Annotated in this window: 95 protein-coding genes and 1 pseudogene; 53 read left to right on the forward strand and 43 right to left on the reverse strand. The window is 58.8% G+C overall.

Translation table 11 applies throughout. The features are described 5' to 3' along the window. Positions 1-84: 84 nt before the first annotated feature. From EIC84_RS03940 to EIC84_RS03960, 5 genes are all read right to left on the reverse strand, one after another. Positions 85-780: a glutaredoxin domain-containing protein gene (locus EIC84_RS03940; protein ID WP_050788985.1), complete on the reverse strand. Its 696-nt coding sequence runs from the start codon at positions 778-780 to the stop codon at positions 85-87. 217 nt (positions 781-997) lie between these two features. Continuing rightward, the gene (locus EIC84_RS03945) at positions 998-3,049 is read right to left on the reverse strand and encodes a M3 family metallopeptidase (RefSeq protein WP_004340835.1); all 2,052 of its coding nucleotides are present in this window, start codon (positions 3,047-3,049) and stop codon (positions 998-1,000) included. Between the two features lie 199 nt (positions 3,050-3,248). Further along, entirely contained in the window at positions 3,249-4,103 is an 855-nt protein-coding gene (gene folD / locus EIC84_RS03950; RefSeq protein ID WP_004340837.1) for a bifunctional methylenetetrahydrofolate dehydrogenase/methenyltetrahydrofolate cyclohydrolase FolD, read from the reverse strand. Between the two features lie 148 nt (positions 4,104-4,251). Next, the gene (locus EIC84_RS03955) at positions 4,252-4,905 is read right to left on the reverse strand and encodes a response regulator transcription factor (protein WP_003055354.1); all 654 of its coding nucleotides are present in this window, start codon (positions 4,903-4,905) and stop codon (positions 4,252-4,254) included. Continuing rightward, positions 4,902-7,469, reverse strand: a complete 2,568-nt coding sequence (locus EIC84_RS03960) for a PAS domain-containing sensor histidine kinase (RefSeq protein ID WP_004340840.1) — start codon at positions 7,467-7,469, stop codon at positions 4,902-4,904. The genes EIC84_RS03955 and EIC84_RS03960 overlap by 4 nt, the downstream gene beginning before the upstream one ends. A 310-nt stretch (positions 7,470-7,779) precedes the next feature. Here EIC84_RS03960 and aceE point away from each other — a divergent pair, with 310 nt between their 5' ends. From aceE to EIC84_RS04000, 8 genes are all read left to right on the forward strand, one after another. Further along, positions 7,780-10,494 carry a pyruvate dehydrogenase (acetyl-transferring), homodimeric type gene (gene aceE / locus EIC84_RS03965; RefSeq protein ID WP_004340841.1) on the forward strand — a complete coding sequence of 905 codons (2,715 nt, stop codon included), beginning with the start codon at positions 7,780-7,782 and terminating at the stop codon, positions 10,492-10,494. 18 nt (positions 10,495-10,512) lie between these two features. After that, a complete protein-coding gene (gene aceF / locus EIC84_RS03970) occupies positions 10,513-12,204 on the forward strand; it encodes a dihydrolipoyllysine-residue acetyltransferase (protein WP_004340842.1) in 1,692 nt (563 codons plus the stop codon). Positions 12,205-12,319: 115 nt separating this feature from the next. After that, complete coding sequence (locus tag EIC84_RS03975; RefSeq protein ID WP_004340844.1) at positions 12,320-13,195, forward strand: hypothetical protein; 876 nt, start codon at positions 12,320-12,322, stop codon at positions 13,193-13,195. Positions 13,196-13,287: 92 nt separating this feature from the next. Further along, positions 13,288-15,114, forward strand: coding sequence for a dihydrolipoyl dehydrogenase (gene lpdA / locus EIC84_RS03980; RefSeq protein WP_004340845.1), 1,827 nt, complete (start codon positions 13,288-13,290; stop codon positions 15,112-15,114). A 164-nt stretch (positions 15,115-15,278) separates the two neighbouring features. Next, on the forward strand, positions 15,279-15,431 hold the full coding sequence (locus EIC84_RS03985) for a hypothetical protein (RefSeq protein WP_004340848.1): 153 nt from the start codon (positions 15,279-15,281) through the stop codon (positions 15,429-15,431). 177 nt (positions 15,432-15,608) lie between these two features. Beyond that, complete coding sequence (locus EIC84_RS03990; protein ID WP_004340850.1) at positions 15,609-15,869, forward strand: helix-turn-helix transcriptional regulator; 261 nt, start codon at positions 15,609-15,611, stop codon at positions 15,867-15,869. After that, positions 15,859-17,169: a type II toxin-antitoxin system HipA family toxin gene (locus EIC84_RS03995; protein ID WP_004340853.1), complete on the forward strand. Its 1,311-nt coding sequence runs from the start codon at positions 15,859-15,861 to the stop codon at positions 17,167-17,169. Before EIC84_RS03990 ends, EIC84_RS03995 begins: the two co-directional genes overlap by 11 nt. 235 nt (positions 17,170-17,404) lie before the next feature. Further along, positions 17,405-17,881: a GFA family protein gene (locus EIC84_RS04000; protein ID WP_080554188.1), complete on the forward strand. Its 477-nt coding sequence runs from the start codon at positions 17,405-17,407 to the stop codon at positions 17,879-17,881. A 132-nt stretch (positions 17,882-18,013) separates the two neighbouring features. Here the strand turns inward: EIC84_RS04000 and EIC84_RS04005 are convergent, their stop codons facing one another. The 5 genes from EIC84_RS04005 to EIC84_RS04025 all read right to left on the reverse strand — a co-directional run bounded on the left by EIC84_RS04005 (position 18,014) and on the right by EIC84_RS04025 (position 24,667). Further along, on the reverse strand, positions 18,014-19,384 hold the full coding sequence (locus tag EIC84_RS04005) for an MFS transporter (protein ID WP_004340857.1): 1,371 nt from the start codon (positions 19,382-19,384) through the stop codon (positions 18,014-18,016). 853 nt (positions 19,385-20,237) lie between these two features. Continuing rightward, positions 20,238-20,594: a zinc ribbon domain-containing protein YjdM gene (locus EIC84_RS04010; protein WP_034362530.1), complete on the reverse strand. Its 357-nt coding sequence runs from the start codon at positions 20,592-20,594 to the stop codon at positions 20,238-20,240. A 130-nt stretch (positions 20,595-20,724) separates the two neighbouring features. After that, entirely contained in the window at positions 20,725-22,584 is a 1,860-nt protein-coding gene (locus tag EIC84_RS04015; RefSeq protein ID WP_004340863.1) for a hypothetical protein, read from the reverse strand. Next, the gene (locus EIC84_RS04020; RefSeq protein ID WP_004340865.1) at positions 22,581-23,648 is read right to left on the reverse strand and encodes an AAA family ATPase; all 1,068 of its coding nucleotides are present in this window, start codon (positions 23,646-23,648) and stop codon (positions 22,581-22,583) included. The genes EIC84_RS04015 and EIC84_RS04020 overlap by 4 nt, the downstream gene beginning before the upstream one ends. 80 nt (positions 23,649-23,728) lie before the next feature. Further along, complete coding sequence (locus EIC84_RS04025) at positions 23,729-24,667, reverse strand: LysR family transcriptional regulator (RefSeq protein ID WP_004340866.1); 939 nt, start codon at positions 24,665-24,667, stop codon at positions 23,729-23,731. A gap of 177 nt (positions 24,668-24,844) precedes the next feature. Between EIC84_RS04025 and EIC84_RS04030 the strand changes: the two genes are divergently transcribed. From EIC84_RS04030 to EIC84_RS04050, 5 genes are all read left to right on the forward strand, one after another. Then, on the forward strand, positions 24,845-26,188 hold the full coding sequence (locus EIC84_RS04030; RefSeq protein WP_004340870.1) for a DUF3100 domain-containing protein: 1,344 nt from the start codon (positions 24,845-24,847) through the stop codon (positions 26,186-26,188). Between the two features lie 15 nt (positions 26,189-26,203). Next, complete coding sequence (locus tag EIC84_RS04035) at positions 26,204-27,379, forward strand: M20 aminoacylase family protein (protein WP_004340872.1); 1,176 nt, start codon at positions 26,204-26,206, stop codon at positions 27,377-27,379. Between the two features lie 400 nt (positions 27,380-27,779). Further along, complete coding sequence (locus EIC84_RS04040; protein WP_004340874.1) at positions 27,780-29,063, forward strand: cation:proton antiporter; 1,284 nt, start codon at positions 27,780-27,782, stop codon at positions 29,061-29,063. Then, positions 29,053-30,207 carry a YbdK family carboxylate-amine ligase gene (locus EIC84_RS04045; protein WP_004340876.1) on the forward strand — a complete coding sequence of 385 codons (1,155 nt, stop codon included), beginning with the start codon at positions 29,053-29,055 and terminating at the stop codon, positions 30,205-30,207. The genes EIC84_RS04040 and EIC84_RS04045 overlap by 11 nt, the downstream gene beginning before the upstream one ends. A 172-nt stretch (positions 30,208-30,379) precedes the next feature. Then, a complete protein-coding gene (locus EIC84_RS04050) occupies positions 30,380-31,609 on the forward strand; it encodes a GGDEF domain-containing protein (protein WP_034362582.1) in 1,230 nt (409 codons plus the stop codon). Between the two features lie 6 nt (positions 31,610-31,615). On the opposite strand, the gene EIC84_RS04055 is transcribed toward EIC84_RS04050, so the two are convergent. The 3 genes from EIC84_RS04055 to EIC84_RS04065 all read right to left on the reverse strand — a co-directional run bounded on the left by EIC84_RS04055 (position 31,616) and on the right by EIC84_RS04065 (position 33,684). After that, positions 31,616-31,930, reverse strand: a complete 315-nt coding sequence (locus tag EIC84_RS04055; protein ID WP_004340880.1) for a DUF2322 family protein — start codon at positions 31,928-31,930, stop codon at positions 31,616-31,618. 61 nt (positions 31,931-31,991) lie between these two features. Beyond that, complete coding sequence (locus EIC84_RS04060) at positions 31,992-32,744, reverse strand: hypothetical protein (RefSeq protein WP_004340882.1); 753 nt, start codon at positions 32,742-32,744, stop codon at positions 31,992-31,994. A gap of 88 nt (positions 32,745-32,832) precedes the next feature. Next, positions 32,833-33,684, reverse strand: a complete 852-nt coding sequence (locus EIC84_RS04065; RefSeq protein WP_004340885.1) for a DUF2167 domain-containing protein — start codon at positions 33,682-33,684, stop codon at positions 32,833-32,835. Between the two features lie 200 nt (positions 33,685-33,884). On the opposite strand from EIC84_RS04065, the gene EIC84_RS04070 reads away from it, so the two are divergent. Then, positions 33,885-34,739, forward strand: a complete 855-nt coding sequence (locus EIC84_RS04070) for an aldo/keto reductase (RefSeq protein WP_004340887.1) — start codon at positions 33,885-33,887, stop codon at positions 34,737-34,739. A gap of 33 nt (positions 34,740-34,772) precedes the next feature. Here EIC84_RS04070 and EIC84_RS04075 read toward each other — a convergent pair whose 3' ends face one another. After that, a complete protein-coding gene (locus tag EIC84_RS04075; protein WP_004340889.1) occupies positions 34,773-35,480 on the reverse strand; it encodes a hypothetical protein in 708 nt (235 codons plus the stop codon). Between the two features lie 177 nt (positions 35,481-35,657). Between EIC84_RS04075 and EIC84_RS04080 the strand changes: the two genes are divergently transcribed. Together EIC84_RS04080 and EIC84_RS04085 are read left to right on the forward strand one after the other, a co-directional pair. After that, entirely contained in the window at positions 35,658-36,878 is a 1,221-nt protein-coding gene (locus tag EIC84_RS04080; protein ID WP_034362585.1) for a CynX/NimT family MFS transporter, read from the forward strand. A 166-nt stretch (positions 36,879-37,044) separates the two neighbouring features. Continuing rightward, entirely contained in the window at positions 37,045-38,799 is a 1,755-nt protein-coding gene (locus tag EIC84_RS04085; RefSeq protein ID WP_004340892.1) for an amidohydrolase, read from the forward strand. 48 nt (positions 38,800-38,847) lie between these two features. Here the strand turns inward: EIC84_RS04085 and EIC84_RS04090 are convergent, their stop codons facing one another. The 6 genes from EIC84_RS04090 to EIC84_RS04115 form a co-directional block, all read right to left on the reverse strand. Then, entirely contained in the window at positions 38,848-39,918 is a 1,071-nt protein-coding gene (locus tag EIC84_RS04090; protein WP_004340894.1) for an aromatic acid exporter family protein, read from the reverse strand. A 115-nt stretch (positions 39,919-40,033) separates the two neighbouring features. Further along, positions 40,034-41,446, reverse strand: a complete 1,413-nt coding sequence (locus tag EIC84_RS04095) for an APC family permease (protein ID WP_004340895.1) — start codon at positions 41,444-41,446, stop codon at positions 40,034-40,036. A gap of 289 nt (positions 41,447-41,735) precedes the next feature. After that, a complete protein-coding gene (locus tag EIC84_RS04100; protein WP_004340897.1) occupies positions 41,736-42,224 on the reverse strand; it encodes an EVE domain-containing protein in 489 nt (162 codons plus the stop codon). 30 nt (positions 42,225-42,254) lie between these two features. After that, entirely contained in the window at positions 42,255-42,860 is a 606-nt protein-coding gene (locus EIC84_RS04105) for a hypothetical protein (RefSeq protein WP_034362540.1), read from the reverse strand. A 66-nt stretch (positions 42,861-42,926) separates the two neighbouring features. Beyond that, positions 42,927-43,178: a GlsB/YeaQ/YmgE family stress response membrane protein gene (locus EIC84_RS04110; protein WP_003079200.1), complete on the reverse strand. Its 252-nt coding sequence runs from the start codon at positions 43,176-43,178 to the stop codon at positions 42,927-42,929. A gap of 197 nt (positions 43,179-43,375) precedes the next feature. Beyond that, positions 43,376-44,002 (reverse strand): C40 family peptidase, encoded by a 627-nt coding sequence (locus tag EIC84_RS04115; RefSeq protein ID WP_034362542.1) that lies wholly within the window; start codon positions 44,000-44,002, stop codon positions 43,376-43,378. 374 nt (positions 44,003-44,376) lie between these two features. On the opposite strand from EIC84_RS04115, the gene EIC84_RS04120 reads away from it, so the two are divergent. The 4 genes from EIC84_RS04120 (at position 44,377) to EIC84_RS04135 (ending at position 50,191) form a co-directional block, all read left to right on the forward strand. Further along, positions 44,377-44,979, forward strand: a complete 603-nt coding sequence (locus EIC84_RS04120; protein WP_004340903.1) for an isochorismatase family protein — start codon at positions 44,377-44,379, stop codon at positions 44,977-44,979. Between the two features lie 363 nt (positions 44,980-45,342). After that, positions 45,343-47,235, forward strand: a complete 1,893-nt coding sequence (locus EIC84_RS04125; protein ID WP_004340905.1) for a propionate--CoA ligase — start codon at positions 45,343-45,345, stop codon at positions 47,233-47,235. A gap of 244 nt (positions 47,236-47,479) precedes the next feature. Beyond that, on the forward strand, positions 47,480-48,868 hold the full coding sequence (locus EIC84_RS04130; protein ID WP_004340907.1) for a phosphomannomutase/phosphoglucomutase: 1,389 nt from the start codon (positions 47,480-47,482) through the stop codon (positions 48,866-48,868). Between the two features lie 18 nt (positions 48,869-48,886). After that, positions 48,887-50,191: a 3-deoxy-D-manno-octulosonic acid transferase gene (locus tag EIC84_RS04135; RefSeq protein ID WP_004340909.1), complete on the forward strand. Its 1,305-nt coding sequence runs from the start codon at positions 48,887-48,889 to the stop codon at positions 50,189-50,191. An 80-nt stretch (positions 50,192-50,271) separates the two neighbouring features. On the opposite strand, the gene EIC84_RS04140 is transcribed toward EIC84_RS04135, so the two are convergent. The 5 genes from EIC84_RS04140 to EIC84_RS04160 form a co-directional block, all read right to left on the reverse strand. Next, entirely contained in the window at positions 50,272-51,738 is a 1,467-nt protein-coding gene (locus EIC84_RS04140) for a TolC family outer membrane protein (RefSeq protein ID WP_004340912.1), read from the reverse strand. Between the two features lie 82 nt (positions 51,739-51,820). Then, positions 51,821-52,168, reverse strand: coding sequence for a rhodanese-like domain-containing protein (locus tag EIC84_RS04145; RefSeq protein ID WP_003079187.1), 348 nt, complete (start codon positions 52,166-52,168; stop codon positions 51,821-51,823). Positions 52,169-52,285: 117 nt separating this feature from the next. Continuing rightward, positions 52,286-52,996 carry a protein-L-isoaspartate O-methyltransferase gene (locus EIC84_RS04150; protein WP_004340917.1) on the reverse strand — a complete coding sequence of 237 codons (711 nt, stop codon included), beginning with the start codon at positions 52,994-52,996 and terminating at the stop codon, positions 52,286-52,288. A 22-nt stretch (positions 52,997-53,018) separates the two neighbouring features. Continuing rightward, positions 53,019-56,273: an efflux RND transporter permease subunit gene (locus EIC84_RS04155; RefSeq protein WP_004340919.1), complete on the reverse strand. Its 3,255-nt coding sequence runs from the start codon at positions 56,271-56,273 to the stop codon at positions 53,019-53,021. Next, on the reverse strand, positions 56,274-57,524 hold the full coding sequence (locus tag EIC84_RS04160; protein WP_004340922.1) for an efflux RND transporter periplasmic adaptor subunit: 1,251 nt from the start codon (positions 57,522-57,524) through the stop codon (positions 56,274-56,276). 1,184 nt (positions 57,525-58,708) lie between these two features. Here EIC84_RS04160 and EIC84_RS04165 point away from each other — a divergent pair. Next, positions 58,709-59,272, forward strand: coding sequence for a hypothetical protein (locus EIC84_RS04165; protein WP_131361352.1), 564 nt, complete (start codon positions 58,709-58,711; stop codon positions 59,270-59,272). A gap of 900 nt (positions 59,273-60,172) precedes the next feature. Here the strand turns inward: EIC84_RS04165 and EIC84_RS04170 are convergent. Then, complete coding sequence (locus EIC84_RS04170; RefSeq protein WP_004340926.1) at positions 60,173-61,528, reverse strand: site-specific integrase; 1,356 nt, start codon at positions 61,526-61,528, stop codon at positions 60,173-60,175. Positions 61,529-61,644: 116 nt separating this feature from the next. Between EIC84_RS04170 and msrA the strand changes: the two genes are divergently transcribed. From msrA to EIC84_RS04185, 3 genes are all read left to right on the forward strand, one after another. Continuing rightward, on the forward strand, positions 61,645-62,211 hold the full coding sequence (msrA, locus tag EIC84_RS04175; RefSeq protein ID WP_004340927.1) for a peptide-methionine (S)-S-oxide reductase MsrA: 567 nt from the start codon (positions 61,645-61,647) through the stop codon (positions 62,209-62,211). 180 nt (positions 62,212-62,391) lie between these two features. Next, positions 62,392-62,817, forward strand: coding sequence for a hypothetical protein (locus EIC84_RS04180; protein ID WP_004340928.1), 426 nt, complete (start codon positions 62,392-62,394; stop codon positions 62,815-62,817). Between the two features lie 159 nt (positions 62,818-62,976). Then, positions 62,977-65,112 carry a TonB-dependent receptor domain-containing protein gene (locus EIC84_RS04185; RefSeq protein ID WP_134737299.1) on the forward strand — a complete coding sequence of 712 codons (2,136 nt, stop codon included), beginning with the start codon at positions 62,977-62,979 and terminating at the stop codon, positions 65,110-65,112. A 56-nt stretch (positions 65,113-65,168) separates the two neighbouring features. Here the strand turns inward: EIC84_RS04185 and EIC84_RS04190 are convergent, their stop codons facing one another. Both EIC84_RS04190 and pdxH read right to left on the reverse strand, forming a co-directional pair. Continuing rightward, a complete protein-coding gene (locus EIC84_RS04190) occupies positions 65,169-66,248 on the reverse strand; it encodes a site-specific integrase (RefSeq protein WP_003070823.1) in 1,080 nt (359 codons plus the stop codon). Positions 66,249-66,391: 143 nt separating this feature from the next. Then, positions 66,392-67,039 carry a pyridoxamine 5'-phosphate oxidase gene (gene pdxH, locus EIC84_RS04195; protein WP_003070825.1) on the reverse strand — a complete coding sequence of 216 codons (648 nt, stop codon included), beginning with the start codon at positions 67,037-67,039 and terminating at the stop codon, positions 66,392-66,394. Positions 67,040-67,073: 34 nt separating this feature from the next. Here pdxH and EIC84_RS04200 point away from each other — a divergent pair, with 34 nt between their 5' ends. Continuing rightward, a complete protein-coding gene (locus EIC84_RS04200) occupies positions 67,074-67,706 on the forward strand; it encodes an NTP transferase domain-containing protein (RefSeq protein WP_050789021.1) in 633 nt (210 codons plus the stop codon). 142 nt (positions 67,707-67,848) lie between these two features. Here EIC84_RS04200 and EIC84_RS04205 read toward each other — a convergent pair whose 3' ends face one another. Then, the gene (locus tag EIC84_RS04205; RefSeq protein WP_003070831.1) at positions 67,849-68,460 is read right to left on the reverse strand and encodes a superoxide dismutase family protein; all 612 of its coding nucleotides are present in this window, start codon (positions 68,458-68,460) and stop codon (positions 67,849-67,851) included. 102 nt (positions 68,461-68,562) lie between these two features. Then, on the reverse strand, positions 68,563-69,192 hold the full coding sequence (locus EIC84_RS04210) for a gamma-glutamylcyclotransferase (protein ID WP_003070833.1): 630 nt from the start codon (positions 69,190-69,192) through the stop codon (positions 68,563-68,565). A gap of 301 nt (positions 69,193-69,493) precedes the next feature. Between EIC84_RS04210 and EIC84_RS04215 the strand changes: the two genes are divergently transcribed. Further along, the gene (locus EIC84_RS04215) at positions 69,494-70,018 is read left to right on the forward strand and encodes an OmpA family protein (RefSeq protein ID WP_003070835.1); all 525 of its coding nucleotides are present in this window, start codon (positions 69,494-69,496) and stop codon (positions 70,016-70,018) included. A 78-nt stretch (positions 70,019-70,096) separates the two neighbouring features. Here EIC84_RS04215 and EIC84_RS04220 read toward each other — a convergent pair whose 3' ends face one another. The 3 genes from EIC84_RS04220 to EIC84_RS04230 form a co-directional block, all read right to left on the reverse strand. Then, positions 70,097-70,624, reverse strand: coding sequence for a nuclear transport factor 2 family protein (locus tag EIC84_RS04220; protein WP_003070837.1), 528 nt, complete (start codon positions 70,622-70,624; stop codon positions 70,097-70,099). Between the two features lie 145 nt (positions 70,625-70,769). Beyond that, positions 70,770-71,186 (reverse strand): lactoylglutathione lyase, encoded by a 417-nt coding sequence (gene gloA, locus EIC84_RS04225; protein WP_003070839.1) that lies wholly within the window; start codon positions 71,184-71,186, stop codon positions 70,770-70,772. 505 nt (positions 71,187-71,691) lie between these two features. Beyond that, positions 71,692-72,783, reverse strand: coding sequence for a fimbrial protein (locus EIC84_RS04230; RefSeq protein WP_134737300.1), 1,092 nt, complete (start codon positions 72,781-72,783; stop codon positions 71,692-71,694). A gap of 336 nt (positions 72,784-73,119) precedes the next feature. On the opposite strand from EIC84_RS04230, the gene EIC84_RS04240 reads away from it, so the two are divergent. Next, positions 73,120-74,175 (forward strand): GNAT family N-acetyltransferase, encoded by a 1,056-nt coding sequence (locus EIC84_RS04240; RefSeq protein ID WP_237704407.1) that lies wholly within the window; start codon positions 73,120-73,122, stop codon positions 74,173-74,175. A gap of 974 nt (positions 74,176-75,149) precedes the next feature. Here the strand turns inward: EIC84_RS04240 and EIC84_RS04245 are convergent. The 4 genes from EIC84_RS04245 to EIC84_RS04260 form a co-directional block, all read right to left on the reverse strand. Continuing rightward, on the reverse strand, positions 75,150-75,527 hold the full coding sequence (locus EIC84_RS04245; protein ID WP_003062554.1) for a hypothetical protein: 378 nt from the start codon (positions 75,525-75,527) through the stop codon (positions 75,150-75,152). A gap of 290 nt (positions 75,528-75,817) precedes the next feature. Continuing rightward, the gene (locus EIC84_RS04250) at positions 75,818-76,897 is read right to left on the reverse strand and encodes a hypothetical protein (RefSeq protein ID WP_003062552.1); all 1,080 of its coding nucleotides are present in this window, start codon (positions 76,895-76,897) and stop codon (positions 75,818-75,820) included. Between the two features lies 1 nt (position 76,898). Continuing rightward, positions 76,899-79,595 (reverse strand): MobH family relaxase, encoded by a 2,697-nt coding sequence (mobH, locus tag EIC84_RS04255; protein ID WP_003062550.1) that lies wholly within the window; start codon positions 79,593-79,595, stop codon positions 76,899-76,901. Continuing rightward, positions 79,592-80,140, reverse strand: a complete 549-nt coding sequence (locus EIC84_RS04260) for a hypothetical protein (protein ID WP_003062548.1) — start codon at positions 80,138-80,140, stop codon at positions 79,592-79,594. Before EIC84_RS04260 ends, mobH begins: the two co-directional genes overlap by 4 nt. A gap of 689 nt (positions 80,141-80,829) precedes the next feature. On the opposite strand from EIC84_RS04260, the gene EIC84_RS26280 reads away from it, so the two are divergent. From EIC84_RS26280 to EIC84_RS04370, 22 genes are all read left to right on the forward strand, one after another. Continuing rightward, positions 80,830-81,441, forward strand: coding sequence for an HNH endonuclease (locus EIC84_RS26280; RefSeq protein WP_224651141.1), 612 nt, complete (start codon positions 80,830-80,832; stop codon positions 81,439-81,441). A 209-nt stretch (positions 81,442-81,650) separates the two neighbouring features. Beyond that, positions 81,651-84,647: a TrlF family AAA-like ATPase gene (locus tag EIC84_RS04270; RefSeq protein WP_003062544.1), complete on the forward strand. Its 2,997-nt coding sequence runs from the start codon at positions 81,651-81,653 to the stop codon at positions 84,645-84,647. A 556-nt stretch (positions 84,648-85,203) separates the two neighbouring features. Beyond that, positions 85,204-85,707 (forward strand): hypothetical protein, encoded by a 504-nt coding sequence (locus EIC84_RS04275; protein WP_003062543.1) that lies wholly within the window; start codon positions 85,204-85,206, stop codon positions 85,705-85,707. A gap of 2 nt (positions 85,708-85,709) precedes the next feature. Beyond that, positions 85,710-87,074, forward strand: a complete 1,365-nt coding sequence (locus tag EIC84_RS04280; protein WP_224651044.1) for a hypothetical protein — start codon at positions 85,710-85,712, stop codon at positions 87,072-87,074. 3 nt (positions 87,075-87,077) lie between these two features. Then, the gene (locus tag EIC84_RS04285) at positions 87,078-87,608 is read left to right on the forward strand and encodes a hypothetical protein (RefSeq protein WP_003062539.1); all 531 of its coding nucleotides are present in this window, start codon (positions 87,078-87,080) and stop codon (positions 87,606-87,608) included. 1 nt (position 87,609) lies between these two features. After that, positions 87,610-88,149 (forward strand): PFL_4695 family integrating conjugative element protein, encoded by a 540-nt coding sequence (locus tag EIC84_RS04290; RefSeq protein WP_003062537.1) that lies wholly within the window; start codon positions 87,610-87,612, stop codon positions 88,147-88,149. A gap of 178 nt (positions 88,150-88,327) precedes the next feature. Next, complete coding sequence (gene traD, locus EIC84_RS04295; RefSeq protein ID WP_003062535.1) at positions 88,328-90,559, forward strand: type IV conjugative transfer system coupling protein TraD; 2,232 nt, start codon at positions 88,328-88,330, stop codon at positions 90,557-90,559. Further along, positions 90,556-91,332: a TIGR03747 family integrating conjugative element membrane protein gene (locus EIC84_RS04300; RefSeq protein ID WP_050788928.1), complete on the forward strand. Its 777-nt coding sequence runs from the start codon at positions 90,556-90,558 to the stop codon at positions 91,330-91,332. Before traD ends, EIC84_RS04300 begins: the two co-directional genes overlap by 4 nt. Positions 91,333-91,355: 23 nt before the next feature. Continuing rightward, complete coding sequence (locus tag EIC84_RS04305; protein ID WP_003055199.1) at positions 91,356-91,670, forward strand: RAQPRD family integrative conjugative element protein; 315 nt, start codon at positions 91,356-91,358, stop codon at positions 91,668-91,670. Positions 91,671-91,688: 18 nt separating this feature from the next. Next, positions 91,689-91,931, forward strand: a complete 243-nt coding sequence (locus tag EIC84_RS04310) for a DUF3262 family protein (protein ID WP_003062529.1) — start codon at positions 91,689-91,691, stop codon at positions 91,929-91,931. 26 nt (positions 91,932-91,957) lie between these two features. After that, entirely contained in the window at positions 91,958-92,341 is a 384-nt protein-coding gene (locus EIC84_RS04315) for a DUF2976 domain-containing protein (protein WP_003055198.1), read from the forward strand. A gap of 1 nt (position 92,342) precedes the next feature. Beyond that, complete coding sequence (locus EIC84_RS04320) at positions 92,343-92,771, forward strand: TIGR03750 family conjugal transfer protein (RefSeq protein WP_003055197.1); 429 nt, start codon at positions 92,343-92,345, stop codon at positions 92,769-92,771. Further along, positions 92,771-93,511 carry a PFL_4703 family integrating conjugative element protein gene (locus tag EIC84_RS04325; RefSeq protein WP_003055196.1) on the forward strand — a complete coding sequence of 247 codons (741 nt, stop codon included), beginning with the start codon at positions 92,771-92,773 and terminating at the stop codon, positions 93,509-93,511. The genes EIC84_RS04320 and EIC84_RS04325 overlap by 1 nt, the downstream gene beginning before the upstream one ends. A gap of 5 nt (positions 93,512-93,516) precedes the next feature. Further along, positions 93,517-94,605: a TIGR03749 family integrating conjugative element protein gene (locus EIC84_RS04330; protein ID WP_003062523.1), complete on the forward strand. Its 1,089-nt coding sequence runs from the start codon at positions 93,517-93,519 to the stop codon at positions 94,603-94,605. A 7-nt stretch (positions 94,606-94,612) separates the two neighbouring features. After that, positions 94,613-96,031 carry a TIGR03752 family integrating conjugative element protein gene (locus EIC84_RS04335; protein ID WP_003055194.1) on the forward strand — a complete coding sequence of 473 codons (1,419 nt, stop codon included), beginning with the start codon at positions 94,613-94,615 and terminating at the stop codon, positions 96,029-96,031. Then, positions 96,018-96,503: a TIGR03751 family conjugal transfer lipoprotein gene (locus EIC84_RS04340; protein ID WP_003055191.1), complete on the forward strand. Its 486-nt coding sequence runs from the start codon at positions 96,018-96,020 to the stop codon at positions 96,501-96,503. Before EIC84_RS04335 ends, EIC84_RS04340 begins: the two co-directional genes overlap by 14 nt. Continuing rightward, on the forward strand, positions 96,500-99,349 hold the full coding sequence (locus tag EIC84_RS04345; protein ID WP_003055189.1) for a conjugative transfer ATPase: 2,850 nt from the start codon (positions 96,500-96,502) through the stop codon (positions 99,347-99,349). Before EIC84_RS04340 ends, EIC84_RS04345 begins: the two co-directional genes overlap by 4 nt. Continuing rightward, a complete protein-coding gene (locus EIC84_RS04350; protein ID WP_003055187.1) occupies positions 99,346-99,792 on the forward strand; it encodes a TIGR03757 family integrating conjugative element protein in 447 nt (148 codons plus the stop codon). The genes EIC84_RS04345 and EIC84_RS04350 overlap by 4 nt, the downstream gene beginning before the upstream one ends. Before the next feature lie 62 nt (positions 99,793-99,854). Continuing rightward, positions 99,855-101,084, forward strand: coding sequence for a TraU family protein (locus EIC84_RS04355; protein WP_003062520.1), 1,230 nt, complete (start codon positions 99,855-99,857; stop codon positions 101,082-101,084). Positions 101,085-101,104: 20 nt separating this feature from the next. Beyond that, positions 101,105-102,487 carry an integrating conjugative element protein gene (locus EIC84_RS04360; RefSeq protein ID WP_003055183.1) on the forward strand — a complete coding sequence of 461 codons (1,383 nt, stop codon included), beginning with the start codon at positions 101,105-101,107 and terminating at the stop codon, positions 102,485-102,487. Further along, entirely contained in the window at positions 102,484-102,897 is a 414-nt protein-coding gene (locus tag EIC84_RS04365) for a hypothetical protein (protein WP_003055181.1), read from the forward strand. The genes EIC84_RS04360 and EIC84_RS04365 overlap by 4 nt, the downstream gene beginning before the upstream one ends. 5 nt (positions 102,898-102,902) lie before the next feature. Continuing rightward, on the forward strand, positions 102,903-104,519 hold the full coding sequence (locus EIC84_RS04370; protein WP_003055179.1) for a conjugal transfer protein TraG N-terminal domain-containing protein: 1,617 nt from the start codon (positions 102,903-102,905) through the stop codon (positions 104,517-104,519). A gap of 7 nt (positions 104,520-104,526) precedes the next feature. On the opposite strand, the gene EIC84_RS04375 is transcribed toward EIC84_RS04370, so the two are convergent. Both EIC84_RS04375 and cadR read right to left on the reverse strand, forming a co-directional pair. Next, the gene (locus EIC84_RS04375) at positions 104,527-104,796 is read right to left on the reverse strand and encodes a hypothetical protein (RefSeq protein ID WP_224648078.1); all 270 of its coding nucleotides are present in this window, start codon (positions 104,794-104,796) and stop codon (positions 104,527-104,529) included. A 253-nt stretch (positions 104,797-105,049) separates the two neighbouring features. Continuing rightward, a complete protein-coding gene (gene cadR / locus EIC84_RS04380) occupies positions 105,050-105,469 on the reverse strand; it encodes a Cd(II)/Pb(II)-responsive transcriptional regulator (RefSeq protein ID WP_003079129.1) in 420 nt (139 codons plus the stop codon). A gap of 186 nt (positions 105,470-105,655) precedes the next feature. Between cadR and EIC84_RS04385 the strand changes: the two genes are divergently transcribed. The 4 genes from EIC84_RS04385 (at position 105,656) to EIC84_RS04400 (ending at position 112,150) form a co-directional block, all read left to right on the forward strand. Beyond that, positions 105,656-108,583 (forward strand): heavy metal translocating P-type ATPase, encoded by a 2,928-nt coding sequence (locus tag EIC84_RS04385; protein WP_003062514.1) that lies wholly within the window; start codon positions 105,656-105,658, stop codon positions 108,581-108,583. Further along, positions 108,573-109,079, forward strand: coding sequence for a signal peptidase II (gene lspA / locus EIC84_RS04390; protein WP_003062512.1), 507 nt, complete (start codon positions 108,573-108,575; stop codon positions 109,077-109,079). Before EIC84_RS04385 ends, lspA begins: the two co-directional genes overlap by 11 nt. A gap of 87 nt (positions 109,080-109,166) precedes the next feature. After that, positions 109,167-109,970, forward strand: a complete 804-nt coding sequence (locus EIC84_RS04395) for an undecaprenyl-diphosphate phosphatase (RefSeq protein WP_003055168.1) — start codon at positions 109,167-109,169, stop codon at positions 109,968-109,970. A 230-nt stretch (positions 109,971-110,200) separates the two neighbouring features. Continuing rightward, positions 110,201-112,150, forward strand: a complete 1,950-nt coding sequence (locus EIC84_RS04400; protein ID WP_003062510.1) for a cytochrome c/FTR1 family iron permease — start codon at positions 110,201-110,203, stop codon at positions 112,148-112,150. Positions 112,151-112,499: 349 nt separating this feature from the next. On the opposite strand, the gene EIC84_RS26285 is transcribed toward EIC84_RS04400, so the two are convergent. From EIC84_RS26285 to EIC84_RS04415, 4 genes and pseudogenes are all read right to left on the reverse strand, one after another. Next, positions 112,500-112,565, reverse strand: coding sequence for a hypothetical protein (locus tag EIC84_RS26285; RefSeq protein ID WP_224651146.1), 66 nt, complete (start codon positions 112,563-112,565; stop codon positions 112,500-112,502). A gap of 32 nt (positions 112,566-112,597) precedes the next feature. Then, positions 112,598-112,891: pseudogene (locus EIC84_RS26290) on the reverse strand (IS3 family transposase); the annotation flags it as partial. Between the two features lie 142 nt (positions 112,892-113,033). After that, on the reverse strand, positions 113,034-114,617 hold the full coding sequence (locus EIC84_RS04410; RefSeq protein WP_232096770.1) for a phosphoethanolamine transferase: 1,584 nt from the start codon (positions 114,615-114,617) through the stop codon (positions 113,034-113,036). A gap of 251 nt (positions 114,618-114,868) precedes the next feature. Continuing rightward, the gene (locus EIC84_RS04415) at positions 114,869-115,216 is read right to left on the reverse strand and encodes a DUF4148 domain-containing protein (RefSeq protein ID WP_003079124.1); all 348 of its coding nucleotides are present in this window, start codon (positions 115,214-115,216) and stop codon (positions 114,869-114,871) included. Positions 115,217-115,343 lie beyond the last annotated feature (127 nt).

The raw sequence follows: 115,343 nt of genomic DNA on the forward strand, positions 1-115,343 counted from the left end.
AGGTGGCTTTTTTTGTGAAATTGATAGCTGCTAACGCCTTATGGATAAGCGTTAGAGGCTGATTTTATTGAAAGTTTCTGCCTCCTAGAAGCGCAGGCCTGCTGGGTTTTCGGGCGTGGGCGCGCCAGGGGGCGGGGCTGCTGGCGCCGTGATGCGTGCAGGACGCTCGGCGGGCTTGGCTGCTTCGGCAGCGGCTGCTGCCGGCGCGGTCAGGGGCTTGGCAGCGGGAGCTTTGTAGCTCTTCGGCAACTGGGGCTGCTTGGGGTAGCCGGCCGCGCTCAGGTACTGGTCCCAGCTGTCGGCGCCAAAACCCTTGAGGTGCTGGTTGCCGATGGTGGCAAAGGGCAGGCTGTCCTGCCCGCTGAGCTTTCTGAGCGCTGCCACGTCGCTGCTGGTGTCTATGCTGCGTTCGTTGAATGGGATGCCGCGGTTTTGTAGATGAGATCGGGCCTCGTCGCAGGGCTCGCAGTCCTTGCCCGTATAGATCGTGACGGGATAGCGGTTGGCAGTCTGGCGCAAGTCGTAAGGCAGTTGCGCGTTGGCCGAAGACGCCGGGCCATCGGTGTTGCTCACGGCGTCGGCACTGGGCTTGGCGTTGGGGCCGATGGCCCGGTCGGAATAGGTGACCCGCCCGTCAGGGCCCACGCTGCGGTAGAGATTCTGAGCCAGGCTGACTCCGCTCGCCAATGCGGCAAAGGCGGCTACAAGCATTGTCAGCAGCAGGGCGTTGCCGGAGGTCGGCTTCTCGGCCGAAGGCCGGGCAATGAAAGATCGTGACATCTCAATCTTGGTCAATGAAGTGGTTTGAGGGTGCAAGCGCCAATGGGCAGAGCATAGCTTGCATGTAGGACTGTCTGCTCCCATGCTCAGGCTTGTCTTGATCTGACCTCGTTGCGTGAGTCAGCTTGCGTCAGTCTTGGGTCTCTCTTATCGGGGCAATGGCAGGCATGAAAAAGCGCCCGGGCAGGGCGCTTTTGGGCAGGTGGCAGCAGAAGGCTCAGGCGGCCTGGCTCATGCCTTGGTGGCGAAGCAGGGCGTCAATCTGCGGCTCGCGGCCACGGAAGGCCTTGAAGGACTCCATGGCAGGGCGGCTGCCGCCGGCTTCCAGAATCGACTCGCGGTACTTGCGGCCGGTCTCGGGGTTGGGCGAGCCATCGGCCAACATGGTTTCTTCAAAAGCCGCATAAGCGTCCGCGCTCAGCACCTCGGCCCATTTGTAGCTGTAGTAACCGGCGGCATAACCACCAGCAAAGATATGGCTGAAAGTGTGTGCCATGCGGTTGTAGGCTGGCGATTGCAGCACGGACACCTCGGCGCGCACCTGGTTCAGCAGCGCCATGAAGTCGTCTGCCGGGTTGTGCTCGGTGTGCAGGAGCATGTCGAACAGCGCGAACTCGATCTGGCGCAGGGTCTGCATGCCGGACTGGAAGTTCTTGGCCGCAATCATCTTGTCGTACAGCGCGCGGGGCAAGGCCTCGCCCGTGTCCACATGGGCAGTCATGTGCTTGAGCACATCCCACTCCCAGCAGAAATTTTCCATGAACTGGCTGGGCAGCTCGACTGCATCCCATTCCACGCCGGCAATACCCGAGACATCGCGTTCGTTGACCTGCGTGAGCATGTGGTGCAAACCGTGGCCGGTTTCGTGGAACAGGGTGATCACGTCATCGTGCGTGAGCAGCGCGGGTTTGCCGTCCACGCCGGATGCGAAATTGCAGACCAGATGGGCCACGGGCGTTTGCAGCTGATGGGTGTCGGGGCGCAGCCAACGCGTGCGCACATCGTCCATCCAGGCGCCGCCGCGCTTGCCCTTGCGCGCCTGCGGGTCCAGGTAGAACTGGCCGACCAACTGTGGGCCTTGTGCGCTGGAGCGCTCGATGCGGTAGAACTCCACGCAGGGGTTCCAGACCGGGGCTTCATCGCGGCGGATGGAGACTTCGAACAGGGTCTCGACAATCTTGAACAGGCCGGCCAGCACCTTGGGGGCTGGAAAGTATTGCTTGAGTTCCTGCTCGCTGAAGGAATAGCGGGCCTCCTTGAGCTTTTCGCCGATGAAGGCCCAGTCCCAGGGCTTGGGGTCGGCAATGGCGAGATCGGTCTGGGCAAAGGCGCGCAGATCGGCCACGTCCTTTTCGGCATAGGGGCGGGCACGTTGCGCCAGATCGCGCAGAAAGTCTATGACCTGCTGGGGCGAATCGGCCATCTTGGGCACGATCGAGACTTCGCCGAAATTGCTGTAGCCCAGCAACTGGGACTCTTCCAGACGCAGGGCGAGAATTTCCTTCATCACGGCGGTGTTGTCAAAGCGCTTGCCGTCGCCCTCGGCCTGGTCGGAGGCCCGGGTCACATAAGCCTGATAGATCTTTTCGCGCAGTGCGCTGCTCTTGGCAAACTGCATCACCGGCAGATAGCTGGGCATCTTAAGCGTCAGCTTGTAGCCTTCCTTGCCATCGGCTTCGGCGCCGGCCTTGGCCGCAGCGATCACATCGGCCGGAACGCCGTCCAGCTCGTCAATCCTGGCGTAGTAGGCAAAGGCATCGGTGGCGTCCAGCGCGTTCTCGCTGAATTTCTGGGCCAGCTCGGCCGAGCGGGCCTGAATCTGCGCAAAGCGTTCCTTGGCAGCGCCCTGCAGTTCGGCGCCCGAGAGCACAAAGCCGCGCATGGCATGGTCCCAGGCGGCGCGCTGCTCCTTGTTGAGGCTGGCCGGGTCAATGGCCTTGTACTTGGCGTACAGGCGTTCATCGGCGCCCAGATTGGTCCAGAACTCGGTGACCTTGGGCAGGGCTTCGTTATAGGCCGCGCGCAACTCCGGGGTGTCGGCAACGCTGTTGAGGTGATTGATGGCCGACCAGGCAGTGCCCAGCTTTTCAGTCGCCACGTCCAGCACGGCAGAGATGGCCTCCCACTGTGCGGGGAAGTCCGGTGCAACCACGGTCTCCAGCGCCTCGCTGGCACGGGCCAGCAAAGTGTCGATGGCGGGTGCCACATCCGCAGGCTGAATGCGGTCAAACAAGGGCAGGGAGGAGGATTCGAGAAGTGGATTGCTCATGCTGTATTAAGTGCCGGCAAGGTCGGGAAAATCAAGCGCTCTCAGGGTATTTATTGCTATCGCCTTCATAGCGTCAGCCTGTGGTCAGAAGCGTGCTCGCGCCAGGACTGCGTGCAAGCGCCACCGCGCAGCAAAGCTGTCGCCCCCCTCGGGCGATCAGAGCCAGAGAGGGAGAAGCCGCGGGGCGGCTCGGAGGGCGTCAGCCTGCGGCGCGCTCTGCCGATTCCATGGTGTTGACCAGCAGCATGGTAATCGTCATGGGGCCGACACCACCGGGCACAGGGGTGATGTAGCCGGCAACTTCCTTGACACCGTTGAAGTCCACATCGCCGCAGAGCTTGCCTTCGGCGTTGCGGTTCATGCCCACGTCGATGACCACGGCACCGGGCTTGACCATGTCGGCGGTCAGCACGTCCACCTTGCCCACGGCCGCGACGATGATGTCGGCCTGGCGAGTCATGGCAGCCAGATCGGCGGTGCCGCTATGGGCGACGGTGACCGTTGCGTTGGCGGCCAGCAGCATCATGGCCATGGGCTTGCCCACGATGTTGGAGCGGCCGATGACTACGGCGTGCTTGCCGCGCAGATCCTTCATGCCGATGGATTCCAGCATCTTCATGCAGCCATAGGGCGTGCAGGCCTTGAAGCCGACTTCGCCGACCATCAGTGCGCCGGCGCTGGCCACGTGGAAGCCATCCACATCCTTGGCGGGGGAGATGGTTTCGATGACCTTGTGGTCGTCGATGTGCTTGGGCAGGGGCAACTGCACCAGAATGCCGTGAATGCTGGGGTCGTTGTTCAGCGCTTCGACACGTGCCAGCAGTTCGGCTTCGGTCATGGAGGCATCGTACTTTTCCAGCACCGAGTGGAAGCCCACGTCTTCGCAGGCCTTGACCTTGTTGCGCACATAGACCTGGGAAGCCTGGTTGTCGCCCACCAGAACTACGGCCAGACCGGGCGTGATGCCCTTGGCCTTGAGTGCTGCCGCGCGTGTGGCGACTTCCTTGCGCAGTTGTTCGGAGAGGGCTTTGCCGTCGATGAGTTGGGCTGTCATTGCTGGAGTACCAATAAAAAATGCTGCTAGCCCTTGAAGTACAAGCACTAGCAGCTATCAGAATAGGAGTTGGCTAAAGCGCGAGGCCTGGCCAGTGCTCCCTGGATTATCTCGCGATTGGAATGGCTTCCAATTTCGCGGGGAGCACTTAATTGACGGCTGCCGCCGCTTTGGCCGCAGCGCTGGTCTGGCCCTGGCCCAGTGCGATCTTGAGCAGATCGGCCACAGTGTTGGCGTTGAGCTTTTCCATGATGTTGGCGCGGTGGGCTTCCACGGTCTTGATGGAGATGCCCAGATCGTCGGCGATCTGCTTGTTCAGGCGGCCGGCGACGATGCGCTCGAGCACCTGGGCTTCGCGGCCCGTGAGCTTGGCCAGCAGCGCATCGCGGCTGGCGGCCTGCTGGTGGCCGGTAAAGGCTTCGCGGGCGTGATCCAGCATGCGCTCGACCAGACCCAGCAGTTCTTCTTCGTTGAAAGGCTTCTGGATGAAGTCCAGCGCGCCTTTCTTCATGGTGTTCACGGCCATGGGCACATCGCCGTGGCCGGTGATGAAGACGATGGGCAGAGGAGACTTGCGCTCGATCAGTCGGTCCTGCAGTTCCAGGCCGGTCATGCCGCCCATGCGGATGTCGACGATCAGGCAGGCCACTTCGCGTGGGTCGTAGCGCGACAAAAAGGTCTCGGCGGAGTCAAAGCAACGCACGCGGTAGTCCTTGCCTTCCAGCAGCCATTGCAGCGAATCACGGACTGCTTCGTCGTCGTCAACTACGTAAACAGTGCCTTTTTTGGGAATCAAACTCATGCAATCGTCCTCTTTATGGGTTCGCTTGTCGTGGTGAGTGTTGTCGTCTCCACACCCGTTGCCAACGGTAGCCAGAATGAGAACCGGCAACCAGTGACTTCGCTTCCATTGTAGAGGTTCTCGGCATGCATTCGACCCTGATGTGATTCGACAATCGAGCGGCAAAGGTTCAGGCCTATGCCCATGCCTTCGCTCTTGGTGGAGAAGAAGGCTTCGAACAAGTGTTCCAACACTTCCGGCGGCAGGCCCTTGCCCGTGTCTTCCACGGTGAACTCCACACCAGGCAGGCTTTCAAAGACCTGAGGGCGCACGCGCAGTTCAACATTGCGTTGGCCCAGCGGGCGGTCGGACATATCAATGGACTCAGCACTGTTTTTCATCAAATTGATGAGAACCTGCTCGATGAGGATGGCATCGGCCATTACTGGCGGCATGCGTTCGGCAATATGCGAGGTCAGCTGCACATTGCGGCGGCGCAACTCGATACCGGCCAGCTCCAGCGCCTCGTTCACCATCTCGCCTACCTGGGCCAGCATGCGATTGGGCTCGCTCTTTTTCACGAAGGAGCGGATGCGCTGAATGATCTGCCCGGCACGCTGCGCCTGATGTGCCGTCTTTTCCAGTGCGAACTTCATCTGTTCGGGTGTAAGCGTGCCGTTTTCCAGGCGCGTCAGCATGCCGGAGCTGTAATTGCTGATGGCGGTCAGGGGCTGGTTGAGCTCGTGCGCCACGCTGGATGCCATCTCTCCCATGGTGATGAGGCGGCTGGCGGTCTGGGCCTTTTCAGCCTGGGCCGCAGCCTGTTCCTCGGCCAGGCGGCGCTGGGTGATGTCGGTGGCAATCACCATCTGGGCCAGGCGGCCGTCCACCCAACTTAGATAGCGCGAGCGGACTTCCAGCCATTTGCCCAGGCTGGGCACGAAGATCTCGGCGTTCTCGCTGCGTGCGGCAGTCAGCGTGTCCGTGGGCAAGCCCATGAGGCCGTCTTCGTTCTCGGCTTCGGGCTGGTGGCGAACCGGCAGCTTGCCAGCCTGGGCGACCAGTTGCAGATGTCCTTCGGTGTGCGAGCCAAACCACTGGCGGTACAGCTTGTTGGCAAACAGCAGTTCGGCACTTCCAAGAGGGGCCACGGAAACAGAGGCATCCAGCGCCTCCAGCACAATGGTGAAGCGCTCGTATGAGGCAGACAGCTGTTCGCGAATCCGGTTGGGCTCGGTAATGTCCGTCATGGACGACATCCACCCCGTATGCTGGCCGTGGGCATCAATCAGCGGCGATACATACAGGCGCGCGTCGAACAGGCTGCCGTTCTTGCGCTTCACACGTACCTGAAAGCCGCCAACGATGGTCTTGCCCGACAGCTCTTCGCGCAGCTGTGAATGCAGATTGTCGTAGTCGTTATCGGGCCAGTAGGAATAAGGTGGAACCTGGCCGACCAGATCCTTCTCGCTCCAGCCTGTCATCTGGCAGAAGGCTGCGTTCACATAGGTGATGCGGCCGTGCAGATCCAGTGCTCGCATGCCCGTCAGCACGGAATTTTCCATGGCACGGCGGAAGTTGGTCTCGGCCACCAGGGCCTCCTGGGCACGCTGACGGCGGCGTGTGTGGCGCCAGGTGGCCAGCAGCAGCCAGGCCGTCATGGCCGACAAGGTGCCCACCAGCCAGAACAGGCCGCTACCGACTACGCCCAGCGAAGTCTGGTAGGCCTGGGCGCGCATCATCAGCGCCGTGCCCACCGGGGAGACGGGCACTTCGTATTCATTCGCAATGGCACGCCAGTGCAGCAGCTCGGTAGGCGTCTTGCGCGGTGCCAGAGGAGTGCCGGCCAGCACATGGTTGTCGGCATCGCGCATGGTGATGGCGTAACGGGCCATCACTTCCGTGGGCGTGCCATAGCGCAGAAGACTGTCCACCGAAAACTCGGCCAGCAGCTCGCCCTGGTAGCGGCTGTTGGCGCTGATTGGCACATGCAGTTGCAGCAGTGGCGGCAACTCATTGGGCTGGGCTGTTTCCTGCACATAGATGGGCTGCAGCATCTCGCGGGCCTGCTCATAGGCTTGCAGGGTCTCGCCCTGATGCAGGCTTTCTCCCACGGCGCGCAGCTGATCCGTGGCCACAGTCGGAGCTGACTGGCTGTACACAACCTGACGCTTGTCATTGATCCAGGTAATCGATTGCAGCTCGGGGTATTGGCTGATCAACGCTTCGGTGCGGCCGTCGAAGTCGGCTTTGCGCATCTCGCGGTTGCCGATGTCACGAGCCATGCGCATCAGTTGCTCCTGGCGCTCCAGCAGACGCAGGCGCACGCGTTGTTGGGCGTATTCCACGTCGCGGCGCAGTGCCTCCTGCTCGCGATCCACTTCTTCCGTGCGCAAATACCAGAACGACGCAATGATTGCAGCCATGAACATCAGCACCGACGCCAGCGGCGCGAGCGCGGCATAGCGATCCTGCCGGGTCGGCGACAGGCTGCGCCACCAGCTACGCCACCAGCGCACAGGGGATGCAACGGATTGCGCGCTTTTTGCGTCCTCTTTTTCTCGTTCGTGATTGCTTGTTTGCATGCCTCCAGTGTAGGGGAGAGACCTAGTGGAATCTGCGACTATTTCTGTCGCGTAAAAGACAATCTATGGAGGCTTCACTGTATGTGCATTTGCAGCATTTTTTTATATAGTGAAATCACAAAGCACAATTTGAAATTTAAAAAAAATGTGCGAAACTCGCCAGCGATCGACACAGTGAATCGGTTTAATCCGGGGAGCACCCGAAGGTGCTGTGCCACGCGTTATGCGGTGTGGCGCTTGCCGCACCCGTGTGATGCCGCACTCACTGCTTCGTGATAAAGCTACCCCCCTCTCGAAGGAGACACTCACAATGACAGCTCAGACTGATCCCAAAGGCGCTGGCTTTCCTGCCGGCCTGGACCAACAAGAATCGCGCGAGTGGATGGATGCCCTCTCTGCGGTGATCGACCGCGAAGGTGCGGACTATGCTCACAAGCTGATCGAGGATCTGCTTGAACACGCTCGCCAGAACAGCGTGGACATGCCTTTCTCGGCCAATACCGGCTACGTGAACACCATCGAAGTCGACCAGGAAGAAAAGTGCCCCGGCAACCTCGAGATCGAAGGTCGTCTGCGTGCCTACATGCGCTGGAACGCCATGGCCATGGTGGTCAAGGCCAACCGCATTCACCCCCCTGAAGGCGGTGATCTGGGCGGCCACATCGGCTCCTTCGCTTCGCTGGCCAATATGTTTGCGGCCGGCTTCAACCATTTCTGGCACGCCGAGAACGAAAACCACGGCGGCGACTGCCTGTACATCCAGGGTCACGTTTCGCCCGGCATCTATGCCCGCGCCTACCTGGAAGGCCGTATCTCCGAAGAGCAACTGCTGAACTTCCGCCAGGAAGTGGACGGCAAGGGTCTGTCGAGCTACCCCCACCCCAAGCTGATGCCCGACTTCTGGCAGTTCCCCACGGTGTCCATGGGCCTGGGCCCGCTGATGGCCATCTACCAGGCGCGTTTCCTGAAGTATCTGCACGCACGCGGCATTGCCAACACCGAAAACCGCAAGGTCTGGGTGTTCTGCGGCGACGGTGAAATGGACGAGGTGGAATCCCTGGGCGCCATCGGTCTGGCATCGCGCGAGAACCTGGATAACCTGGTTTTCGTGATCAACTGCAATCTGCAGCGCCTGGACGGTCCCGTGCGCGGCAACGGCAAGATCATCCAGGAGCTGGAAGGCGAATTCCGCGGTGCCGGCTGGAACGTGATCAAGCTGCTTTGGGGCAAGGGCTGGGACGAGCTGCTGGCCAAGGACAAGGACGGCGTGCTCAAGAAGATCATGATGGAGTGCAACGACGGCGACTATCAGGCTTTCAAGGCCAACGACGGTGCCTACGTTCGCCAGCATTTCTTCGGCCGCGATCCTCGCGCCCTGAAGATGGTCGAGCACATGTCCGACGACGAGATCTGGAACCTGCGCCGCGGCGGCCACGATTCGCAGAAGGTCTACGCAGCGTTTGCCGCTGCCAACGGCCACAAGGGTCAGCCCACGGTGCTGCTGGTCAAGACCGTCAAGGGCTTCGGCATGGGCAAGGTCGGTGAAGGCAAGAACAACGTTCACCAGACCAAGAAGCTGAGCGACGAGGACATCAAGGCCTTCCGCGACCGCTTCAACATTCCGATCCCCGACAGCCAGATCGCGGACATTCCCTTCTACAAGCCGGCCGACGATACGCCGGAAATGAAGTATCTGCACGAGCGCCGCAAGGCCCTGGGCGGCTACCTGCCACACCGTCGCCAGCAAGCTGACGAGCAGTTCACCGCTCCTGCGCTGGACACCTTCAAGGCCATCCTGGAGCCCACACCCGAAGGCCGTGAAATCTCCACGACCCAGGCTTATGTGCGTTTCCTGACGCAGCTGCTGCGCGACAAGAACATCGGCCCCCGCGTGGTGCCCATCCTGGTGGACGAAGCCCGTACCTTCGGTATGGAAGGCCTGTTCCGTCAGGTCGGCATCTACAACCCCCACGGTCAGCAATACACCCCGGTCGACAAGGACCAGGTGATGTACTACCGCGAGGACAAGGCCGGCCAGATCCTGCAGGAAGGCATCAACGAAGCCGGCGGCATGTCCAGCTGGATTGCTGCAGCCACCAGCTACAGCCATAGCAACCGGGTCATGATCCCGTTCTATGTGTACTACTCGATGTTCGGCTTCCAGCGCATCGGCGACCTGGCCTGGGCGGCTGGCGACCTGCAAGCGCGTGGCTTCCTGCTGGGCGGCACCTCGGGCCGTACCACGCTGAACGGCGAAGGCCTGCAGCACGAAGACGGTCATAGCCACATCCTGGCCAACACCATCCCCAACTGCGTGACTTACGACCCCACCTTCGCTCACGAAGTGGCCGTGATCATGCAAGATGGTCTGCGTCGCATGGTGCAGAACCAGGAAAACATCTTCTACTACATCACGCTGCTGAACGAAAACTACCCCATGCCTGGCCTGGAAGCCGGCACGGAAGAGCAGATCCTCAAGGGCATGTACATGGTCAAGCCTGGCCAGAAGGTGCCAGAGAGCGGCCTGCGCGTTCAACTGCTGGGCTCCGGCACCATCCTGCGCGAGTCCTTCTTCGCCCAGGAACTGCTGGAAAAGGACTGGGGCATTGCCGCCGATGTCTGGAGCTGCCCGTCGTTCAATGAACTGACCCGCGAAGGTCAGGAAGTGGACCGCTTCAACATGCTGCACCCCATGGAAGCCGCCAAGGTTCCGTTCGTGTCGCAGCAGCTGGCTGCCCACCCCGGCCCCGTGATCGCTTCGACCGATTACATGAAGGCCTACGCCGAGCAGATCCGTCCCTACATGCCCAAGGGCCGTACCTATAAGGTGCTGGGTACCGACGGTTTCGGTCGTTCGGACTTCCGTGCCAAGCTGCGCGAGCACTTCGAAGTCAACCGTCACTACATCGTGGTGGCTGCACTGCGCGGTCTGGCCGATGAAGGCAAGATCAACGCCACGACCGTGGCCGAAGCGATCAAGAAGTACGGCATAAACGTCGACAAGATCAACCCGCTGCACGCCTAAGAAGGGGAGACAGATAACATGGCATTGACAGAAATCAAGGTCCCCGATATTGGCGACTTCTCCGAAGTCGGCGTGATCGAAGTGCTGGTCAAGGTGGGTGACACCATCAAGGTCGAGCAATCCCTGATTACCGTGGAGTCCGACAAGGCTTCCATGGAAATCCCCTCCAGCCAGGCTGGCGTGGTCAAGGAAATCAAGGTTGCCCTGGGCGACAAGGTCAAGGAAGGCTCCGTGGTCGTGATGCTGGAGACTGCCGATGCAGCTCCCGCACCTGCCGCCGCAGCGCCTGTCCCTGTTGCAGCACCCGTGGCCGCAGCTCCTGCCCCCGTGGCTGCAGCCCCTGTGGCCGCCGCTCCTGCAGCATCCTCCACCGTGGACCTGAAGATCCCCGATATCGGCGACTTCAAGGACGTGGCCGTGATCGAGATGCTGGTCAAGGTGGGTGACACCGTGACCGCCGAGCAATCGCTGTTTACCGTGGAGTCCGACAAGGCCTCGATGGAAATCCCTTCGCCCTCGGCCGGCACCATCACGGCGCTGACCATCAAGCTGGGTGACACCGTCAACGTGGGCGACGTCGTCGGCCAGATGACAGTGCAGGGCGCAGCTGCTGCCCCCGTGCAGGCCGCCGCTCCCGTGGCGGCACCGGTTGCCGCTCCTGTGGCTGCAGCACCTGCACCCGTGGTTGCAGCCCCTGTGGCCGCCACTCCTGCTGCCGCACCTGTGGCAGCGCCTGCAGCCCACAACCCCACCGTGGCGCCTTCGGGTCAACTGCCCCATGCCTCGCCTTCGGTGCGCAAGTTCGCTCGCGAACTGGGCGTGCCTCTGGCAGAAGTCAAGGGCTCGGGCAACAAGGGCCGCATCACGGCGGAAGACATCCAGTCCTTCACCAAGTCGGTGATGGCCGGCGCCGTGCAGACCCTGGCTCAGCAGGCCGTGGCTCCCAAGTCTTCCGGCGGCAACGTCGGCGGTCTGGAAGTGCTGGCCTGGCCCAAGGTCGACTTCGCCAAGTTCGGCTCTGTCGAGCGCAAGGAGCTGTCGCGCATCAAGAAGATCTCGGGCGCCAACCTGCATCGCAACTGGGTGGTCATCCCCCACGTCACCAACAATGACGAGGCTGACATCACCGAGCTGGAAGCCTTCCGTGTGCAGACCAATGCCGAAAGCGCCAAGGCCAAGAGCGACGTCAAGGTGACGATGCTGGCTTTCGTGATCAAGGCCGTGGTGGCTGCGCTCAAGAAGTTCCCCGAGTTCAACGCCTCTCTGGACGGCGACACTCTGGTCTACAAGCAGTACTTCAACATCGGTTTTGCCGCTGACACGCCGAACGGCCTGGTCGTTCCCGTGCTCAAGGATGCCGACAAGAAGGGCATTCTGCAGATCAGCCAGGAAATGGGCGAGCTGGCCAAGAAGGCCCGCGACGGCAAGCTGGGCGCTGCGGACATGCAAGGCGGCTGCTTCTCGATCTCGTCTCTGGGCGGCATCGGCGGCACCAACTTCACGCCCATCATCAATGCGCCTGAAGTCGCCATCCTGGGTCTGTCCAAGGGCGCCATGAAGCCCGTGTGGGACGGCAAGCAGTTCGTGCCTCGTCTGATGCTGCCTCTGTCGCTGTCGTACGACCACCGCGTCATCGACGGTGCAGCCGCTGCACGCTTCAACGCCTACCTGGGCGCTGTGCTGGCCGACTACCGCCGCATCCTGCTCTAAGCAGCTGACGGGCAGGCTGATTTTTAGCGAAATCGGCCTGTAGCGCTTATCTGAACTGCGCAAGTAGCTATCTTTTTAGATGCCTTGCGCTTCACCTTGCCAGCCCATGAGTGAGATGAAGAACCTGAGACAGCATCCCATCGAGCATCTGCGTGGCGTCATTCCCGGTATCCGGCCTTTTCCGGGTGCGGCTGACGTCTTCGCCGAGCCGGTCGAGAAGTACGCGCGGCATTTTCTGCCGCTGGTCACCATCGATCTGGCCTTGCTCGACGATGCCTGGAGCGGGCCGATTCATCTCGTCGCCCCTTGCGAGCCCTACGAAGGGCAAGTCGGGGAGTGGGGGGGCGAGGAGTTTGGCAACGCGCTGCTCAAGCCTGACTGGCTGGCTTTCAAACTCGACGAACAAGGCAAGTACGTGCTGCTGGGCGACTGGCGCTACTTTATGCTGGAGCAGGATCGGGCCGACTGGGCGGAAAAATCGCTCGACTGGCGCGAGGTGCGCAGCCAGCATCGTGAACTGGTCAAACTTGGGGTTGTACCGCCGTTTGAACTGCACCATGAGGCCAAGTACTCATGGCGCGATGTGATGGAGCTGCATTACGCAACCCAGCACGCGGCCTATGAGCAGGCCAGGCGGGACTTTCTGGCCCATGGCTGGAATGCCGCCAAGCCCTGGAATGACGCTGCTGAAGTTGCCAAGCTGCCTTTGTATGAGCCAGGTACGGATTGTTATGACTCCACTTCAGGGCGCTATCTGCTCGGCGTGCTGGGCGGGCCTGCGTGGGGTGGTAACTGGAGCAATCTGACCAACCCGCTGCTCAGCGGCATTGGTACGGATGACGGTATTCACCCCATTCACCCGGAAACGGGCGCTGCGTTCGAGTTCATCACCAGCACCTATGCCAACGAGTTCACGGGGCATGACTGCGAAATCCTGCTGTTCTACGAGCCCCAAAGCCGTACCGTGCTGCAGACCTTTGATTGGAGCTAAGGCGTCACCGTCCGGCTTCAAACCGAGAAAAATCGTTTTTGCTGCCTGATCCTTCAGGCGGCGCAGAGACAAAAACCAAGATAGGAGCGCATATGAGCCTCATCGATATCAAGGTACCCAATATCGGCGACTTCGCCGAAGTGGGCGTGATCGAACTGCTGGTCAACGCCGGCGACACCGTGTCCGTGGACCAGTCCCTCATCACCGTGGAGAGCGACAAGGCCTCCATGGAAATTCCTAGCAGCCACGCTGGCGTTGTGAAGGAAATCAAGGTCAAGGTCGGTGACAAGGTTGCCGAAGGCTCCGTCGTGCTGTCGCTGGAAGTGGCAGCCGGTGCTGCCGCACCGGCACAAGCCGCAGCGCCTGCGCCCGCCGCAGCCGCTCCCGCCCCCGTGGCTGCCGCTCCCGCTCCCGTGGCCAGCAACTTTGCCGGCACCGTGGACATGGACTGCGACGTGGTCGTTCTGGGCGGTGGCCCTGGCGGTTACTCCGCAGCCTTCCGCGCAGCCGACCTGGGCCTGAAGGTCGTGCTGGTCGAGCGCTACGCCACCCTGGGCGGTGTCTGCCTGAACGTGGGTTGCATCCCCTCCAAGGCACTGCTGCACGTGGCAGCCGTGATGGACGAAGTCAAGCACCTGGAAGTGGCCGGCGTGAAGTTCGCGGCTCCCGAAGTCAACATCGACCAGCTGCGCGGCCACAAGGAAAAGGTCATCGGCAAGCTGACCGGTGGCTTGGGCCAGATGGCCAAGATGCGCAAGGTCACCGTCGTGCGCGGCTACGGCAACTTCGTGTCTGCCAACCACATCGAAGTCGAAGAAACCACCGGTTCCGGCCAGGAAAAGACCGGCAGCAAGAAGATCGTTCAATTCAAGAACGCCATCATCGCTGCAGGCTCGCAAGCCGTGCACCTGCCTTTCATGCCCAAGGACCCCCGCGTGGTCGATTCCACCGGTGCCCTGGACCTGAAGGAAGTGCCCAAGCGCATGCTGATTCTGGGCGGCGGCATCATCGGCCTGGAAATGGGCACCGTTTACAGCACACTGGGCGCACGCCTGGACGTGGTGGAGATGATGGACGGCCTGATGCAAGGCGCTGACCGCGATCTGGTCAAGGTCTGGCAAAAGATGAACGCACCACGTTTCGACAACATCATGGTCAACACCAAGACCGTCGGTGCCGAAGCCACGCCAGAAGGCATCAAGGTCACGTTCGCTCCTGCCAAGGACGGCGTCACCGTGCCCGAACCCCAGACCTACGACCTGGTTCTGCAAGCCGTGGGCCGCACGCCCAACGGCAAGAAGATCAGTGCCGACAGGGCTGGCGTGGCCGTGACCGACCGCGGCTTCATCGACGTCGACATCCAGATGCGCACCAACGTGCCCAACATCTTCGCGATTGGCGACATCGTGGGCCAGCCCATGCTGGCGCACAAGGCCGTGCACGAAGCGCATGTGGCTGCCGAAGTCATCGCCGGTGAACTGCAAGGCAACAAGGAGCTGGCTTCTGCTGCCTTCAACGCCCGCGTGATTCCTTCGGTGGCTTACACCGACCCCGAAGTGGCATGGGTCGGTCTGACCGAAGACCAGGCCAAGGCACAAGGCATCAAGGTCAAGAAGGGTCTGTTCCCTTGGGCTGCCTCGGGCCGCGCCATCGCCAACGGCCGCGACGAAGGCTTCACCAAGCTGCTGTTTGACGATTCCCCCGAAGCTCACGGCCACGGCCGTATCCTGGGCGGCGGCATGGTCGGCACGCATGCCGGCGACATGATCGGTGAAATCGCCCTGGCCATCGAAATGGGCGCCGACACCGTGGACATCGGCAAGACCATCCATCCCCACCCAACCCTTGGCGAGTCCATCGGCATGGCGGCGGAAGTGGCGCACGGTTCCTGCACGGATGTGCCACCCACACGTAAGTGAGTGTTTCACTTGCTTAAAACAAAGGCAGCCTTCGGGCTGCCTTTTTTATATTTCATAGCTGCTTGTGCTTGCTGCATAAGCGCTTGAGACCGACTGATTCTCAGTTTTCTATCTGTGATCGTGCTGCTTTGAGTGCTTGAGTAAATGTGGTTTGCATTGAAGGCATGAGCCCATTTGACTTTGCCGAGGTCGCGGTGAGCGAGGAGGGCTTGCACCCCAGCAACCATAAGCTGGGCGCTGCTGCCGGCAAGCCCGTGGCGGCGGGTTGGGGGCCTTATGAAGCCAACGCGAAGGCCGAAGCACAGCTTAAAGACTAGTTTTGATAGCTGCCAATGCATGATGCATAAGCGCTGGAGCCTGTTTTATCTTGAATTTTTGGCGTTGGTGCTTGAGCTTGTCTGCCAATGAGTTTCCCGATCAGGAAATATCGATTCCTTTTCTGCGTGCGCTGCTTCATAATTTCCCGAACGGGAATTTTCAGGCTAGGCCACCTTATGTCCACCATCCACACCACCGACCAACTGGGTGCGGCCTTGCGCACCGCACGCAAACAATTGGGACTGACCCAGCCGCGGCTTGCCTTGGCTGCAGGTGTGGGCACGCGATTTATTGTGGATCTAGAGGCTGGCAAGCCCACGGTACGGCTGGAGCATGTGCTGCGCGTGATCGATGCGCTGGGCGGGGAGTTGCAGTTGGGCGGCTTGCCGGATACGGATTCTGAGGGCGTAGCGGAGGGCGCAGACCATGACGTCTAAATCCACGCATGAACTCGAAGTCTGGCTGTTTGATGGGCGCGTCGGCAGTCTGTCGCTGGTGCATGGGCGGCTGAGCTTTGCCTATGCGACCGACTGGTTGGCGCTGCCGCAGGCCACGGCTTTATCGCAGTCGCTGCCGCTGCAGGCTAAACCTTTTGACGATCATCAGACCCGGCCGTTCTTCGCCGGTCTGCTGCCCGAGGGGCAGATGCGGCGCCTGATTGCCCAGCAGTTTCAGGTGTCGGGCCAAAACGACTTTGCGCTGCTGGACCATATTGGCGGCGAATGCGCGGGGGGCGTGACCTTTCTGGAGCCGGGGCAGGCCTTGCCGCAGACTAACGGGGCTGGGGCGACCGGGGCACCGGGTGATGTGGATTGGCTCAGCGATCAAAAGCTGCTCGCCTTGCTGGACGAGCTGCCGCGTCGCCCCATGCTGGCGGGAGATGACGGGCTGCGGCTATCGCTGGCCGGGGCGCAGGACAAGCTGCCCGTGGTGGTGGACGAGAGCGGTTCAGGAGCAGTGCGTATCGGTCTGCCCCGCAATGGCGCGCCCAGCTCGCATATCTTGAAGCCCGCCATCCATGCGGTGGAGGACAGCGTGGCCAATGAAGGCTTTTGCATGCTGCTGGCCCAGGTCATGGGGCTGCGGCCTGCCAATGCCCGAATCCGGAGCGTGCTGGGCCGCTCGTTTTTGCTGGTGAAGCGCTATGACCGGGAGCTGAATGCTCAAGATCAGCACCAGCCGCAGTTGCAACGTCTGCATCAGGAAGACTTTTGCCAGGCGCTGGGCGTGGTGCCCGAGCTGAAGTACCAGAACGAGGGCGGGCCAGGCCTGGCGCAATGCTTTGCCCTGCTGCGCAGCGTGACCCGTCCCAGCGCGCCTCAGGTGCTGCGGCTGCTGGATGGGGTGATCTTCAATGCCTTGATTGGCAACCATGACGCCCATGGCAAGAATTTCTCGCTGCTTTATGGAGGAAGGGCGCCTGTGCTGGCACCGTTCTACGACCTGCTGGCTACAGCGATTTACCCCCAGCTGACGCCCAAGATGGCAATGAAGATTGGCAGCAAATACAAGTTCAGCGAGCTGGAGGCCAGGCACTGGGAGCAGTTTGCGGAAGAAGCAGGCCTTGCCAAGGCGGCGACGCGCAAGCGCTTGCAACAGCTAGCTAACGAGCTACCCGCCGCCGCCCGCAAGCTGCAGGCCGCGCCACCGCATGGATTTGCGGGCAATGCCGTGGTGAAGCAGATCGTGCAGCTGATAGAGCAGCGCTGCACCTTGACGCTGAGGCGCTTGGCCTGAGCACACGAGTGATTTCACACCTAGATCGGAGCGCAGCGATGCCAGTTAAATTTCCCGTACGGGAAATATGATTTCAAATCAGTTGCGGCAAGTTAAAAATTTCCTTATCGGGAAATTTTGAAGCTTCATGGCTTATTGCGCTTGTTGCATGAGCGCTTGGGCTTGATTTGACCGATATTGGATGCCGTTGATTCAGCGCCAGCCATATAAGAACCGTATTGATGGAGACAAACCCATGCTTAGCCCCAACCGCGATTTTTCCCGACCGCTCCAAGCTGCCTGCCACTGCGGCGCAGTGCGCTTTACCGTTCTGTTAAGCGATGGCCTGAACACCGCGCGGCGCTGCAATTGCTCGTTTTGCCGCATGCGCGGGGCCGTGGCGGTGTCGGCTGATTTGAGCGGAATCGAGGTGCTGCAGGGACAGGATGCGCTGACGCTCTACCAGTTCAACACCGGGCAGGCCAAGCATTTCTTTTGCAAGCATTGCGGCATTTATACCTTCCATCAGCGACGCTCGTCGCCGCATCAGTACGGTGTGAATGTGGCTTGCATAGCGGGCATGAGCCCGTTTGACTTTGCCGAAGTGGTGGTGAGCGAGGGGCGCTCGCACCCCAGCGACCGCCGCGCAGGCGCTGCTGCGGGCAAGTCTGTGGCGGCAGGCTGGCTGAGTTACAAGGCGAATCCCTTGGCCGAAGCGCAGCTTGAGGAATGATTTTGATAGCTGCTAACGCTTTACAGGTAAGTCTTAGCTGTCATTTTTAATGAATTTTCTGCGTTCGGCATCGAATCAGCCAGCCAGATAGATCCAGGTCGGGCGCTGCTTGGCAAGCGCGGCGGGCATGGCTTAGCTGCGCCTGGTCCTGGAGTCGCGCACTGTCACCATCAGCACCAGTGCCGAGAGGATCAGCATGACCAGCACAAGATAGATGCTGTAGTGCCGGTTGCCTGTGTGCTGGGTCAGCAGGCCGGCCAGCGTGGGGCTGGCGGCCGAGCCCAGATTGCCCAGGCTGCTGATGAGCGCTATGCCGCCGGCGGCCACGGCCGGTGACAGATAGTCGCTGACCAGGGCAAAGAACAGCGGGGGCAGGGCCGCAAGTCCGATCAGCGTGAAGGCCAGGGCAATCAGCGAGCCCTCAAGATGGCCGTGCATCTGCAGGGTGACGATCAGGCCGGCAATGGCCATACCGGTGGCGATGAACAAATGCCAGCGGCGGTCGCGGAACCGGTCGGAGCTGGCACCGAAGGCAATCATGCCGAAGAAGCCTGCGACAAAGGGAATGGCCGAGTAGATGCCGACATGCAGCACGTCCTGCACCCCCAGGCCCTGAATCACGGTCGGCATCCAGAAGACAAACAGATAGGTGGCACCGTGCATCATGAAATACACGAGTGACAGGGCATAGACCTTGGGGTCGCGCAGCAACTGGCCCAGAGAGGCGCTGCTGTGGGCCGCCTTGTGCCCGTGGCCGCCATGATGAGCAACTTGGCCGCCGTCGTTGGCGATGTTGTGTTGCAGGCGCGCTTTTTCGGCGTCTGTCAGCCAGCCGGCGTCGCTCGGCTTGTCCTGGAGATAGAAGTAGAGGACCAGACCCAGAATGCAGGCGGGAGGGCCCTGGATGAGAAACAGCCACTGCCAGCCATGCAGACCGTCGATGCCATCCATATATTTGAGAATGGCGCCGCACAAGGGGCCGGCCGCAATCGCCATGGCCATGACGGCTGAGAGAAAGATGGAGATCACGCGGCCACGGCGTGCCGAGGGGTACCAGTAGGTGAAGTAGAGAATGACACCGGGAAAGAAGCCGGCTTCGAAGGCGCCCAGCAGAAAGCGCGCCACATAGAACTGCATGGGAGTGGAGACCCAGGCCATGGCGGTGGCGATGACGCCCCAGACCAGCATGATGCGCATCAGCGTCTTGCGCGTGCCAATCTTCTCCAGCAGCAGATTGCTGGGCACTTCAAACAAAAAGTAGCCTATGAAGAACAGGCCTGCGCCAAAGCCGTAGGCGGCGTCGCCGAAATCCAGCGTCTGCTTCATCTGGATCTGGGCGTAGCCGATGTTGATGCGGTCCAGGTAGGCGACCATGTAGCAGATCAGCAGCAGGGGCAGCAGCCGCCAACTGACCTTGGCATACAGCGCGTTGTCTGCATCGATGTCGTGGCTGGTGTCCTGCCTGGGCGTTGCGCCCGAAATGGTCGTCGCGCTTGGGGTCATGCTTGTCTCTTGGAAGTTGGTATGGGGCGCTGGGTGGTTCCTCGCGGCACGTCTTGCTGCATCACGATGTAGACGCTGCAAGCCGCTGTGCTAGGGCTATGCCGGGCTTTTGTTGTTGTCTTGAATACAGGGGGAACTGCGCAGAGGCCCACAGCATCAAGCCGTGGGGCACAGGCTGCCAAGTCTTGCTGCCAGGACCTCACGAGGTCACGGCGGAGACTGTGGTTGTGACCAGTGATTGGATTGCTTGCCTTCGAGTTCCCGGTTCATTTCCTGCTATTGCCCTTCATGGCCTGGACCTGGCTGCGCACAGGTATGCATCAGCCTGTCTTGACCTCTGCGGGGGCAGAAATCAAGGTGTTCGAGGGGGCAATGTAGGGCTGGTGCCCTGAATGGACTTAACGCATGCCGCAATTCAGTTGCCAGATCATGACATCCGAGGGTAAGCCTTAGGGTCGGCCTTGCTGCGGCAAGGCAGCGGGAGATGCTGCGGTTTTACGTGGCGATGGCGTGCGCCATCGAGAGCCATGCTGCGCCTGAACTCGCACTCGCACTAGCACTAGCACTAGCACTAGCACTAGCACTAGCACTAGCACTAGCACTAGCACTAGCACTAGCACTAGCACTAGCACTAGCACTAGCACGGGGGGCAGGCAGCCGTTTCATCTGCGGATAGCTGATGTGGCCGAGTATGTATTTTGATAACGGCCAGCGCGGAAAGGAGCCAGTTGGGCTTCTATTTGCACAAGCGGGTTGCCAGAGCTTTTGAGCCGTCACATTGTGCCAGCGGATACGCCCGGCATGGCTCCGGGCGTTGGGTGGATCGCTGGGTTCAGCGATGGGGAGTGTTGCCTCAGGCCTTTTTCAGAAACTCGGATTTGAGAATGAATGGACCCTGATCCGTCTTGCAGTCCACGTCATGGTCGCCGTTGTCATAGACCAGGCGAATGCCTTTGATCTTGGTGCCTTTTTTGATGACGGTAGAGGAACCTTTAACCTTCAGGTCCTTGACCAGCAGCACGCTGTCACCGTCGGCCAGCGGCGTGCCGTTGGCGTCCTTGATGATGCGGGGGCCGTTGTCTTCATCGGCAATGGCTTCTGCATGGGCCGACCATTCATAGGCGCAGTCGGGGCAGATCAGCAGATCGCCATCGGGGTAGGTGTTGTTCAGGCCGCATTGGGGGCAAGAGGGCAATGTCGTCGTGCTCAAGGATTGGCTTTCTTTCAAAATAGCAAGCACCAAGCCTAGCCGCAAAGCAGTAGTGGGTCGCCCAGGTGCGGATTGAGAGGCCTTTGCACGCCGATATGGACGGCATGCGCTGCATGAGCCTGGCTGGATTTCAGCCCATCACAAAGATGGGGGCCGTTGTACGAAACGGCAGCCTGCGGCCTGGCGGCAGCAGATAGGCATGCTCGTGCGGCACGCGCAGCGGGTCGCATTCGCCGTCGGTGATGATGAGGATGGGCCCATCCTTTGGAAAGTCATCGGTCTGTAGCAGCAGATCCACACCCGGCTGTAGTACGGTGCCTCCCCGGCCCTTGAGGGCGATGCGCTGGGCAATGTCGGCGGCCGGCAGATATCCCAGGTCATAGGCTGCGGCGTCGCAGCAGATCAGGCGCACTGCGGGCACGTCCTTGGCCTCGGCATAGCTGGCGATGGCGCCCAGTGCCTTGGCCAGCACATGGCGCTCCATGGAGCCCGAGGTGTCCAGCACCACGCCAAAGGTGCGGTCTTCCAGCCAGCGGCTGTCGGCTTGAATGCGTGGCCTGGGAATATCGGGCGTGGCGCTCTGGCGGCGGCTGATGCGGGCATAGCTGCGCCGCGTCTCTATGGGCGGAAAGTGATGGTCGAACCAGCGCGCCAGATTGACCTGCCAGTCAATCGGCGGCTGCAGCAGAGCACGGATTTCCTCGATCAGTCCTGCGGGCAGCAGGCCGCGTGCGCTTTGCTCGTGGCGCAGCAGGCCTTTGCCTAGCTGGGTGCGGCAAAACTCGTCGATATCGGTAAAGTCGCCCGCGCCGCGCTGGTCGCCCACATTGCGCTCCAGCATATCGCCCCGGCCACCGGCCAGGGTGCGCAGCTTGCGCATGCGGCGCAGATCGCTCGCGATGCGGTCATAGACCTCCTCGGCGCCGAGACCGCGCAGCTCCGGGTCGTAGAGCAGACCGATACCCGGCGGTTGACCCACATCCATCTGAATCAGCCAGTCGTTGATGACAAAGTCGCAGGCCACGTTCCAGAGAAACGGCTCGCGCCCGCGCCGTCGCGGCAGATGGCGCAGGGCGACGTGCAGGACTTCGTGGGCGATGACGAAACGCAGCTCCAGCTCGGACAGGTGCGGGCCGGGGTTGATGTAGATGGTGTGCAGCACTTCGTCGACTGCGGCGACGGCAATGTCCTCGCGCTCGCAGATGCTGGCGTCCTCGATGATGTCAAACGCCGCGACCATGCTGCCCAGCAGCGGAAAGCTGTCCATGAACCAGTGTCGCGCGCGGTCCAGCGCGCTGCTGGCAGGCAGACTCTGGCCAAACTCGCGGCGCACGCCTGCCGCCATTTCCACGGACTGGGTGACGGAGCGAGCCAGGCCGGCGGCAAACATTTCGGGCCAGTTGCCGTACCTGCGCCAGTACGGCTGAGGCTTGCTGGTGGATGAGGCCGGCTCAGGCCATTGCTCTGGCAAGGCCAGGCTGGGGTGAGCGCCGCCCTGGCCGGGACCGGCAAGACTCAGCGCCTGCGCCCAGGCGGGTATGCCTTGTTCGCAGAACTGGACGTACCACTGAGCCTCGTCGCGTTGGGGCAGACCGTCGGGCAGTTCCATGCCTTCGGGCGGACGGCCGAGCTTGATGGTCTGGATGAAGCGGGCCGTGACCACGTCGCAGGCCGCGCTCCATTGCGCCCAGTGGCTGCGGTCGCGCTGAAACAGCTCCAGCGCGTAGCTGAGCGTGGCACGGCCCAGGCAATACGCCCATTCCTCGGGACTGGCCATGCGCTTGGGGTGGATGTCGATCTGGCCGGTAAAGCGCTGGTGGTTGAGGCTGGTCTGCGCCCAGCCATGGGCCGGACACTGGGAATGGGCGCTGCGCACAAAGCCCAGGCTGCGGCTGAGTTCGCTAAAGATGGGGTGTGCCTGCAGCATGGCCAGGCCTTGTGTATAGGCCTGGGTGGCTGGCGTTTCGCGCGTTGGGGGCTTGGCCATCATGCTCTGGCTGCTTCGCGCGCTTCCACCAGGCGTGGCAGGTCGCGCACGATTTCCACCATATACCAGGCGGGCAGGGTCTGGCCGTCGCTTTCGGCGGTGACGATCTGGGCCATTTCCAGGCTGATCTGGGCCAGCTCTTTGAGCATGGCCTTGGAGCGGTGCACGGTTTGCTGCAGCTCGCCGCCGCTTTGCTGCTTGTCGGCGGGCAGGATCTTGAGCAGGCGCGCACGGAAGGCCTGAGCCAGGAAATACAGCACATCCCTGTCCTGTGGCGCATGGGGCCAGTTGGCGTCGCCCTTGAAGATGGCATCCAGACGATGACGGTCGTCGGCCAGCTTGTAGAAGGCCTTGAACTGCGCCGCATGCTGGGGCGTGAGGCAGCCGCTGCTCAGGGCTTCCAGCGTCTGTAGGTTCAGCGCATCGCCGTAGGAGAGCAAGGCGTCGCTGAGCATATGCCAGGAGCGCGGCGTGGAAAACGCCTCCTCATGCTTGGGCGGCTGGCTCCACAGATGGTCGGGACGTTGGGCCAGGTATTCGAGCACCAGAGTATGCAACTGGGCCTGCTGCGCCCATTGCAGCCACTCGCTGGCACTGACCTTGAGCTGCACGTGAATCATGCGGTTGATCAGCGCCGAGGACATGGTGCGCACAATCGCGGAATCCTGGGCGCGGTTGCCAGCCGCAATCACGATGGAGCCCTCGGGCATCAGGTACTCGCCCACGCGGCGCTCCAGAATCAGGCTGTAGAAGGCTTTTTGCACATCCTGGCTGCAGGCGTTGAGTTCGTCCAGGAACAGGCAATAAGGCTGCTCGCGCGCAATCATGGCGGGCGGGCAGAAGCGGGTCACGCCGTCAATGATCTGTGGCACGCCCAGCAAGTCCTCGGGTGCGAGCTGGCTGCCCAGCAGGGACACGCAATCAATCCCCACGCTTTGCGCAAAGTTCTGTACCAGTGCCGATTTGCCTATGCCTGGCGGCCCCCAGATGAACACGGGGCGTACGGTGGCGACGTTGAGAAGGAATTCGCTCAGTTGCGAGGGGGTGAGAGCCAGACTGGTTTGCATGCTGCGTGCAGTCTAAGGCAAGTGCAGCAGCGTCCTCAGCATGCTCAGGCGGCCTGACCTGGAGTCTTGCGGGTCGCCGCTCATGGTTCCTGGAACGCCTGCATGCCCTGCATGCAATACAGCAGAAAGCGATTGGCAGCAGGGGACAGATGGCGGCCGGTGCGAGTGATGAGCTGCATCTCCGCATCCTGAAATGCAGGGTTGTGAATGGGAATGGCGCGCAGGCGCCCGCTTGCCAGCTCGGCCGTGACGGAGCAGGGCGGCAGCAGGGTCACGCCCTGGCCGCTGGTGACAAAGGCCAGCAGCACGCTGATGAGATTGCTGGTCAGCGCGGGGCTGAGGTGGATCTTGTCCTTGTGTTCGGCATATTCCACGAGCTGGCGAATGCCATACACACCTTGAAGCATGGCAATAGGCCATTGGCTGAGCTCCTGCAGCGAGGTTTGCTCAGCGCTGGCCAGCGGGTGCTGTGCATGCACGATGGCATGCATGGGCTGGCGTGCCGCACCGCGCGCGGTGATATGGCTGTCGGCGGGTGGGTAGTAGACCAGGCCGATCTCGGCAGCATCCTCGCGAATGCGGCGCATGATCTCGGTCGTGCCGTAGATTTCCAGCGAGATGCTGACGCCCGGATATTGCTGGCGAAAATTGCGAATGGGTCCGTCGATCAGCTCCTGCGCAAAGCCCTCGCCACTGACCACACTGACACTGCCACTGTGCAGGCCACGCAGCGCATCGACCTTGGCCAGCATGTCGTGGCGGTGGGCCGTGTGTTCGCGGTGATAGTCCAGCAGCAACTGGCCGGCCTCGGTGGGCACCACGCCGCTGCGATGGCGCTCCAGCAGGGTCAGGCCCAGTTCCTCTTCGAGCAGGCTGATCTGGCGGCTGACGGCCGAAGGCACGATGCCAAGTTTTTCGGCTGCGGCACGAACGGAGCCGCAGTAGACGGCTTCAAACAGATAGCGGGCACGGGAGTCTTGAAAGGCGGGCATGCGGCGATTGTCGTCGCCAAATTGCATCTGTATTCATACGTATGTTCACTTTTTTAGAACAGAAAAAGAATGCGTATGCAATAAATGCATTGTTATATTCAGCGCCCGCATGGGTGAGCGCCAGCTTGGGCTGGCCGTGCCCATTTTCAGGGTTCAAAGCTATTTCAGCGCGTCGGCAGCGGCCGTCGTGCGCAAGGAAAGTTGATGCGTACAGAGGTGCAGCCGGCCAAGGCCGCGTTGAATGTGGGCAGCGTGGTGCAGGTATTTGCGCTGGCGCTGGTGATCGCGGCGTTGTCCGAGTGGCTGGGGCCGCTGCCCATTGCGCTGGGCGTGGGCAAGGTGGTGCTGCTGCCCATGATCTGGGCGCTGCTCATCGGCCTGGTGCTGGGTCTGCTGCGCAAGCGCATGCCCGGCCCGCTGCAACTGAGCCTGTACAGTCAGAATCTGGCCGCCGCCGTGCTGTCCTGCGCGCTGTTCCTGTTCATTGCCAAGCTCGGTCTGCTGGTCGGTGGTTCGCTGCCCAAGCTGGCGGAAGTCGGCTGGGGACTGGTGTTGCAGGAGTTGGGCAATCTGGTCGGTTGCGTGGCCCTGGGCATGCCCGTGGCGCTGCTGCTGGGGATCAAGCGCGAAGCGATTGGCGCGACGTTCTCCATTGGCCGTGAACCGGGCCTGGCCATCATCGGCGAGCGTTTCGGCATGGATTCGCCCGAAGGCCGCGGCGTGCTGGCCGAGTACATCACAGGCACTCTGATCGGCGCCATCTTCATCTCGCTGCTGGCCGGCTTTGTCTCCAGCCTCAATATCTTCCATCCGCTGGCCCTGGGCATGGGCGCCGGCGTCGGCTCGGGCAGCATGACGGCCGCCGCCGTGGGCGCGATCGCCGCCCAGCATCCCGAGATGAGCGACCAGATTGCCACCTTTGCCGCTGCCGCCAACCTGATTGCGACGACGGTGGGCACTTATCTGACGCTGTTCATCTCGCTGCCGCTGGCCTTGCGTGCCTATCAATGGCTGGAGCCGATTCTGGGCCGCAAGCGCAAGCAGGCCGTTGTGGAGCAGGCCGTAGACCTGTCTGCCGCCAAAGATGAAGAACAGGCGCAGGTTCCGGCGCTGGGTCTGGGCATGCGCTTCGCTTCCTGGGTTCTGGTCGGCGCCATGGTGCTGATCGGCAACCGCATCGGCCATGGCGTGCCGGTGATGGATGCGCTGCCCGGCGTGCTGCTCATCATTGCTGCAGTGTTTGTCGGTGATCTGATCTATGTCGGCACGCGCCGCATGCTGCCTGCCGTGTGCTGGATCTCGTTCATCGCCATGGCCATGACATTCCCGCTCACGCCTTATGCCGCCGAAGTGGCTGCGCTCACCGGCAAGGTCAACTTCCTGGCCATGATCACGCCCATGCTGACGTTCGCGGGCCTGTCGCTGGCCAAGGACATCCCGGCCTTCCGCCGCCTGGGCTGGCGCATCGTCGTGGTTTCGCTGCTGGCCAATGCCGGTGTGTTCCTGGCTGCGACCCTGATCGCCCAGACCTTTGTCCATACGCTGTAAAGCCGGAACACGACCATGATGAACACCATCAAATGGCCCGGCCAGCAGGAACTTCAAGCCTGGCGCCATGACTTTCACCGTCATCCCGAAACCGCGTTTCAGGAGCACCGCACCAGCGCACGCGTGGCCGAACTGCTGAAGAGCTTCGGTCTGGAAGTGCACACCGGCCTGGCCGGTACGGGTGTGATTGCCGTGCTCAAGGGCAATATGGGCGCAGGCCCATCCATTGGCCTGCGCGCCGATATGGACGCGTTGAATGTGACGGAGCTCAACCAGTGCGAGCATGCGTCCACGCACGCCGGCCGTATGCATGCCTGCGGCCATGACGGCCATACCAGCATGTTGCTGGGGGCGGCCCAGGCTCTGGCCTCGGCGCCCGATTTTGCGGGGACCGTGCATTTCATCTTCCAGCCCGCCGAGGAAAACGAAGGTGGCGCGCGAGCCATGATCGAAGCCGGCTTGTTCAAGCGCTTCCCCATGGACGCGGTCTACAGCATGCATAACTGGCCGGGCCTGCCTGTGGGAACGGCAGCGGTGCATTCCACGGCCGTGATGGCGGCCTTCGACATCTTTGACCTGACGCTGACCGGCAAGGGTTGCCATGCCGCCATGCCCCATCTGGGCAAGGACGCACTGCTGGCTGCCTGTCAGCTGGTGACTCATCTTCCCGCGCTGATTGCGCGCGAGCAGGAGGTTCACAAGCCGGCCGTGTTGAGCGTGACCAGCTTCAACGCCGGCGATACCTATAACGTGATGCCCGAAGTCATCAAGCTGCGTGGCACCGTGCGCTGCTTTGACATGCCTCAGCGTGCGCGCATCGAACAGCGTTTTCGCGATGCGATTGCCGCGACCTGCGCGCTGCACGACCTGGAGGCCCATCTCGACTACCGCGTCAGCTACCCCGCAACCATCAACAACCCCCAGCATGCCGAAGTCTGCGCCGAGGTGCTGACCAGCGTGCTGGGCGAGGGCAAGGTGCGCCGCGATATGGTGCCCAGCATGGCCTCGGAAGACTTTGCCTTCATGGCGCAGGAATGCCCGGGCGTCTATATCTGGCTGGGCAATGGCGAGGACAGTGCCTCGCTGCACAATCCCAAGTACGACTTCAATGACGCCAATCTGCCGCTGGGCATGCGTTACTGGGTGGCGCTGGTGGGTGCGCTGCTGAAGGACGGCAAGCTGCCAGCCTGACAGCGCAGTTTTGCCATACATGCCTACGCCGGGTCAACGCAGAGTTGAGCCCGGCGTTTTTCATGATCCGCTGGTTTGCAAAACTGCACCATGCAATGCATTCGGTCACAGAAATGTCGGAAGGCTGACACCCTGTAACGCCATTGGATGCAGGAGCTCTATGATGTTTGTAGCGCTCCGAGATAGTTTCTGTCGTTATCTCAACAGGAGTTGGGGCGTGCGTGGCGGCCGCCTTGATCCTGTGGGTGAAGAGTTGGTTGCGCAATAGCAGGTGTTGCATTCCGGCGCATGGCCGGGATTTCACGCGGCGCTGACCGCATCTCTTTCGCAACGCTGCCTGCACCAACCCTGGTGACGCGACTTGTTGCATTGTCCGGGTCTTGATACAGGAGGGCGCTATATGCCGTTCGGCAATCTGGAGGCGGGCATCTGGCCTGCCGGCTTTCCACCGCTGCTGAGCTGGTGCGTGCTGGTTTCGGCCGCCGCCTTGCTTGGTCATCTGGTTCATCGCTTTACCGGCTATCCACGCATGCTGGGCTACACCATGGTCGGCCTGGTGGCCGGCTGGGTGGGGTTTGGTGACCTGCCCTGGCCTTTGCAGGGCAGTTCGGCGCTGCTGCTGGAGCTGGCCGTGGGCGCGAGCCTGTTGCTGGCTGCATCCCAAGTTTCCCTTCCCTGGCTGCTGCGTCAGCCCTGGCTGCTGCTGCAAAGCCTGGGCGAGTCGTTGTTGACTCTGGTGGTGGTGACCGCCGCCTTGCTGGCGCTCGGCTGGGGCTGGGCCGTGGCGCTGGCCGTCGGCGTGATATCCATGGCGGCATCGCCGGCCGTGCTGCTGCGCATTGCCGATGATTTGCGTGCCAGCGGTGCAGTGACGGATCGCAGTCTGCTGCTGGCAACCATCAGTACCTTGCTGGCGCTGCTGGGGGCGCTGGTGCTGACGGTAGTATTTGTTCCTGCCGCCGCTGCGGCGGGCGGCGGCCTGCAGTTCTCGGCTGCGGGACTGGGGCGTTTGCTGCTCAGCCTGCTGCTGACCCTGTTCTGGGCCTTGCTGGTCACGGCCGCTTTTTGGCCGGTGTTGCGTTGGCAGTCATCGCGCAGCGACAGCACGGCCTTTTATCTGCTCGCGGCAATGACTGCGGTCTGTCTGCTGGCAGAGCAATGGGGTGGTTCGGCCGCGCTGGGCTTTATGGTTGCGGGGCTGATGCTGCGCAATCTCAGTCCCATGCCATTGATCTGGCCCCAGGCCTTTCAGGCGGCCAATGCCATGCTCAATCTGCTGATGTTTGTACTGGTTGCCAGTATGGCAGCCCAGGTCGGCATGTCGTTCGCTCTTGTTTCGGTAGTGGCTAGCGCCGTACTGGCAAGGGCAGTCGGCAAATTTTCTGCAGTTTTGCTATTGGGGCACGGCACGGCCATAGGCTGGCGCAGACAGTGGCCCGTGGCCTGCGGACAGTTTGCGCTCTCGGGGGTGGCCCTGCTTATGGTCTCTGCTCTGGTGTCGCAGTGGACTGCTTTCAATGCCAGCGTGGCCCAGCAGCTCGCGGCCATTGCCTTGCCCATGATTGCCTTGTGTGAAGTACTGGGTGTGCTGCTGGCTGCCACGGCGCTGTGGCGCAGCGGCGATGCCCATCGCGGCGTGGGCCGCGCAGCCTTGCAAAGAGGGGAGAGGCGTCATGACGCATGAAGTCGAACACATTCAAACGGCAGCGGCCGATGGTCTGGGTGAATTCGCGCCATCTCAGGCGTTGACGCTGGGCGTGGAGCTGGAGCTGCAGCTGCTCAACACCCATCACTACGATATGACGCCTTATGCGCCCGATATGCTGGCTCTGCTCAAGAACGCCAAGGTTCCGGGCTCTATCGTTCCCGAGGTGACGGCCAGCATGATCGAAATCTCGACTGGCATTTGTAGCGATGCACAGGACGCGTATGAGCAGTTGGCGGTCACACGCGATGCCCTGGTCAAGGCGGCTGACCGGCTCAATATCGCGCTGGCCGGCGGCGGTACGCACCCGTTTCAGCAATGGCACCAGCAGCGCATCTACGACAAGCCGCGCTTCAAGGAGCTGACGGCGCTGTACGGCTATCTGACCAAGCAGTTCACCATCTTTGGCCAGCATGTGCATGTGGGCTGTCCCAGTGCCGATGATGCGCTGATGATGTTGCACCGGCTCTCGCGCTATATCCCGCATTTCATTGCGCTGTCCGCATCCAGTCCCTTTGTGCAGGGGCAGGACACGGCGTTTGACTCCGCGCGCCTGAACTCGGTGTTCGCATTTCCGCTCTCGGGGCGTGCACCATTTGCCTTGCACTGGGAAGACTTCGAGCGCTATTTTGTCAAGATGGCTGCCACGGGCGTAATTCACAGCATGAAGGACTTTTACTGGGACATCCGTCCCAAGCCCGAGTTCGGCACTGTGGAAGTTCGTGTCTTCGATACGCCGCTGTCCATCCATCGCGCGGCGCAACTGGCGGCCTATGTTCAGGCGCTGGGCGCCTGGTTCCTCAGTGAGCAGCCCTTCGAACCCAGCGAAGACGACTATCTGGTCTATACCTATAACCGTTTCCAGGCCTGCCGCTTTGGTCTGGACGGCACCTATGTGGACCCAGCCACCAGCGAGCAACTGCCGCTGCGCGAGCATATCGAGCAGACGCTGGGGCGTATCACCGGCCATGCGCCGGCATCCGGCAAGAGCGCTTTGCAGGAGCTGGCCCAGGTGCTGCAGGGCGGCAACGATGCGAGCTGGCTGCGCGAAAGCTATGCCCGGGTGCAGCAGTTGCCGGAGGTGGTGCGCCAGGCGTCGCTCAGATTCGCTGGCAGGCCCTGACCGGCGTTGACATTATCGGCTCGGCGCAAGGCATTAGAGTTGCCAACACTTAAGAGTGGGGAGAAAGGCTTGAGTAAAGCCTGGACCAGACCTGCTTTGTTGATCCGCAGGTCCGGCTGTTCTCATTGCCTGGACCAGGCGGCGCCTAGCTTTATTGGATATGAGCGATTTCATGGTTGCGACCGTCATCCTTGGCATGCTCTGCGTGCATCTGTTGTGTTTTTGCGTTCTGTTCATGCTGATCAGTCGCAGGCTGCCCGGCAGAAAAATGGGCATGGAGGTCTTTGCGCTGGGCAATCTGCTGCTTGGTTGTGCCTATATATTGCAGTTGTTGGGCGGCAAGCCTGGCTGGAGTGTGATGAGCCTCGTCAATCACACGCTGACGCTTTGCGCGCCGGTAGCGTATGTGCTGGGTGCGATGCGGTTTTTCAATCGGCCGACGCCGGTATGGCGTCCGCTGCTGATTTTGGCACTGGCCTACAGCGCGGCTCAGGTGCTGGTGCAGTCTACGCTTGGTCTGGAGGCGCGTCAGGCCATGTTGGCTGCGGCATGCACTTTGCTGTTTCTCTGCATGACGATCACTTTGCTTTGGGGAACGCGCAGCTTTGCCAGGAATATGGCCGTGGAGATGGTGGTGTTTGCCATCCTGATCGCGGGCATATGTGGTCTCAATGCCATGAAGCTCATGCTGATCCTGAAGGGTGGGCTGCAGGCTTTGGACATGAACAGCCGTTTCCAGATGGTGTTCTATATCTATATGTCTTTCCTCGGTACGGTGATTCCGCCAGGCGCTGTCTGGCTGGCGTTGCGCCGTCTCACCGACGAACTCGGCAGCATGGCAGCGCAGGATCCGCTGACCAAGTTGCTCAATCGTCGTGGTTTGCTAGATGGGCTGGAGGCGCATTTCGCAGCCAGGAAAGCCGCTCCGGTCCACCTCTTGATCGTGGACATTGACCATTTCAAGCGCATCAACGACAACTATGGGCACCAGTTTGGCGACAACATGCTGTGTCGCGTGGCAGAAGCGATTCAGCAAAGCACGCGCAGGAGTGATCTTAAATGTCGTCTGGGCGGCGAGGAGTTTCTGGTTCTTTGCCCTGGCCTGAAGGGGGATGAAGTTCTGCAACTGGCCGAAAGAATACGTGCGGCGATTGCGGAAATCGCGATACCTGGCATCAGCCTGCACGGCTCTGTCACTTGCACGGCGACGATTGGTGTTTCCAATCCGTTCATCACTTCTCAGGCATTTGACATCACGCTGCAGCAGGCCGATGCAGCTCTTTATCGAGGCAAGAGCGCCGGGCGCAACCGCGTTCAGCGTGCGGACCCCGAATACCTTCTGCCTCAGGCGCTAGAAAGCAAGGCAAGAAGGTCAAGCCTTTCTAACCGGGAAAGGGCCTGAAGACGCTCAGGCTGCAATCACCGTTACGGCATAACCCTTGCCGCTTGCAATCACCTCCAGCAGTCGATCGATATTGGGGTGAGCGCCGGGGCGTGCCTTGGCGTCTTCGGTGTGCTCTGCAAACAGCTGCAGACCCTCTTCGGCGGCGGCGACATTGATGCTGCCATGTTTTGCGTAGAGGGCGTTGTAGACCGTGACAGAGCCGGCCTTGCCAGGCGCATTCGGAATGCTTGCGGCAAGCTTGCCGTCGGAGTCGATCAGCTGTAGCTCGGCGACATGGGCGATGGAGGGAAGTTGCTTGAGGTTGTCGGCAAAGGCCATGGTGTGCTCGCGATGGTCGCTGTGATGGAAGCCGCTATTGTGAGGCAGTCTGATGGTGTGTTCAGCTGCGGGCGCTGTTTTGCTCCAGCACCCGCAGCGCCTGCTGCATCTGCGCAAGCGTTGGCGCATACTCGGGCAGCTCGGCAATTTCATCCATTTCGCGCTGCATCAGCTGCTGAGCCTCTGCTGCAAGGTCCTGCCACTGTGCGGCGCTCATGAGGGCCTGCGCCGTCTGCAGCAAATCGGCTTCAGTCTCGTAGGACAGCGAAAGCTTGCGCACCACATTGAGGGCAAATGGCGGGCACAGCAAAATCTGAAACGCCGTGGAGCGCGCGAAGGCCCGATTGCTGTGGCCCTGCTTGCCGTGGCGCAGGGCCAGCCAGCTCAGGCAGGCCGTGCTCAGATAGATCAGCGCGAGTGCGATCAGCTGCAGCAGCTCGGAATGCAGCACCAGCAAGGCAGCGGGGAGACAGAGAAACAGCAGCGCAGCCAGCAGATACAGCGGCAGCGCAAACGCTTTGAAACTGCGGGCATGTGCCTCCACTGCCTTTGAAAATACCGCCTCACCGGGCAGATGAATCCGCGTGGTGCTCCAGCGCTGCCGGTAGACGGGCTGGTGTAGTGCAAGAACAGGCAGCCATAGCAGGCGATTCTGACGCAGCTCGAAGCCCCGGCTGGCCAGCTGTGCCCGCCATCCCGAGCGTAGCGGGCGCAGCAAACCCTCTTCTGGCTTGAGCAGCAAGGCCGCGTCATAAAGATAGAACAGGACAATGGCCAGAACTACCTGCAGCTGCGTGGAGATCGTGAAGTACAAGACGGCTTTCGAGACAAGACAAACCCCGCGATCTTAGCGATGCGCGGGGCGGGGTTACAGGGGTTGAAGCCGCGACCGACCGACTGTCTTATTCTGCGGCTTTCTTGCGGCCAAACAATTTGCCTATGCCTGCGAACAGCGCGACCGCTGCGGCTGCAATGATCTTCCAGCCTGCTGCCAGAAAGCCTGCAATCGCACCCCAAAGGCCTTTCTTTGTGGCCACTGCGGCAGCTCCGCCGAGCACCAGTGCACCCAGGCCGATGGCGGCGACCTTGTCACCGTTCTTGAACTCGGCATAGGTCTGGCCACTGTTGTAGTCGAAGCCGGCGAGTACTTTCTTGAATTCATCGGTGTTCTGGGCCAGTGTGGCGGTGTCGGAGACCAGGGTGGCAGTCATCACGCCGCTGCGGCCCAGAATGCGCGAGGTGTAGTTGACATTCTTCTCGCCCGACTCGCCGCGCAGACGCAGACCCCATTCCAGTCGCTTGGTGGCTGTGTCGTAATGTGGGGGAACTTGCCAGCCATCGGTGTACAGCGCTTCAAGACCCAGCTTCTTGCGCTGTTCGTTGCCGGCCTTGTCACCTGACTGCATGGATTTGAGCAAGTCGTCGGCATCGATTTTTTCGTCGTCCTTCACGTAGCCAGTGTCGTCATACGAAAACACGGCAAACCAGTCCAGCGATTTGGGGGCTATCAGAAAGTGATCGCTGCTGGGTGGGTTGCCAAATGCCTGCAACAGCTTGGATGTGTCGGCCTCGCCGAGAAAGGCATAGCCCGATGGAATCTTGACGCTGGCCTTGTCAGCGATTTCTCCCTTGCCGCTTTCCTGCCAGCGCAGGGCCTTGATTTCAGGCGGCAACTCCTGAGTGGCTTCGGTCTTGGCCCAGACGCCCAGAGAAAGTGACAGGCCGAGAACGGCGGCCGCGATGGACTTGAACATTCAATGAACTCCCGTGTTATGAATTTATTGAGGATTGCTATTGGTAATAGCGAACTTGATTTCACATTCGCATTCGAATCATCAGTCGTTGATTCGCACGCGAAGCATAACGCGGCTCAAACTGAGCTGACAAAATTAGCAGGATTGATGGAATAAAGCGTCAGTAATATCGGACAAAAAGCATGTTTTAAAGATTTTTCATGGGGATTGATCATATGCACAGTGCCATATCATTCTTGCAGGGACATGCCAATCTGGGCATGGGCAGCTGGCACCTTGGCCAGGGGCGGCGTAGCCGGGACGAGGAGAAAGCGGCCTTGCTCACCGGATTGCAACTCGGCCTGAGCGTGATCGACACCGCCGAGATGTATGGCGACGGTCTTTCCGAAGAACTGATTGGCGATGTGCTGCGTGACTGGCCGCCAAGTCGGCCCCGGCCTTTTCTGGTCAGCAAGGTGCTACCCATGCATGCCAGCCGCAAGGGAGTGATGCGTGCGTTCGAGGCCAGCGCCCATAAGCTGGGAGTGGGCTGTATCGACCTCTATTTACTCCACTGGCGCGGAAATACGCCGCTGGCCGAGACGGTAGCCGCGTTTGAGGACCTTAAGACGCAGGGCAAGATTCGCCATTGGGGCGTTTCCAATTTCGACATCGACGATATGCAGGAGCTGTGGCAAGTTCCCGGCGGACGCAACTGCGTGGTCAATCAGGTGCTCTACAACGTTTTCAGCCGCGGCATCGAATATGACTTGCTGCCCTGGTGTCAGAAGAACGGCGTGACCGTGATGGCTTATTGCCCGCTAGGACATGGAGAGCTGATTGAGCACAGCCTGCTGGCTGAAATAGGTGATCGTCATGGTGTCGGTGCCAGTGTGGTGGCTCTGGCCTGGGCTCTGCGCAGCGGCAAAGTGCTGGCGATTCCCGAGAGCGGCTCCGAAGACCATGTCCGAGACAACGCCCGTGCACTGCAGCTCAAGCTCGGCCCGGAGGAGCTGGCACTGATCGATGCTGCCTCGCCTCCACCGCGCTTCAAGCAGCCGCTGGACATTCTCTGAGCAAGAAGGGCCTGAGGCTTGGGCGGGGCGGTGTCATGAGCGACGGTCCGTGAGATCCTCGCTGCCCGTACCAGCACTCAGACCTGAGCCCAGTCCGGCGCCCAGTCCCAGGCCTCCCGCTCCCATGCTTGCACCCTGAGCGCCTGCGCCACTGCGACCGCCCGAACCCTGAGCTTCACCGGCCTTGCGATTCCCTCCGGCGCCCCCGGTACTCGGCCTTGCCGGGCCCTGGGACGGTATCTGGAGATGCGAGGGAATGGGTTCAAGATCCAGGGCGTCGCGGATAAAGCCGCGCAGCGAGGTGACCAGCGCGGCGGTCTCGATAGGTCGACCGGCCACCATATCCTGGGCGGCCCGGGCGGCCAGTTCCACCTGCTCCTCGGTACCCAGCAGGATGATGTCGGACAGAGCGGCTTCCACGGCATCCCGGATACGACGCCGGCGCTCGTTCAGGCTAGCTCCGGCTGGCGGTTGCGGCGGCGTCTCATCGTTTTGCCTGAGCTCGCGCAGATGCAGAGGGCTCACGCTCAGCGTGCCGGTAAACGAGCTACCCAGCGTTTTGTAGGCGGCGATCAAGGTCTTGAGTCGTTCGTTGATCTGCCGGTTCTCACGCTCGCGTCGTTTTTGCACGGTCTGCATGAACAACAGGCGAATGCCCATCATCAGGCAGGTCACCAGCAACAGGCCCAGCACGGTGGAGAGCAAGGAGGTCCAGGAGCTGAAATCAAGCGAAGAGAGCATGGAGTTCTTTCAAACGGAGTCGTCGGCCATGAAAGCGAGTTTGCACAATTTTTACGCGATCAGGGCGAGAGTGGCATGCTCCGACAGCGCTTGCAGCAAAGCTTGTCAATCAGTCTCGCGTTTTGCCATATGCTAGATAGTTGACATATCACCTAGCTGAGAAAAAGAGACAACGTGGTGGAGCCTGTGACTAACCGGGGTCTGAACCCCTCATGGATCATCGTCGCAGCGGGCGTCAGTGCCTCGCTGCATGTGGGCAAGCTGCCGCCCGCCGTGCCCCTGCTGCAGCAGCAACTGGGCGTGTCCCTGGTGCAGGCCGGATTTCTGCTCTCCACCGTTCAGGTGGCGGGCATGGTGCTGGGCCTGGTGGTGGGCCTGGGCGCCGACAAATGGGGTCTGCGTCGCAGCTTGCTGATGGGGCTGTTGTTGATGGCGCTGTCCAGCATGGTGGGTGCTGCGGCCACGGACTTCACCTGGCTGCTGGCGCTGCGTGCTTTGGAAGGTCTGGGCTTTTTGCTGGTTGCCATGCCTGCTCCAGGGCTGATTCGTCGCAGCGTCAAGCCGTCAGAACTGGGGGCGCGCATGGGCTGGTGGGGCTCTTATATGCCCATTGGCAGTGCCATGGGCTTGCTGCTTGGGCCCTGGGTGCTGCAGGCGACCAGTTGGCAGACCTGGTGGCTTGCACTGGGCTGTACCTCCGCCTTGGCGGCCTATGCCGTCTGGCGCATGGTGCCTGCGGATGCTGCTGCAACTGCAGCCGTCGCAGCCACTGCCGATGAGGGATGGCGTCCGCGTCTGGCGCTCACATTGCGCAGCCCCGGCCCCTGGCTGGTGTCACTGGGCTTTATGGTGTATTCGGGTCAGTGGATGGGCATTGTCGGCTTTCTGCCCACGCTTTATTCGGAAGCAGGACTCAGTGCCAAGCTGGCCGGCCTGCTGACGGCCGTGGTCGCCGCCAGCAATATGCTGGGCAATGTGGCTGCAGGCAGGTTGTTGCATCGCGGCTGGAGTCCTGCGCGCTGCCTGCAGACCGGCTATGTGCTGATGGGGCTGACGGCGCTGCTGGCCTATGTGCAGATCGGGGGCGAGCCGCTGGCTCCTCTGTGGCTGCGCTTTGTGGCCGTGGCACTGTTCTCGGCGACGGGCGGCCTGATACCAGCGACCTTGTTCACAACGGCCATGCATCTGGCGCCCAGCCAGGCCACGGTGTCAACCACCGTGGGTTTCATGCAGCAATGGTCTTGCGTGGGGCAGTTCGCAGGTCCGCCGCTGGTGGCGGCCGTGGCCATGCAGATGGGCGGCTGGCAGTTCACCTGGTTGGTGACGGGCAGCATGTGCGTGCTGGGCTGGTTGCTGGCGCTGGGAGTGGGGCGTTGCTGGAGCCGCCTCAGGGCCTGAGACCAGCGAATGATGCTCTGTATTTATGAGCTTTCAGTTCTTGTCGGATAGGTGCGGTAGCCCGATTTGATGCATTGTTTTGAGTTGGCACACAGGACTCAATTGCCAGCTCAAGCATGATTCGAGTCTGAACTGCGGTTACGCTGCAGTCTTGTGGAGGTTCATGATGCAAAAGCGCCAGTTTCTCGCCACCGCAGCTTCGCTGACGGCATTGTCCTCAACGCCCTGGCTCGCGGGCTGTGCCTCGCGTCGTACCAAGACGGCGGTCAAGCCTGCCGAGCTGATCTATTACGGCGGCCCGATTCTCACCATGAATGACGCACGGCCTCAGGTGGAGGCCGTGGCCGTTGGCGCCGGGATGATTACTGCCATTGGCTCGGCTCAGGAGCTGGAGGCCTTGCGCGGTGCTGCCACGCGCATGGTGGACTTGCAGGGGCGCACGCTTATTCCGGGCTTTGTGGACCCGCACAGCCATATCGGCGGCGTCGGCCTGCAGGCCATTTCCGCCAATCTGCTGCCTCCGCCCGACGGCGGCAATGCCTCTATCGCCGACTTGCAGCAGACGCTGCGCGAGTACATCCAGACCTCGCCCGAGGTCAAACAACTGGGCATCGTGCTCGGTTTTGGCTATGACGATTCCCAGCTCCAGGAGCGGCGTCATCCCACACGCGACGACCTCGATGCCGTCTCCCGTGATCTGCCGATTGCCGTGATTCACCAGTCCGGGCACTTCGGTGCACTCAATTCCGCGGCCCTGGCCCGTGCCGGCATCGGTCCTGGCACTCCCAATCCAGAGGGCGGCGTGATCCGCCGCCGTGCCGGCAGCCCGGTGCCCAACGGGGTGCTGGAGGAGAACGCCTTCTTCCACAGCCTGGGCAGGATCATGCCCAAGCTCACGCTGGAGCAATCCATGGACTGGCTGGAAAAAGCCCAGCAGCTCTATCTGGAGTTCGGCTATACCACGGTGCAGGACGGTCGCTCCGATGCAGGAGCCATTGCCTCGGCCATGGCGGCTGCCGAGTCGCGTCGGCTGGTCATCGATGTGGTGTCCTATCCCGACATACTGCAACTGGGCGACGGCGCGCTGGCCAACAAGCTCAAGTTCAGCCGCAGCTATACCAATCGCTTCCGCATTGGCGGTGTCAAGCTCACGCTCGATGGCTCGCCCCAGGGCAAGACCGCCTGGCTGACCGAGCCCTATCTAGTGCCGCCCGATGGCCAGCAGCCCGGCTATCGTGGCTACGGGGTGCTCAGCGATGTCAGGGCCAATGAGCAGGTGGCCAAGGCCATCCACAACGGCTGGCAGATTCTGGTGCATGGCAACGGTGATGCGGCGATCGATCAGTTCATCGCAGCCGTACGCGCCAGCGGTCCCGTGGAGCAGGCGCGTGCCTTACGCCCGGTGCTGATCCACGGACAGACGCTGCGGCGCGACCAGGTGAGCCAGCTCAAGGAGCTGGGCATTTTCCCGTCGCTGTTTCCCATGCATACCTTTTACTGGGGCGATTGGCACCATGACTCGGTGCTGGGCGATCCGCGTGCGCAGAACATCTCGCCAACGGGCTGGGTGCTGGCCGAGGGCATGGTGTTCACCTCTCACCATGATGCGCCTGTGGCCCTGCCGTCGTCGATGCGTGTGCTCGATGCCACGGTGAATCGCACCACGCGCTCGGGTCGTGTGCTGGGGCCCGAGCATCGCGTCTCGCCCTGGGTGGCGCTCAAGGCGCAGACCATCTGGTCGGCCTACCAGCATTTCGAGGAAGACCGAAAGGGCTCCATCGAGGTCGGCAAGCTGGCCGATCTGGTCGTGCTTTCGGGCAACCCGCTGACCGTGGAGCCTCATCAGCTTGCCAGTCTCCAGGTGCTGGAGACCATCAAGGAAGGGCGCACGGTTTACAAGCGCGATGGGGCAAACTTCTGATTTGAGAGCCGCTCGCAATTGATAGGTATGCGTTTGGGTGAATGTCTTTCACGCATCGCGCGAGCCGATAAGGGCACGCAACGCACGCTCCAGTTGCCGGGCGTTCTCATGCACCAGCAGCCATTCGGGCTGCAGTACTTCCGTTGGTGCAGGTGATGCAGGGCTGCTATCCATGGTCGCCAGTGGATCATCGGCTCTGAGTGCGACCACGGTTGGCTGGTTGGCCAGATCCAGACAGGCATGCGTCAGCCAGCGGCAGTAGTCCGCTATTGCCGCTGGCGGTGGCATCCCGGTGTGGGCGGTGGCACGATTCAGACTTTCGGCCAGCAGCAGAGCCGTGGCATAGACGCGCACGGCATGGCGGTCATAGCGGCGGGTGACAAAAGCCAGTCGCTCTGCATTGAGTCGTCCGCGCAGGGACCAGCGGCGCGAGGAATGGGCCTGGCCTACGGCGGCGCGCAGGGCGGCCAGCGATTCATGGGCCAGTGATAGCTGGCCAAGAGCGGTTTCGGCTGCATCGGCTTTTTGCTGCTGGCAGGCCTTGAGAATCAGGTCCAGACCGTTGGCAAGCTGCTTGAGAAAGATCGAGGCGGCCCGGCCCATATCCTTGATGGGATTGGAGGTCAGCAACACCTGGCTGAAGATAAGCCCGACCGCCGCACCGACCGTGACGTCCAGCAGACGGGCTCCACCCGCCATGCTGGGGCCGAGCACCAGCACCAGAATCACCGAGACCCCGGCTTGAATCGGCACCACGGGCGCGGGGCCGATGATGGCGCCGAGCAGGATGGAGAGAAATGCGCCCAGACTCATGCGCAGCAACAGATGCTGCTCTGGCAACTGCCACAGCAGATCGCCGATCACGATGCCCAGTGTGCAGCCGATGAGCAGACTGCGCGCCTGTTTCAGATGGCTGGGCAGTCCAGGGGCGAGGCAGATTACGGCGGTGACCACGGCGAAGGCGGGCTTGGGGTGGCCCCAAAGCTGCTGGGCGATGACCCAGGCCAGCATGCTGGCCAGTGCGGCGGCAATCGCATCACGCAGGGCCAGCCTGGCCCGCGATGGAAAAGTGGTCTTGGCACGGCGCCAGGCCAGCATGAACGGGGTGCTCCAGCGCAATCTCAAACTCCTTGGTGTGGCGGTCGATCAGACTCTGATCCAGGGATGTTAGAGGGCGCCATGAGATTGCCCTGTGGGAAATACGCCACGCCACCCGAAAATGCAGTCCAGCGGATCAGTCTGCCGAGTCGTCGTACTGGGGCGGGGTCCTGCGAAAGCCACTGGTGATGATGGCCAGATAGGCAAGCCCGATGCAGCCCCAGATGAGGCCCGAGCTCAGCGAGCTGGGCTCCACTTCCAGCCACATGGCGCCTACGCTGATGAAGCCCAGCACCGGGGTGACAAGATAGCGCAGCAGGTCGCCCGGTCTGTGCCAGCGGCCCTGGCGCCACATATATTCGGCCAGCACCGACAGATTGACAAAACTGAAAGCCGTCAGCGCGCCGAAGCTGATCAGGGCGACCACATATTCCAGGCTCAGAAAGCCAGCGGTCAGCGCCACTGCGCCCACCAGCACAATGTTGTAGGAAGGCGTGAAGGACTTGGGGCTGATGTGGCCGAAGAAGCGCTGGTGGATCACACCATCGCGGCCCATGACATACATCAGTCGCGATACACCAGCGTGAGCCGCGATGCCCGAGGCCATGACGGTGACGATGGCAAAGGACAGCACCACTGACTTGAACAGCGCGCCGCCCACCAGATAGAGGATCTCGGGCTGGGTTTCGTCCACGGCCTCGAAGTACTGACCGGGGTCGCCCGGGAAATAGAGCTGCAGAAAATACGTGGCCACGATGAAGATCAGGCCGGAAATAAGCGCCGTCAGAAAAATGGCCTTGGGCAGGGTGTTTCGGGTGTCGTGAGTTTCTTCGGCCAGTGAGCTCAGCGAGTCGAACCCCGTGAACGAAAAGCAAAGAACGGTGGCTCCCGTAATCAGCGCACCGATCTCGGCCTGGGCGCTCCACAAGGGCGACAGTGTCCACAGGCCCAAGCCGCCATGCTCGGCAATCGCACCCAGGGCATTGCGGCCCGCATGCAGATCGCGCCAGACCATGCAGGTGAAGACGGCGATGACGAGCAACTGGAAGAAGACGATCAAGCCATTGAAATGGGCGACGAAGCGGATGCCGCGCAGGTTCACGCAAACCATCAGCGCGGTCAGGCCGACGATCCAGACCCAGTGGTTGACCTCGGGGAACATGGATGTCAGATAGATCCTGGCCAGCAGGATATTGACCATGGGCGAGAGCAGATAGTCCAGCAACGAGGACCAGCCCACCATGAAGCCCACATTGGGGTGAATGGCCTTTTGCGCATAGGTATAGGCCGAGCCCGAGGAGGGGTAGCGGCGGATCATGTGGCCGTAACTCAGCGAGGTCAGCAGCACGGCCAGCAAGGCAACAAAGTAGGAGGTGGGCACATGCTGCAGCGAATCGCGCGAGACCATGCCGAAAGTGTCCAGCAATGTCATCGGCTGGATATAGGCCAGGCCGATGATGACCACATGCCATAGCAGCAGAGTCTTTTGCAGGCCGGCAGAAGCAGGGGGCGAGGCAGCCTGGGCTGGGTGATCGGTCAGTGCAGTCATCTTCTACAAGAACAAGAGAGCCGACGCAAAACTTGCACCGGCCTGCTCGTGGCAATGCACCGCAGAGATGAGTCCCAGCTTGGTTGCCACTGTGTTATCAATGGTTTGGGCACACCCCGAAGCAGGGCGCCGTTCTTGGGTTCCGCTGAACCTCGGGTCGGGCAACAGCGAAAAGCCGGCATTATCGGCTTTTGTTACTGCCGAGGTTGCTTATGATGAAAATCGCATTAAGTTCAAGGCGGTATCGGCACAGCTTGCTATGACTAGAAGAGCATACACATGCTCAGCCTCAACTCCCTTGCAGTAGAGACTGAATGCATTGCCATTCGGCTTCGGTCACTGGGGTAATGGAGAGACGATTGCCTTTTTGCAGCACGCGCATCTGCGCCAGTTGAGGTTGCTCGCGTAGCTCTGGCATCAGCAGGGGGCGGATCTTTTTCAAGGCCTGCACATCCAGCATAAGCCAGCGCGGTTTGTCGTTCTGGGACTTGGGGTCGTAATAGGGGTCCGCAGGGTCGAACTGGGAAGGGTCCACGCGCAGATTGCCGGCAATGCGGGCAATGCCGTAAATCCCAGGTTCGGCGCAACTGGAATGCCAGTACAGCACGCCGTCACCCGCCTGCATGTCGTCACGCATGAAATTGCGTGCCTGGTAATTGCGCACGCCATTCCAGGCAATGGTCTGCTCGGGGGACGCCAGAGCATGGTCGATGGAGTACTCGTCGGGCTCGTTCTTCATGAGCCAGTAACGATGGGCTTGGAGGCTGCTGTCGTTCATAGGTGCATTGTCGGCGAGGAGGTTGCTGTCTCAGTCATCACGATCTCGCTGCCAGGGACCGCGATCCTGCTGCCAATTGCGCACCAGATCGCTATTGCGTTGCAGCAGATTTCGGGTGTCCAGCCAGCGGCCAGGAATGTCCAGCTCGGCTTCTTCCACCACCCGCATACAGTCCTGAATATGGCGCTCGCCCAGATAGCGCAGAGTCGCGTAGCCTATGGATGCAGCTGCGAGCTGGCCCAGTAGCGGCACATATCTGGCGGCCTGCTTGGTGCTCATGCGCAAACCCATGGCTTTGCCGAGGCGCAGCACCATGTCGCGGGTGATGAACTTGCCGATCAGCACGGAGCCAACCATGGCGATGGCTTTCTGGACTTGCTCGCGCTTTCCTGGCGTGAGTTGGTCGAGTTGCTCTGGCGTCAATCCGAACTCCTGGTTGATGCGTGGATAGAGCTGTGCGAGCAGGGCTGCATCTGCAGCCCAGTCCAGACCGGGTATGGGAATGGCACTGGCGGCAGCGCTGACGAGTGCCCGTCTTCTCAGTAGTTTGCGGGCCCTTTCAGCGGCTTGGGCAATGTCTTTGCGCTCCGCTCTGGTCGCACTAAGGTTTCTGAAGCTCGGGTCTTTTTTCCACATATTCGATAAGGAGATGACGGAAATAGAAAAAGGGGCTTGTCGGCCCCTTTTGGTCGGAATTCAGATTCAGTTGGCCTTACCGCGCACCATGCCATAAATAAACAAAAGAATCACGGCCCCAATGACCGATGCGATCCAGCCTGCGGTTTGCCCGGGCTGGTACCAGCCCATGGCCGAGCCCAGATAGGTTGCTACAAACGAGCCGACGATACCGAGAAGAATCGTCATGATCCAGCCCATGCTGTCATTGCCGGGCTTGATGGCCCGCGCAATCAAACCGACGATAAGACCGACGATGATGGTTCCGATGATGGACATATTTTGTTCCCTGTTGGTGCTTTGACGAAAGTGACTCTACGCGGCCCGGCAGATCGACTCTGTCGGACGATTCTGAATGTCGGCGCGAGCGTGGTTCTTGCATGAAAACATGCGGCGGCATGGGCTACATCAGAGCTCAAGGAAAAAACAAAAACGCCTGCAGAAAGCAGGCGTTTTGGTCGAGCTCTGATTCAAAATCAAGGCTGCAACGGACCCAGGGCGCTATATGCAGCAGCCGTGGTTGCCGAAGCGTCAGCACCTTCGACGCGGCGGGCGCCGTCAAAGCGGCGAGCCCAGTAGGAGGTCTGCATGCTTTCCACACGTACGCTGGCACCGGTGCGCGGTGCATGGATGAATTTGCCATCACCCACGTAGATACCCACATGGCTGAATGTGCGGCGCATGGTGTTGAAGAACACCAGATCACCGGGCTTGAGGTCGCTGCGGTCAATTTGCTGAGTGGCATTGGCCTGTTCGGCAGAGACGCGAGGCAGAACCTTGCCCATGGTCTGGGAGTAGATGGCCCGCACAAAACCGCTGCAGTCGAAGCCGGTTTCTGCATTGGTGCCGCCCAGGCGATAGGGAACCCCAAGGAAGCCCATGGCCGTCACCACCAGATCGGAGGTTTTTTCGGCCACGTTCTGACGTGCTTCGCGCACGAAATCAGTCGTCTTCTCGGCCACGGAGTGTCGAGCTTCACGCAACTGGGTGATGAGGCCGCGGTTGACCAGCAACTGGGCCATGTCGTCGTCACGCTGCTCGCTAGGCGCTGCGTGCGCTGAGGTAACGCCGACAAATAGAAGTGCAATAATCCATCGGGACATGGGGCGTGAGGGTAACACGTTCATTTGTAGGATGGGGGCTCTATTTCCAATTTTTTCTCTTGGTTTTTGATGCGGCACAGCAAGTGAGCTGCGGGCATAAGCTTATTGCGTGAGGTGCTCTCAAATTTGCAGCGTATTGCAGTACGTAATTTCCCCATTCTGGTGAATGCGGGTCGGGAATGCGCCAATTCATGGTATTGACATGCGAAAGGCGTTGCATTGGCAGACTTTCTGCCCCGACATGCGCTTGCAGCGACAATAGCGCCATCGATTGCAGCCGATGCGACACGCTTCCTCAGCGCGCCGTGCGTCTGTCCTGCGCGAGCGCTGCGCTTTTTAGCAGTGGCTTGACACGGTTTTAAGAAAGATTTGCCATGTTGTTAGAAGCTTCCGAGTCGCAACTGGTTCTGGTGGACTACCAGGACAAGCTGATGCCCGTCATTCACGAAGGCGCGCAAGCGCTGGCCAATGCCGTCAAGCTGGCCAAGATGGCGCAGCTGCTGGATGTGCCTGTCTGGGGAACTGAGCAGAACCCCTCGCGCCTTGGCGCCAATAATGCGGAACTGAAGGCGCTGTGCCAGAAGACGCTGGAGAAAATGTATTTCAGCGCCGTGCCGGAGGGGCTGGGTGAATGGCTGCGTCCTCCTGCCAAGCCGCAGGGCGGCAATGCGCGCAGCCTGCCCAAGCATCTGCAAAAGCCCCAGCAGCAGGCGCCCGAGCGCAATATGGTGGTGATTGCCGGCTGCGAAACCCATGTCTGTCTGTTGCAGACGGCGCTGGAGCTGCTGGAAGACGAGTTCGATGTGTGGGTGGTGACGGATGCTTGCGGCTCGCGCACCGAGCGTAACCGCGATGCAGCGTTTGACCGTTTGGCGGGCGCCGGCGCCGAACTGGTGACCACCGAGATGGTGATGTTCGAGTGGCTGCGCACCTGCGAAGACCCTGCCTTCAAGGAGATGCTGGCTCTGGTCAAGTAATCGCTTGCAGCTATTCAGGAAATAAGCGCCTTCTGGGCGCTTTTTCTTTTGGCTGCGCGCTGATCGCCACATTCCGATCCAGTGGCGCTCAGATCCCAGGAATCGCTGCCTAGCTTGCAGATGTTCTCCATGGGGTGTCCACCGGGGAGTCAGGAGCACTATGTCATACCTCATGGCACGGCGGACACGAATTCCTAGAAGATGGTTTCAAGGAGGACCCAGGAACTGAACGTGCTTGGGCCGGTGCTCTGATGCGGCGTTGATGCGATAGTCAAGTGTTGTCAGTTTTTGGCAAGCGCGTTATGAATAATTATGAATTCAGAAAACTCTCTGCAGAAGACGGAGAGTCAAGGAGACATATTCATGACCACGCGTTTCGAAGATTTTTATCAGCGTTCCATTCATGACCGCGACGGCTTCTGGGCGGAGCAGGCCGGCCTGATCGATTGGCAGCAGAAGCCGCAGCAGATCTGTGACTACAGCAACCCGCCATTCGCCAAATGGTTTGTGGGCGGCACAACGAATCTTTGTCATAACGCCATTGACCGCCATCTGGCAGAGCGCGGCGATCAGAACGCGTTGATCGCCATTTCCACCGAAACCCAGACCGAGAAGGTCTACAGCTACCGTGAGCTGCATGCGGAAGTCAACCGCATGGCCGCCGTGTTGCAGTCGCTGGGTGTGCAAAAAGGCGACCGCGTGCAGATCTATATGCCCATGGTTGCCGAGGCCTGCTTTGCCATGCTGGCCTGCGTGCGTCTGGGCGCCATTCACTCCGTGGTGTTCGGCGGCTTTGCCTCGGGCGCGCTGGCGTCGCGCATCGATGATGCCGAACCCAAGGTCATCATCAGCGCCGATGCGGGCTCGCGTGGCGGCCGTGTCGTGGCTTACAAGCCTTTGCTGGATGAAGCGCTCAGGCAATCCAGCCACCAGCCCGCTGCCGTGCTGATGGTCAACCGCGGGCTGGCCGAAATGCCCATGAAGGCAGGTCGCGACCATGACTGGTCGGCCTTGCGCGCCCGGCACATGAATGCACGGGTGGATTGCGTCTGGGTGGAGTCAACCCATCCCAGCTACACCCTCTATACCAGCGGCACCACAGGCAAGCCCAAGGGCGTGCAGCGCGATACGGGCGGCTATACCGTGGCGCTGGCGGCCAGCATGCCGCATATCTTCGATGCCCAGGCCGGACAGACCTTCTTCTGCACCAGCGACATCGGCTGGGTCGTGGGTCATAGCTACATCATCTATGCGCCGTTGATTGCGGGCATGGCTACGGTGATGTATGAGGGCCTGCCAGTCAACCCCGATGCCGGCATCTGGTGGAGCATTGTCGAGAAATACAAGGTCACGCACATGTTCTCGGCGCCGACGGCGATTCGCGTGCTCAAAAAGCATGATGCGGATTACCTCAAGCGCTACGACATCTCCAGCCTCAAGGCCCTGTGGCTGGCTGGCGAGCCGCTTGACGAGCCCACTGCGGCCTGGATCAGCCAGGCCATCAACAAGCCCATCATCGACAACTACTGGCAGACTGAGACCGGCTGGCCCATCATGACGCTGTGCAACGGCGTGCAAAAGCAGGCCACGCGTTTTGGCAGTCCGGGCCGGGCGGTCTACGGTTACAACGTCAAGCTCATCGATGACGCCAGCGGCGAGGAGTTGACTCAGGCGAATCAGAAGGGCGTGCTGGCGATTGAAGGTCCGCTGCCGCCCGGTTGCATGCAGACGGTCTGGCGTGACGACAACCGCTTTGTCAACACTTACTGGAAGAGCATTCCGGGTCGGCTGATCTACAGCACCTTCGACTGGGGCATCCGTGACGAGGACGGCTACTACTTCATTCTTGGCCGTACCGACGATGTGATCAATGTGGCGGGCCATCGCCTGGGCACGCGCGAGATCGAGGAGAGCATCTCTGCCCATGCCCAGATTGCCGAAGTGGCCGTGGTTGGCGTCGCCGACAATCTCAAGGGCCAGGCTGCGCTGGCCTTTGCCGTGGTGCGCGATGCAGCCTTGGTGGCAGATGAGGTCTCCAGCAAGGCCCTCGAAGCCGATGTGATGAAGCTGGTCGACTCGCGTCTGGGTGCGGTTGCGCGTCCGTCTCGTGTGATCTTCGTCACGGCTCTGCCCAAGACGCGCAGCGGCAAGCTGCTGCGCCGGGCCCTGCAGGCCGTGGCCGAAGGTCGTGACCCTGGTGATCTGAGCACCATGGAGGATCCTGCGGCCCTGGCTCAGGTCCAGCAACGCTTGTAACTTCAGCAAGCCGTAGCCTGCGGTGATGGCCCTCAAAATCACCACAGTCCAGGCAAGGCCCATCCTGCAGCAAATTCCGTCGTCCCCTCAGGGAAGACTCGAAGCGACTCAGGGGACATTTGAATACAAGGCCTGCGACCATCAAGGCGCAGGCCTTGCTGTTTGCAGCCTAAAATCGCCCGATCGCGCCGCGCAGTCCGCCGCCTGGCGCTATGGAATTGAAAAACTTCGAGAAAGAGCTGTTGTGCAAATTGCATCCTCCATCTTCAAGGCCTATGACATTCGCGGCATCGTGCCGTCGACACTGACTGAAGAAGTCGCCCGTGGCATAGGCCGCGCATTCGGTATGGCAGCGCTGGTAGCCGGCGAAAAAACCGTAGCGGTGGGCCGTGATGGACGTCTGTCGGGTCCCGCGCTGTCGGAGGCATTGATGCAGGGCCTGACCGATGTGGGCGTGAATGTGATCGACATCGGCCTGGCCACCACGCCCATGCTGTACTTTGCGGCCGCGACCTTGTGCACCAGCGGCATTCAGGTGACGGGCAGCCACAACCCCAAGGATTACAACGGCTTCAAGATGGTGCTGGCAGGCCGCGCCATTTATGGCGAGGAAATCCAGGCCCTGCGCGCGCGCATGGAAACCGAGGACTGGACGATTACCGGTGCCGGAACGATCAGCCGCGCCGATGTGCTGGCCGATTACACCGCCCGCATCGTGGGCGACGTGAAGCTGGCGCGGCCCATGAAGATCGTGGTGGACTGCGGTAACGGTGTGGCCGGTGCGTCGGCGCCCGCCATCTTCCGTCAGCTGGGCTGCGAGGTGATTGAGCTGTTCTCTGAAGTCGACGGAAACTTCCCCAATCATCATCCAGACCCCAGCAAGCCCGAGAACCTGCGCGATGTGATCCAGGCCCTGCAGACCAGCGATGCCGAGCTGGGTCTGGCCTTTGACGGTGACGGCGACCGTCTGGGCATTGTGACCAAGGACGGTCAGAACATCTTCCCCGACCGTCAGATGATGCTGTTCGCCAAGGATGTGCTTTCGCGTGTGCCTGGCGGCTCCATCGTGTTCGACGTCAAGTGCACCCAGCGTCTGGCCCCCGAGATCGAAGCTGCAGGCGGCAAGGCCGTGATGTACAAGACCGGCCATTCGCTGGTCAAAGCTCGCATGAAGGAGCTGGGCGCGCCGCTGGGCGGCGAGATGAGTGGCCATATCTTTTTCAAGGAGCGCTGGTACGGCTTTGACGATGGCACCTACGCCGGCTGCCGTCTGCTCGAAATCGTCAGCCGCGAAACCGACCCCAGCGCAGTGCTCAACGCATTGCCCACCAGCTTCTCCACGCCCGAACTCAATGTGGCCTGTGCCGAAGGCGAGCCCCATCGTCTGGCGGCCGAGCTGCAGGCGCTCGCTGCCACGGAGTTTGCCGAACCTGCCCAGGTCAGCACCATTGACGGCCTGCGCGTGGACTGGGCCGACGGCTTCGGCCTGATCCGTGCCAGCAACACCACGCCGGTGCTGGTGCTGCGCTTTGAAGGCCACACACAGCAAGCCTTGCAGCGCATCGAAGCGCAGATGCTGGCCTTGCTCAAACGCGTCAAGCCTGACGCCCAGGTGGGCGCTTCTGCGCACTGAGCGAAGCAGCGCTCAAGCATGGCCAAACCGGCTCCCATGAGCTTTGCCCGTGCGCTGTTCAGTGCGCTGGCCTGGGCGGTGCAGCCGCTGCTGCGGCGCAAGCTGCGGCGCAGAGCGCTGGCTGAGCCGGGCTACGGCGTGGCCGTGCCTGAACGCTTTGGCCATTATCAGCCTGCAGATCTGGGGCGCGATGGACGCGGCCGATGGGTGTGGATTCATTCGGTGTCGCTGGGCGAGACCCGGGCTGCCGCCATTCTGATTAAGGCCTTGCGCGAGCGCATGCCGGCCATGCGTCTGCTGCTGACGCACAGCACAGCGACTGGCCGGGAGGAGGGCGCAAAGCTGTTGCTCCCGGGCGATGTGCAGGTCTGGCTGCCCTGGGACTCCCTGGGCGCCACCAGGCGTTTCGTTGCGCAGTTCCAGCCTGTTGTGGGCGTGCTGATGGAAACCGAGATTTGGCCGAATCTGATTGCGGCTTGTGCCAACACAGGCATTCCTCTGGCCCTGGCCAATGCTCGTCTGAACGAGAAATCCGAAGCTGGTGCTCTTAGAGTCAGGCCTCTGTCTCGCCCTGCATACGCCGCATTGGCTGCTGTCTGGGCGCAGACCGAGGCCGATGCCAAGCGCCTGCGCAATGTAGGCGCCCACGTGGATGCGGTGCTGGGCAATCTCAAATTCGATGTGCAGCCTGATGCCGCCCAGATCGCCCGGGCCGGGCAATGGCGCACTGCGTTGGCGCGCCCCGTGCTGCTGTTTGCCAGCAGCCGCGAGGGCGAGGAAGCGATGTTCATCGATGCGCTCAAGGCCCTGGGCGATGCTGCAACGGCGGCGCAATGGCTGGTCGTTCCGCGTCATCCTCAGCGCTTTGACGAGGTGGAAAGCTTGCTGGGCAAAGCGGGCTTTGCTGTTTCTCGGCGTAGCCAGTGGGGGCAGATGCCTCCTCTGCAGTCCGGCGCGATCTGGCTTGGCGATTCGCTGGGCGAGATGCCCCTGTATTACGGCCTGGCAGCGGCGGCCCTGATGGGCGGGAGCTTTGCGCCGCTGGGCGGGCAGAACCTCATCGAGGCGCTGGCCTGCGATTGTCCCGTGATACTGGGGCCGCATACCTTCAATTTCAGCCAGGCCTCCGAGCAGGCACTGCAAGCCGGCGCAGCCCTGGGCGTGCAGGATATGGGAGCGGGCTTGGGCCAGGCTCTGGATCTGGTGGCCAGGCCCGACCGTCTGCAGGCCGCCGTACAAAGCTGCAGACAGATGGTGCAGGGCAATCGCGGTGCGGCCGCGGCCACGGCCGAGGCGATTCAAGCGTTGATGAATGCTCCTTGATCAGGAGCATATAGCGCCCTGTGGGCAAGGGTTTTAGGTCGATATGATATCGAACCCTGAAATCTGTCTCTCGACCGGTCTTAGCGCTTGAGCGTTCTGGCCGCAGGCCGTGCAGCAGCCATGCTGCCTGTAACGGCTGGCCTTGTTGCCGCAGCCGGGGCAATGCCGGGCGTGCGTGTCAGTGCGTCGATCATGCGCAGATCATCGTCGCTGAGCACGCCTGCGGCCTGGCGCAGCTTGAGCTGGCCTAGCAGCACCTGATAGCGCGCATTGGCCAGATCGCGCTCGGTCTGGTAGACCTGACTCTGGGCATTGAGCACATCGATATTGATGCGCACGCCCACCTCATAACCCATTTTGTTGGCCTCCAGCGCACTCTGGCTGGAGGCGAGAGCCGCTTCCAGCGCCTTGACCTGAGCCTGGCCGGACTGCACGCCGAGGAAGGCGGTGCGCGTGGCCTGCTCCACGTTGCGGCGGGCATCGTCGAGCTGGGCGCTGGCTTTTTCCTCCAGCGCCACGGTCTCCCGGATGCGGTTCTGCACCGCAAAGCCCGCAAACAGCGGCATGTTCATGACCACGCCGATCTGGGCAGCGTTGGTGCGATAGCTCAGGGGAATGGATGGAGTCATGGAGCCGTTGGGATAGCGGTTGACCACATAACCGGCCTGCAGGTCCACGGTGGGCTTGTGGCCGGCCTCGGCCTTCTGCGTGTCCAGCCTGGCAATGTCCAGGGCCAGCTGGGCCTGGCGTAACTGGGGCTGGGCGGCCAGGGCCTTGTCCACCCAGTCTTGCATATTGACGGGCTCCACCCTGGGCAGGGTCAGCGGCGCGGCCAGCGGCGTGGGCTGAATGCCGACGCGGCCCACGAGCTGATCCAGGGCCACGCGCTTGACCTGCAGATCGTTTTGCGCGGCGATTTCCTGGGCTGTGACCAGGTCAAAGCGGGACTGGGCTTCGCGCGAGTCGGTGATGGTGGCCGTGCCGACTTCGAAATTGCGCTTGGCCATCTCGAGCTGGGTGCTGATGGCCTGCTTTTGCGACTGGGCGACCTGAACGCTGTCCTGGGCTGCCAGCACATCGAAATAGGCCTGGGCCACACGCACGATCAGGTTTTGTGCGGCTGCATCCAGCTGAGCCTGGGCCACATCCACGCCGCGCTGCCCCTGCTCGTAGGCAATCTTGTTGGCGGGGCGATACAGCGGCTGCTGGGCGCTGAGCTGCACGTTCTGCTGCGTGTTGTTGAAGCTGCTGGCCATGCCGGGCACGGGCACCGAGGTGTGAATGTCGACATGGGTGCGGTTGGCTCCCGCCGTCAGACCCACGTTGGGCAGCAGCCCGGACAGGGCCTGATCGGCGCGGCTGGCCGCAGCTCTCGCATCGGCTTGCTGAGCCTGCCATGAAGCGTCATAGCCGCGGGCCTGAGCCACCAGCTCCGACAAAGTCTGGGCCTGTGTCTGAGCGCCGGCCCATGCCAGCAAAACTCCCAAGGAAATGGCACGCAGCGCGTGGGCGGAGGGGGCTTGCAGGGGCCTGGGCAGCTTGGTCATAGATGTCAGGGTTGGGCGGTCTCGATCACAACGGAAACTCAACAAAGCTCTGGATTGTCCGAGCAATAGGCCCGGCAATCTTTCAATAACGGGGAACGCCCGGGTCGGCGCTGAGCGACCAGGCGTCAATGCCGCCGGTGATATTGCTGACGTCCTCAAAGCCGTTGTTGAGCAAAAACGCAGCCACGCTCATGCTGCGTGCGCCATGGTGGCACAGGCAGGCGACGGGGTGGTCTGGGTCCAGCTCCTGCAGACGGCCGGGGATGTCGTGCATGGGAATGCAGCGCAACTCGAAGCCCTCACCGGGCTGAATGCTGGCCAGGGTGACTTCCCAGGGTTCGCGCACATCCAGCACCACGGGCTTGACGCCATTCGCGGCATGAGAAGCCAGCCATTGCTGGAACTGGGCGGGCAAGACCTGGGTCAACATAAAAACTCCTGGTGGCCGGCCGTCGAATCTGCGGGCCGGCCCTGACACTGAAAGACAGGCCCTGCTTGCTGCACCGCCGAGTCGCAGCGCAGCAAGCAGGGCGAACGCAACAAGCGTTTAGAACGAGAAGCGCGAAGGCTCTTCAAAACCCACGAGGCGGGTGGCAGCGGTATCCCAGGGTTGCTGGACTTCGAAATTGTTGCCGTTCTTGGTCACCAGCGTGAAGCGCATCACGGGCATGTGACCGACGATGGCGGCAATGCGGCCGCCTTCGTTGAGCTGGGCGTAAAGGGCATCGGGAACCTGGGCCACCGAGCCGCTGAGCACGATCACGTCGAACGCGCCCTGAGCCAGGGACGCGGTGGCACCGTTGGCCAGTTTGACTTCGACATTCTTGACGCCGGCGCTGAGCAGATTCTCACGGGCCATTTCGGCCAGCTCGGGGTCGATCTCCAGCGTCACGACTTCCTTGGCCTGGGCGGCCAGCAGGGCTGCCATATAGCCTGAACCGGTGCCGATCTCGAGCACGCGGTCGGTGGGCTTGATCTTTACGTCTTGCAGCATGCGCGCTTCGATCTTGGGTGCCAGCATGTGCCAGCCTTTGGCGGCAGCTTCTTCGGCCGTGCCCTTCAGGGGGACTTCAATGTCCATATAGGCCATGTTCGCGTATTCAGGCGACACATAGTCTTCACGGTGGACCTTGCCCATCAGCTCCAGCACGGACTCGTCCAGCACGTTCCAGGGGCGGATTTGCTGTTCGATCATGTTGAAACGAGCCTGCGCGTGCACATCGCGCGGGTCCACTTGGGCATTCATTGGCAGGGCCATGGTATCTCCGGGGAAAGACTTATCAGGACAAACCATCGATTCTACGAGCCTCGGAGGCTTCGTGCGGCGGCTCAGCGCTTTTTGAGTGCGCGCCGGACCATTTACGGCGCATCCAGTTGGCGAAATCATCGAGATAGCAGTACACCACAGGCACCACGACCAGGGTCAGCAGCGAGGAAGTGATGACGCCACCGATCACGGCCTGACCCATGGGGGCGCGCTGCTCGGAGCCCTCGGTGACCGCAAAGGCCAGCGGCACCATGCCGAAGATCATGGCCAGCGTGGTCATCAGAATCGGGCGCAGGCGCACCCGGGCCGCCAGCAGCAGCGCTTCGTTGCGCGGCAGGCCCGGCTCGGTCTGGCCGCTGGCCTCGTTGGTACGGGGCTCGCGGGCGCGGATGGCAAAGTCCACCAGAAGAATGGCGTTCTTTGTCACCAGACCCATGAGCATGACCACGCCGATGATGGAAAACATGGACAGGGCCGAGCCGAACATCATCAGGGCCAGCACCACACCGATCAGCGTCAGGGGCAGCGAGGTCATGAGTGCCAGGGGCTGGAGAAAGCTCTTGAACTGGCTGGCCAGAATCATGTAGATGAAGATGATGGCCAGCATCAGCGCGGAAATCGCGTAGCCAAAGGATTCGGCCATGTTCTTTGCCGCGCCGCTGAACTGGTAGCTGTAGCCGGGCGGCATGGGAATGGTGGCCAGCGCCTGCTTGATATCGGCTGTGACCTCGCCCGTGCTGCGCAGATAGACATTGGCGTTGATGGCGACTTCGCGGTTGAGGTTGCGGCGGTTGATCTGGCTGGGGCCGGTGCTGTCCACCACGCTGGCAACCTGGTTGAGGCGCACGATGCGCATGCCGCCATCTCCGGTCGCCAGTGCAAACGGCAGGCGCTCCAGGTCCTGCGGCGTGGTGCGGGCCTCGGGCTCGAGCCGCACGTTCACGTCATAGGTCTGGTCGTCGCTGGCCCGCCAGTTGCCCACGGTCTGGCCGGCCACCCAGGTGCGCAGCGCGCCGGCCATATTGCCTATCGACAGGCCCAGATCGGCCGCGGCATCGCGATGGACCTCGATATTGACCATGGGCTTGTTGGGCTTGAGGCTGGAGTCCAGATCGACCAGGCCCGGGATGTCGGCTATGCGCTCCTGCACGATCTGGCTCAGGCGGCCCAGTTCGTCCAGATCCGGGCCCATGAGCGAGAACTCGACCTGCTTTTGCCCGCCCACGGCCTCGCGCAGGCCTACATGGGTGAGCTTGATGCCTGCAATCGCCTGCAGCCTGGGGCGCAGATAGGCCGAAATCTCGTCCACATTGCGGCTGCGCTGGTGGCGGTCAACCAGGCGCACATAGATATTGGCGTAGTTCTTGCCGTTGGCATTGCCGGTGTTGATGGTGGTCAGCGTGTAGCGCACCTCGGGCAAGGCGCGCAATATGTCCGTCACCTGCCTGGCCTTGATTTCGGTGGCTTCGATCGAGGAGCCCTCGGGGGTGTTGAAGCTGATCGAAGTTTCCGAGAAGTCCGCCTTTGGCACAAATTCGGTGCCGAGCAAGGGTACAAGAGCGATGCTTGCTATGAAAATAATGAAGGCCAGCGCCAGGGTGAGCAGCTTGTGAGCCAGTGACCAGCGCAGTATGCCCTGATAGAAGTCCGAGAGCCGATCGCTCATACGCTCCACCCAGGCCGTCACGCGCCCCAGCGTGCGGTCGTACAGGCTTTTGCTGCCATGTTCGCCATGGGCGTGGATTGCCGGGTCATGCCAGACGCTGGAAAGCATGGGGTCCAGCGTGAAGCTGACGAACATGGAGATCAGCACGGCCGCCACGATGGTGATGCCGAACTCATGGAAGAACTTGCCGATGATGCCGCCCATAAAGCCTATGGGCAGAAATACGGCGACGATGGAAAGCGTGGTGGCGAGCACGGCCAGCCCGATCTCCTGCGTGCCTTCCATGGCTGCCTGATAGGCGTTCTTGCCCATCTGCACATGGCGCACGATGTTCTCGCGCACCACGATGGCATCGTCGATCAGCAAACCCACACACAGCGAGAGTGCCATCAGCGTGACCATATTGATGGAAAAGCCGAACCAGTGCATGAAGAGGAAGGTACCGATCAAGGCAATCGGCAGCGTCAACCCCGTGATTACCGTGGAGCGCCAGGAGTTCAGAAACAGAAAAACGATGAGCACCGTGAGCAAGGCACCCTCGATCAGCGTCTGGCGCACATTGTCCACACCCACGCGGATGGCGCGCGAGTTGTCGGCAATCGCCTGCAGGCGCACGCCGGGCGGCAGCTCGGGGGCGATGGCCTTGATCGCCGCGTTCAGGCCGTCGACCACCTCGATGGTGTTCTCGTCCTGGGCCTTTTGCACGGACATCAGCAGAGTGCGGCTGCCGTTGTACAGCGCCAGGGTCTGCAGCTCCTGCGCATCGTCCTGCACGCGGGCCAACTGGCCGACGCGGATCGGAGCGCCATTGCGGTAGGCCACGATGATGCGGGCGAATTCCTCGGGGCGCTGGATGCGGGCATCGATCTGCACCACGCGTTCCTGGGCCTTGGAGCGGATCGCCCCCACAGGCAGATCCTGGTTCTCGGCACGCACCGCCTGGGCAACCTGCTCGGGGGTGATGGCATAGGCCTCAAGCGCCCGTGGGTCCAGATAGACATTGATCTCGCGCTTGGTGGCTCCGACCATGTTCACTGCGCCCACGCCGCGCACGTTCTCCAGCCGCTTTTTCAGCACCTGGTCGGCCCAGCTCGTCAGCGCAATCGCGTCGGGCGGCGTCACGCTCTGGCCATTGGCTGCGGTCTTGCCGTGCAGGGCATGGGGGTCTGGCAGCACGGCCAGCGACCACACCGCCGTGCTGGCCGGGTCGAAACGGATGACACGCGGTTCCTTGACCTCGTCACGCAGAGTGGGGCGCACCGAGGCGACCTTCTCGCGCACATCGTCGGCAGCGCGGCGGCCGTCTATATGCAGCTGGAACTCGATGATGACGACGCTAGTGCCTTCGTAGCTGCGCGAGGTCAGGGCATTGATGCCCGCGACCGAGTTGACGGCTTCCTCGATCTTCTTGGTGACCTCGCTCTCAACGATCTCCGGCGAGGCTCCTGGATACTCGACCGTGACCACCACCACGGGAAATTCGATGTTCGGGAACTGGTCGACCTTGAGCCGCTGGTAGGAAAAAACGCCCAGCACCACAAAGGCCAGCATGAGCATGGTGGCCAGCACCGGGTTTTTCAGGCTGATGCGCGTGAACCACATTTATCGGCTCCCGCTGCTGACTGGCTCGGCCGATTCTTCGACCAGCGTGCCTTCGCGCAGGCCGCCGGTGCTGCCAGCCAGTATCCGGTCGCCCGCATTCAGGCCCTTGAGGACCTGAACCCAGGTTGCGCCTTCATGGGCGGACTGGCGTCCCAGCTCCACGGTCTTGTGGATCACGCGAAGCTCTGTGCGGTTGGAGATTTCCTGTGCACGCTCCGGTGCGATTGCGGCCACGGCCGGCTTGCCCGCTTGCAGCACTTGCACATAGGGCAGGGGCTTGTCGGTGCGCACGGAGGCCAGAGGCACGGCTAGCTGGCTGGCGTTGCCGGTCAGTATGCTTCCCTGCAGGAACAGCCCGGGGCGTAACTGTGGAATGCGTTGACTGCTATTGTTTTTGGCGGCTTCGTCCTTTTGCACTGCCAGATAGGCCGCCACAGTGCGCGAGCCGGTCTGGGCGCTGGGATTGATGCGCACCACCTTGGCTCTGATGGCCGTCATGTCCTGGGGGGCACCGGGCACTTGCAGCTCGGCCATCTGGCCGACCTGAACCTGTACCGAATCTGCGGGAGCGAGCTGGGCCATGATTTCCAGCTTGTCTGGATCGACGACTTCGACGATGCGCGCTTCCACACCAACGCGCTCGCCGTTCTGGACAAAGCGCTGGGCGATCTGCCCGCTCATGGGGCTGGTGATGACGGCGTCGGTGACGGACTTGCGGGCCGCATCGGCGGCGGCCTGGGCGGCAGCCAGATTGGCGCGGGCCGAATCCAGGTTGGCCTGCGAGGTCTGCAGTGCCGTGGTGGAGATAAAGCCTTTTTGCACCAGGGCCGCATTGTTGTCCTGGTTGCGCTGGGCAATCACCAACTGGGCTCTGGAGGCATCGGCCTGCTGCGTCGCCTGGCGCCAGCGTGCCTCGGCCTCCGTGGCATCAACGCGAGCCAACTGCTGGCCCTTGCTGACGCTATCGCCTTCACGCACCGTCAGGCCGCGCAGTTCGCCCGCGACATAGGCCTTGACCACGGCCGAGTTCACCGCCTGCACCACACCGTTGAGCGGAACGCTCAAGGCAAGCTGAAGGGGCTGGACCGTCAGAACCTCCTGGGCAGCCAGTTGTATGGGCAGCTCCAGCGGCGCCGAGCCGTTGACCACGGCCTGCTTCTTATGCTGCAGATTGACGGCTGCGCGCCAGCCTGTGATGGCCAGCAAGCCGATCAGGGCCAGACTCAAGGCCCAGCGGCCGGAACGCTTCATGGTGTGTATCCCTCTGAGGCAGGTTTCTTCTGTTCTATGCGCCACATGGTAGGTGCGCCGGACACGGCTTGTATTGCAAAGCAGCAAGCAGTGTAGTGGGCGCCCTGCAGCATAGCGGGGCCGCAATCGCTGTCATTGGTGAAAATGGGTAGTTGATTTGAGCTACGCTTGACGCGTCTTAAAAACGAGGAGCCGGTGATGGCAGCGGAAACCATTTATCTGGGCGGAGGTTGCTTCTGGTGTACTAAAGCAATACAGTCAAAAAAATACAATTAAATCAATAGGTTAGAGTTTTGCCAAAAATCATTTGCCAAATTTCTGCCAAATTTGCATGAATTTTAGCTCTTGACAGAACTACAAAACTAGATTATTAGCCACTACCTCGCAAGCTCACGACTAGCGCAGTAGTCGTATGAGTTGCCAGAAAAGTTGCTTTGAGCATCGTTCAATACACAACGAATGCCTTTCAGCAACGAATAGCATCGCTCTGTTATCAGTTGTTGTTAATCTAAATCAACACTGCCAACATCCGTCCATAAATATGCTTTCTCATGCTTTTGAATGTTATTTCATGTTTTGTCGTGCTTTTGCATGCTTTTTCATGTTTCTGTTATTTTTGAGCGATAAATGCGAGAGAAAAGGATATAAAAGAACAAATCGAAAAAGTTTTTTCTAAATGGGCTTTCAGCCCTTTAAATTATTGGTTTTTTCCGCCCATTCTTGCTTTTTCTTTTTAATTTGTTATCTCTATTAAATTGCTCTTACTCAAAAAGTGCTGTTTAACTCTCAAATAATTTTGATTTTGCTACACGTCGCCAAATCAAAATTATTTGACAGTTAATGCTTTTATTCTGTTTTGCTTTTGATTAAGTTTTTCATTTCAGTTTTATAATCTGTTGATTTATTCTGTTTTGCAGTTCTAATCATTAACTCTAGCTTACGCCTCCGTTACTATTAACTTGAAACAAGTTAAAGTAACGGTGTCCTTTTTCAAGGACAATTTTCTTTGCTTTGTGCTTAATGTCAAATTTTGCTTATGTGATAAATCATTTTTCTTTGCTTTTGTACTGAAAATCTTTGCTTTGCTTTGACGATAAAAAAGCCCATTATTTTATAATGGGCTTGATTTTTTAAGATTACCTGTTTTAATGATTATCACTACATAAACAAATAAAGAGGTATCTATGACTACAAATATAATCATTAAAAATGATATTGTCAATCAAAAAGACGAAAAACAGTTAAATTATTTTTCACTCAATAAACGAGTTTTTAATGAACTCATATTAACAAGCAGACCAAAATCTGTCTTATTCCAAATCATTTCTTACCTTGCTTGTAAAGCAACTTACATTAATGGTCTTGTCGGAGTCCATAGCGAAATAACAAAAACAGGTTTGGCAAAGGAACTTGGAATAAACAAAGGGCACATAACAAGTTATTTAGAGCAACTTGCAGATCTAGGCTTTATTCGCATATTTAATACAAGCCCTTTGGTTCTGCAAATACTTGAAATGCCAAAAATACCACAAATAAACAACATTAATGCTTTGTTGCTTTATGTTGATACTAACCCACAGCTATTCAATTTCCAAACAAATTTGAATAGAAAACAAGCCTTTTTTGCTGTTTTTCCCAAAATGCTTGCAACACAGCCTAATGTTGAAATGAAAAAAGCATTAGTTAAAGAGCATAAATACATTGAAAAAGAGCCTGAGAATTTTGACCCATTTGATTTTAATGTTTAAGCACCTACGGGTGCTTTTTTATTGCCATATATAAGCAAAGCAATAAAAAGTCAAGCTGTATAAAACTCACTGAACCCTTTGACTGAACCCTTTTAAGCCTTGAATTAAAAGGCTTTGCGATATGTTCTTGAACCCACTCAATGAACCTGATGATAAACTCATTGAACCCTTTTAAGCCTTTTAAATCAAGGCTTTACGATATGTCATTGAACCCTTTTTTGTATGTTTGATAAAGAATGTCTGACATTTTGCGAGAATAATACATATTATTTAGAATTAGACTAATCATCATCAAAGCAGAATAGAACTCGTAGAGATTTCACGATAGTGAAATAAAAAAGGCACGGCGCGAAAATTTCCACCAAAATAAAAAAGCCACTTAAAAAGTGGCTTTCGTTGTTATAGGACACAGACGAGCTGGTCCAGCTTTCACTATCGTGATACACGCATAGCAAACAGCTTTAAATCGTTTTTGAGCGACTTTCTTGTCCTCGTGCTACCTACCCATTGGCACACTCAAAAAAGTGGCTCAAATCGCATTCTGGACCGTAGGCAATGGGACCAGCTCGTCTGTGTCTCCTAACAGCGAACCAGGCGCGCCCTGGTTCCATAGTCCTGCTTTGGCAGGACCCAGCAAATCAAAAACGACTGAAATTTATTTCAGTCGCTATGTTGCAGGGTTAAAGCCATATACGGCAACGGTTTCAAAGCACTATGAAACAACTTTCAGTGATTAGTGCTTTGAAAAAACAAGAGAGAGAAAAAGAATGAATAAATGATATTGAATGAATGATGAATGAATGCTTGGTGATAGTCTGTGATAAACAATGATAGTGAGTGAATAGGTTAAAGATAAATAATGACAACAAATGAATAGATAAATGATAAAGAACAATTAAATCACTTTTTAGGCAATTTAATAGGACTATATCTTTTGGTCGTTTGCTTATTGTTATGACCAACGGATTTCATAATGCCTGATTGATCGTTAAGTGAAATAGGCGCCATATCTGTCAAATGCTTTTCAAGATTACGGACACTTTCAATGCCTAAAAGCTCACTAATGAGAATTGAGAAATTAGTACCGTCCATTCCTGTAATTTGTCCGATATTGAAAACGAGATTTGAAATCGCCTCACGACGGAAAAAATGGAAATGAAAGCCTTTCTGTTTTAGTCCAATTCGTTCCAGAAATTTATCTACTGAACCAGAAAAACCTAACAAGCTATAAGTAAAAAGACGAGGGTCATTCTCTCTTTTTTGAATACTCTCCAAAATTTCACGAGCTTGCTTTGTAATAATTACTTTACGAGGACTACCTGTTTTTGTTTGATAAAGCTGTATATAGTTGTCGTCTAAATGAACCTGTTCCCATAGCAATGGGACAATTTCACTGCGACGAAAACCACAATAATATGACAGCAGGCATATCTGTTTCATTTCAGGGTTTGGGTAATCATCCAAAGCCTTGAATAAAATCTCTTTGTCTGTATCGCTTAATCTGTACGTGTTTTTTGTTTCTCTGTTTTTCAACAAGTCTTTATCGTACTCAGCGACAGGGTTGGTAATACCCTTAAATTTATGCTCTTGGTGTTTCAAGTTATCAAACAGCTTTTTGATAAATGAAAGCTCACGAGATACAGAGATTTTAGAAACATTACGGTCCATATTTTGTCCGTATCTCGTTTTGGCAGGCGTTGCTAAACGAGTTTTGATATAGTCATTAATCTCAATGTATGTTATTTGCTCTGGCTTAAAATCGCCAAATCGTTTCTTTTCACTATTAGCTAGTGTTTTTTGAGCCATTTGAGACAGCAAGCCACCAGCATTCAATAAAGGCATTGCTATATCATTATGCCTATCTACAATGGCTGTATTTTCAATCGTCTTGAAAAAAGACAGCTTACTAACACGATTACGGCGCTTTAAATCGCTATCAATAATTTCTGGTATATTTTCAGCAATATACTGCTTGATATAGAACGAAATTGGCGGACTAGAAAGCAAATCGGCAATCTTTTTTGCTTTCTCATTTTGCTCAAAATCAATCTTGTTTAGTGTCTGTCTGCCTATGTTTGATTGATAGGTGGCAAGTAAGTCTTTAGCTTGTTCTAATGTGTCGCACAACTCATCTACTTTGACTTGTGCGCCGTTGACTTTCCTATTGATACGCACGCGAAACTTGACTTGTTTTTCTTTGCTTTTAGTCTTGTTTTTCCAGTAAATCTGTGTTATTCCACGAGGCAGTGCAGACATCCGTTAACTCCTTGGGTCAGGGTCAAAGCCCAGGAACAGGTGGGAATCTTTGACAAATTTCTGCCAAATTTATACCATTTTTCTGCTGTTTTGTCAAATTTTAGGAAACAACCCAAATGAAAAAAGACAAGGAAAATCAACAACTTAGCAGGCTTGAAACCATCGTTTTAGGTGCTGGTTGTTTCTGGTGCACGGAAGCCGTCTTCGACCGTGTGCGCGGCATTGTCGATGTGGAGAGCGGCTATGCCAATGGCCACCTGGACCATCCCAGCTACGACGATATCTGTACCGGACAGACCGGCCATGCCGAGGTGGTGAAGCTCGACTTCGACCCTGCGGTCATCAGCTTGCGCGATGTGCTGCTGATCTTCTTCGGCACGCATGACCCGACCACGCTGAACCGCCAGGGCAACGACGTGGGCACGCAGTACCGCAGCGCGATCTTCACCACCAATGCGCAGCAAACGGCCGAGGCACAGGCATTGCTGCAGGAAATGCAGAACGAAAAAGCGTTCGATGCTCCCATGGTCACCCAGATCGAGCCCCTGACCAACTACTGGCCCGCCGAAGACTATCACCAGGACTATTTCCTGCAGCACCCGGGCCAGGGTTATTGCGCTTTTGTGGTGGGCCCCAAGGTGCAGAAATTCCAGAAAGCGTTCTCGCGCTGGCTCAAGGATTAAGCTAGGCTTTCAGCGTATGGCCTGGAGTGCAGATACACTCTGCAACCCCCGGCAGCTTTGCTGCAGCCGTTTCGCCCGAGACCGCATTTGCTCCTGAACGTGTCACATCACTCCCATCTACGCAGAAACAGCCGTCCAGCATCCGCTGGCGGTTGCGCCAGCCTGCGTGAAATCTGGGTGATGCGCTGGCTGATGGGCCTGCTGGCCCTGGCCATGGTGCTGGGCCCGACGCTTGGCCAGATGCACCGTGCGGTTCACGCGGTCAATACAGTCCCGACAAAGTCCTATGTGGCGCACAGCCATGCGCAGCCAACCTCGTCGGCTGTGGCTGTGGCTGCGGCTGGCGACTGCCAGAGTGACAACAGCGGCTGCGCCCCGGATCAGGGCTGGGTCCATGCGCTGTTTGCCGGTCACGGACCGGCAGAATGCCAGCTGCTGGACCAGGCCAATCATGGCTATGCCGGGCCTGTGGCCGTACTCGCTTTCAGTGCGCCGCCACCTGACAGCTTCATCCCCCGGCCTTTTGCTCCCGCGCCCAGAGCCGTCTTTATTGCAGCGCCGCTGGCTGCACGCGCGCCCCCTCTGTCTCTCAGCTCCCTGGCCTAGGTTGAAGCCATGCTGCGGCATGGTTTGTTGCCTACACCAGAAACTTCAGAATTGATAGCTGTAAGCGCTTTGTACATAAGCGATTAAGGCTATTTTATTGAATTTCCGTGCGTACTTTCTTTGATGGTCTGCGTGCGCACGGTCGTTTGTGGAACTGAGATGTCTCAACGTTTTTTGAATTCTTCCGCCCATTCCTTGCGCCGTTCTTCCAAGTCGGCTCTGGCCCGCGCCATCGAAGCGCTGCAGCCGGCAGGGCGCGGGCTGGCTCTGGGTACAGGCCTGGGCCTGCTGGCCTGCTCACCCCTGGCCTTGGCGCAGTCCGATACGGCCAAGCAGGAGTCCAGCCTGGCCGAGGTGACCGTGTCGGCGACCGGCATGGCCGCCGGCGATATGGCCACGCCCGTCCAGGTCCTCGGTGAAGAGGAACTGCGCCTGCGCCGTGCCGCAACCCTGGGCGAGACCCTAGCGGCCGAGCCGGGCATCAATGCCAGCCATTTCGGTGCGGGAGCCAGCCGCCCCGTGATTCGAGGCATGGATGGTGCGCGGGTCTCCGTGCTCAGCGATGGCTCGGAGTTGCTCGACGCATCGACCGTCAGCCCCGACCATGCGGTGACCACCGAGCCTTTGCTGGCACGGCAGATCGAAGTGCTGCGCGGCCCTTCGGCCTTGCTTTACAGCCCTGGTGCCATGGGAGGCGTGGTGAATGTGCTGGACGGCAAGATTCCGACCCAGGCGCCCGAGAAAGGCCTGGAAGGTTCGGCCGAGGTGCAGGCCGGCACGGCTGCAGGCATGTCGGCCGGGGCCTTCTCCCTGACCACGGCCACGCCGCTCAAGAACGATAACGGCCAGCTGGTGCTGCATGCCGAAGGCGTGGCGCGCAACGCGGGAGACTATCGCGTGGGCAGCGGCTGGGGCCAGAGCAAGGTTCCGGGCAGCTTCAGCCGCGGCAACACGGGCAGCGTGGGTCTGTCCTGGGTAGGCAATCAGGGCTATCTGGGTCTGGCCTATACGCGCCAGCAGGCCAGGTACGGCTTGCCCGGTCATCAGCACAGCTTCGAAGGCTGCCACGCACATGGCGATCATCTGCATTGCGGCTCCCATGACGGGCATGACCACGACCATGATCATGAGGAAGGCGGCAGTGTGCCCGTGGTCGATCTGACCAGCGAGCGCTGGGATCTGCGCGGCGAATGGCGCAAGCCCACAGCCGGCATCGCCGCACTGCGTCTGCGCGGGGGCCTGACCAATTACCGCCACGACGAGATCGAGGACGGCAGCGTGGCTACCCAGTTCAGGAACAAGGCCCATGACCTGCGCCTGGAGATGGAGCACGAGCCCATTGCCGGCTGGCGTGGCACGCTGGGTCTGCAAACCCTCAAGCGCCGCTTCAGCGCCACGGGCGAAGAGGCCTATGTGCCGCCCACGGATACCCAGCGCCACAGCCTCTATCTGCTGGAGGAATACCGCTGGCAGGATTGGAGCTTTCAGGGAGCCTTGCGCCACGACCGCCAACGCGTGGAGGCCGAGCTGAGCAACGAGCGCCGCAGCCACAGCGCCACTTCGGCGTCGCTGGGCACGGCCTGGAAGTTCCAGCCCGGCTATAGCGCATCGGCCTCGTTCACCAGCGGCAGCCGCATGCCCACGGCCGAAGAGCTGTTTGCCAACGGCCTGCACATGGCCACGGCAACCTACGAAATCGGCAATCCCAATCTGTCGCGCGAGCGTTCGCAGGCGCTGGACCTGGGCCTGGCCAAGACGGCCGGTGATACGACCTGGAAGCTCAATGCCTATCACTACCGCATCAAGGGCTATATCTACGGCGCCACGCTGGATGCCCACGAAGGGCTACAACTGCTGCAATACACCCAGGGCAATGCGCGCTTTACGGGCTGGGAGGCTCAGCTGAGCCAGCGCCTGAGTCGCGAGTTGAGCCTGAGTGTGTTTGGTGATGGCGTGCGTGCGCGTCTGGAAGACGGCTCTGCGCTGCCACGCATTCCGGCATTACGTGCCGGCTTGCGTGTGAATGCGCGTCTGGCCGGTTGGGACACCATGGCTGAATGGACCCAGGTGCTGCGCCAGAACCGCACGGCCCAGTACGAAACCCAGACACCGGGCTACGGCATGCTGAACCTGGGCGCCAGCTACCTCTGGAAGAGTGGTGGCAACCAGTGGCAGTTCTATGTCAAGGGCCAGAACCTCACCAACCGTCTGGCCTACGCTGCAACCTCGTTCATCAAGAGTGCGGCCCCGTTGACGGGTCGTAATCTGGTGGTCGGTCTGAGAATGGACTTCTGATCCGGCTCTTGGTGAGCCAAGTCGCATCCGGTCCGGGCCTGGGCCGGATGCCGTGGCTATAGATAGTGCTGCAGATGGCGCAAGGAACGTGTGCTGTCCACGCCGATCCTGGCAATCACTTCCGATTCGGGGATGCCGGCGCGCAGCCACTGCACGATGGCCGTGTTGCGCAAGACCTGCGGCCCCACGCGCTGCAGCGGAAATTTCTGGCTGTCCTCGGGCTGGGCATTGTGAGCGCGCTGAATGATCTGCGAGGCCACATGGAACAGCATGCGTACCGACAACTCGCCGCCACGGCGCGAATAGAAGACGATATGGTTGCCGTCAATCACTGACGGCCCGCGCTGTGCGGCGCTGAATCTTCTCCAGCTTTGCAGGGCCTGAGCCACGGAGTCGGGCAGCTCAAGCAGCCTTTGCTGAGCATTTCTGCCGCCTTCTATCTGCAGGTAGCGGGGCAGGGGTGACTCTCCGTTCGCAATGCTTTCCGAGCTGCCAACCCAGACTTGATTTGTGCTTGAAAGCAGGTTCTTCCATAGCAGGCTGCGCACTTCTTCGGGGGCCAGAGCCATCTCGTAGAGCAGCAGCACAATGGCGCGGTCGCGTGCGTCCTGATAACCGTCGGCGCTGGGAAAGTGCCTTGGCAGTGACTGCCAGAGCAGGGGGGGCAGGCAATGGCCCTTGCCGTCTTCCGAGGGAGGTCGTTCGGCCGGCTCGAGACCGGTTGCAGGGTTGGCGCTGATCCAGCCGTGCTCCATCGCATGGTCGTAGATGCGCTCCAGCAGCCGCCAGTAGCGGCGGCGGGTGACCGGACTGATCTTGCGCTCGGGGTGGTGGTGCGCTCGTTGTCCATCGCGTATCTGCAAGAAGCTCTGTACATCCAGCTCGCTTGCCTGATGCCAGGACTTTGAAGAGCACGGCCTGCGGGCAGGGCGCACCTTGTCTGCGATCGGTGCCTGCCCGGACAGATGCATCAACCAGGCCTGCCAGACCTTTTCATAATTGCCGTCTGGAGAGGTGTCCAGCGCATCCCAGCTCTTGCTGCCCTCATGCTCGAGCCAGTCGCGAAACAGCTGGCTTCCAGTTGGCAGTGTGGATGGATCTGGAGACTGCTGATCCGGAATGGTTTTGTCTTGCATATGAAGAGTTTAATGTAACTTACATGAAATATCTATCACTACCAACAAAAATACATTCACTCAATCACAAGCCTGAAGTAATCAGCGAAGAGGGCGCTTTCTGTCGCAGCGCCCTCACATTTTCATGACGGATCCATCAAAACTCAGGGCGCCAGCCGTTCGCGAATCCAGTCCTGACCTTCCTGGCGGTAGCTCAGGCGGTCATGCAGCCGGCTCTTGCGCCCCTGCCAGAACTCCCAACGCTCGGGCACAAGACGGAAACCTCCCCAATGAGGAGGCCGGGGAGGATTAAGTAAAAACTGCGCGCTGTATTTGGCGGCGTTGGCCACCAGCACGCCGCGGCCACTGATGACCTGGCTTTGTGGACTGGCCCAGGCCCCGATCTTGGAGTCAAGCGGGCGGCTGGCAAAGTAGGCATCGCTTTCCTCGGCGCTGACTTTTTCCACACGGCCTTCGATGCGTACCACACGCTCCAGCTCCACCCAGTGAAATTGCAGGGCGGCGAATGGATTGCCCGCCAGTTGCTGACCCTTTCGGCTGTCGTAGTTGGTGTACCAGACAATGCCACGCTCGTCATAGCCTTTGATCAGCACGATGCGCGTGCTGGGTCGCAGGTCGCCGCCCACGGTCGCCACAGTCATGGCATTGGGCTCGGGCACCTGGGCTCTCACGGCTTCCTGCAGCCATTGGTCGAACTGCTGCAGGGGATTCTGGTTGGAAGCGGATTCGCTCAGCTCTGCGCGTTCATAGCTTTTGCGCAGATCGGCAATGGATGAAGATAGGCTGCTCATGTTCACATTGTGCCGCGCAGCCAAAGCCGGCGTTATGCTCGACAGCAATATGAATCAAGAAGTTTTGCCCGCTCCCATGGTTGATCCGGACCGGCCTTGTGTGCTGGTTCTCGCTGCAGGCAGGGGAGAGCGCTTTCTCGCATCGGGCGGCTCCAGCCACAAGCTCCAGGCCTTGCTGGGTCAGCAAACCGTTCTGCAAACTACTCTGGCTGCAGTGCAGGCCTCTGGCCTTCCCTTGCATCTGGAGTGCGGGCCTCATCCCGGGATGGGCGACAGCATTGCGGCGGCCGTCAAGGCCACAGCCGGCGCCAAAGGCTGGCTGATCCTGCCGGCAGACTTGCCTTTGGTTCAGGCCGCTACGCTACACGAGTTGGCCTTGCAGCTAATGCGGCTGGATAGCCATGAGCTGCATGTGATTCAACCCTTCTACCAGGGACGGAAGGGTCATCCAGTGGCTTTTAGCCGGGCGGCAGCTCAGGCACTCGCCCTGCTGAGCGGCGATCAGGGCGCGGCCTCCATCGTGCGTAATGCGGCGGAGAATCAGCGTCTGCAACGCTGGGACTGCGATGACATAGGCTGTGTGCTCGATGTGGACACAGTGCAGGCCTTGGAGGAAGCGCGCAAGATCTGGCATGACCGCAATTCACGGTCGTCAAAAAGCCCCTGAAGGAGGGGCTAGGACTCGACAACCATTGACTTTGCCGAGCTCGTCTAGGTTTGTCGCTGTGTCTCGGTCAAGGCTTGGTCGACCATCAGACCTTGTCTTGCTGGCGCGTGTTCGCGGCTCTTTCCATGCGAGAGCGACAGCTTTACGCGCCGCGCTCGATTACGGCACAAGCCAGGCGCGCGCCTGAATTGCCGGTAGGCTGGGTCGTGTAGTCATCCGGATCGTTGTGCACGATCAGCGACCGACCCAGAATGCCGTTGCTGCCTCTGTCCAGTTTGAACTCCTTGCTCAAAAAATCGATAGTCGCCACGCCCTGGGTATCGGCGTCAAGGCTGGGCAGGTCACCGATGTGATGGGCCTTGGTGTCGCCGAATTTGCCATGCGCCTGTTGTCCAGGATTGAAATGGCCGCCGGCGCTCAAGCCGTCGCCGCTGGAGCAGTCGCCTTTTTCATGGACGTGAAAGCCGTGCTCGCTATTCGGCGCCAGCCCTTCCACGCGGCCTTTTACTCGCACGCTACCGTCAGGCTGCGGGAAGAACTGCACCGTGCCCGTTACCTGGCTGCCCTTGGTGGCTTCCAGACGTGCAATCGATTGCACGCCTTTGCTGGGAGTTGCTGCAGACGCCGTCTCCGAAGAAGAGGGCGCGGCCGTGTTGCTGGTCGTGGAACAGGCCGTCACGGCCAGGCTTGCGGCAAGCGCCAGACCTGTCCAGGCTGGGCGTGAAAAGAGGGCGGCAACACGGTTAGGGAGCATGGCAGTCTTTCCGAAATCAAAAGGCCATTGTGCCCCGGATCGCCAGAATTTCAAGCTTTTTTGCCTTGTATCCCAATACAGTAGAGCGATGTTAGCTACGTTTCAAATAGCAGCAACAGCTGAGCACCTGGCTTGCTGGAAATCTGCATAGGCCAGCAGGCGCTTGAGCGCTTTGTCGTCAATGCCCAGCCGTTGCAACTCGTCAAAAGTGGCCTGGGCGTAGTCCAGCGTTGTGCCATATATGCCCTGGGCCTCAGAGAAGATGCGCCGGTATTCATCCGGCGCCAGCTCGCCGGTATGGTGCGGACTTTGGCGCGAGAGCGTGAATGCCAGGGCCTTCACGGCTCCGTGCGGCGTGCGGCAAGGCAGCCAGCGCGGGTCATAGACGGCATTGGGCATCTCACGCAGCCAAAGCTTCCGCATGACGGTATCGCCTTGGTTGCGTGGAATACGGAAGGCCATGCCCTGGCAGCTGCCGCCCGAGAGCATGCCGAACACCAGGCCTGGTACCTGGGGTGTGCCACGGTTGATGGTGCTCCACATTTTCAGAGCACGATGCCAGCCATGTACATGGGCCGATCGGCGTTCGCTGAAGTCGAATTCGGGACGCCAGATCAGGGAGCCATAGCCAAAAATCCACAAATCCTCATCGCCTCCCCACTGCGCCAGAGCCCGCTCCAGCATCTGGTCGGCATCACGCATGGAATGGTTCAACAAGGGCAGGGCGGACATGGAAACTCCTCAAACCGGATTCAGAGCTGAATTGACTTTGATATATAACGCGCGGACGCGCCGTCGGTGCACCTGTGCGCACACGAAGGCGTAAAAGCAACGCTTTGCCGCTGTGAAGCGGCCGAGATTTGAATCTTTTTTGCGATTGCCGCGAAGGCAGCCGTTAGGGCGTTTCACGGCAAACCTCTAGAATGCGTGGTTTTGTCGCTTTGTCGGCCTGAAGCATGTAGTCGGGCCGCAAAGTGTCATGAATACAGGTTTCGTACTTTCATAATCACCCGCAAATACGGAGATTTCATTCATGTCCTTCAACAGCTCTGACGACGATAGCCAACAACGCTTTGCCCTGGGTTTTCTGTTTGCCCTGATCGCTCTGGTTGTCTCCACCGTCGTCGGCACCGTCGTCTACAAGCGCGGCATTTCCCATGCTCCCAAGGCTGAAGCCGCCGTGTCCGCACCCAGCGCGACCAACGTGCCTGTGGTGGTGGTTGAAGAAACTGCCCGCGTGATCGTGGAAAACGGTGTGGTCAAGTTCTACTTTGTCTCGGGCAAGGCGGAAGTAGCCGCTGGCGCCAACGAAGCGCTGAGCAACGTGGTCAAGGGCGTGGCTGAAGGCAAGCGCGCTGTGATCTCCGGCTTCCATGATGCAACCGGCAGTGCTGAAATCAACGCGGAGCTGGCCAAGCAACGTGCGCAAGCCGTCCAGGCCGCTCTGGTGGCACTGGGCGTGACAGAAGACAAGGTCGAGCTGAAGAAGCCTGAGCAATCTCAGGCCGACGGCTCCAATGCCGAAGCTCGCCGTGTGGAAGTGATTCTGGCCGACTGATAAACCCAGTTCTCTTGCGCAAGGCCCGATATGGCATTCGCTGTATCGGGCTTTTTGGTATTTGCAGTAGAGCAAGGATCAGTTGTTTTCAATGAATCCAGCTGCCGGAGGTTTGCCCAGGGCAATGACTCTTTCAATGCCGCCCGCATCGACCTGGCGCATGACAAACGATCCCCGCGCAAAGCGCATGGAACGGATCTGCCAGTACCCGTTGATGCGCTCGTACTCATCGCTGTACTGACCCGAGAGATTGACGATGGTGCGTTCCTTGACATTGACCTGGCAGAACTCCAGATCCCACAAGCCTTTTGCACTATCTGCGCCCGTAAAGCTGATCTGAGGGTTGTGGCCGTGGTGCATGTCCTGGATGGACGGATTGGCAACTGCCAGTCTGGTGAAGGTTTCAACCCATTCTTCTCGATCCGTAAAAGCCGGAAAACCATCGGCTTCGATGACTGCACCATGCTCCACAAAGCACTCACGCATGGCATTCGGCTGCTTCTGGTCACAGGCTCGCAAGTACCGAGCCTTCAAAGCCTGTATCGACTGAATATCCTCAAGATGCTGCAAACGCTGCTGGAGTTGCTCCAGAACCGAGTCACTCATTGCCTGTCTCCTGATTGGTGTTGGAGTACCGAGTCTGGAATGCCGGCCAATGCCTGCAAACCCATGTTTGGACGATAGGTAGGCCGTTCAGGCAAAAAAAGCGGCACTCATGTGCCGCTCGGTCCAGGAATCTGAAGAAAAAGAATCACCGCAGACCGGTGCCGGTGCCCAGATCGTCTTTGCGTTGAATCAGTTCAATCTTATAGCCGTCGGGATCCGTCACAAAAGCAATCACGGTACTGCCGCCTTTGACGGGACCTGCTTCACGGGTCACATTGCCGCCGGCCGCCTTGATCTTCTCGCAGGCTGCATAAGCATCGGGCACACCCAGAGCAATATGACCGTAAGCCGTACCCATGTCGTAGCTCTCGGTTCCCCAGTTGTAAGTCAGCTCAATTTCCGCCTGACCCGGGTTACCACCTTCGAAGCCAAGAAAGGCCAACGAGTACTTGTACTCGGTGTTCTCGGACGTGCGCAGCAGTTGCATGCCGATGACGTTGGTGTAGAAATCAATAGAGCGCTGGAGATTGCCAACGCGCAACATCGTGTGGAGGAATCGCATGGGCACCATTTTGCCAGCAGGTTCGGAGCTGCGTTTGAGGTCACCAGCGAAGACCTAGAGGCTGCGGGCTACAGCGTCAAGCGCATGGCTACCTGTATGGTCACCGTGAAGTTTGACAGGGTGGTCCGTCCTGTCACCTGTGACGCGCCATACCTCAACACCGGCGGGCAGGGCAGGCCCCTTGTCATTGACTCCGCCATTGGAGCGCGCAGCGATGGCCGTAACACCCGCTACAGCAACGCGCCAATGCCGGCCCAGAACAGCAGCAGCAAGCAGGCGGAGCTCTTGCCAGGCGCAATTAAAGGAAACAACTGTCTTTCGAGCCAGCGGATACTTTTTTGGGGATCTATCGCGCCTGTATCCACATGACTGCTCAGGGTCACCACCACCGGGTGCCTGCGCCCCGATCCCTGGTCTCGCTCATCAGAGCAAGATAGCCCCCTGCGGGGGCAGCAGCTCGTCTCAACCGCAAACTGTCTGTTTGCTGGGCCGTGCCAGCCGCTCTTTATTTGTAGCTGATGACAAAGGTAGCATCTGCATTTGCGCTGCCGGGAGTCGGCCTCTGCACGAGCGACGTCCAGGTATAACGGGCCTTCAGTTTGATATTCACTGGCTCATTACCAAATTTGCCAACCATCCATTGATTGACCTCACCAGATTCGGGGCCGAAAATCACGAGCTGATCGTTTTCTCGTTGAATCTCGATACCTACGTTTTGGGCCACCGAATCCTTGGACAGGGACAGAGTCGTTGATCGATTCGCCGGGTTCTGCGCATCCGAAAATACAACGAACATTCTTGTGCTTGTCCCCGTATCGCCCCCGGCGCATGTAAGGTTCAGGCTGAAATCTTTCCACGGCCCTTTTCCGTTATCCATCAGATCGGAGACACTGATGCCATCGAGATATACCGGAACCAGTGGCGTATTGAGCTTGCATGTCGGCACTCTAGGCTCAACCGCGATGCCGCGTCCTTCTATGTAGATTCTTCTAAAGGTATGTTGCAGGTCGACATATCTGGCCTCACCGATCAGTCCGCCAATATATCCACCTGCCGTGATGGGCCCCGTCTTCACCAATTCCACAACAAAGTCTTCAGCTGCCGCGAGGAAATAGCTCGTACGGTCGTCATACCATGACAGAGGCCACCAACTACCACTGGAGGCCATCCTCATTCGGATCCCCACGCCAGCAATGGAAGTCTTGAAGGTTCCATACCCATCCGGCTGGCCGATCCCGCTGTAGAGCGTTCTGCCCATTGTTCTCTTGCACTGGATGAACCCGCCCGGGCCGCTGACCCGGAGATTCTTCAAATTAATGACTGATCCGACTGGAACTGACGGATCAAAATCCCCCGTTTCCCACGACTGAATCTGCAATTCAACCGTCGGAACCAGCCGTCCGTCGTCCAGCTTGATAGTGCAGACATCTTGAGCCTTTGCCGCTATTGGTGCAGCCACAAGAAACGAAGTGCATAAGAATCGCAAAATGACTGGCATCAAGTTGCGCTTTGATATCGTTGAAAATTTTCCAATTTTCCAATTTTCCAATTTTCCAATTTTCCAATTTTCCAATTTTCCAATTTTCCAATTTTCCAATTTTCCAATTTTCCAATTTTATTCTCCTATCTAGATTTAACAGATACTCTTTCTGAGATGGTATGTGTGGTTCAGATGAAAATTTATAAGAATATTCTCAAAAGCTTAATCGGTATGCCCTCGCAAGACATCCACGCCTTCTTGCACGGGGCTGAACTCGTCTGAAAGAGCCATGACGAAATGGGAGGCCGCTGCAGGCATCCCGATGACGCGAATGGACCACTCACAGGCGCACATGAGGAGGATTGAGATCGAGACAGCGCAAAGCAGAGTGCATGACATGCAGTACGCAATGAAAACAATGCACTGCATGTAGCCCTCATTCCAATTAGCATCATGAAATTGATGATCTTGAATATGATGAACCTTGCTGTCGAGTTTCCCGAGTTCTTCCTGCCCAACTGCAGGCTGCGGCGGATTCATCGCAATGACGTCGAGTCGGTTTTTGCTGGGCTTTCCAACCCGCAGGTAGTGGCCCACTACGGCGTGTCTTACGACAGCCTCGAAGCAACGGACGAGCAGATGCGCTGGTATGACGCGCTGCTGGAAGAGCACCGGGGCATCTGGTGGGGAGTCACCTTGCCAGGACAGGACGAACTGGTAGGCGCCTGTGGTTTCAATGATTGGTCTCACTCCGATCGCAGCTTGGATATCGGCTATTGGCTGATGCCGGAACACTGGGGACGGGGGCTGATGCAAGACTGCCTGCCCACAATCCTCCGCTTCGCCCTAGGCACCCTCGGTGTACACCGTATCCACGCAGATGTTGAACCTGAAAACTCCGCCAGCACTCGTTTGCTGGAGCGGCTTGGCTTTGTGTTTGAGGGAACCCTGCGGGATGTGGAATGTAAGGGCGGGCGCTTCCTCAACCTGCACCAATACAGCCTGCTGGCCACTGACCCGATCGGGCGAGCTTTGCTGGAGGACGACACACCGACCTTTCGCCCAGCCCGTGGGACGGATGCGAAGGCGCTCACTGCTTTGGCCCAGCGCAGCAAGGGCCATTGGGGATACCCCGAAGCCTGGATGGAAGCATGGCAGGCCGCGCTGACTTTCCACCCCGGGCAAATGACCAGCCAGTACGCGGTGCTGGTCGCAGCGGATGGCCAACTACTGGGCTTTTATGGGCTTGAGAGTGGCGAGGGCGGCTGGCAGTTGGAGCATTGCTGGGTCGACCCACAGTCCATGGGGAGTGGTCACGGACGACGCCTGGTGGAGCATGCTCTGGCTGTAGTGCGGGGACTGGGCGCGAACACTCTAACGGTGGAGTCGGATCCGTCGGCTATGGGCTTCTACGAGCGACTCGGTGCAAAACATGTGTGCGATGTAGCGCGCCCAGTATGTGGCGAGCACCGGCATCTGCCGATACTTAAGTGGATGCTCAGTGACTAGGTCTCATTGAAGAAAAACGGGTACAGATCGTTTGACTGCTGGCAAGCTACTGACCGTTTGCTGCACCTTATGAAAGACAGCCATGGACTGTGGATTCAACCGGTCGATTGCTGCCAGTGGTCGGTACCAGCAGACTGGACATCTCGTATCGGAATAATGGTCCATTAAGACCGGCAATCACAATATCAGGCCTTTGCGCCGTGTATCGAAAGACACCCCCTGTAGGCGCTCTGTCCTATGATCGCGCCTGAGAGGAGGGGGTATGGGCATACAGGACAGGGATTACTGGAGAGAGCGCTACGACGAGAACCTAAATGCGAGAAGAGACCCTCGTGACAATCCATTCACGAGCGGGCAGAGCGAAATGAGCTTTCTTGGAAAGCTCATTCTCACGATTGTGGTGCTTCTAGTTGCCGCACTTGTATACAGATATCAGTCTGACATTCTGCGATTTTTAAAGGGGCCTCCTGCTGCTGCTCCTCAACGAACTGCTATTCAGTCACCGGAACCAGCAGTCGTTGCGCCAAGAGTCTTGGCGCCTGAGAAGGCACGTTCGGAATCTACGGGCCAGATTTATCGATGCGGAAATACTTATAGCAATGCACCTTGCGAGGGCGGTCAACAGATAGCGCAACAGAGCAGTCGGCCAGTAGACAGGTCGGAGACAAAGGAAATCTACCTCTGCAAAGACTTTCAAGATCGGCTCACATGGGAGAGCGTGCCGTGCTCAGCAAACGGTCGTTTTATGGATCGGATTGCACGTGTTCCTGCCCATGTATCTTGGGAAGAGCAGGTGGCAATTGCCAGACAGCAGAGAGATAAAGCCCACGCCATAGCTGCTGAGCAAGTCGTTCCCGTGGCTTCCAGGTCTGTTTCTTCGACTCCAAGCGAATGCCAAATGATTGAGCAGCACATTCGAGCGCTAGATGCTGAATGCCGCGTCAATGCATGCGGTATGAAGAGGCTCGATGACATTAGAGCAGCTCGTAAAGAAGCCCGAGACCGCCAATTTCGTATCGGTTGCTAGCCAATCTGGAAAATTGGAACGTTTGCAGACGCGGTTTTATGCCTCGCTTGACAAGCCTGTCGTTAGTGCGCTCTAGAGATTCAGCTCTGGCGTAGTGGCCTGCCGCATAGTTGAACGCGACCGCATCGATGCTCGAGATTCCCCATCTTGATTCCCAAAACAAAGCCAAATGAACAGCGCGAGGAGCTTGCCCCTCGCGCCGATATTTTTTGATGGTTGCTGGCTTGAGGTCTAGGAGCCTTGCGAGCTGTGCATCGCTGTAGCGCAGATCATCAAGGATGTATTGCAGATGCGGCAGATGTGCAGGGTAAGGTGCTCTAAACATTACCTAGGTTTCGGCATGCAGAGCCTTGATAGGCAAGCAGTGTAAGAGCGTACCGCTGGAACTAGCCTAGCATTTACGATTTAACATAATATACATCGTATCTAGTAGATAAGCTCTAAAAATAGGAGCGCTAGAGCTCCAGTTTTTAAGGCTTTCAGTAGACCCATGGGACTACGTTTTTACCTCTTCCTCTTAACCAATTCCGCGAGAGTTACAAATAGCTCCCGTTGACGCACGGTTCGGACTCTAAGGACTTCGCTGCCAACTGTCAAACATTTTTGTTTGACCCGTCATCTTTTTCCGGCATCGGCGCTGCGTCCGCTGCTACAAAGTCGCAAGCACTGGACACGTTTCGAGCCCCCGCAGGAGCCGCACGGCATCCCGTCTGAGTCCACCATTGAATCGTTCACATTGTCGACGTCTCCACATCCAACTGGACACGTGTGTGGATCAAACCCATGGCTGCAAGAACCATCGTCACGCAGCATCTGCACGGTCTTCGCACGTTGAGCAGGCGTTGTGTAGCCGTGTTGAACAGCGATCTCGATGGCGCGATCGAGGTGCAGCTCGGGCACCTGCAGCAGCGCAAGGTCAATGCTGGCCCCCACGCGTAGCTCGTAGGTCTCGTACACCTGGCCACAGCCTTGGTTGGCAGCGTCCGACAAGGCTGCGCACTTCGCTGCCCAGTCGTTTTCCGAGAAGACTTGCGCCTCGCGAGCTGGTGCCACTTCGAGCGCTACGACGCTTGGAGACGTAGTAGTAGTTCTTTGTATAGAAGACCCTTGTATATAGAGTGCAGGAAACGGCAAATCCAGTTTGCAGGTTTCGGCAGACGTTTTGGGCTCAAGTTTGCAGGTTTCGGCAAGCGGTTTTGGGGCTTGCTTGATGAGTTGGCCAAGCCATTGGCCATCGACGTAATCGAGTAGCCCCTCCAGGACGGCATGCCGCTCGTCATCGGTCATGGGGCGACCTGGGCATTGCGTGGGCAAGGCCCCGCCAGATCCGCCGCAGTTCCTGCACTGGGTGCGATCGTGGCCGATGCTGTGGAGTGAGAAAATAGCGACCCGTGGCGCGGGCTGGTCGGAGTCCATCATGGTGCGATCGATGTGCTCAAGCTCGGCAATGACGGCTGGGCAGACCGGCATCAATCCATTGCCCGGTGGCCAGCGCTGCAGCCACATGACCTGATCCGGGTATTTGAGGCCGAGCTTGGCGTGGTGCCAGGTCAAGCTGCCCTCGGCAAAAGCACTGAGCACGTTCCATCGGTGCCGCAGCCGAAACCAGAAGCTACGCGATTTCCATAGCTCTAGGCGCTTGTCTGGCGCGGTGTTGTCGCCAATCTCGTAATCAGTTGAGTAGGTGGATTTCATATCAAACCATCTTCAATGCGGGATTGCTGGGGGGGATGGGCTGGACCCACCGGCCTGGGCTGGTGAGGACAACACAGGACAGATGGGCCACTACGGTGCCGCGGCTGTGGATCTCATAGCGGACGATGTTTGTGCGATTCGCGGCTGGCAGGTGCCAGCCACACTTGATGACCTCCCTCTGGGTCTTGGTGCTGAGCTCGTCGACGGTGAGATCCTCGTGGCCGTCCTCACGGTCGCCATGGCGTGCGTACTCCTTGAAGATCTTGGGCGATACCAGGGCCATGCCCTCCTCCACGAAGTGAATCGCCGCGCCGGTCTCGTTGAACTTGAGCTCGCGATTGACCAGCCCCATTTGCACCCACTGCATGAAAGCCAATGCCAAGGGGCTTGGCTCGGGTGGCGGCTTGTCGGGGTTTGCGTCGATGTCGGGCAGCGGCTGAAGCAGAAGAACCGGCCCTGGTGTCGCTGCGGCCGCCGGCGGCGCACTTGCAGTGGCGGTGCGCCCCTTGAGCACGGGCAGGTCGTCGAGCTCGTCCAGCTCAGCGGCCATGCGCTTGAACTCGGCACTCACGCTTTGAGAGCGCGGCACTTGGTCATGACGTAGCTCTTGGGCGGGATTCTTAGGTGCGCTTGGCGCTGGCGGCGGCGCAGCTGCTGCAGGTTTGACAGAAGGCGGCCTTGCGGCCGTAGTTGCGGCAGCTTGGGGCGGCTGGTGCAAGGTGGCGGGCTGAGGAGGCGCAGCTGGTGGTGGTGGCGGCACCGCTGCGGCATCCTGGAATGGTTGCTCCAAGGGCGCTGCGCCCTTCTCTGCCGGCTGTGGGTTCTTGGCCGGCTTGTTCTTTTTGCCAGGCTTGTCCGATGCTGTTGCAGATTCGGATGGATCGAGGAAGTAGCTGCCCTCGCTGTCGCCCAGCAAATACGCGGCTTCGCCGTTGTCGAGGCTGTCGTAGTCCAGCTTCAATGGGGTGGGCACGCCGGATCTCGATGCTGCCCCAGCTTCAAACTCGTCGTAGGCTGTATCAGCTTGGGTCTGCTGCACTGGCGCCGTAGGCGCCCTAACTGCCATGACTGCCGCAGTTTGGGATGGAGTTTCTGGTGCAGGTGTCTTGGCTACTGCCGCAGTGGTTGCCGCAGGCCTGGGCTTTGCCGCAGCATTCGGCGGCTTGGTGAAAGTAGGCTCCCGCATGATGGCGGCATGCTTTTTTGCTTCTGCCGCATCCTGGGGCCGTTGCTTCGCAGGCTTTGCCGCAACCTGGGATGGTTGGGCTGAGGATGCCGCAGCTGCTGGTGCATTGGCATCGATTGCTGCCGCAGATTCCGATGCACTGAGAGTTGCAGCAGCTTGTTGTTCGTCTTGCCCTGCTCCATCCTTGCGACGGTCGCGGATCTCCAGCCGCCCGCGCATGGCGGCCGGGTACTTGCTCTCGTGGTTGAACAGCTTGGCCAGAGGAAACTTGAGCATGGCAAAGTCATGCATGTAGGCCCCCTGCTCTGACCCATCTTCGGCGTAACCGTGCACTGTGACATGCCAGACGGCCTGGCCGCTGGCAGGGTTGAGCTCGATCGCGCCGTAGTCCTGCCAGGTGTCGAACAGCCGGTCGTTCTTTGCGTTGCCAGGCACGCTTTCATCGGGCTCGTTTGCTTGGATGTGCTCTCGCACGGTATCAGCGAGGCGCTTGGCCACGAACCAGATCGCCCCCTCGAACACCCACCCTGCCGCACCGTTGCGGTTCAGCGGGAGTTGTGTGCCAGCTTGGAGCATGGTCCTCATGGATTGCATCAGCAGCTCGATGAGAGGCACGGCCTTGGCCGTGGCGAAGCGGGCCTTGGAGCCTTTTTGCAAGGCGCGTTGCGTTGAAAGCTGGTCGGCCCGCTTGACGATCTTGGCGACGAGACTGTCCGTGTCCTGGCCGGTGAGGTATTGCTCCAGGGCATCCAAGGCGGTGGGCGTGTGCGCCAGGAATCGCAGCGCACTTTCTGGCGCAATGCGGGGTAGCAGCAGCTGGGCCAGCTTGGCATGGGCGCTGTAATCGCGCTGCCCCTTGGGCGCAAAGTCCACTAGGTACTCGGCAGTGCGTTGGCCAGCGATCTGCGACAGACTTCCGCCTGCAGGTGCCCAACGGATTGGATCGTTCTCGCCCACAGGACGCCACGCGATGCGTAGGTCAGTCATGGGCTTGGCGATGTCATGCAGCAAAGCGCAGAAGAACACCACATAGGTCCATTGATCGCGCTGGGCGTCAACGATCTCGATCTGGCTTCCGCCTGGCAGCAGATGAGCATTGCGCCAGGTCATGGCCGCGAGCAGCATTTCAATGGTGTGCGACAGCAGGCCGCCCGCGTGGGCGTGGTGGTGCGCTTCGGAGGCCGGCATTAGCTGCACGAACTCGGCGTATCGCCGAATCGCCGGTAGCAGGTCCCTCTCCCAAATGGCCTGCGACTGATGCGACTGGCTCCAAATCTGGGTGATAGCCCGTTCTGCGCGGACCGTGGCCAGCAGCTGCTGGGCATTGAGCACGCGCAACCATCCGGGCTCACTGCCCGCGATGTGGATCTCGTCTGGCTTGAGTGGCTGGTCTTGAGCCCCCCTCCCTACTGGCGCATCAGGCAACGGTAGCGGATCTGCAGGCGCAGGCAGCACGGGCTTGGCCTTGCTCCAGGGCACCATGGCAAGCAACTTTGAAGCAATACTCTTCACGCGCACTCCTCTTGGAGCAGGATTCGAGCGAAGTGCTGGGCACGCGCTGACTTGCCATCGGTGGGCGTCCAGATAGACAGCACCTCCCCCGGCTGGCCCAGTGCGAGGAAGTCCATGAATCTCTGCTGCAGCGGGTCCCATTTGATGCGTGAGGCGATGCCGTCGCGGCCCCAGTCACCGCATGTTTGCACGAACGGTTGAGCCACGACTCGCATGACGAAGCTGTGCCAATTCTTCTCTTGCTGAGGTTTGGGCACATGCGGCATTTTGGGATGGTCAGCAACCTGCTGCAGCAGGATTGAGCGCACGCTCAAGATTGGATCAAGCTCCTCTTCCAGATGCTGCTCCAGCCCCTCGAATCTTCCCAACCAGCGCATGAGCGGATTGGTTTTGCTGGCAAGGCCCAGCAGTTGCAAGCTGTCTGCGATAGCGAATATCGAGCAGCCACGATCGAGCGGATCTCTGCCTAGAAATGGTGGATCACTGTTGGCTCTCTGCTGGATGTGCTGACTATGTAGGTGCGGTGCGCGGGCGAGGTCGTCCATGGGGCGCAACCGTACCTAGTGCGCCCTCACCTGTCAGCGCGAAACCCTGCGGTGATGACCAGAGGCTTTTCACTTGAAACTTACCGTGAAACATGTTAGTGAAATTACAAATAGCTACATGTTTTGTGCTTGATTGATCACCGCGTTACACTTGAGCAGACCACGGAAAGTTGCGGCGGAGTACCTTAAATGGCTAATGAATTATTGAGTCGTGTAATAGCATCCGCGCCGGTTCACTGCAGGAATGGACATTCATAAAACAACCACGACTCCAGGCCACGTAAAGAATGAGTAGAAAGTCTAAGTCGCAGGCCGGTACATCATGGGTACTTGACGAGGCAGCGGCCTCTAGCCATACACCTATTGGTTGGTCAATCCAGACGATTGAAATCAAACCGCGAGGCAAAGCGCCAGCCCACCACGGCCTACACACTTACCGCTTCGGTGCCGCTGAGACCTTAAGCGTCATCCTGCCTAGAAGAGGCTGGACCTTGGTGAAAAAGACTACCAAATACGTTTACCTCATTCCGCCCCCAGAGCAACTCCTCCCACCATTTCACATCTCTATCGCTGTCCCTTCTTCTGAAGAATGTCTAGCCCTTGCATCAAGGTGCTATTTACGTGGCGAAAGCTGGGATTACCAGTTGGGTGAGTGGCCCGCGTCGTATATGCATGAAAGAAATACTGATATGCAACTTTGGTCTCAGGATCCGACCACTGGGCAGCGAAAGATAGAGGTTCTCAAGCACAAGCCCATATCGAATCTGTTCATTGGCCAAGCGGGAGTTTGGGAATGCGTGGTCACAGGGGAAGATGGAGTCTTCGCGATAGGTCATCTACCTCCATCAAGCGCACTAGTTGCACCGCTACTACCCCCAACTTGGCCACTGCCTCCGCAATCACCAGTAAAAAGGGATGACAAGCCTACCTGTCGGTTATCTCCACTGGTGCTTACAGAGGGAACCCCTAAAACGCTGGAATTGACGGCCTACGAGCGCAATGCATCTGCGCGCAAACAATGTATCGCTCACTACGGGGCTACCTGTCAGGCATGTGGCCTGAGCTATGAAAAGAAGTACGGCATCATCGGAGCAAACCTAATTCACGTGCACCACCTCAAACCTCTATCGAGTATTGGTCACTTATATCAGGTCGATCCCATACATGATCTGGTGCCATTGTGTGCGACTTGTCATCACGTGGCGCATAGCCGTGATGACCCATACAGCGTGGCAGAGATTCGCGCAGCAATCGCTGAACAACAGGTACGTACCATAGACCTAGAGTACGGCCAGCAATAGATAGAACTAGCTGGTCTAAAAGCTCACCTGATGTCGGTGTCGGTCGAAAAAATTCTCTGCTGCTCGTAGGCGAGTTTGCGGCTATTGTCGTGTGCTCGATTGCGACTGGCAAAAAGTGGTTATCGCGCAGAATTCATATAAGGTGTTACAGGTTTTTCTGCACTGCTCACTGCGAACAACGTATTTAAGTATGGTTACAAGGACGGTAAATGGTCACGAAGAATGAGCAAGTGATAAGTCGGGGATCTGAATGGCGCCGCTGGGAACCGCATATACATGCGCCGGGAACCGTCCTGAATAATCAGTTTGGCGGCGACTCTCCTTGGGAAACCTATCTCACAAATCTTGAGACTGTGACCCCAAAGATTGAGGCGTTAGCGGTGACTGATTACTACCTTACTGACACCTACGAAGAGGTGGTAAGACAAAAGATGGCAGGCCGTTTGCCAGATGTACAGCTAATTTTTCCTAATGTCGAATTGCGCCTAGATGTCGCTGCAAAGTCTGGCTTTGTCAACGTGCACCTCCTAGTTAGCCCCGAGGACCCAAACCATATTGCAGAACTGCACCGCGTTCTTCAGCGACTTCAGTTCCATGCGCATGGTGACACGTTCAATTGCACCCGGCACGATCTGATGTCACTTGGGAAGAAAGCCGACTCCAGCATCGTCGATGATCGCGCTGCGCTTTCTCACGGTGCCACGCAGTTCAAGGTAAATTTCGACCAGCTTCGCCGCGTTATGCGCGAGAGCGATTGGGCTAAGGCCAACATTCTCATCGCGGTTGCAGGTGCGACAGGTGATGGAACTTCGGGTTTGCGCCAAGCCGCGGACGCAACCATGCGACAAGAGATTGAGAAGTTCGCCCACATCATCTTCTCGAGCAGTTCAGCACAGCGCGACTTCTGGTCTGGTCGCAAGGGCGTGACTTTCGAGCAGCTTAAGGAACGTTATGGCGGCTGTAAGCCCTGCCTGCACGGAAGCGATGCCCACGACCACAAAACCGTCGGTCAACCGGTTGAAGAGCGTTATTCTTGGATCAAGGGTGGTCTAGAGTTCGACGCCCTGCGTCAGGCGTGCATCGACCCTGAGGGGCGAGCGTATGTCGGCAATGAATCGCCGTCCACGGCCATGCCTTCCCAAGTAATCTCGAGCCTATCTGTCGCAGACGCCAGTTGGGCTGCAACCTCGGAAATCCCACTTAATCCTGGACTCGTCGCAATCATCGGCGCGCGAGGCTCGGGCAAGACCGCACTTGCGGACATGATCGCCGCCGGCTGCGACGCAATCACCCCTGATGCTTGGAGCGCGAGTGCAAGCATAAGCCCTTCATTTCTCGTTCGTGCCCGGCAGTTGCTAGGCAGTGCGACCACAACACTGACATGGGGTGGAGGCGCTTCAGTCACGCGCTTCCTGGACGGTCGTGATGCAAATGGCCACCTTGCCTTTCCACGCGCTCGGTACTTATCGCAGCAATTTGTAGAGGAGTTGTGTTCCTCTGCCGGAGTCTCGGATGGACTAATCGCGGAGATCGAACGCGTGATCTTCGATGCGCATCCGCATGACGATCTGGACGGCGCAATTGACTTTGCTGAATTAAGAGATTTCCGTACCGCGCGCTTCCAGCAGGCCCGAGAACGGGAGTCTGAGGCAATCGCCGACTTATCCGAGCGCATTGCCACTGAGATCGAGAAAGAAGCCTCTACCGCAAGCCTCGTGGTCCAGGTGACGCAAAAGACCGGCCAGATCAAGAGTTACAACGAAGATCTTGCCAAACTTATCGTTAAGGGTACGGAGGCGCAGGCTATCAGACACACCCAGCTTGGACAAGTCGTGCAGACATTACGCGGCACGATCCAGGCGTACAGTAATCAGCGCCGGACATTCATTGCTCTGCAAGATGAGGTTGTTAGCACTCGTACCACGAAGGCACCCGAGCTTCTGCGTCAAGCTAAGGAGCGACACAGTCACAGCCGGCTCAGCCAGCAGCAATGGGATGAATTCCTGTTGATCTATAAAGGCGACGTTGACAAGAGTTTGGCGAGCTACGTCGAATGGTCCGATCAGCAAATAGCGTTACTCACCGGCCCGGGCATTCCGGCCGGCGACCCTAACACACCACTCTTTCCAGACACCGCAGACATTTCGAAGTTAACGCTCAATACGCTGCTCGCTGAAATGAATCGGCTGGAGGCCCTATTAAACGCAGATAATGTAATTCGTGGTCAATACTCCACCCTGTCGAAACGCATCGCGCAAGAGAATGCCGCTCTCCTTAGTCTGCAATCACGCTTAGCAGACGCCCAAGGAGCGGCCGCGCGTCGTAAGGAGCTTCAGAACGAGCGCGATGCAGCCTATGGTCGAGTGTTTCAAGCAATCGTCAATGAACAGACTTCCCTTGCTGATCTTTACGCGCCGCTGATGACGCGCCTGACCGCATCGACTGGCACACTTCGCAAGCTCGGGTTCTCTGTTCGTCGAGTCGTTGACGTCACCGCCTGGGGAGCTATTGCCGAAGAAAAGCTTCTCGACAGGCGAAAGTCTGGACCATTTCAAGGCCGCGGGGCGCTAATCGCTTTAGTGGATGCAACCCTGCGTCCAGCCTGGGAAACAGGGTCAGCCGCTGACGTGGAGGCAGCGATGGCGAATTTCATCTCGGTATACATGCGGGATCTTATGAGCCAGGCTCCCTTTGGCCAAAACCAACATGTGGAGTTTCGTGGTTGGTTGAAGCAGTTCGCGCACTGGCTTTTCGCCACCGATCACATTTCTGTGCGGTACGAAATAGTCTATGACGGGATCGATATCCGCAAGCTATCGCCTGGAACACGAGGAATCGTACTTCTTCTTCTTTACTTGGCACTTGACGACGCAGACGATCGGCCGCTCATCATCGATCAACCAGAGGAGAACTTAGATCCAAAGTCTGTGTTCGAAGAGTTGGTAGCTTTGTTTATCGCAGCCAAGGCCAAACGCCAGGTAATCATGGTCACGCACAATGCTAACCTCGTCATCAACACCGACGCTGATCAGATCATCGTCGCCGACGCTGGCCCTCATCCTACCGGTGGCCTGCCCCCACTCCAATATACGTCTGGCGGTCTCGAGAACGCGGTAATTCGTAAGGCCGTTTGCGACATTTTGGAAGGTGGTGAAGAGGCCTTTCGCGAACGAGCACGCCGGTTGAGGGTTCGGCTGGATCGCTAAGCGAGGGATTTATCGGCGCTCTATCCCGGCGTCTTAGCTTTCGCTGCGCTGCTTTGCTCAGAGATGGGGCGATTGCCTTGAATGGTCTGCACAAGCACTCTAGGTATCTGGCCTAGGAAACACAGCCAACCATAAACGCTGTATGCATTTATTTGAAGGCCCTAGCTCTTCCGGAGAGCTGGGGCCTTCCCCGTTCCTGTACAGCCTTTTGTCTTCCCATTACCCGTAAATCCTTTGCGCATGCTCCGATTTTGAGGAGCATGCGCGCCCTTTGGGTAGGTCCTGTACCCAGTAGAGCCGTTTGCCCAGTATGCGAGCGGACCCTGACGCTCGCCTTCCTTTGCGTCCTTAAGTTACCAATCATTTATTCTCTTGTGTGTCAAGCGTAAACCGTTAGGTATGTAACGCACGGTTTCCGCTGGTGACAAAGCGGCAGCTCTAAGAACATTCGGCCCGGCGACTGACGCATTGCGTCGACACCCCCGGGCCACTGATCTTCTTCGCACACCTCCTCTTGGTTGTGGTCCGGGTTCTTTTTACGGAGTTCCTACGGTCCATGACCCGCATGCCCAGATTCTTTGCCAGCATGGCTTTGCTGGCCATGGCCTCAGCCCAGGCCACCCCTCAGCTTGTTGATGGCAACAAACGCCTGCAGTTGGGCCGCTACACCACTGCCGACGCCCTGCCGCAGCCGCATCTGAATGAGCCGCTGGCCCTGGTGGCCCAGCTCACATTCCCGCGCGAACAGGTGACGACCGTTGGCGAAGCCATCGAGTACACGCTGCTTCGCACGGGCTATGCCCTGGTGGATTCTCAATCACTGACTTCCGATGCGCGGCGCTTTCTCGGTCTGCCGCTGCCCGAGGCTCAGCGCACGCTGGGCCCGTTTTCTGTTCAAGACGTTCTGAACGTGCTCGTGGGTACGGCATGGCGCTGGCACACCGATCACATCACTCGCCGCGTTTGGTTCACCCTGGCCAACGCACCCAAGCCTCGCCGCCTGGAGCCCATCGTCAGCCCTAGCACTACGCCTCAGCCGAAGGCATCCGCCAAGGAGTGAGCATGTCGGAACAAAGCACTGTCGATGCAGACGTACAAGTGACTGAGCCAAGCGTGCCACCGCCGCCGCCTCCCGATGCGGCAGATTTGCCGCGCGCGGTTTCAGTGGCACCCGAGGTCACTGGTGTCGATGATTCGGCTGTCGATCATTCTTGGTTGAGCGAGCTTGAGACTGCCGCTCCTCTCAGTGCTGCCACTGCAACTGCGGCGGCAGCTGCTGCGCCTGTAGAGGCTCAAAAACGGCCAGGATTCCTCGCCCGCGCGTTTGGTCGCGCACCGGCTGCAGCAAGGCCACGCAAGGCCGAGGTGCCTGTGAGTGTTGAGTCCAGCGATATCCCCTCTCGACGCAAGCCGACGAACCCATGGGTGCTGCGCACAGTCGGCATTGCGGGTGTCGTGGGAATATTGGCAGTGGTGTACCTTCAGTACGGGCCGAAACGTCTACCAGCACTGGATCTGCTTGGCTCATCGCTTCCCGAGGCCGGCCTGGTGACGCCGCAGCCTGCTTTCGATGCTTCCGAGTTTGATCCGCGCCTGGCTGACACCTCCCCGCTGCCCCTTGCGCCCTTGGCTGATGCGGCTGCGGCACCTATCGGCGGAGCACCAGCTGGCGATGCGGACCCAATCCCCGTGGGCATGCAGCCAGAATTCGATCCAGAGGCGGTTATGCGTCAGTCTGCAGCTGATGCAGGCGTTGCCAGCCTGGGGGACGCGGGCGCTGTGCCGCAAGCCGTTGCCAACGTGGCCCTCCAGCGAAATGAGGCCGCTGCAGCAGCACCGGCTGGTAGTGCCCCTATTACTGCCGCACCAGCGCCGACTATGGCGGTGGCCCCCACGGCAGTAGCGACTGCAACACCAGTCGGCGTCGACCCCCAGGTGCTTGATCGCATGAAGCGCATGGAAGACATGATGTTGCTGATGTCCCAGCAGCTGGCCGCGATGCAGCAGGCCAACGCGCTTGCTGGCAAGACCTCTGCGGCACCGGCTCCCGCTCCTGCGGTAGCGCCTGCAGTGGCTCCAGCAGCCGCACAGGCCGCCCCCGTCGAGCAGCCGTCGCCGCGCCCAGCGCCCAAGCGCGTAATGGTGAAGGCGAAGCCCGCGACTCCCCGCCAAGCAGCAAAGGTCGTTGCCGCGAAGCCAGCTGCAGCTCCTGCAGGTGCCCAGCTTGTGTCCGTCGATATGTGGAACGGCGAGCCGTCGGTCGTGGTCGCGTCGGGCGTGCCCGGTGATCGCCGCGTGCGTGTCTTGCGCCCAGGTGATGTGGTCAATGGTCTGTCGCTCAAGTCGGCAGATCCTGTGTCTCGCACAGCCACATTCGTGGCTCCAGGCAGCCAAGGCCTGACCCTTTCAGTGAGCAATGGAGGCTGATTCATGAAAAAAACTGCCTTTATTGCCACCGTGGTCGCATTGCAGCTGAGCACGGGCGCCCTTGCGCAGCTGCGCACTGGCCGCACTGCAGAAGCGGGCTCGCTGCCCAGCACGACTCAACAGGGCCGCTCGCAACTGGACGAGACAGCGCGTGCAGTGCAACAGATGTGGGGTCTGACTGCCGATGAGATGCAGCGCGCCAAGGTGCTGTCGCTGGGACCTCGTGCTAATTTCTCGGTCAAGGAGCTCTCGCCCCTTGAGGTGCTGGGCATTCATGCTCGCAACGATGCAGAGCGCCGTCAGTATGCCGAGCGCATGGCGCGGATCTTCCACCAAGATGTGGAGCGAAGCATCTTGTGGGACCGTGAAATGCAGGCGGCTATGGCCCGCCTGTATCCCAACGAGCCGATGGTGAACTATGACGGCCTGCCGCGCGTGCAGTCGTCTGTAGGTGCAGCCGACATGCTGAACGTGCCGCGCACGCAGATCATCGAGCGTGCATCGCCAGCTCCTGCCAACCGCGGAAAACGCTGATATGCGCTGCCGGTTCGCCATCCTCGCCCTTGGATTCGCTTGCAGCGTGCCGGCCCTGGCCGGCGTGGAGCTGGAGATGATCCACGACAGCGGTAAGTCTGTGCCGTTGGCGCCCTATGTGGCCCAGATCGTGGGCGGCACAGATGAGGCGAATGTGCTCGACGGGCTGCGTTTCCCGTTTCGCAGCCAATTGCGCGGCGGTGTGCTCAAGCAAGACGGCGTGCAGGTCTTCAATGGCCAATGGCTGACTCAGCCCATGTTCGTGATCGGCGCGGACGACGCGTCTTTGCGCTGGGTAGCCTTCAATCACAAGAAGCTGATACAGCTCAATGCAGTCGGCATTGTGGTGCAGGCAGCAACGCCAGCCGCATTCAAGCTGCTGCAGCAAGTGGCCAGCCCCTTGCAATTGGCTCCTGATACAGGGGCATTCCTTGCAGACACATTGATCGCCAAGGGTGCGCCAGTTTTTCCCGTGCTGGTGCACAGCAATGGCCGCGCCTACCAGATCCTGCCTCAGCGCACGTTTGCGGAGGCTCCATGATCGGACTTGGCCTGGTGCATTTCGGATCGGAAGGCGCTGTGAAAGCATGCGCCAATGCTCGACTGTTGCGTGCTGGGCTGAGCCAGCTTGGAACGCCTTTTGTGGCTGCGCAGTCCCAAAATGTTCCAAGCCTTCACGGCATGTTCCAACTGGAGGGCATGCAGTGACTGACGGGACCATGGAAGGCGTGCTGAGGCCGCCAGTCGAAGCATTGAGCGCTGCCACAGCTTTTGGGATTGCTGGCGTGGCAGCAGCCGCACCATGGGCGCTGATGATGCCCCACTCGCTGGGCGCAGTCTCGGGTGCAATCGCTGCCGGCTTCGGTTGCGTGCGTGCGCGCCAGGCCTTCCAGGTCTATAGCTATCAACGCGGGCTGAAGTTCACCAAGATGACGCGCTTGGCCCCTCACAAGCTTCCTGTCAATCTCAAGGAGCATCTCTACCTGGGCGAAGGCTTTGAGTGGACGCAGTTGCACACCCAGCGCTTGCTGGACGCGCGTGAGACAGATGTTCAGCGCTTCGTGAAGGCCTCGCCAACCGAGCTCAAGCTCGCAGCGACCGGCGAAAAGATGCGCAAGTGGGCGCAGGCCAAGACCGACAGCCTGCTGGCCAGGGTACTGGAGCGTGCGCTTGATGTCGGCGGTACCGCCAACCCCTTCGCCACGGGCGTGGACCTGGGCGGCAACCCTGTGCTTCATGGCGTGGGAGTGCAGAACGAAAAGCCGGTGGTGTTGCGCCAAGGCTCGCGCTCTGGCCACTTGCTGGTGATGGGCACGACTCGCGTGGGCAAGACGCGCCTCTTGGAGCTTCTGTGCTCTCAGGACATTCATGCCGGCCATGTGGTGATCGTCATCGACCCCAAGGGCGACGCGGAGCTGATGCTACGCATGCACGCTGAGGCACGACGCGCTGGCCGCCTGGATCAGTTCTATATGTTCCATCTGGGCTACCCGGAGATTTCTGCACGCTACAACGGCATTGGCAATTTCGCGCGTATCACCGAAGTCGCTGGTCGTGCGACGAATGCCCTGCCCTCCTCGGGCAACTCGGCTGCATTCAAGGAGTTCAGCTGGCGGTTCACCAACATCGTGGCTCAGGCCCAGGTGGCACTCGGCCGCATTCCGACCTACGAGACGCTGCTCAAGGACGTGACTGGCATTGACCCGCTGTTCATGGACTACGCGGGCATGACGTTTCGTAAGCTCGCGATTGACCATCCCCAGCGCTTCGGCAGCTATCAGGACCGCCTGGTGGAGCTGGAGCGCGCTATCGTGGCAAAGAAGGCCCCGGTTCCTAGAAGCCTGCAGGATCGTTCGCCCGATCAGGTGGCGATGTATCTGCTCATCAAGGAAGCACGACTGGACGACAAGGTACTGGTCGGCCTGGCGGCCGCATTCAGCTACGAGCGTTCGTTCTACGAAAAGATCATTGCCAGCCTGGGGCCATTCCTCGAAAAGCTCACCTCTGGCGCAGTTGGCAAGCTCATCAGCCCGGACTACTTCGACCCGAACGACAAGCGGCCGATCTTCGACTGGATGACGGTGTTCCGCCAGGGCGGCATCGTGTATGCCGGCCTGGATGCCTTGTCTGACTCCGTGGTTTCGTCTGCCGTGGGTAATTCCATGCTGTCCGATCTCGTTTCGACCGGCGGCAAGCTCTACAAGACAGGCCTCGACCCACACGGCGACGGGAAGCTGCAGCTGCCGACTGTGTGTTGCCATTTCGATGAGGTCAACGAGATTGCAGGCCCCGAGTTCGTTCCGATGGTCAACAAGTTGGGCGGATCGGGCTTTCGCATCACTGCATACACCCAGTCGATGTTCGACATCGAGGCGAAGGTTGGTGACAAGGCCAAGGCTGGCCAGATCCTCGACAACTTCAACCACCTTTGCATGCTGCGGGTGCGCAGCAAGGCGACCGCGAGCCTGCTGACGGACCAGGTGCCACAGGTCAATGTAACGGTGCTCACGCCAGTATCGGGCGTGTCGGACACGGCTGCTCAGGGCAATGGCGTCGATTTCACCAGCCAGAACAACGACATAGCGAACAAGTCGAAGGCGCCGCTGATCGAGCCTTCGGACGTTCTTTCATTGCCACAGGGTCAAGCGTTTGCGCTGCTGGAAGGCAATCGCTGCCACAAGATTCGTATTCCTCTGGCTGATAGCAAGGACGACCCGTTCATACCAGCTTCGCTCAAGGCGGTTGCTGAGGACATGAAGCGCCGCTATCGCACGAGTGAGACGTGGGCCGCAGAAACCGATTGGCTCAGTACACAGCCCTTGGGCGCTGGTGCAGGTGGGCTGATCGACACGGATCTCGCCTCTGCCTTTGATGACGATATGCCTGGCTACGCCATGGCAGGTGCAACTTCGTCCGCCGTGGCCGGCAACGTGATGGGGCCCCACTTATGACGGCTCCGAACTCGTCCGCCAGAAAGCCAAGCACACACGGCCCTGTGGGGGTGGCCGTGTTGGTTGGCTTTGGACTATTCAGCGTGACAGTGTCCTCGTGGCTCATTGGTCTGGTGATTGAAGTCGGCGGTGGCTATTTCTTCTGGCATGGCCAGGGCATCCGCCATGCACAGGAGATGGTGCAGCAGGATCTGCGCTATATCGCAGCCGCTCCACGCAGTCTGCTAGTGCCAGACACCGTGGACTTTTCGCTGCGCATCGTGAAGTGGGTGCGTATGCCCTACGAGCGTCTTGGCGCGCTGCGCTGGTATCAGCGCGACTTGGCCGCCCAGCAGGCTGGTACAGATGCGGCTCTGCCTAGCTTTCTGGGTCAAAGCGTGCAGCCCCAACTCAAAGGGCTGGCCAAGGCCGGTTCGTCGTTCATCCACATGCTCAGTGAATGGGTGGTCATCAGCATGTTTGTCCTGCAGGACGTTCTGCTGCGCCTCTGCACTGCTGTTTTCGCGCTCCCCGCATTTGCGCTCGCTTGCCTGATGGGGGTGATCGACGGCCTGGTGCGCAGGGATCGGCGCCGTTGGCAAGGCGGCCGCGAATCCTCGTTCGTCTACCACCACGCCAAGCGCTATGTGGGCTGGGCGCTTACAGGTGGCTTTGGCTTGTACCTGTCCTGGCCATTCGGCGGCTTCAACCCGGCCTACATGGTTCTGGTGTTCACCGTGCTTGTGGCATTCACCCTATCGACAACGGTAGGCGCGTTCAAGAAATACGCATGACATTGATTTTGAAGGAGATATTGATGAAACGCTCACGACATTCGTTCTTTGCCCTCTTGGTGATTGGAGTGCTCTCCACCACTGCGATGGCCTGGGCAGATGTTACCGACGACGAGCTGGAGCGCGAGCGCTTGGCGCGCATCGCTGGCGAGATCGAGCAGGTGCAATTGATGGTTGCTGACGCGGAGAAAGCCGCGCCGACCGGCCAGCGCGTGAAGTTCCGCTACGACTGGCTGCAGCGCGACCTGGAGCTGCTGCGCCTCGGCGTAACAAACCACGTGGATGCACCTCGCCAGCCTCGCCCAGTCGCCCCATTGCGTGGTGACTATCGGCAATAACCAAAAGAAAAACAAACCATGCGTTCAGAAATGGCGACGGCATTCGTACAAGGCGCCGGCTTCAATCCTCAAAACTTGAAGTACCTGATTTTTGTCTTGGTGTTTGCGATAGTGTTTTCTGTCGGTGCATGGCTCGGGACACTGATATTGAAGGCCTTTGGGGATGGAGAGCTAGATACATCGGAGGCCATGAGGGCATGTATTGGTGTCGCTATTACCGTTTTATTAGTGACCGGAGTGCTTGGATCAATCATCCTATAGAAATCAATTAATCGACAGGAGAAATCATGAAGAAACACTTGAAAAAAATTAACTCTGGCATCGCATCTATCGCATTGGCTCCGGTTGTGCTGCTTGCAACCTGCCCTGCTTTTAGCGCTCTGCCAACAATTCAACCTCCAGCAGGTGGAAGTATCGGCGGCGGCACCACACAAGAAGGCGATATTCTTGGGATCATAGGCGCTTATCTGAAACTCGGATTTACCATCCTGGGTTTGGTCCTTGCGGTTGCCGCATTTTTATATGTGGTAATTGCTTCGCTGCAACGCTATCGCGACTACACCAAAGGCACTATTCAGCTTGGCGATCTAAAAGAGCACGTAATTGTTAGCGTCATTATTCTCAGCCTCGTGGTGTTGATGGTCAATTACGCTACTCAGACCCTGGCCTGACATGACAGCGAAAGACACCCGTCCTCAAGGCATGTCCATTGCTTCGGCTCCGCTGACCGATCGCGTGAACTCTGAGCCACCTATTATCAATGGCATGGCAGCAAGCGAAGCCGGGTACATTGGGGCCGTGTCTTTCGCCGCCAGCCTGTTTGTCGGAGGCGTGGTTGCATATATCTCGGGACTTTGGATCACTGTTCCAGTTATATGCATTATCGTGCCTTTCACAGTGCTGTGGTATTCATCACTGTACCTGCAAGAAGTAAAGAGAAACCGCCCTGAAGGCTACTACCTTCATTGGATGCATTTTTTTCTCGTGTCGCACAACTTGGCCAAGCCAAAATTTCTGGTTCATGACGGCCGGATGCAATTGGGTTGCAGCTATCGCTTGAATTCGATCAGGGCTGAAGCCAAATCATCGGAAACCAAATAATGAGCAGTGGTGATTATCTGGACGCACTTGCGTCCGAGCGCAGCCATAGCGCAAAGCTTACCAAAATCATATTTGGCATAGTAGGGCTGGCAGTGGCTGGCATGTGGTTCGCTTCGCGCGTTCCAAAGAATATCGACTTGCACGTTGCGCCAGATATTAAGGCGGGTGACACGATACGGGTTATTGATGGGCAGTCTCCAGTGCCGTCTACAAATGCCTACGGTTTTGCGTACTACATCTGGCAGCAGATTAATCGCTGGCAAAGCGATGGCTCTCAAGACTATGGCAAGCAGATTTATGCGATGCAGTTCTATCTGACGCCTCGTTGCCAGGCGCAACTGCAAACCGATATGCAGCAGCGTCATGCCAAAGGCGAGTTGCGCCGCCGTACTCGCCAGATCAGCGAGATCCCCGGATTCCCGTACAGCGAAAACCGCGTGATCCGTGAAGGCTCGGATGCCTGGACGGTGCTGCTGGACATGCAGGTTCAGGAGACCTTCGCAGGGCAGCCGGTCAAGGACGTATTCATTCGGTACCCGCTGCGCGTGGTGCGCTTCGATGTGGACCGTGAGCGCAACCCATGGCGTCTGGGCTTGGATTGCTTCGGCAGTAGCCAGCCCGCGCGCCTCAATCCTGCGGAGCTCAAGCCTGGCGCGCCGGTTCAAGCGGACCTGAAAGCACCGCGTCTGCCCGGAACTATTGCCCCTTCGAGCCTGCCTCGTGACACCTCTGTCGATTGATCCACATGATCCAACGTCGTTCTCTTTCGATCTGCCTCCTGGTCGCCCTGCAGCTTCTGCATGGCAGCGTCGCTGCTCAGCAGGTCGAATCGCTGGCGGGCAGTACCGAGACGCCCGAGTTCAATGAGCCTATTGACCTGGGCCAAACGGGTGCAGCAGCTACAACACCAGCTGCAGGAGCCAATGCAGGACGCGCCCCAGCTGGCGGGCGCATGGTGGCAGGCGTGAGCGTGCCCGCACCGCTGGCGAATACAGCCGTGGGCTCCGCCAGGCGCGCAGCTGCCGAAGCGTCTCTACGCCGCGTTGGCCCAGCTCCTTTGACTTCTGGCCCTGCCGAGCGTGCTGTGTTTGCGCGTGAGCCAGTCCGGGTGAATCTGACGGTCGGCCAGGAGCGCCTTGTGACCCTGCCAGCCGATGCGTTGCTGCGCATGCCCAGTGACATGGATAGCGTGGCGCGTATCGAGTCGATCGCCGGCACGATCTATGTGACTGCGCTCGTGCCATTCACGGCGATCCGAATCATTGCCGAGCTGGTGGATAGCGGCCAGCAGATTCCGATGGATCTGATTGCGGTAGCCGCTCCAGACGCTAAAGACTCCAAGGGCAAGGTCGTGTCCACGCAGTCCGCTAAAGGCGAGCTGCAGGTTTCTGTGATCGAGCCCACGACCGTGCCGAACCCCATTGGTGGAGCTGCATTGTCTGGCGGCCAGTCTCAACAGCAAGAGAGTGTTGCTGCGGACATGGTGCAGCTCACTCGACATGCTGCCCGCCAGCTCTACGCACCTCGACGCTTGGCTGGTGGCATGCCAGGTGTGAGCCAGGTTGGCGTAGGAACCGAGCCCGTGCCGACACTGTTTCGTGGCTCTGCCGTGGACGCTGCGCCCGTAGGCCAGTGGAAGTCGGGAAACCTGTATGTGACTGCGGTGCGCGTCACCAACCGCTCGAGCTTTGCCCTGGAGCTGCCCTTGGAGAGCTTGCGCGGGCGCTGGCTCTCGGCCACGGCCCAACATGGCCGGATCGGTGCTGCTGGCACTGACACCGACACCACGGCGGTCTACCTGGTGTGCGATCGCACTTTCGAGTCCTGTCTGTGAGGCCCCCATGGCAGTGAAAAGCAACAAACTCACCCCTGTTCTTGTCATTGTGGCCTTCGTCATCGTCGGCTCGGTCATCGTCATGCGCCAGAACAATGCACCGACCGCTGCGCCCATGGCAGCCGCCCCCCTGCCCAAAACGGCAGGCGCCGATGAGGACACGCCCAGCGAGACGCTGGCCACAGTGGTGGCCTCCAACAAGGATCTGCGTGCTGATATTCAGGATGTGCTCCGTGCTAACCAGGATTTCAACAAGCGCCTGGAGCGCTTGGAGAAAGGTGCACCTGCAGGCACCTCTTCTGCTGGTGCTGTTGGTGGTACCAGCAATGACACAGATCCAGCCCCAGTCGATGTCTTTAAGCCCATTGGCGACGCTATCGACTCTGTTACAGGGCTTGGTTCGAATGCCGCCGGCGGAGGTCATCGTCCCGCTGGTGGCTCCCAGGATCTAGGCTTGTCCGGTGGCAGCACTGCCTACAAGGTGGTTCCGCCCATGGGCTACACCACCGAGACAACCCAGCATCAAGGGAAGATGGTTACGCGCTACGTGCGGGTAGCCCCGGACGGCACGCAATCCATGCCCAGTGCGGTCAGCGCGGCCCAGGCCGCACAAGCTGCTCAGGCCACTCAGGCGTCCACGAAGCCGCAACCCGTGGCTTATTTCACGCTGCCGGAGAACTCCACGCTGGCGGGCGTCACCGCGATGACCAGTTTGATCGGCCGTGTGCCGGTCAATGGCCGTGTGACGGACCCCATGCAATTCAAAGCCATGGTCGGGCGCGACAACTTGGCCGCCAACGGCTGGGAGTTGCCCGAAGACCTCGCCGGGATGATCGTTACCGGCGTGGCCGTAGGCGATATGGCGCTGTCGTGCACCGAGGGAAAGATCCGCAGCATGACTTTCGTGTTCAACGATGGTGCGATCCATACGGTTTCGGCGCGTCGTGCGCCGCAGACCCAGGCAGGTGCCGGCGTCACAGCCATCGCTACCAATGGTTCCACAGACCTTGGATTCATCAGTGATCTGTACGGCAACCCCTGTATTCAAGGCAAGTTCGTGACCAATGCGCCGGCTTACCTGACCGACATCATTGGTGCCAAGGGCTTGGGCGTGGCCGCCGAGGCCTTGGCGCAGGCCCAGACCACCACCATGGCCAGCAGCAATGGCACCACCTCCTCGATCACCGGAAATGCCGGCAGTTTTGCACTGGGCCGCATGGGTTCTGGAGCCACCGATGAGCTGGTGCGCTGGCTGACTGAGCGCCTCAAGAGCTCGTTTGACGCGGTGGTCACGCCCGCTGGCCAGCAGCTGGTCGTGCATTTGGACCGCCAGATCGAAATCGACAAGCCCGCCGACCCAAGAAAGATCGTGCACCGCACGCAGTCCCCCAATGTCCTGTCTGGAGCCCGCTATGGCCTCGAATAATCCCCTTCTTCTTGCCATCGTGCTTCCCGCGCTACTGGCTGGTTGCACGGCTATTGGGTCGCGCGAGTCTCCGCTGAAGGAGGCTACGGCTGGCAGTCCGACCCTGGTGGATGTGTATCGGGGCAAGTTTCAGCCCCCGCAGTCAGCAGCTTCCTCTCGTGAGACGGCGCGGGACCGCCTGGAGCGTGCGTCGAGTGCGCGCCCGATCGCGCGCGGCGACGAAATGACGCAGCGCTACTGGTCAGCCCTGGAGCCTATGCAACAGCGCTTTGCACGCGTACCCAACCCGGATCTAGTCATGGTGGTCTATCCCCACCTGGCCAAGGGCCGTTACCCCGTGCCTGGCTATGTCACGGTTTTCCCAATGTATGAGTCAACGGAGTACGCCATGCCCGGTGAGGTGGCCGAAGAGCTGCAACAAGGCCGCGCCGCATTCTCACGCGGCCGCACTGCGCGGGAGGCTGGCCAATGAGCGGATTGCTGGAAATGCTGGGCCTGTCTGGGGGCACCAAAGGCAGGCACAAGCGCCGGCTCATGACAGCCGCCGACCGCAAGCAGATGGCCGCCCGTCCGCCCTCCTTCACTGAGCTGCTGCCTTGGGTCAAGTTTTCACCCAAAGACCGCAACTTTGTGATGCGCGACGGCAAGACCTTGGGCGCGCTGTTCGAGCTGGGGGCTGTCGCTACGGAGGCGCAGCCGCTGGAGTACCTGCAAGAGCACTGCCGCAAGATTCAAGAGGCTATCCAGGCGATTCCCGAGGTCGACTCTTCTCCTTGGGTGGTCCAGTTCTTCCTGAGCGATGACCGAAACATCGACGGGCTGAACCAATACCTTCACGACTACATCCTGTCCCAGCACAAGGACGCCAATCGCGCGCAGGCCATCATCGACTCGGAATACACGCAGTCCGTGCTGAAAGAGTTCCGCAGTCACCTGTCGCAGGTTTCCCGAGAGCAAGGGCTGTTCACCGACACCTTGGTGACGGGCCAGACCTGGCGCGGCCAGCAGCGCCGTGTTCGCTGCTGCATCTATCGCCAGTTTGATGACTTGGTCAATGAGCGCCGCCTGGCCGAGCAGCAGATGGAGGCGGTGGCCACAACCTTGCTTGCCACGCTGAACGAAGCCGGCGTGACGGCGCGGCGTGCCAACGGCAAGGACTTCTACGAGTGGATGCTTCCATTCTTCAACCGTAGCGTGCCCTGGGCCAGCACGGGCGCCGAGCTGTTCCGCGGCGCGCCCTATCCGGGTGATGAGGCTCCAGAGGGTATTTATGACTGGGATTTTTCCGAGTCGCTGAACCTTTCGGAGCCCTCGTGCAACCAGGAACAAGGCTGCTTCGAGTTCGATGGCCAGCCGGTGAAGTTCCTCACGCTGCAAAACCTTCGTGCTCACCCTAGCATCGGGCACTTCTCCGCAGAAAGCCGGATCGGGAACGAAGCCTATGCGCGGTTTGACCGACTGCCGCCTGGATCGATGCTGTCTGTGACGGTGACGATTGCAGCGCAGTACCAGGTCGAGCGCCACGTCGAAGACATCAAAAGGGCTTCCCGTGCTCAAAACGCCGTGGCGCAGGAGACCCATAGAGAGTCGGAGCAAGTGCTCCAGCACATGGCCACCGGGGACAAGCTGTATCCGATGTTCATGGGGCTGTACCTGAGCGGTAAGACCCATGCGGATCTGGATGCGGCTGTTTCCGAGGTCAATGCCCAGCTGACGCCGACCGGGATGCGCTTCATCGAATCCCGAGAGGACTTGGTGCCGCATGACGCCTTCCTGCGTGCACTGCCATTTGCATTCGATCCCTCGTTCGACCTTCGCAGCATGCGACGGTCGCGCCTGACTTTTGCGAGCCTGATCGCCGCCATTTTGCCGGTCTATGGGCGCTCACGCGGCACGGCCAACCCAGGCTTTTGGTTCTGGAATCGCGGCGGCGAGCCGTTGTGGATCGACCCACTCAACAAGATTGACCGTAAGAAGAACGCCCATATGGTGGTGTTCGGCCCCACAGGTGCGGGCAAGTCGGCGACGTTGAATTACCTGTCCATGCTGGTGATGGCCATCCACCGTCCACGCCTGGTGATTGCTGATGCAGGCAAGTCCTTCGATCTGATGGTCAAGGACATGGCCACTAAAGGCTTGAGCGTGCATCGCGTCAACTTGAGCGGCGATACAGACGTATCACTGCCTCCATTCGTGTACGGCAGCCAGCTGCTGCAGGACAAGGAGATCATGGAGTCCTTCAAGGCAGCGGAGGAATACTTCGGCGCTGGAGCGGGTATCCCCTCCGAAGAGGATGCTGAGCTCGTCGGTGCCGAGCGACTGATGGAGTCGGTCAATGAAGTGATGGAGCCTGCTGACGCCGACGACGACTCGGACGAAGAAAAGCGCGACTACCTGGGCGAGATGCTCATCTCGGCCATCATGATGATTACGGGCGGTGAAGACGCCGAGCTCAAACGCATGACGCGGGCCGACCGCTATCTGGTCACCAGAGCCATTATTCGAGCCGCAGTGCGCGTGTCCAAGGAAGGCAAGCCCCATCCTCTGACACAAGACGTTGCCCTGGAGCTGACGGCCATGGTCAAGGACGCATCTCTGTCGGAGCACCGCCGCTCGCGTGCCGAAGAGATGGGCCATTCGATGATGAGCTTCACCACAGGCCTGCGCGGCAAGCTCTTCAACCGCTTGGGCCAGGACTGGCCCGATGCCGATGTGACCCTCGTGGAAATGGGCACACTGACCAAAGACGGCTATGAGGATGCGCTTGCTGTGGCCTACACCAGCCTGCTGGACTCGGTGCAGTCGCGCGCAGAGGCCGCTCAGCATGAGGATCGCCCCCTCATCATGCTGACTGATGAAGGGCACTTGATTACCACCAACGAGCTGCTTGGCCCGAAGGTGGCCAAGGGCACCAAGATGTGGCGAAAGCTCAATGCCTGGTTCTGGTTGGCCACGCAAAACTTGAAGGACTTCCCAGGCAGTATGTCCCGCGTGCTGTCCATGTGCGAGTTCTGGATGCTGCTGACCATGGACAAGAACGAGATCGAGGAGATCGCGCGCTTTCGTTCGCTCACACCAGAGCAACGCCACATGATGGAGTCTGCCGTGAAGGAGCCGGCTAAGTACACCGAAGGTGTGCTCATCAGCGCGAACAATCAGTGGCTGTTCCGAAACGTGCCACCGGCATTGCCCATTGCCCTCGCAATGACCGAAGGCCACGAGAAAGCCGAGCGCCACCGCCTCATGAAAGAGCAAGGATGCACCGAGGTTGAAGCGGCCTACCGCGTGGCGGCACGCCTGCAGGAGGCACGCGCATGATGCGGTCATCCCTCACTGCCCTGGTGCTGGGCCTTTGCTCTCATGGCGTCCTGGCCCAAGGCTCCATCGGCCCTTCGGTGACGACGGTGGAAGTTTTCGCCAATTCGGCCACGGTGGTGCGGCCGCCATTTCGCCAGCCTGGCTACGTGCTCAAGGTCTATCGCGTGGACGCCATGGCTCAGCTTGAGCAGCAGCTCAATGCAGGGCTGCCCAAGAACGAGGCCGACGCCATGGCCTACATGCGTCAGCACGAGGGCGAGATCCGCCGCCGCTACAAGGACCAGATCACCAATGCGGCCTCCGGCATGACGCTGGCCGTCCAGTACCGATTGGACCGGCTCCCGGCCATCGTCATCAATCGCGCCAAGGTCATTTATGGAGTTGCGGATGTGGACCGCGCCATCGAACTATTCGCCGCGGCTCAGCAGAGGCCTTCCCGATGAAAAAACGAGCTTCCCTAAATCTCAGGCTGCGCCGTCTCGTCGCGGCCGTCAGTACGGCCTCGATGTGCGCCGTGCTCACACCGGCCACCACCATGGCAGGAACCACCACCCCGGCCATCATCGCGAATACGGCCAAGGCAGCCTTGTCTTGTGTGTCGTACTCCGTCGAGGGCGTGTGCTTTTTCTTGAGCTGCGGCTGGACCGGATGCTGGATTCGGACCTCGATCAAGATCTCCCACTATGTGCCAGACGTGGTGGTCAGCACCTACAACGAACCGCTGCGCCACCCTTGGACCGACATCGGCACGGTCGTGGCCACCACGTTGACAACGGCTGGATCTGCACTGACAGGACGGCTGCTGGACTCGTCCGCCGGCGGCCTGGACAGCAACTCGGCCATGGCGAACTTCAAAGGGGCGGATGCCATAGGCAATCCTGCCGGCATGTTTGCCAGCATGCTCGCGTCTGGCGGCATGTTCACAATGCCGAAGTCCATCGCATTTCCCACGGTTAGCGAGTTGGCCAAGTTCCCCTCGAAGGAGCTACCCAATATTGGGCGCCAGTGGACCCAAGTGCCTGCCAGCATTGCAGAAACTGTGGCATCTGATGCCAAGGGTCTGTTGAGCTCGGAATCATTGCTGGCCAGCCTTGGAACGATCCTCAAGACCATTGAGGGCGTGAAGCAGGTGATGGAGATTGCCGAGACAGTGCAGCAGATTCAGGCAGGCATCGCCGGTCTGCAGCAGCTCTCAGAAATACTCTCGGGCAGCACCGGAGGTGCCCTCTTCTGTCCTGGCGGAGCCAGCTATTTCAACCTGCACTTCCAAAGCGAGCTCGATGCGCCTTTCTGGCGCGGCATCGTGCCCGTGGAAATGATCTACCCGCAGGCCTGGGTGCCCGGATTAGGCGAGATCGGGTCTGGCTACACGCAGACCTGGGGCAACGTTTACCCACGCACCGGAGAAATCATCCAGTCGCACCCCGTGAAGGCCTCAGCCGTGCTGGCTGAGAGGGTCGCCTCGATCATCTACAAGGAGGCTCAGCCGCACATCTATTCGCGTGTCCAGCCCTCCGGTGGCTATCGCTACTTCAACTATGGGGAGAAACGCAAATGGCAGATGTTGTATCCGCAGGCTTGGTCCGGGTGCCAGCAGTTCGGCCAAAACGACTCGCTCTCACTGACCTCCTTTGGGGACGGTGCAACCAGTTCCGATGACGGCTACGCCTGGAATCTTTGGCAAAAGTACACCTGTTGCCGGCGCCGTGGTGTCTATCTCTATTCCGTGCCTTGACCTCCCACTCCAGTATCACTATGACAATCACACATTCCCCTTCTCTGCGCCTCAAGCGGATCTGCGTGGCCGTGAGCCTGGCCTGCGTGCTGGCTCCCTCGGTCGTGGCACCGGCTGCCGCACAGACGATTACGTCTTCAGGTCTTTATTACCGGATGGGAGGCGGCTCTCCAATCAGCGCTGCGCCCCATCGCAGTGCCTTGTCGATGCAGCTGGGCGCTGGCGTCCGCGCAAACTATTCCTGCGGAAAATTTGACATTGGCCTCTCCTGGTCGGATCTCATGAACAGCATTCAGAACCTGGGTGCAACCATCACTGGAGCCGTCCAGGCGGGCATCTCGGCCTTGCCGCTGTACTTCCTCCAGCGCGCACAGCCTGGCCTTTACCAACTCTTTCAGAACTTCAGCCAAAAGGCGGATCTATTGGTGTCCGCGTCGCTCAAGACCTGCGAAGAGATGGAGTCGATGATTAAGAATGGTCAAGACCCGTATGAGGAGTACATTGCTTTGGCAAAGGGCGATGCCTGGAAGGTAAAGGCCAACGCGGGCGGCAGCGTGGTGAATGCCAAGCTCGATATCAACAAGAACGAGTCTGGCCAGCGTGCGGGGCTGCCATGGGTGTTCGGTACCCGCGCTGGGGGTGCTGGCACGCCACCGATTCAGCCGATCCGTGACCTGGCGGTGGCTGGCTACAACGTCACGATCAACAAGGCTGCCAATTCGCTGGCAACGGCGAACTACGGTAGCTCCTCTCTGGCATCGACACGACTGGTCCAGGCTTTCAAGACACCTGAAGACTTAGCCCGTTGGAGTTCTGAGGTCCTTGGTGATCAGAAAATCTATATGTGCACCCAAGGCTCCGATTGCCCGAGCCCCACCATCACCTCGACGGCGACTGGCCTTGCACCGAAGTTTGAGCGCGAGCTGGACGAGGTACTGCCCACGATGCGCAATATGGGCTTCAGCACTTCAAGCAGCCATGCCGACCTGGCCAAGGTCAGCGCTCCCGGCATGGCCGTGAGCCCACAGCTGATGGACGCCGTGCGCAAGCTGCCGACCGATGTGCGGTCCGTGGCCATTAACCGCCTGGCCCAGGAGGTTGCGGTCTACAAGACCATCGACAAGGCACTGATCGCGCGTAACGCGCTGATCTCCGGTATGAGCCTGCCCGAGGCCACGGGCGCTGCTCCCGTTAGATCCGAGGTGCAGACGAAGATTGACCGCCTGACTCAGTACATCAACGACATGATGTTTGAGTTCCGCATTCGGAAAGAAATGACCGGCGAGACAGCTTTGTCGATTATGGGCAACCAGCAGCAAGCCGGGGCCGCGTCGATGGATGTGCAAGGCGGCACGCGTGCAGATCCTGCGCCGTTGGTCGACGGACGTGTGAGCACAAGATGACCGACACCGAAAAAGTCGTGGAAGCGTCTGAGTCGGTTCCAAAGCGTAAGGGGCGGCTTCGTCGTTGGCTGCCCTGGCTCATCTACGGTGCCTTGATCGTTTTGATTGGCGGCACCTTATTGACCTGGCTGCTCAAGCTGGAGCCCTCACAGGTCGTCTCTGTCTCAGCGTGGTTTCGCAAGGGCGCGCAACTCGGGACGCTTACTCAGACCGCCCTGTGCTGCTGGGTGATTGTCAGTTGGCGTCCGATCGTGGCCTGGGGATTCAGACGCGGCTACGTGGCCAAGCATGAGCTGCGGGCGGTGCTGGCGATGCGCTGGCGCGTTGCCGGCATGCTGACGATGTACCTGGCACTCGTGCCAATAGGCGCGGGCAATATTGCCCGATTCATCATGGGCCTTATCTCCTGATCGATATGCAGCTCGATAGCTATCTTGAACTTTTTACGACGCTCTACGGCTGGGCATTCGCCAACCTTCTCGGCGAAATTTTGACCGGAACCGGCCTGGCCGCCCTGCCCTTCGCGCTCATCGCGTTTAGCGCGTGGCATAGCGCTAAAGAAGAAGGCGCAGGGTTTAACGGCGTGCTGGCTCTCATCGAGTCCATACAGACCAAGCTGATTACAGCATTGCTGGTTATGGCCCTGTGCTTCGCCACCACGCCTCTCACCTCGCTGCACAACATCAATCTCAGCTACAAGCCAGAGCGAGCTGCAGATGGTTCTGAGCCTCAGGTCGTGTCGACACAGGGTGGGACGAACTCGGGCTACGACCGAGCGATGGCCGACGCGGTGAATGGGTCTTTTGCCCGATCTGGAAACCTGTCCTATGTCCCCTTGTGGTGGTACAGCGTCATGGGGCTGTCCTCTGGCATCAATGGCGCTTTTCGGGCGGGCATGACCAGCTCTGAACGCGATCTGCGCGTCGTAGCAGATCTGGCCAGGATGGCCACGATTGAAGATCCGGCTCTGTTGCACGATGTGCAGCGCTTCTACAGCGAGTGCTTTGTGCCTGCGCGCAGCCAGTATTTCTCGATGGACAAGAATCAGATCTCAGCAAACGGCCGAGGCATTCTCGCAGAGGGGAGCATCTATGGCCCCACGGATGTGGACTGGGTGGGCAGCCAGTTTTTCCGAACAGAGCCCGGTTTCTATGACGTGATGCGCTCATATAACCCGGTGCCTGGCTGGAGCATCGACTTCAATCGCGACAGCGAATACATGCAAGGTGGCGGTTCGGATCAGGGCTTTATGAACCCGGACTGGGGGCGCCCAACTTGCAAGCAATGGTGGGAAGCTGACGCTGCTACAGGAGGAGTGCGAGAGCGCCTCACCAGCAACACCTCGACATGGCGGAGTCTCTTGCAAGTCGCCCAAAACACTATCACGTTTAGTTCGACAGATGAGGCCAAGGATGCCATGGCAAAGCTAGCCTTTGAGAAGGCCAACCCGACATTTGTTAGTCCTGACAAGATGCTGGGCGACGACTATGGCAAGGGCACGAACGCGTGGCGTACTGTCACAGGGGGGATTAGTACCATCGGAGTAGGTAAACAGGCATTTGAATCCTCACTCGGCATGGTCCCATTGTTGAATATGCTTCCCATGCTCCAAGCACTTGTACTGATGGCGTTGTATATGTTCCTGCCATTGATCGTAGTGATTAGTTGCTACGATTTGAAAGTGATGGTGGTTGGTGGATTAGCAATATTCACAGTTAAGTTTTGGGCCGTCATGTGGTATGTGGCCCGATGGGTTGACGCCCATTTAATCGATGCGATGTACCCAGGTTTGACCGGATCTGCATTGATGCAAGAGATTACGCAAAGCGTGAGCTCCGGTCAGCCGCAACTATACAAGCGCATGATTCTTAACACTTTATTGGCAATGATGTTCATTGCACTTCCACTCATCTGGAGTTCCATGATGGCGTGGGCGGGCTATCGACTTGGGCTTGAAAACTCCAGCATTAACAAAGCAGACAACCTCTCTAACAAAGCTGGTAAGGGGTCTAGCGTTCGATTAAAACGTTGACAGCTAGTTAAAGGTCTTCTTCTTGTTCGCACCAATACTGAAGTTCACCCATACCAATTTCTCCATTTTGGAATGCAGTATGGGCATCGTAAGCGCAGGAGATCGAGGTGCTTTCCTCATCATCCGTCATGGGCGAAGTGAAGAAGGCCCAAGCAGCATTCCAGAGCGAGCCAAGCACTAGGCCTCCAACGATGAGGAGGACTCGCCAAAACAGGCCGATGAGTGCGATAAAGAACTTGAGCATAAGAAGCCCCAACGATGTGAAATGGATCTTCATGTTTCCCTGGGCGATCGTGCATTCCACACGATCCAAATTGAGTGACTTCCACATCCCTCGAAGGCTGGGCGTGAAGCTTCTATGTATCGAACCGACTGAGGTTCAGATTGTCAACGTTGCGCGATCAAATCAGAAGTACCAGTGCAAGTATGCGCAATACACTGAAAGTCCATCATCGATGCAGACGCCGCGTGTAAATCAAATCTCTTTCGAGTCAAACTCTTGGGTTCGCTGAGTAGACGGCCGATATTTTTCATAACATCGTTGGCACCGGACTTTGCAACGCCGACGACAGGCCATCAAGTATTCCACACAGCTCGACGACCTGCCCGGAACAGCATTGCGCTCTAAGAGCGATCAACTGTCCCTCGAGAGCCTTCAGCTCCTCAATGCGTTTGACTAACTGCAGGATATGTTTGTCCAGAAGCTCATTGACCTCGCCGCAAGGTTCACGCTGCCTATCTTTCAATTGAAGTAAAGACCGGATATCGTCCAGCCCAATATCCAACGAGCGGCAATTTCGCACAAACGCTAGTCGCTGGACGTGCGATTCGTCATATCGCCTGTAGTTGCCTGCCGTGCGCGCTGCAGGTGGCAGCAATCCCTCCTGCTCGTAGAAACGAATTGTTGGGATCTGCACCCCTGTCGCGCTGGCCAATTCACCGATCTTCACTCTGTATTCCCTGGCACTAGTTGCGGGTTTCCCTTGACTCTCAATCTGCTTTAGGGTTTTTAATGATGCGCTAGATAGGCTCCGAAGTCAAGTGACGGCGTGATGATCAATCAGAGTGCGCTGTCGCATCTGATGCCGTTACTACGTGCAGCGAACCAGCGATCAGGAATTCAAGGACAACTGACTATGAACAATGCAATGACGCAAGCAACTTGCGGCTCAACATGTGGGTGCGCTACAGGAATCACGAAAGCGACAGTTGCGCCGCTCGTGACGGGTTTTTTCATAGGCAATATGGACTGCCCTAGTGAGGAAGCCCAGATCCGCAAGCGGCTAGCGCAAATTGATGGCATCCAAGATGTAGTTTTTGACTTGCCCGCTCATTACGTGGAAGTAGTGCATGAGCCTGCCGGCCAAAATGCAATCCTGCGTGCACTTCACGACATTGGCATGCAGGCGGTCGTGCAGCCCAGGTCTTCGCAGCTTGTCTATCTCATCCAGCAAATGGATTGCCCCAGCGAAGAACGCCAGTTGCGCGCAACGCTGGAGCCTTTGGAAGGGGTACAGAAGTTGGACTTCGACCTGAAGGCCCACACGTTGACGGTATCCCATACGCTCACCGATACCACTCCGATTGCCCAGGCCATCGTGAATCTGGGTATGCAGCCGGTAGAAAAGACGGCGGGTAGCATGCCAATCGCTGTCGAAGCCCTCCCCCCTCGCATGGTGGCGTCTTCAATCCGGACACCAGTGCCAGGCAACGGTACACGCTTCCTTATTCCGAATATGGATTGCCCCACCGAAGAGGCAACAATCCGTAAGCGCCTGGGTGCAATCAACGGTATTGAGCGACTGGATTTCAACCTGATGGGGCGACGGCTGGATGTGCTGCATCATTTGCCGGACCCTGCGCCGATCCTCAAGGCGCTGAACGATGTCGGCATGAAGGCCAGCATCGAGCGCAGCGGCGACACCGCGCCGCAGGGCCAAGCCATCTACCTCATCGAAAAAATGGACTGTCCAACCGAGGAGGGGCTGTTGCGCAAGGCGCTCGAAGGTATGCCAGGGGTGAAAGCACTGAATTTCAATCTTATGGGTCGTACGCTTACCGTGAGCCACGATCTTGCCGATCTGGCTCCGGTGACGACCGCGATTGAGCGACTCGGCATGGCTCCAGTGCTCCAAAGCACCTCTGACCCAGAGCCACCTGCGCCCCGTGATTTCGGCACCAGCATCTCGCGCGGGCAATGGATTCGGATGGCGGTCTCCGGCGTACTAGCGCTCGGCGCAGAGGCCATGGTCTTTGCGGGGGCATCCGAGGCCTCCTGGCCCATCATTCTTGCGTGCCTCGTGGCCATCAGCTTGGGTGGGGTCGAGACCCTCAAAAAGGGCTGGATTGCGCTGAAGACGCGCTCGCTGAACATGAACCTGTTGATGACGGTCGCCGTCATCGGTGCGGCCCTGATTGGGCAGTGGCCTGAGGCAGCGGTGGTGATCTGGCTCTTCGGTATCGCTGAGATGATTGAGGCCTTGAGCCTGGATCGGGCCCGCAATGCCATCCGCAAGCTGATGGATCTGGCGCCGGAGAACGCATTGGTACGCCAGCCGGACGGGCAATGGCATGAAGTCAAGGCGGATTCCGTGCCACTCGGCAGCATTGTACGGGTGCGTCCGGGCGAACGCATCGCATTGGATGGTGAAGTCGTCGCGGGCCAATCATCGGTAAACCAGGCGCCGATCACCGGTGAGAGCATGCCCGTGGAGAAAACCGCCGGTGCCACGGTATTCGCCGGTACCATCAACGAGCGCGGCACGCTGGAGTTCCGCGTTACCTCTCGAAAGGGTGAAACCACTCTCGACCGTATTGCACGATCGGTGCAGGAAGCGCAGGGGCAACGCGCACCCACGCAGCGCTTCGTGGACAAGTTCGCCAGCATCTATACACCGGCGGTCTTCGCGGTTGCTCTCGCCGTTGCGGTCATTCCTCCGTTCGCTTTCGGGCAGCCCTGGTTCGAATGGGTCTACAAAGCGCTGGTGATGCTGGTCATTGCCTGCCCCTGCGCATTGGTGATCTCCACGCCGGTTACCGTGGTCAGCGGCCTGGCAGCGGCCGCACGCCGGGGCATTCTTGTCAAGGGCGGTCTTTACCTCGAACAAGGGCGACACCTGAAATCGGTGGCTTTGGACAAGACGGGGACCCTGACCCATGGTCGCCCTTCTCTGACCGATGTCGTACCGTTGCGTGGCCAGCCGAGGGAAGAAGTTCTGCGGATTGCTGCGAGCATCGATGCGCTGTCGGAGCATCCTGTGGCCTCTGCCATCGTGGCCAGCTACAACCAACCGCATGCTCAGGTGGGCAAGTTCGAAGCGATCCCTGGACGAGGCGTCAAAGGCAACGTCGATGGAGATGTCTATTACGTCGGCAACCACCGGCTGATCAAAGAGCTGGGACTTTCAACACTCGAGATCGAGACTCAGCTCGATGCGTTGGAGAACGAGGCCAAGACCGTTGTGCTCCTCGCAACTGAACAGCAAGTACTCGCCCTGCTGGCCGTGGCCGACACGGTGCGCGACACCAGCCGGCAAGCAATCGCCGAACTCAAGTCGCTGGGGATCGAGCCAGTCATGTTGACTGGCGATAATTCGAAAACCGCGCAAGCTGTGGCTGCGCAGGTGGGCATCACCGACGCCAAGGGCGAACTACTTCCGCAGGACAAACTGTTGGCAATCGAAGGGCTACTCGCACGCGGGCCAGTTGGTATGGTTGGGGATGGCGTTAACGATGCGCCAGCGTTGGCCAAGTCGAGCATAGGCTTTGCGATGGGCGCTGCTGGTACCGATACAGCGATCGAAACGGCTGACGTCGCCTTGATGCAAGACAACCTCCGCAAGCTTCCTGAGTTCATCCGGCTATCGCAACGCGTTGCAGGCATCTTGACGGCCAATATCGTGTTTGCGCTTGGGACAAAGGCGGTGTTCATGGCCTTGGCTTTTACTGGACATGCAAGTCTGTGGCTGGCGATTCTGGCCGACATGGGGGCTAGCCTGGCCGTCGTTTTCAATGGGATGCGCTTGCTGCGGTCGTCTGAGGAAATCAAGCCCCATGGCCATTAAGAGGACTAATTTGTGGGTATACCTGCTGGCCGTGACTGTGCTTACCGCCGACATAGCGACCAAGGCGGCCATCGTCGCGTGGATTCCTTTGTATGGCTCCCATGAAATCACACCATGGTTCAACATCGGGCATTGGCTGAATCCAGGTGCGGCCTTCAGCTTCTTGGCGCAGGCGGGTGGATGGCAACGCAGCTTTTTAGTTGCTCTTGGCATCGCTGCTTCTGCCTTTCTCACCTGGCTTATTGCCCGCGAGAAGACTGCAACACCTGAGGCTGTGGGCTATGCGGCAATTCTCGGAGGCGCGCTCGGCAATGTTATTGATCGCGTGCGGCACGGGGCCGTGGTGGACTGGCTCGATTTCCATTGGGGTGATTGGCACTGGCCGGCGTTCAATGCAGCCGACATTGGCATCACCCTGGGAGCGGGGTTTCTGCTGATCGCTGCTTTTCGCGGCCATGAACGAAACGGCGCAGATTCCCATACGCCAGCAAGATGATCCATCTTTTCATTGACACATGCGGAGCCGTGAACATCGCTTCGGAGAAACTGATGTCCCACTCGACTCTACCAATGCCGCCTGCAAATGCACGCTGAACTTGTTCTCAAGACGCTAATGATGGGCGTCGTCGAAGGCATCACGGAATTCTTGCCAGTCTCCTCGACAGGGCACTTGATCCTGGCGGGCAATGCGCTCTCATTCCTTGCGAAAGAGAAACGCGACGTCTTTGAAGTGTTCATCCAGTTCGGCGCGATGCTCGCGGTCATCTGGGAATATAGGGCTCGTCTGGCAAACGTTGTTGTCTCAGCGCGTGCCGATCAGGGCGCTCGCCGGTTCTTAGTGAACCTCGCCATTGCATTCATGCCTGCGGCAGTGCTCGGATTGCTGATTGGATCTCATGTGCAGAGGCTGCTATTTAGCCCAGGGCCAGTGGCCGTCGCACTCGTAATCGGTGGTATCGCGATTCTGTGGGCCGAGCGGCGGCCCGTGCATGTAAAGGCCGAGCGTGCCGAAGAGATCAGCCGAATCGACGCATTGAAGATTGGTTTCGTGCAGTGCCTTGCACTTTGGCCGGGTACTTCTCGCTCAGGCGCGACGATTATCGGCGGGCTATGGTTCGGGGCTTCACGCCAGGCGGCGACGGAGTTTTCGTTTTTCCTTGGCATTCCAGTCTTGGGGGCCGCCTCCGGATACAACCTCTTTAAGCACTGGAACGCATTGTCGAGCGACGACATCGGCGTTTTTGTAATGGGTCTCCTTGCCTCTTTCGTATTTGCGCTGCTTGCCATACGCCTTCTGATGCGCTATCTGACCGGACATGGATTTGGAGTTTTCGCGTGGTATCGCATTGCACTGGGAACACTAATCTTGGCAGTGCTCGTCACGTAATCGTTCAGCAACCATGACGAAGATGAATATGTTGCCTCTTATAGGCATTCAGCACAGTTGGCTGTGACTCGATCGATAAATGCAACCTAAGTTATGCGGCGTTTTTGGTTGAGTCATTTTTTGCCTACAACAAGCAAACCTCCTTTTTAGAAACTTATGCCGAACGGCCTTGAGCAACGCCCAGTGGGCCATATCCTGAATTAAATGAGAATCAATAACACTTCCATATCATGAAAATGCTTTCTCTTTACGCCAGAAGATTCCTGGCAATAGCCGCATTGTTTGTGCTCTGGTCTGCTTCTCCCGCCTGGGCTGCCGACCCTGCTGCCAGCGATCAGGCTAAGCAGACCTGGCAGTTGCTGGACTACCTGGCGGTTGACTACGGTGGCGCAGTAAGCAACGGCCAGATTCAAAGTGCGAGTGAATACGAAGAAATGAAGGAATTCGCGGCAACCGCTGTGCTGCAGCTAGCCGCATTGCCGAGCACTGCGGTGCTGCCCGAGTTGCAGCGGCAGGCCAAAGTGCTAGTAGACCTCATTGCCGCAAAGGCGGATGCCAAAGCAGTGGCCGACAGCGCCAATTCGCTGGCAGCGGCGTTGGTCAAAGCCTATCCGTTTCCGCTATCTCCGACTCAGCCACCGGATCTCGCACGCGCTAAGGTGCTGTTTGAAGCCAAGTGCGCGTCATGCCACGGGGCAACTGGTGCTGGCGACGGCCCACTCAGCACCAAGCTAGACCCGCCCCCGATCGCCTTCACCGATCATGATCGTGCCCGTTCGCGAAGTGTGCTCGCGCTGTACCAGGTCATTTCTCAAGGCGTGACCGGCACATCGATGCAGGGCTTCGGCACGCTCGCTGACGAGGATCGTTGGGCGCTGGCCTTCTTCACAGGAACACTGTCGCATGACGATGCCATGCGTGCTCGCGGCGAACAATCCTGGGTTCGAGACACCGCCGCCAAGACTGTCTTTCCCGATCTAGCTGCTGCAGCGACCTTGACCGAAGCCGCTTTATCCGAACTGATAGCACCAGACGCAGCTCGCGACCTCACCGCATATGTTCGTAGCCACCCAGAAGTCACCGCTGTTGCGAGCGGCTCTGGCGGACTAACCCTGGCCCGCTCACTCCTTCAGAAGAGCCTTGCCGCGGCGCGCGCGGGCGACCGGGCCAGCGCAACACGACTGGGCCTGTCGGCTTACTTGGATGGTTTTGAGCCGCTTGAGCCTGCATTGCGCGCACGCAACCAGGCACTTCTCACAGAAGTCGAAAACGCCATGCTGGCCTATCGCGGTGCGCTCGCCGGTGGGCGGTTGGAACAAGCCGATGCCACAGCACAGAAGCTGGACGATCTGTTTGCCCAGGTGGACGCCGAACTCGGCGCTAATAAGGCAGATCCATTAACCACCTTCGTTGCCTCCCTCACGATCCTGCTACGTGAAGGTGTTGAAGCGCTGTTGATCGTCGTGGGAATGCTGGCTTTCCTGAAGAAGGCAGAGCGACGCGATGTGCTGGGCTATGTGCATGGTGGTTGGGTGGCCGCACTGGCTTGCGGTGGTCTGACCTGGGCGGTGGCCACCTACTTCATGAGCATCAGCGGCGCAAGCCGTGAGGTAACCGAGGGGGTTTCATCACTGTTCGCGGCCGTTGTGCTGCTGAGCGTAGGGCTCTGGATGCACCAGAAAAGCGCAGCGGGCAAGTGGCAGGCCTACCTAAAGGACAAACTTTCGGCAGCCATGACGCGGCGTTCAGCGTGGGCATTGTTCGCCTTGTCGTTCATCGCCGTCTACCGCGAGGTGTTTGAGACCGTGTTGTTTTACTCTGCACTGACCAGTGACGGCAACAACAGTGCCTTGCTAGGCGGATTGGTATGCGGAGTGGCCATCCTGGCCGTCATTGCATGGCTTATGCTGCGGAGCAGTGCGCGCATGCCGATTGGTAAGTTCTTCAGCCTCAGTTCGATCCTGGTTGCGGTGCTCGCGGTAGTGCTCGCTGGCAAGGGGGTTGCTGGCCTCCAGGAGGCTGGCTGGTTGAGCGCGAGCCCGATCCATTGGCCGCGCATTGAAGTGCTTGGCATCTATCCGTCAGCGGAAACCGCGATTGCGCAAGCTTTGGTGCTTGCCATTGCCTTAGCGGGCTTTGCCATGAACGCCGTGAAGGCTCGGAACCCCCGAATCGTTTGAGATTAATAGGCCCCCTTGGTAGGGTGCTCCGACTATGCTCCGAGCACCCTGACTCTCAAAGATCTTCAGGCACCGGCAAAAACATGATCCATAGGGGAGTTTCAAACAGCAATAGCCTGAAGCACACACCTGTGCTGCCACTAATGGATGCCTGCTTTAGGCCAATCTTCGGCTGTTGGCAGAAAGTAAACGAAAGCCCACGATGACTTGCGAGTTTGGAGCTCTGCTAGTACGGTCTGCTGCCTAAACGAATGTCTTGAACAAAGAGCCTGCCGTGGACGGCAGGCTCTTTTCTATCAGCGACTTGGTTTCAGCTCCGTCACCATGCCTTGCCATTGATCACCTCTGCTTAGGACTTCACCTTATCTCCAACCTTTAGCATCTTCTTTTCGGATGCCGCGAAGCCCATGGTCATGGTCGGCTTAGCCTGGTTCGGAATATCGCCGTGACGCAAGACGACAAGGTTCCTCGACCCGTGTAACCTAAAACCCTTATCGTGGCAGCAATACAGTGATAGTGGACGAGGTAATGAGCAACCGCTGCCTGTCTTTGCTGCAGCGAATATTTCGGTGCTCTTGGCGCTTGGCTTACTGACAAATCCTGATACTTCAGGAAGTGCTGATACCAGCCTTTCAATGCGTTCTTGATTGGGTATCCCAACTGGCGAATTGTGGCCCTGATACGCAAGCCAAGCTTGAAGTAACGTTCAACTGCACGAATCCTGTCTTCGTATGAGAATATGAACTAAATCCTGGTAGTCCTAGCATTTGTTCGCATCCCCCTTCGGGCTACGCCCCTGTTTGCCACTGATAGCGACAAACCATGCTATGCCTTTATCCAACCAGATAGTCAGAAACCCATTTGCTCAACATCGCTTCAAAAATCAATACTTCCTGCATTTTTTAAAAATATCAAGATCAGGATTGTAGATCTCAGACTTTACATTCATCATTCCCAAAACCGAATGGAAATAATTATCATGACTTATCTTGGCATCAACGTCTAATAGAGCAGCACATCCATTTTCGTCGAATTTCTCGCGCTTAAATGATTCAGAGAACCAAGCGATCCAAGGAATCCGTTTCTGAGCATCGGGTGCCAAACTATAAGGTAGGCCATGGAGGTATATATTATTTTCTCCTAAAGACTCGCCATGATCTGAGACATACATCATTGCAGTTGGTCGATCTGGATATGTTTCCTTAATCCAATCAATTGCATTCGAAATGAAATAATCAGTCTCTCTTATGCTATTGTCATATGCATTAACTACTTGGTCTCGACTGCAGGTTTGCAGAGCTGAAGAGTCACACTCTGGGAAGTAGGCTTTTCTATCTGATGAAGAGCGCTTGTAATAGGCTGGACCATGGCTTCCCATTTGGTGAACTAGAATAACGGTTCCTTTAGCTTTGCCAGGTTTTGGCAAGTCTTCAATTTTCTTTTGGAGATTGTTCAACACTGCTGCATCAAAACAGCCATCATCTCTGCAATTGATATTACCTTCGATAATCTCTTGATTACTAGCAGGTATTCTCGCACATACCCCCTTACACCCTGATTGATTGTCAACCCAAAGGACATCCAATCCTGCCCTTTTTAGAACATCTAATAAATTTTCGTAATTTTCGCTTCGATCAAAAAATTCCTCTCTTGATAAATGAGAAAACATGCACGGCAATGACTCTGCGGTGCTCGTTCCACAAGCCCAGGCATTTTTAAATGACAAAATGTCTTTTCGACTTGATAGCAAAGGTGTGGTATCTCTTAAATAGCCATTCAACCCCAAATGATCTGAACGAGCGGTTTCTCCGACTACAAGAAATACTATAGGGTCTATAGTCCCTTCAATGTATGCTCCTTCTCCTATTTTTACCAAATCTTTAGATTTCCTCTTCTGGGAATCGTCAATTTTCTTGAAAACCGCATATAGTCCGTTGTATGGATTAATCAAATAGCGAATCTCCTTATGGTTCCTCATGGTTGAGGAGAACGCCTGAAAAGAAACAATTAGGCTTACCACTGCTATTGAAATCCCCAGGAGAGCAAGCATCAAACGTTGCAATATCAGTTTGCCAAAAGTAGATTTTGAGAAATTTCTGCGCCATATAAACCACAATGGAGGCAACGACAGCAGCAAGATCACGAAAATCATCTGCAAGTTAATCAGATCCGAGGCTTCATTGAAGTCTGTTTGAAGCACATTAGTTATCATATTGGAATCAATAACAATCCCGTATGCTTGCATGAAATAGGCACCTGAAGCCGCACCGACTACAAAGATGCTGGCAATTGGCCTTAAAAGCCACCCCCATCCCAAAACAGAAATCGAAAAAATATTCACACCAATCAATATAAAAACAAAAGATATTATTAAACTTATATTCGATTCTTCACCTAGTTTAGATATCTTCAGCCAAAGATAATAATTAGAAAAAATAGCAATCCATATACTAACTCCAATGATCATGCGTGTTGATTGCATGCCACTAGAGCGCAGGAATTCACTTATTTTATTTAAAGTCTTCATTTTACGAAAAGAATTTAATCAAGAACTATTCAGCTTCTCAATGAAACTATTTTTGAATTTATATAAACCCACAATCCTAGAGATAAAATCTGATCTGCACGATGACATTCCGATTACATTTTTGTCATTTTTTGAGCGAAAAAAAACGTGGATCGTGTTACCACGAATCCACGCCAAGAAAATATTACTGATTACCCAGCTATAGCTTGGTTACGAGCATCTCGCTGCGAAGGGGTTTCTTTAATCAGTTCGTCGATAACTTGCTGACGTGTCTTTTCGGGCTCCGTACCTTTCGCCTCAGCTGGGTAGTTTCCGCTGCGCAGTCGATTGTCCCCGCCCTCTCGTACGGCATTCGCTGCTTCTTCACGAACTTGGTCACGGGTTCGAGAGCTCTTGAAATGCTCGGGGTATACTTTTACACCAGCCTCATTATTTGTGGGGTGCCAGTACGTATCTGCGACTGCGACGCCAGGCATTGCCATAACGGTTGCCATTGCGGCTGCGGCGGTGAGAGATGCAAAAATTTTACGGTGAGCCATTTAATACTCCTTAAGTGAATTGATTTTCTTCTCCATCTAAGAAAGTCGTCTATTCAGAGAAGATGGCTTAAGTGTAGAAAATACCCACCGACAGATTGCCAACAGGAATGTGACAATGTTGTCATAT

The organism is Comamonas sp. A23, from assembly GCF_004522605.1.
GTDB classification, from domain to species: Bacteria; Pseudomonadota; Gammaproteobacteria; order Burkholderiales; family Burkholderiaceae_C; genus Comamonas; species Comamonas thiooxydans.

Bases quoted from the DNA above. Each gene is read 5' to 3' on its own strand.
- EIC84_RS04220 (WP_003070837.1), bottom strand. From the start codon at position 70,624: ATGAGTGACTCGGTTCTGGAGCAACTCCAGCAGCGTTTGCAGCATCTT.
- EIC84_RS04115 (WP_034362542.1), bottom strand. From the start codon at position 44,002: ATGTCCCGATGGATTATTGCACTTCTATTTGTCGGCGTTACCTCAGCG.
- EIC84_RS04275 (WP_003062543.1), top strand. From the start codon at position 85,204: ATGACCCGCATGCCCAGATTCTTTGCCAGCATGGCTTTGCTGGCCATG.
- EIC84_RS04110 (WP_003079200.1), bottom strand. From the start codon at position 43,178: ATGTCCATCATCGGAACCATCATCGTCGGTCTTATCGTCGGTTTGATT.
- EIC84_RS04365 (WP_003055181.1), top strand. From the start codon at position 102,484: ATGACCGACACCGAAAAAGTCGTGGAAGCGTCTGAGTCGGTTCCAAAG.
- EIC84_RS04325 (WP_003055196.1), top strand. From the start codon at position 92,771: ATGAGCAGTGGTGATTATCTGGACGCACTTGCGTCCGAGCGCAGCCAT.
- EIC84_RS04210 (WP_003070833.1), bottom strand. From the start codon at position 69,192: ATGTCCGCCCTGCCCTTGTTGAACCATTCCATGCGTGATGCCGACCAG.
- EIC84_RS04030 (WP_004340870.1), top strand. From the start codon at position 24,845: ATGCGTACAGAGGTGCAGCCGGCCAAGGCCGCGTTGAATGTGGGCAGC.
- EIC84_RS03945 (WP_004340835.1), bottom strand. From the start codon at position 3,049: ATGAGCAATCCACTTCTCGAATCCTCCTCCCTGCCCTTGTTTGACCGC.
- EIC84_RS04340 (WP_003055191.1), top strand. From the start codon at position 96,018: ATGGCCTCGAATAATCCCCTTCTTCTTGCCATCGTGCTTCCCGCGCTA.
- EIC84_RS26280 (WP_224651141.1), top strand. From the start codon at position 80,830: ATGCAACTTTGGTCTCAGGATCCGACCACTGGGCAGCGAAAGATAGAG.
- EIC84_RS04125 (WP_004340905.1), top strand. From the start codon at position 45,343: ATGACCACGCGTTTCGAAGATTTTTATCAGCGTTCCATTCATGACCGC.
- EIC84_RS03985 (WP_004340848.1), top strand. From the start codon at position 15,279: ATGAGCCCATTTGACTTTGCCGAGGTCGCGGTGAGCGAGGAGGGCTTG.
- EIC84_RS04215 (WP_003070835.1), top strand. From the start codon at position 69,494: ATGTCCTTCAACAGCTCTGACGACGATAGCCAACAACGCTTTGCCCTG.
- EIC84_RS04205 (WP_003070831.1), bottom strand. From the start codon at position 68,460: ATGCTCCCTAACCGTGTTGCCGCCCTCTTTTCACGCCCAGCCTGGACA.
- lpdA (WP_004340845.1), top strand. From the start codon at position 13,288: ATGAGCCTCATCGATATCAAGGTACCCAATATCGGCGACTTCGCCGAA.
- EIC84_RS04055 (WP_004340880.1), bottom strand. From the start codon at position 31,930: ATGGCCTTTGCCGACAACCTCAAGCAACTTCCCTCCATCGCCCATGTC.
- EIC84_RS04245 (WP_003062554.1), bottom strand. From the start codon at position 75,527: ATGTTTAGAGCACCTTACCCTGCACATCTGCCGCATCTGCAATACATC.
- EIC84_RS04355 (WP_003062520.1), top strand. From the start codon at position 99,855: ATGTGCGCCGTGCTCACACCGGCCACCACCATGGCAGGAACCACCACC.
- EIC84_RS04160 (WP_004340922.1), bottom strand. From the start codon at position 57,524: ATGAAGCGTTCCGGCCGCTGGGCCTTGAGTCTGGCCCTGATCGGCTTG.
- EIC84_RS04100 (WP_004340897.1), bottom strand. From the start codon at position 42,224: ATGAACGACAGCAGCCTCCAAGCCCATCGTTACTGGCTCATGAAGAAC.
- EIC84_RS04070 (WP_004340887.1), top strand. From the start codon at position 33,885: ATGGGGATTGATCATATGCACAGTGCCATATCATTCTTGCAGGGACAT.
- traD (WP_003062535.1), top strand. From the start codon at position 88,328: ATGGAAGGCGTGCTGAGGCCGCCAGTCGAAGCATTGAGCGCTGCCACA.
- EIC84_RS04290 (WP_003062537.1), top strand. From the start codon at position 87,610: ATGCGCTGCCGGTTCGCCATCCTCGCCCTTGGATTCGCTTGCAGCGTG.
- EIC84_RS04120 (WP_004340903.1), top strand. From the start codon at position 44,377: ATGTTGTTAGAAGCTTCCGAGTCGCAACTGGTTCTGGTGGACTACCAG.
- EIC84_RS04300 (WP_050788928.1), top strand. From the start codon at position 90,556: ATGACGGCTCCGAACTCGTCCGCCAGAAAGCCAAGCACACACGGCCCT.
- EIC84_RS04360 (WP_003055183.1), top strand. From the start codon at position 101,105: ATGACAATCACACATTCCCCTTCTCTGCGCCTCAAGCGGATCTGCGTG.
- EIC84_RS03990 (WP_004340850.1), top strand. From the start codon at position 15,609: ATGTCCACCATCCACACCACCGACCAACTGGGTGCGGCCTTGCGCACC.
- EIC84_RS04040 (WP_004340874.1), top strand. From the start codon at position 27,780: ATGCCGTTCGGCAATCTGGAGGCGGGCATCTGGCCTGCCGGCTTTCCA.
- EIC84_RS04370 (WP_003055179.1), top strand. From the start codon at position 102,903: ATGCAGCTCGATAGCTATCTTGAACTTTTTACGACGCTCTACGGCTGG.
- EIC84_RS04285 (WP_003062539.1), top strand. From the start codon at position 87,078: ATGAAAAAAACTGCCTTTATTGCCACCGTGGTCGCATTGCAGCTGAGC.
- EIC84_RS03940 (WP_050788985.1), bottom strand. From the start codon at position 780: ATGTCACGATCTTTCATTGCCCGGCCTTCGGCCGAGAAGCCGACCTCC.
- EIC84_RS04075 (WP_004340889.1), bottom strand. From the start codon at position 35,480: ATGCTCTCTTCGCTTGATTTCAGCTCCTGGACCTCCTTGCTCTCCACC.
- EIC84_RS04270 (WP_003062544.1), top strand. From the start codon at position 81,651: ATGGTCACGAAGAATGAGCAAGTGATAAGTCGGGGATCTGAATGGCGC.
- EIC84_RS04065 (WP_004340885.1), bottom strand. From the start codon at position 33,684: ATGTTCAAGTCCATCGCGGCCGCCGTTCTCGGCCTGTCACTTTCTCTG.
- EIC84_RS04185 (WP_134737299.1), top strand. From the start codon at position 62,977: ATGTCTCAACGTTTTTTGAATTCTTCCGCCCATTCCTTGCGCCGTTCT.
- EIC84_RS04165 (WP_131361352.1), top strand. From the start codon at position 58,709: ATGACTACAAATATAATCATTAAAAATGATATTGTCAATCAAAAAGAC.
- EIC84_RS04335 (WP_003055194.1), top strand. From the start codon at position 94,613: ATGGCAGTGAAAAGCAACAAACTCACCCCTGTTCTTGTCATTGTGGCC.
- EIC84_RS04135 (WP_004340909.1), top strand. From the start codon at position 48,887: ATGGCCAAACCGGCTCCCATGAGCTTTGCCCGTGCGCTGTTCAGTGCG.
- EIC84_RS04200 (WP_050789021.1), top strand. From the start codon at position 67,074: ATGCTCGACAGCAATATGAATCAAGAAGTTTTGCCCGCTCCCATGGTT.
- EIC84_RS04320 (WP_003055197.1), top strand. From the start codon at position 92,343: ATGACAGCGAAAGACACCCGTCCTCAAGGCATGTCCATTGCTTCGGCT.
- EIC84_RS03955 (WP_003055354.1), bottom strand. From the start codon at position 4,905: ATGAGTTTGATTCCCAAAAAAGGCACTGTTTACGTAGTTGACGACGAC.
- EIC84_RS04375 (WP_224648078.1), bottom strand. From the start codon at position 104,796: ATGAAGATCCATTTCACATCGTTGGGGCTTCTTATGCTCAAGTTCTTT.
- EIC84_RS04095 (WP_004340895.1), bottom strand. From the start codon at position 41,446: ATGACTGCACTGACCGATCACCCAGCCCAGGCTGCCTCGCCCCCTGCT.
- EIC84_RS04155 (WP_004340919.1), bottom strand. From the start codon at position 56,273: ATGTGGTTCACGCGCATCAGCCTGAAAAACCCGGTGCTGGCCACCATG.
- EIC84_RS04085 (WP_004340892.1), top strand. From the start codon at position 37,045: ATGCAAAAGCGCCAGTTTCTCGCCACCGCAGCTTCGCTGACGGCATTG.
- EIC84_RS03960 (WP_004340840.1), bottom strand. From the start codon at position 7,469: ATGCAAACAAGCAATCACGAACGAGAAAAAGAGGACGCAAAAAGCGCG.
- EIC84_RS04315 (WP_003055198.1), top strand. From the start codon at position 91,958: ATGAAGAAACACTTGAAAAAAATTAACTCTGGCATCGCATCTATCGCA.
- EIC84_RS04145 (WP_003079187.1), bottom strand. From the start codon at position 52,168: ATGTTGACCCAGGTCTTGCCCGCCCAGTTCCAGCAATGGCTGGCTTCT.
- EIC84_RS04180 (WP_004340928.1), top strand. From the start codon at position 62,392: ATGCGCTGGCTGATGGGCCTGCTGGCCCTGGCCATGGTGCTGGGCCCG.
- pdxH (WP_003070825.1), bottom strand. From the start codon at position 67,039: ATGAGCAGCCTATCTTCATCCATTGCCGATCTGCGCAAAAGCTATGAA.
- msrA (WP_004340927.1), top strand. From the start codon at position 61,645: ATGAAAAAAGACAAGGAAAATCAACAACTTAGCAGGCTTGAAACCATC.
- EIC84_RS03975 (WP_004340844.1), top strand. From the start codon at position 12,320: ATGAAGAACCTGAGACAGCATCCCATCGAGCATCTGCGTGGCGTCATT.
- aceE (WP_004340841.1), top strand. From the start codon at position 7,780: ATGACAGCTCAGACTGATCCCAAAGGCGCTGGCTTTCCTGCCGGCCTG.
- EIC84_RS04150 (WP_004340917.1), bottom strand. From the start codon at position 52,996: ATGGCCCTGCCAATGAATGCCCAAGTGGACCCGCGCGATGTGCACGCG.
- lspA (WP_003062512.1), top strand. From the start codon at position 108,573: ATGGCCATTAAGAGGACTAATTTGTGGGTATACCTGCTGGCCGTGACT.
- EIC84_RS04025 (WP_004340866.1), bottom strand. From the start codon at position 24,667: ATGCAATTTGGCGACGACAATCGCCGCATGCCCGCCTTTCAAGACTCC.
- EIC84_RS04140 (WP_004340912.1), bottom strand. From the start codon at position 51,738: ATGACCAAGCTGCCCAGGCCCCTGCAAGCCCCCTCCGCCCACGCGCTG.
- EIC84_RS04395 (WP_003055168.1), top strand. From the start codon at position 109,167: ATGCACGCTGAACTTGTTCTCAAGACGCTAATGATGGGCGTCGTCGAA.
- EIC84_RS04385 (WP_003062514.1), top strand. From the start codon at position 105,656: ATGAACAATGCAATGACGCAAGCAACTTGCGGCTCAACATGTGGGTGC.
- EIC84_RS04250 (WP_003062552.1), bottom strand. From the start codon at position 76,897: ATGAAATCCACCTACTCAACTGATTACGAGATTGGCGACAACACCGCG.
- EIC84_RS04190 (WP_003070823.1), bottom strand. From the start codon at position 66,248: ATGCAAGACAAAACCATTCCGGATCAGCAGTCTCCAGATCCATCCACA.
- EIC84_RS04260 (WP_003062548.1), bottom strand. From the start codon at position 80,140: ATGGACGACCTCGCCCGCGCACCGCACCTACATAGTCAGCACATCCAG.
- EIC84_RS04035 (WP_004340872.1), top strand. From the start codon at position 26,204: ATGATGAACACCATCAAATGGCCCGGCCAGCAGGAACTTCAAGCCTGG.
- EIC84_RS04050 (WP_034362582.1), top strand. From the start codon at position 30,380: ATGGTTGCGACCGTCATCCTTGGCATGCTCTGCGTGCATCTGTTGTGT.
- EIC84_RS04000 (WP_080554188.1), top strand. From the start codon at position 17,405: ATGCTTAGCCCCAACCGCGATTTTTCCCGACCGCTCCAAGCTGCCTGC.
- EIC84_RS04105 (WP_034362540.1), bottom strand. From the start codon at position 42,860: ATGTGGAAAAAAGACCCGAGCTTCAGAAACCTTAGTGCGACCAGAGCG.
- EIC84_RS04280 (WP_224651044.1), top strand. From the start codon at position 85,710: ATGTCGGAACAAAGCACTGTCGATGCAGACGTACAAGTGACTGAGCCA.
- EIC84_RS04240 (WP_237704407.1), top strand. From the start codon at position 73,120: ATGAAATTGATGATCTTGAATATGATGAACCTTGCTGTCGAGTTTCCC.
- EIC84_RS04310 (WP_003062529.1), top strand. From the start codon at position 91,689: ATGCGTTCAGAAATGGCGACGGCATTCGTACAAGGCGCCGGCTTCAAT.
- EIC84_RS04350 (WP_003055187.1), top strand. From the start codon at position 99,346: ATGATGCGGTCATCCCTCACTGCCCTGGTGCTGGGCCTTTGCTCTCAT.
- gloA (WP_003070839.1), bottom strand. From the start codon at position 71,186: ATGCGATTCCTCCACACGATGTTGCGCGTTGGCAATCTCCAGCGCTCT.
- EIC84_RS04170 (WP_004340926.1), bottom strand. From the start codon at position 61,528: ATGTCTGCACTGCCTCGTGGAATAACACAGATTTACTGGAAAAACAAG.
- EIC84_RS04410 (WP_232096770.1), bottom strand. From the start codon at position 114,617: ATGATCATTGGAGTTAGTATATGGATTGCTATTTTTTCTAATTATTAT.
- EIC84_RS04415 (WP_003079124.1), bottom strand. From the start codon at position 115,216: ATGGCTCACCGTAAAATTTTTGCATCTCTCACCGCCGCAGCCGCAATG.
- EIC84_RS04305 (WP_003055199.1), top strand. From the start codon at position 91,356: ATGAAACGCTCACGACATTCGTTCTTTGCCCTCTTGGTGATTGGAGTG.
- EIC84_RS04330 (WP_003062523.1), top strand. From the start codon at position 93,517: ATGATCCAACGTCGTTCTCTTTCGATCTGCCTCCTGGTCGCCCTGCAG.
- folD (WP_004340837.1), bottom strand. From the start codon at position 4,103: ATGACAGCCCAACTCATCGACGGCAAAGCCCTCTCCGAACAACTGCGC.
- EIC84_RS04045 (WP_004340876.1), top strand. From the start codon at position 29,053: ATGACGCATGAAGTCGAACACATTCAAACGGCAGCGGCCGATGGTCTG.
- aceF (WP_004340842.1), top strand. From the start codon at position 10,513: ATGGCATTGACAGAAATCAAGGTCCCCGATATTGGCGACTTCTCCGAA.
- EIC84_RS04020 (WP_004340865.1), bottom strand. From the start codon at position 23,648: ATGCAAACCAGTCTGGCTCTCACCCCCTCGCAACTGAGCGAATTCCTT.
- EIC84_RS04005 (WP_004340857.1), bottom strand. From the start codon at position 19,384: ATGACCCCAAGCGCGACGACCATTTCGGGCGCAACGCCCAGGCAGGAC.
- EIC84_RS04345 (WP_003055189.1), top strand. From the start codon at position 96,500: ATGAGCGGATTGCTGGAAATGCTGGGCCTGTCTGGGGGCACCAAAGGC.
- EIC84_RS03995 (WP_004340853.1), top strand. From the start codon at position 15,859: ATGACGTCTAAATCCACGCATGAACTCGAAGTCTGGCTGTTTGATGGG.
- EIC84_RS04015 (WP_004340863.1), bottom strand. From the start codon at position 22,584: ATGATGGCCAAGCCCCCAACGCGCGAAACGCCAGCCACCCAGGCCTAT.
- EIC84_RS04400 (WP_003062510.1), top strand. From the start codon at position 110,201: ATGAAAATGCTTTCTCTTTACGCCAGAAGATTCCTGGCAATAGCCGCA.